We start from the raw sequence: 81,743 nt of genomic DNA, 5'->3' as shown, positions 1-81,743 counted from the left end.
CCGCGTGAAGGGGACTCCGGCGGCCTCCAGGTGCGCGGCCAGCCGCTCGACCTCGGCGGCTCCGGGCAGCGTCAGCTCCACGCCCAGCAGCCGGGCCGTCGTCTCGGGCGCGGGGCGGCCTCCCCCGCTTTGCCAGGCGTTCAGGCCGAGGTGGTGGTAGCCGCCCACCGACACGAACAGCGCTCCCGGCCAGCGGGCCACCACGTCAAAGCCCAGCACGCCCCGGGAAAAGGCCTCGGTGGCGGCGACGAATTCCTGGGAAGGCGCGCCGAGCGCATGTCGGTTGCTGATGCGGTCGTCGCCAGCCACGCCGGGGGCCTTCGCCGTTTGCGTGCAGCAGGGTCCGGTAACGCACTGGACGGCCTCCTGGAGGTTCCCGACGGCGAGCGGCTGACCCCGGCTCGCCTGGTCACGCCAATCCCGTACCAAGGCCAGCCTCGTGTCTGTCCTGGCCCTCCTCGACTGCTTGGACGCCCTTCGTCCCCTTGGCTTGCGAGCTGGGCTGGTGAGTCAGCTCCACCCGAACCGGCTGCGCTTGATGGCCCGCAGGGGCGCGCAGGGCACACCCCAGCCCCAGCAGGAATCCGAGCCGGGGTGCCGATTCGCGCCACTCCTCACTGCGAATGCTGTCGGGTTCGCGGCAGCTTCCCCACGAGATGTGCTTGCCGGTCAGAGGGGTCAAGCGCGGGTGGTGGCAAGCCGTGAACGAGCCGGATTCCGTGTTCGACCTCCTGGTCCGCTCCTGGGGGTCACTTCAGAGCTTCTCCAAGACCGTGAAGGCCGAGGAGGTTGATCTGCGAGAGGACGTCGATATGGACGATGCCAGACGGCACATTCTTTTGTTTAGTGCGGACCTCTACAACCGACGCCGACGGCACTCCAGCCTGGGGTACGGCCCACCCGCCGAGTTCGCCGCCCGCTACACTGCCGCCCAGAGGTGACCTGCCCGGCGGTCCTCCATCATGGAGTCACTCCACCGCCCCATTCAGGACATCGAGTCAGGAGCGGTATGCGTATCCGAGAACTGCCGATCATCTTCTCCGGCCCGATGGTTCAGAAGATCCTCGCGGGCGAGAAAACACAGACGCGCCGCATCATCAAGCCGCAACCCGTCCAGATCAACGATGACGTGGACGGCACGTGGCAATGGGTCAAGACGCCTCAATCCTTCGATGACCTGACGATGGCGAACCATCTCGTCGAGCACGCGCGTTTCAGGACGGGTGACATTCTGTGGGTGAAAGAGGCGTACGCGACGCACCCGAACGGCGGTTGCCTCTACAGGGCGGACCGTGGCGACCTGCCGCCTGACTGGCAGGCCGAGGGCATCCGCTGGCGTACGCCTTTGTTCATGCCTCGCCGCCTGTCCCGCCTCACGCTCCAGGTCGTGCGGGTCTCCGCGCATCAAATCCAGAGGATCACCGATCAGGACACGCACGCGGAGGGTTTCTGGAATGACGAGAACGACACGGCCCGCTCCCAGTTCGTGAAAGCGTGGTGTCGCTTGAACGGCGTGGAGGCGTGGGACGGGAATCCTTGGGTGCTCGCCATCGAGTTCAAGCGCCTCGCCATCTCATAGACCTGCGGCGAATGTGGGAGGGGAAGCTGGCCGGGTGGGGCACGCGCGACCGGAGCGGGCGCTGAAGATGAACCGCGGGCCGTTCAAGCAGCGGACCGGGGTGTCCCCCGAGATGGAAGCGGTGCTCAGCTCACCTGACCTGAACCTCTTATGCGTGCCCGCCGCGTTTCGAGCCCGCCTAGAGGCAAGCCCCCGGTAATTGGGCCGGGGGCTTGTTCATGAATGGCCAGGCGACCCGTTCCCATCTTCATCACCGCGCGCCGGGGCCTGATGTGGGCCAGCAGAACCCTGTCTTCGCACTCACCTCAGGAGGAACCATGACCACCCCCGTTCCCACCACCCCCCTTCCCTCGGGCGTGCGTGTGCCCGTGCTGGGGCAGGGCACCTGGCACATGGGGGAAGACCCCCGGCGCCGGGCGAACGAGATCGCCGCCCTGCGCGCGGGGCTCGACCTCGGGCTGACCCTCATCGACACTGCCGAGATGTACGGGAACGGCGCCGCCGAGGAACTGGTGGCCGAGGTCGTCGAGGGCCGCCGCGACGAGGTGTTTCTGGTGAGCAAGGTGCTGCCGAGCAACGCCTCGCGGCAGGGTGTCCTGCGGGCGTGCGAGCGCAGCTTGCGGCGGCTGGGCACCGACCACCTCGACCTCTACCTGCTGCACTGGCGCGGGCGGACGCCGCTGGAAGAAACGCTGGCCGCCTTCGAGGACCTCCAGCGGGCGGGCCTCATCCTTGAGTGGGGCGTGAGCAACTTCGACCCGGCCGACATGCAGGAACTCGCGGCGCTGCCCGGAGGCGAGGCCGCCGCGACGGATCAGGTGCTCTACAACCTGACCCGCCGGGGCGTGGAATATGACCTGCTGCCGTGGTGCCGGGAACGTGGCGTGCCCGTCATGGCCTACTCGCCCGTCGAGCAGGGCCGCCTGCTGGGCCACCCCGCTCTGGAAGAGATCGCCCGCGACCACGGGGCCACGCCCGCGCAGGTCGCCCTCGCGTGGGTGCTGCGGCAAGGGGGCGTCATTGCCATTCCCAAGGCGGGGACGACGGCGCATGTTCAGGACAACCGGGCCGCGCTGGACGTGCGCCTGACGGCGGACGACCTCGCCGCGCTCGACCGGGCGTTTCCGCCGCCGACGCGGGCCACGCCGCTCGAAATGCTGTGAGGCGGGCTGCACGCAGGTTCCTCCTCTTCAGGAAAACAGATCGGCTCTCTTCCCCGGACCTGGCCTCGCGGGAGCAACGGAACGAGGAACCGGCATCACGCTGTTTTCCCTCCGTGGCAAAGAAGGTTCGGCCTTCCCTCTTCGAGCGCTTCGATTTCAATGAGCCGCTCGGCGAGTTTGACGCACTTGGCGGAGTTAGGGTAGCGACACGATCCGCACAAAATCGTACGCTTGGAACCTCGCCATGCCCCTGCCTACCTGACGCCGGGGTGAAGGCGTCCTCACCACCTTTGTTCTAGCCGAGCCGTTAAGCGGGCGCGGACGCCGACCGGGCGCTCAGTTCCAGCCAGTCCAACTCCTCCTCGACGAGGTGGTAGGCGTCGTCCCCAATCTTCCCGGTGCGGCGTATCTCGGCGAGGGCACGGCGAGACGCGTCCACCACCCGTTGCCGCAGCACGTTGTCCGGCGCGTCGTGGGGGTCCCCGCCGTCCCGGACCAGGCCCAGGTCCGCCTGGTACTCCAGCCGGAGGCGCCCCGCGGCCTCGGAGTCGTCGCCCTCCAGCGCCCTCAGGGCTGCCTTCAGCGCCCCTCCCCGCGCCAGGCGGAGTTCCGTCTCCACCGTCGTGTCCTGGGGGAGACGGAGAACGGTCAGCAGCGGGCGCAGTGTCAGCCCCTGGATGACCAGCGTGCCCAGCACCACGACGAAGGCGGTGAGTTGAATGAAGTCCCGGGAGGGAAACTCATCCGGGAGGGCCAGGGCGGTCGCCAGGGTGACGATCCCGCGCATCCCCGACCAGCCGATCACCAGCCCGTTCTTCGCCCGCAGCGGGGCCGTGGAGGGCTGAGCTGGGTGAGTATCGGACGAGCGACGCCTCCCCCGCGAGAGGGCGTAGGACAACGCCCAGACCAGACGCACCAGGATCACCACAGCCAGGATCACGAGCGCGGCGACCAGGGAGCGCCGGAGTTCCGCGCCGCTCAGGGCTTCGAGGATCGGCCCCAGTTGCAGGCCGATCAAGGTGAAGGCCAGCACGTTGAGCACGAAGGTCACGGCGTCCCACACCGCGAAGCTGGGCACCCTCAGCCGTGCGGACATGCCCGACTGCCTGGCCGTCGTCAGCCCGAAGACGACCACGGTGACCACGGGAGAGAGGCCCAACCTCTCGGCGAGGAGCCACACCCCGAAGGTGAGCACGAACTGGACGATGACCGATGTGGGCGCGTCGTCAATGTGCCCGATCAGCCACGTGACTGGCCAGGTGAGCAGCCAGCCCACCGCGACGCTGCCGAACACGACCAGGGCGAAGGTCGGCAACGCGCCCACAACACTGAAGCTTCCACTGATGACGGCCCCGACCGCCAGGGTGTAGATCAGCAGGGCGGAGGCGTCGTTGAGCAGGCTCTCGCCCTCCAGAATCTTGCGCAGGCGGTAGGGCGGGTTGACTTGCCGCATCACGGCCAGCGCTGCCACGGCGTCCGGGGGTGCGAGCAGGGCCCCAAGTGCAATCGCTGCGGCCCAGGGAACGTCGGGGAAGAACAGCCGGGCGGTGAAGGCCACGGCAACGGTCGTCAGGCCAACGGCCACCACGACCAGCGATAAGACCGCCTGCCAGTTGTCCCGCAGGTCGCGCAGCGAGGTGTCGTAGGCCGCATCGAGCAGGACAGGGGCGACAAACACCGCCAGGATCAGTTCGGGCGGCAGGTCGAAGCGGGGCGCACCCGGTAGGAACGCAACGACCGCCCCCCCCACAGCGAGGAGGGTGGGATAGGGGATGTTCAGCCGCCGGGCGACGACGGACAGAATGGTCGCTCCCAGCAGGAGTCCGAGCAGGGTCTCGAAGATCAACATGCGTGCGGGTGCCTCCCTGAAAAGGGACTCTGGTGCCTGACCGGGGGAGAACATCGTACGCTGAGGACCTCACTCCAAGCCGCATCTGTGGACGGCTTCTCGTGGCCCATGAGCGAGATCAGGGTCGCTGCCGTGAGACGCCACGGCTCCAGGTCTTCGCTGAGACAGAGCGTTTCGAGGTCTTCCCATCGCCCTGTTCCTGTCCCTGAGAGAGGTGCAAGTTCACGACCAGGGACTGTCCGTTTCTGGGGCGGGCGCACGATCTCCAGATACCGTTTCAGAGCGCTCAGGTTGCGCTGAAGGCAGGCGATTCGGGCGGCGATACGGTCACGCTCCACTTCGAGGTGCCTTATCCCGGCCCACTTGCGAGATGAGGAGACGGGCAAGGCCGACTGGGAAGAAGGGGTGACCCGGCCCGCCCGCCGTCGCCCGGGAAGCCCGGAGGTCGCACGCACCAGGGTGGAGTTGGAGGACCCCTCACCCGCCCTGACGACGGGCGCGGCGCCAGAGGTCCAACCCGATCGGCAGCAGGCTCGACGCCGTGAGCAGCCCCATCACGCCGAGGGCGGGCAGGCCGCCCGCAAAGGCCGCGATGCCCAGCGCCAGCCCCGCCGCAAGGAGGTTCCAGCCCACCTGCGGGCCATCCCAGCGGCTGCCCGAGGCCAGGTAAGCCCAGTTGATGACGGCGAGCGCCGCGAAGCACAGCGCGATGGCCCCCGCCAGCAGCCAGCGCGACGGGTCGGACAGGGCCGGTTGCGCGGCCTCGCGGATGGCGTGCATGACGCCCATCGCCCCGGCCCCGATGCCCACCGTGAAGGGCAGGTGGGCGTACAGCCAGGTGTTGTAGGGCGCGGTGCGGCCCTCCCGGACGGCCTGAACCGGCGCACCGTCCGACGTCTCGAAGTACACCCACCACAGCGCGAAGGCCAGCAGCAGCGCCAGGGCCGCGATCCCCGCCGCCGGTCCCTGGGTCTGCTGGCGGAGTCCCTCCACCGCCCCCACGGTGCTCTCGCCCAGGACGATCAGCGTGAAGTTGCCGAAGCGCTCCTGGAGGTGCCCGGTGTTGGGCGGGAAGCGGCCGTTCCAGCGCGCCAGCACCAGCGGGGTGCCGACATCCACCACGAAGGCGGCGCCCCACAGCCAGAAGCGGGCCGGTGCGGGCACCAGGGCCGAGACCAGCCACAGCAGCGCCGCGAGGCCATACCCCAGCGCGAAGCGTGAGGCGGCCTCCCGCGCCTCGGGGGACGCCCGCGCCGCGTAGGCGTAACTGAGGGCCAGGACCAGCCGGAACGCCCCGTAGGCGAACGCGAACCCGGCAGCCCCCGACCCCAGGGCGTCCTGTGCCCGCAGGGCGAGCATCAGCGCCAGGCCCATCTGGACCAGCGTGATCAGGCGGTCACTCAGGTCATCGGTGCCGAAGCGGTCCACGTAGTAGACGTAGCCGACCCAGGCCCACCAGACCGGGACCGACAGGACCAGGAAGCCCAGGACGGCGCTTCCCGTGATGCCCCCTTCCAGCCGCCGCGCCACCTGATCCACCGCCACCACGAAGACGAGGTCGAAGAACAGCTCCATCCACGTCGTCTGGCGCTCCCCCTGCTCGCCGGTCCGCAGGCGCGGGGGTTCAAAGAGTGGCCGGTCGGGACGCCGCCAGGTGCCCGAGGCCGTCTCGTCCCCCAGCTCGTTGGTGCTGCCTGGAATTCTGTCCACGTCTCACCTCGGCTGGGAATGCATCAAGTTGTTTGGGCTGAAGGAATTCAAGGCCGTGCTGGTCGCCTACCGCTCAGTTCTCAGACCGCGTGCCACACCACGTCCCTTCAGACCTCGAAGCCGGGGGGCCAGGGGGCGGCGGCGCGACCCGGCGGGCGTCTGGGCGCGAGGATGACGCAACACGTTTCCGAGACGGGCGTGGGTGACCAGACCACGCTGTGCGCGCCAGACCTCCCGAAACCCTCGCCGTGATCGCTCCCGATTCCTCGTCGCCCGGTGACCCTGCTCCATCCGCCTGTTTTTCCTGGCGTCCGCGCGCACCCGAATGTGCTGGACACCTGCAAGACCGGGCACCTCCAGCTCGTCGAGCAGACGCTGGAAGAAGCGCCTCGCCGCTTCAGAACCCCAATGCTTTGGCAACACTCCGTTCAAGCGTCTCTCGCAGCTTGCTCCGACAGGACAAAACGCGGCGGGTTACCGCCTCCCTCACCGCAACAGGACGGGCTGGGCGTCGATCCTGATTCGGAAGAGGCTATAGGGCTTGCGGCGCAGGTCCTGCCCGCCGTGATAGCGCGCCTGACGGTGGAGTTGATTGGCGGTCACGTAGAGGTAGCCGTCCTTCGCCACGGACAGGGTGTCGGGCCACAGCAGGCGTGGGTCGTGAACGACGGTCTCCCACACGCCCCCTTCCTTGCGCCGCAAGATGGCGTTGTGTTCGTAGTTCCCGGAGTAGATGTATCCGTCCGCGTCGGACTCCAGCCCGTCCGAGGCCCCGCCCCGGTCCCCTTCGTCCCGGACGGCGGCGGCAACTACCTGTTCATCCAGAGAGCGGTCCGCCAGGGCATCGGTGCTCACGCTATACAGCCGCCGACTGCCGAGCGGGCAGTAGTACAGGCGTGAGCCGTCGGCCGAGATGGCGATGCCGTCCGATCCCATTCCCGCACCCTGCTTGACCTCTCCGTCCTGCTGTTCCAGAAAAGGCCGTCCCTCGACGATGGGGAGGAAATCCTTCAGGTCCTGCGCCTTGGTGGAGGGATGGTCGTGCAACTTGCGCCAGCTCTCGCCGCTGGCGAGGTCCACCACGATGAGGCCGTTGGGTCCCTGCTGCGCCGAGTCGGTGATGAAGGCCATCCCCGCCTCACCGCGCCGCAGGTCGAAGCGCACGTCGTTGAGGTACGTGGTGGGCAGGGCCACGTCCTGCGGAAAGAGAATCGTCTGGACCACCTGATCCGTCGCCAGGTCCACGCACAGGAGCTTCGGCCCCCCGTACTGCGTGGGCTGGAACAGCGGACTGCCGGTGTCGAGAATCCACAGCCGGTCCGCCGGATCGACCACCACGCTCTGCACCGACACCAGGGCGGCGGCAGGGTCATCCGGATCGGTGTCGTTCGTCGCCTGGTCCGGGTAGGCCACCGGTTGGCCGTCCCGCACCTCGGCGACCGTGAACGGCACGTCGTCGCCCCACTTGGGGAAGTTGACGAAGATGCGCCCCGTCTGGGACACCGTCACGCCCGTGAGCATCGCCCCGCCAAAGGTCGCCACCACCTCCAGCGTTCCGGCGGGTTCGTCGGCGGGCAGGTTTTGCGCCTGATCATTCATGGGGGCCTCCAGATGAGAAGACATAGGAGATCGGAGGCGGGGGCAGCAGGCTCCCTCTGCTGCCCCCGCGTTCGGCCTGAAGTTAGGCACCAGGGTGGAGGATCACCTTGGTCCAGCCGTCGTTGCGCTCGTCGAAGTTCTTGTAGGCGTCGGGCGCCTCATCCAGCGGCAGATGGTGTGAGACGATGAAGGAGGGATTGGCCCGGCCCACCGAGATCAGATCGCGCAACTGGCGGTTGTACGCCTTGACGTTGCACTGCCCGGTGCCCACATGCTGCCCCCGGAACCAGAACATCCCCCAGTCGAAGGGAATCTCGCCTTCTTTGGCGAGCTTGGTGGGGCCGCCCGGGTCCTGCGGCACGAAGACGCCCACCACGCCGATTCCCCCGGTGAACTTCACCGATTTCACCAGGTTGTTCATGGTCAATCCGGGAATCTCCTTGCCGTGATGGTCATGGCACTGGTACCCCACGCACTCGCAGCCCCGGTCCGCCCCGAGACCGTTGGTCAGTTCCAGCACCCGGTCCACCGGATTCACCTGTGAGTCGTTGATGGCGATGGCCCCGATGCTCTCGGCGAGCTGCAGCCGGTCGGCGTGGTGGTCCACCACCATCACCATGCAGGCCCCCTGAAGCATGGCGGAGTAGGCCGCCATCAGGCCCACGGGACCGGCACCGTAAATCACGATCGACTCGCCGGGGCACAGCCCCGCCAGCCGGGTCGCGTGCCAGCCGGTCGGGAAGATGTCGGCCACCATCACGTAGTCGGCCTCCTTTTCCTGGGCGTCTGGGGGGAGCAGCAGGCAGTTGTAGTCCCCGTAAGGCACCCGCAGGAGTTCGGCCTGCCCGCCCGGGTAAGGCCCCATGTCGGCAAAGCCGTAAGCCGCACCGGCCATGCCAGGGTTGGCCGTCGTGAGGCAATAGGCGCTTAGGCCCCTCTCGCAGTTCTTGCAAAAGCCGCAGCCGATGTTGAAGGGCAAGACCACCCGGTCTCCCACCTTCACGCGGTCCACCGCCTCGCCGACCTCGATCACTTCGCCGAAGTTCTCGTGGCCGAAGATACTGCCCTGCTCAAAATCGGTGCGGCCCTCGTACATGTGGAGGTCGCTGCCGCAGATGTTGGTGCTGGTAATCCTGACCAGGACGTCGGTGGGGCGCTGGAGCTGGGCATCCGGGACGTTCTTCACCGCGACATCGCGGGGACCATTGTAGACGACTGCTTTCATGGTGTTCCTCCTGCTCCAGGGGACGCATCCCTGTGGTGCCGTTGAACAGGCTGCCGACCGCTCGCTGTCCCGTCTGTTCCCCTTGGGGGCCTCCTCTCCCCGGGGAGCTTGGCCGCCATGCCCTCCCCCTTCTCGGGGTGGGGTGCCCGCCCGAGCAGTTCGGCGTTCTCCTTGATGGCCGCTGCGACCGGGAAGTCGTGAGGTCTGGGCACTGTGCTGAGAACGATCTGGGGATGGTTCAACTCGCCGTGATGGTCCTTCTGCCGAGGCCGTGTCGAGACCGGTTCATGGCCCCACTCCTCTCCCAGCCTCTTGCCGACCGTCAGGGGGTGAAGACGGCGCGTACGATGCCGTCTTCCTTCTTCTTGAACATGTCGTAGGCGCGCGGCCCGTCCTCCAGCGAGAAGTGGTGCGTGGCGAGGTAGGACGGGTCGAGTTCGCCCTTCACCGCGTGCTCCAGCAGTCTGGGCAGGTAGTGCTGGCCGTGCTGCTGGGCGGTGCGCACCGTCAGGCCCTTGTTCATGATCACCCCGATAGGGAACTTGTCCATCACGCCGTACACGCCCAGGATGGACAGCGTGCCGCCCTTGCGGACCGCCATGATCGCCTGCCGCAGCGCCTGCCCCCGGTCGGTCACGAGGCGCAGCGTCTGCAAAGTCTTGTCGTACAGGTACCCCGGCCCGGTGCCGTGCGCCTCCATCCCCACCGCGTCGATGCAGGCGTCGGGACCGCGCCCACCCGTCATCTCCTGAAGGATGGCGAGCACGTCGGGCGTTTCGGCGTAGTTGATGGTTTCCGAGCCGATATGGTCGTGCGCCATCTTCAACCGTTCGGGAAAACGGTCGATGGCGATGACCCGCTCGGCCCCGAGCAAAAAAGCACTCTGCTGGGCCATCAACCCCACGCCGCCGCAGCCCCATACCGCCACGATGTCGCCCGGCTGGATGTCACAGAAGTCGGCGCCCATGTAGCCGGTGGGAGCGGCGTCGGAGAGAAAAAGGACCTGCTCGTCGCGCAGGCCGTCGGGGACGTGGAAGCAGCCCACGTCGGCGAAGGGAACGCGCATGTACTGCGCGTGCGATCCGGCGTACCCCCCGAACGCGTGGGTGTACCCGAAACACGCGCCCGTCGGATGGCCGAGCAGGGGGGCCTGCAACTCGGCGTTGGGATTGGTGTTGTCGCACAGCGAATACAGGTCGTGCTGGCAGTACCAGCAGTCCCCGCAGGCGACGAAGGAGGGCACGACCACCCGGTCGCCCTTCTTGACGTTCTTCACCTCGGGGCCGACCTCCTCGACGACGCCCGTGAACTCGTGGCCGATCACGTCGCCGGGCAACATGCTCGGCACGTACCCGTCGATGAAGTGCAGGTCCGAACCGCAAGTGGTGGACATCGTGATTCGCAGGATCACGTCGTGCGGGTTGACGATCTCGGGATCGGGGACGGTCTGGACCCGCAGGTCGTTCACGCCTTCCCAGCAGAGTGCGCGCATAGGGGTTCTCCTTGGGTTCGCTGCGCTGAAGTGGAGGTCATCCCCGTTCCGGTTGAATCCTGTGGTTTTCAGGAGGTAGGCCCGACCAGAGGGAGCAGGAACCACATACGGTTTCTGGAAGTGGAGAAGGGGATCGGTGTTCTTCCGTGCCCTTCGGAACGGACAGAAACCGTATCAGGCGGTGCTTGCCCGGGCCGAGGGGTTACGGTCCAGGGTGGGGATCTCCCCCGTCTCGACCAGGCTCTTGAAGCGCCGCAGGGCGTCCCCCACCAGCACACTCGGCCCCAAACCGTTCAAGGCCTTGGCCGCCGCTGCGCCGAGCGCGCCGCCGGGCGGCTGGAAGTGCAGGCGCAACGTGACCTCGGTGCCGCGGTCGCCCGGCGCCGGACGAAAGCGCACCTCACCCCGGTTGGGCAGCTCGGTGCCCGGCAGCGACTGCCAGCTCACCAGTTCTCCGGGGCGGTGTTCTACGACCTGGGTGTCCCAGGAGAGGCGGCGCCCACCGGGAACGCGCACCGTCCAGTGCGCCCGGTCCTGATTCGTCTCGGTGACCTCGGCGAAGTGCTCCATGACGCGGGGCAGGTGTCCCCCCTGGCGCCAGAAACGGTACAGCTCTTCGGCGGGCTTGCCGATGGTGATGGAGCGCGCTACCTCGGCCATCTGGGCTTCCGCCCCAGCTCGACCGGACCGCATGGCCAGTTGTCGGTACAGCAGGGCGCCACCCGCGAGCGCCAGCGCCACGCCGCCGAACGAGACGCGCCGCAGGCCGAGCGTCAGCAGGACCCCGCCGAGGATCAGGGTGACCCGGCGCTGCTGCTGACTCGCCTTGCCTGGCCTCTGCGAAAGCGCCCCCTTGAACGCGTCCGCAATCCCGCCCGTGGCCGGTCCTCCCAATGGGCTTCCCGCGTCCATACCGCCTCCTCCGTAATGACTTACCCGTGCGCGTTACCAGCATCGTTGGTCTCGCACCACACCCTGGTGTCTGTGTAGCCGCTCGAAATGGTGTGGGAAGGGCACCCCCTGTTGTCGGTCATTCCTGAGCGAACCCGAGTTCTAGACTGGTGAAGGAGGAAAGGCACAGCGACACCCCGACCACCGTGAGCAACAGCGTATTGGCGCGACGTCGACCTAGGATTGACGCCCTCCCTGCGTGTAGCCATTCAGACAGTTGTGGCCAGCGTAAGAGTCCTTCTGACCTGAAATCCGACTCACCTGGGCTGATGGCCAGCTTTGGAATGGCTTAAGGCTGTCCAACCAAATTCTTAGAAGATCCTTATAATGAAGGATCACCTTTGACATTTCACTGTGCTGCACGCAAGGATGCGGTTTCAGATGACGTTCTGACGGCCGCCCGTGTAGAGCTACCGTTCTTGACAGGCCACTGGAGGGTGTGGGAGCGACCGTGTGCCCGGAGGATGTGGCTCTCGTCCCTGCTGTTCGAGCACGGGAGTGTCCTAGAGCGCGACCACTTTGAGCTGCCGCCGATGCTGGGATGCTGGCGGAGGGCGTCCTTCGTTCCTTTGCAAACCCCGCTCAGTTGTGAGAAGGAAAGCCGCTGAAGGCTTATTGTTCGTTTCCGTACCATTACTGGCGTCACCCCGCACAGGCCTCAGCCCAGAGAGGGTGCGGGGGGCAGGGAAGCGTCTACGTGGCCGCGTCCTGCCCGGTCCAGTGGCCCCGCGAGCGGCACCCGACTTGCCGGGGAGCTGCCTCCCTGCGTGGGCCACGCTCTCGGTGGCCTCGGAGGCTGGTCCCCACAGGGTGAGGGATGAGACATGAGAGCGCAACACGCCGGATGGCTCAGGTCATCGAGAACCCCAAGCGGATCCAGACAAAATCCGCCCGCGAGAGATCAGAAGCGCGAACATTCCATCATTGCCCAGGTCCATGGACGGCAGCACGGCTGGCCGAGCGGGCAGCCCGAGCAACACCACCTCACCCAGCTCGTCTGCCACCGGCTGAACCGCCGTTGCCAGGGCCGACTCCAGCAGGTAAATCTCCCCACTGAGGCCCCCGCAGGTGGGATCACTTTCCCCTTGCGGCGGTCAAGAGCTGTGCTATGGCCGCGTAGCCACGCCGCTTGGCGTGTCCCAGGGGCGTGGTCCCGTCGCGGTCGGCCAGGTTGGGATCCGCGCCCGCCGCGAGCAGCAACCGCACAATTTCGGTGTGCCGCGCCCCACCATCGCCTAGAATTACGGCCTCCAGCAGCGCGGTCCAGCCCAGGTTGTTGACGTGATCGACGTTGATCTCCGTCTTCAGGAGCTCGCGGACGTACGCGACGTGGCCCCGGTCCGCGGCCGGAATCAGGGCGGTGCCCCCGAAGCGGTTGGTGCGCGTTAGATCGGGTCCTGCCCGCAGCACCTCGCGCAGCATCGCCACGCTGCCCGTCTCGCCGGTGACCAGCAGGGCGTTGTTGCGGGCCGCGTCCTGCGGGTCCGGATCGGCCCCGGCGTCAATCAGCAGGCGGGCGACGGCCACATGGTCTCCCAGCGCCGCGGCAGTCAGGGCGGTGCGGCCGTCCGGGCGCCGGGCGTTGGCCGAGGCCCCGCGCCCCAACAGGTCGCGCACACGCCCGGCGTCGCCCTGCTCGGCGGCCTGCCACAGGGCCGCATTCCGTGTCATCTGGCTCACCTGTCCCGGAGGGGTGGCCGCCCCACCCGCGCCCGCCGCCCAGGGCAGCGCGAGGAGAGCGGCCAGCACGGCGGCTTTCACCGGCCCAGGACCGCTGTGGCCGCGTCGGTGCCGCACTTTTCGTCGATCTGGCCGCTGGGCGCACCGCCCACGCCGATGGCGCCGACCACCGCACCCTCCACCCGAATTGGGGCGCCGCCTGCCAGCACGAGGAAGCGGTCAATGCGGGCGAGTTCGGCCGAGGCAGGGTTGTTGCGGATGTTCTCCGCGATGGCCGCCGTCGTGTTGCGGGCCGAGGCGCTGGTGTACGCCTTACGGAAGCTGGCGTCCACGGTGTGCGGTCCGGCATTTTCCGCCCGCGCCACTGCAAGGGTGATCCCGGCCCGGTCCACGACCGTCGCCGTGACGTTGTAGCCCTGCGCGGCACAGTTGGTGACCGCAAGCTGGGCGATGCGCAGCGCCGCCGCGAGGCTGAGGCTGGCCTGGGGCACGGTGGCTGTCGCGGCGAGCCGGACGGGGGACGGTGCGGGCGGAGTCTGCGCGGGCGTGGTCTGGGCGAGGGTGGTGGGCAGGCTCAGGGCCAGCAGGCCGAGGAAGATTCGCTTCATGCGTCCACTGTGGCGCCCGCACCCGGTTCCGTGCCATTCGGGGGGGTGCGGTGCCGCCTCCGTAAAATTACGGACCTTCGTCCAGGCTGGCCAGGTAGACCCGCACAAGTTGCGCGAGGGAGGCCGCGCCCAGCTTCTCGAAGAGGCTCGCTCGGTGCGTCTCCACCGTGCGGACCGAGATGCCGAGCGCCCGCGCGGCCTGCTTGTTGCTCGCGCCGTCCACGATCAGGCGCAGCACCTCCCGCTCCCGCGCCGTGAGCCCCGCGACGGCCCCGCGGGCTTCCTGAGTGACCGCGAGCCGGGACCGCCGGGCCAGGTGCGTGCGAATGCCCAGCGCGACCCCTTCGAGCAGCGCGAGTTCATCGACCGGCTTGGTCAGGAACTCGGTCGCACCTCCCTTAAACGCGCGGCGGCAGACGTCGATGTCCCCGTGCCCGGTGATCACGATAACCGGCAGGTCCACGCCCTCCCGCGTAAGCTGTTCTTGCAACTGCAAGCCGCTCACCTGCGGCATCCGCACGTCGAGAATCAGGCAGCCGAGCGCCTCCCGGTCGAGCGCCGCCAGGAAGGCTCGGGCGTCCGGAAAGTCCCGAACCTTGAGTCCCACGGTGCCCAGCAGGGTCGCGAGGGCGTCGCGCACCGCGTCATCGTCATCCACCAGGAACACGGTGGGTTCGGTGGCGGGCAGAGGCTCACGCATGGGCGGCCTCGCGCCGGGCCAGCGGCAACGTCAGGGTGAACGCCGCGCCCCCGGACACGTTCTCTCCCCGCAGGTCGCCTCCCATCCCCTGCATCAGGGTGTGCGACAGCGACAGCCCGAGCCCCAGCCCGTCCCGCTTGGTGGTGGTGAAGGGGGTGAACAAACGGTCCCGCACCGTGTCCGGCAATCCCGGCCCGGTGTCCCGCACCTCCACCAGAGCGGTTTCCCCCTGGGGACGGGCGCTGAGCCGCACCTCGGCCCGCGGCGTGCCCCCTGCGGCCTCGGCCGCGTTCCGCACGAGGTTGAGCAGAACCTGCTCCAGATGCACGGGGTCCCCCTGCACGATCAGGGCCGCGGGGCTGGGGCGCACCGTGAGGACCACGCCCCGGTGCTCGGCCTCGTGCCGGGTCAGGGTCGCCACGTTCTCCAGCACCTGATTCAGGTCGACCGGGCGCGTCTGGGTGGGCGCCCGCTTCACCAGGGTCCGCAGGTGGGCGATGATGCTCGCCGCCCGCTTGGCCTGGGTGACGGTCGCCTCCACCGAGCGGCGGACCTGGGCCTCCTCCCGCTCGGGGTCGCCCAGCAGCCGCAGCGCCGCCTGACCGTGGCTCACGATGGCCGTGAGGGGCTGGTTGAGTTCGTGGGCGAGGCCCGCGCTCATCTCGCCCAGGGTGGACAGGCGGGTGACATGCGTCAGCATCTCGGCGTGCTCGCGCACCCGCCGCTCGCCCTCCTCCAGCGCGGCCTGAACCCGTGCCCGCAGCGGCCCCACGTCGCGCAGCACGAGCACCCATCCGGCTCCTTGCTCCCCCTCTCCCGGGAGGAGAGCCAGCGCCCCCTCCACCAGCCGCGCCCCTTCCCCCGTGACCAGGGTGACCCCCTGCGGCAATTCGGTGGGGACGGGCTGCCCCCAGAAGGCGTCGGGGTTGAAGGGCTGCTGATCCAGGGTGGCCCGGAAGCACACTGCCTCCCGCAGGTCACGGCCCTCGCTGAGGTGACTTCCCACCAGGGCGCGGGCGGCCGGGTTGGCGAGGCGGACCCGGTACCCGGCGTCGGTGACGATCAAGGCCTCACTGACCGCGTGAAAGGCGCCTTCGGCCCGGGCCCGCTCGGCCTCCAGGGCTTGCCTGGCCTCCCCGGCGGCCCGGCGGGCCCGCTCGCGGCCCTCGACGAGACGGACCCAGGCTCCGGCAATCCCCGCCAGCACCAGGGTGAGCAGCCCCAGGCCCGCTACCGGCAGCTCCGCCCAGCGCAATGGGTGCTCGCCCTCCAGCAGGAACGGTTGCTGGACACTGCCCAGGACCTTGCTGACCCGCAACACTGGCAGCAGGTGGTCTGCGGTGTGCACGGGGTCGCCCGCGGCCCATTCGGCGAGCCCCCGTCCGTCTCCGGGGCGGCGCAGGCGAAAGGCCGAGGTCAGGTCGCTGAAGTCCTCCTCGCGAAAGAGGCGGCGGGCATCCACCCACACCCGGACCTCTCCGCGCGAGAGGGCATACAGCGCGGGCAACGTGGGATGCCACCGCAGACCGGTTTCGTCCGGGGGCAGCGGCCTCTGCGGCAGGGCTGCCCCACTTGGGCCCAGGTCCTCACAGCGGGGGCGGCAGCGTTGCACGCCGACGATCTGCGGGTACTGCGCCCGCATGGCCGAGGCGTACTGCCCCAGGGCCTCGTCCTGCACGTCGGCGCGGGCCAGGGCCGTCAGGCTGGCAAGCACGGCTTCTTGCTGCTCGCTGCGCTGGGACAGCACCCGGTGCAGGATACGCGCCCCGGTCTCGAACCGGACCTGTGCGTCACGGGCCGACGCACTCCACCACAGCAGCCCTACCAGCAGCGTGCCCCCCATCCAGGCGAGCAGCGCGGCGCGGTACAGGGGCTTCATGGAGTCATCATGGCCGGGACGAGCGCCGGGGTGTCAAGGGTGGAGCCAGAGCATTCGTAATTCAAAGGGTCACCAGGACTGCCCGAGGGCAACAGGGCTGTGCTGCCCGGAGGGAGATACAAGCAGGCCGTGTCCTCTCGTTCCCACGAGAGCTCCGTCAGTCTTTCTACGCCAGTCTGGAGCCATGCGTCTGCTTCCCGCCGCCCTGCTGCTGGGCGCCTTGTTGCTCCAAGGCGCCCAGACCCGTGACCTGACCCCCGCCGAGCGCCAGACGGTGGCTTCCCAAGTGCCGCTCTGGTCCGCGGGTGCCGCCCTGCCCGAGCTGCCCCATGTGACCCAGGCCGAACTCGCCCCGGACGCCCCGGCAGCGCTGCTCAGGCCTGCGTGACGTCCACCCAGGTGCCCGTGGCCGACGAGCGCTCCCAGGCCTCCAAGACCGCCTGGATGCGCACGCCCACCGTGAAGTCGGCCAGGTCCCCGGGTCCCCCACGCACGCGGCTCACGAGCGCCCGGACCAGCCGTTCCCCCGCAGGCCCCCCTGGTCCCTCGATCGGCACGGCGTCCAGCGGCCCCTGACCCCACGCCGCCACGGGCGACGTCCAGTTCACCACTCCGGCCGTCCCCTCGGAGCCGTACACCGTCAGGCTCACCTGTTCAGGACGCGGCACGTTCGTCAGGCACGACACGACGACCACAGCTCCATCCGCGAGTTCCAAGGTGCCGAGCGCGGCTGTTTCACAGGCCGCCGGGTCGTCCACGGGGTACTGGGCGTGGGCCCACACCCGCGTCACCGGGCCGAGCGTGGTGAGAATGACGTGCAGCAGATGCGGTCCGACCTCACGAATCGGGCCGCCTTGGGTCCGCCCACCAATCCAGGGGTTGTGCTGCCAGCTCCGCGGCCACTGCGGAAAGACCAGCGTCAACTCCGCGCGGCGGAGGGTACCCAGGCGGCCCTCACCAATGAGACGGCGAAATGTTTCGATGCCAGAGTCGCCGTGCAAGGGCAGGTTCAACGCATGCACCACGCCAGCTACCTGTGCCGCACGCTGCATGTCCTGCGCTTCGCTCAGCGTGAGCGCCAGAGGCTTTTCGCACAGAATGTGCCGACCGGCCGAGAGAACATCCATGGCGATGGCGTGGTGGTGTTGCGGCGGCACGGCCACGTACACCAGGTCCAGGTCCGCCGCGCCGAGCATCTGGCGGTGGTCGGTCCACGCGGAGGCCCCGAGGGGGCGGGCGGTCGTGTCCGTGAGGGACGCGTCCACATCGCAGACTGCCGTGACCTGCACCTCGGGGTGAGCCGTGAAGGCCTTCAAGAGACTCTGGCCGATGGCCCCGAGGCCAATCACGCCGACCCGAAGGGGAGGGGTCAGGGAGTCTTGTTCTGAAGTCGTGGGGGTCATTTCAGCGAGTTCCTTTGCATGGGTGTCGTTCTCCGGTTTGAAGGCGAGCGGGAGCGCAGCCAGTGTGCGGCGGGTGGACACGGGGTCACAGGACACGGCGTCTCAGTGGCGCAGGAGTTGCATCTGGAGCATTCGCCCGGTGCGTTTGTAGCCGGGCAGGTCGAAGGTGAAGGGCGTGTCGTACTGCAACGTGACCTCCTGCCCGGTGCGCGCGTAACGCACCTGCTCGCCCGATGCGGAGGGCCAGCGCCCGTCGAGTTTCCACCCGGCGGCACGCAGCTGACGCTCAATGTCACGCAGCGGCCGGTCGTCGCCCACCCAGTAGCCGTGGATGGCAACTGCCGACGGCGGGCCGCCCCAGGCCCACTCCACGTGCGCCCGAACCTCCTTGCGTCCGCACGCCGGCTCCACGCCCCGGGGCACCGTGATGAGTCCGGCGAGGGCCTTCTTGCCGCTCGCCGGAGAGGAGCAGCGCGCATAGATCGGTTTGGGGCCGAGCAGCCCCTCGGTGGTGCCGACCGGGGTGCGCGGCGTGCTCTGGGCGCCCGCGAGGGGCAGGGCGGTGAGCATCAGGGCGGCGAGCAGGGAGCGGTGGGCCATGGCGCGCAGCGTATCTGAGGCCGGTGGAAGCGTGCGCGTCACTTCAGCACGGCGCCGTATCTCGCCGCCTCCGCGTGGGCCAGTTCGATTTCTTCGTGGGGCAGCACCTGGGTGGTGAAGAGGTCGAACTGTGGCTTGGACGGCGTCAGCATGCCGGTGGGTTGGCGCACGAACACGGCGCTGTCCGACTGGCCGCCGTCATCGGTGGGCTGGAAGATCGCCGAAATGTTCACCATCATGTGCAGCAGGTCGGAGACGTCCTCGGGGGTACGCGGGACGCGGTGCAGGTAGTCCGGGTCGGCCTGAGACAGGGGACTGACCCCTCTGTTCACTTCCCCCCACCGCCCGGGGTCGGGCGACCCATGACCGGTAACACATGCAGGAATGACACGCCCATGACCGTATTGCGCACTGTGTCTCAGCCTCTCCCACCCTAGAGGCCCCTTTTGCTCCCTCCGCTCTCGTCACGGCAGCTTCCCCTCTTGTGGCTCTTGTCCGTGGTTTGTGGTGTGGGTGGCCCTGATGTTCGACAGCTTCTTAGCAGTCTCCAGAGGCCGCAACAGCCTGCGGGGGCGGCGCGGGCCCAGCACGAGCGTGGGGAGGCGCATCCACTCAGCCCGAAGGTCCAGCCCGCCGCTACCCTGCCGAGTCTGATGGTCGTGGAGGCTCATGACCTGCGCAGTGCTGAGAGAAGCCGTGAGGCTGGGTCACGCGTCGGCAAGAGGGCAGAGCAGCTCATCGTACTGCCCGGCGGCGCCGCGCCGCCTTGAAGTCGGCGTCTGGGTGGGCGCTTAGATCGGGAACAGCTTGCACGCTTCCTTGCACGCTCCAGGCTAAGCCGGCACGAGGCGGCTTCTTCCGGGCGTTGGCTGGGGCACGTCAGGCGGACCACCTGGAGCACACGACGCGCGGGTCGGCACTGGGGGACGCTACGGGAAGCCTGCCCCGTACGGCGGGCCGGTACGTGCGCGGGGGCCGCACCCTGCTCACGGCCCTGCACCCGGAACCCTTGCCTTCCCGCTCGGTATGGAAGGTGCAGACACGGCAGGTGCTGCGGGCGGTGGATAGCAGCACCTGCCGTGAGATTGGGACGGCCCGCAAGTACCGTCCCTTTCGCTCTCCGCCAGGTCAAGCTCTGTTTGCGATTACTCGTGAACTTCAACGATGAAGTCGCGGATCTCATAGCTCATCAGCATCTCGTTGAAGGTCAGTTCCGGCGTACCCACGGTGCGCAGCAGCAGGCCCAGCAGACGGTGGAGAAACACATCGCGCTCGTGGATGGCGAGGAACGCGCCAGGGCAGCGGTGCGCGCCATCCCCGAAGCTCAGGGCCTGCGCCTGCACGCCGATGGGCAGAGCGCGATGTGGGCAGAGCGTGAGTGGATCGTCACCCACCACCGAGGCGTCGGCATTGGCAGTGCGGATGTCTAGAATCATGCGTGCTCCCGCCGGGATGTGGTGGGCCGCGTCCCCATGCTCGATGGTCACGTCCTCCGATGCCTTACGCCACAGGGTCGAAGCCACCGGCTCCAGCCGCAGGATCTCGTGCAGGATGCGGTGCCGTTCGGTGCGGTCGCCCGCGAGGTACTGCCCGCGCACCTCATCATTCTCCAGCAAATGCCACGCCGCCACGCCGATGAACTCGCGGGTGGTGACCATCCCGGCAGTCGCGTAGGTCAGGCACTCCACCAGAATCTCGAGGTCGTTGTAGCCCCTCCCCAACAGATGGCTGATCACATCCTCCTGGGGTTTCTTGCGCCGGGCCTGAATGGCGGGGCGAACGTCGATTCGGTAGAAGCTCGACATCTGGAGGAGACCCTTGGACTGGGTCATGGCGCTTTGCAGGCGGGCCAGTGTGCCTGCGCCCGTCTCGCTGTTGACGCCGCCGCCGGAGAGCAACTCGTCGATGCGGCGGTCCATGCCGGGCTGAAGGGAGTCCGTCAGGCCCACCACCCGCGCGGCGACCTCGACCGAGAGCTCCATGCTCAGGTCGCTGAGATCGGCCTGCCCTGCCCGCAGGAGCCGTACGATCAAGCGCTCGGTGAGGTGGTCGATAAAGGCGTGGTGTTTGTCCTGCACCGTCTTGGGCGTGAAGAAACGGGCGATGGCGGTGCGCTGCTCACGGTGCTCCTCCCCGTCCTGAAAGATCACGGCCGGGCGCAGCCGGGTGACGAGGAAATTGTCGGTGGTGGCCCCCTGCCGCACCCGCCCGCTGTCGCGCAGCACCTGTTTTACGGCGGCGTAGGAGCGCAGGTGCCACACGTCCCCCTGAAGTTCGACGCCGGGTTCGTGGTCGGAGCCGAACCCGGTCTTGCGCTCAGGCTCGTGGAAAGGACAACGGGGGGTGGATTCCGTGATCATAAAAGGCTCTCCTCAATCCAAGTAATGATTCATGATGTATCATATGAGTCATGAAGTCGCATGAGGCTACAGGGGGAGCAGGGAATGGCTGAGGCTTCCTCTGTCGCCCAGGCCGACCTGCGCGTGCGGCGCACCCGCCGCCTGCTCACCCAGGCCCTCATTGACCTGAGTGCCGAGCGGCCCCTCGAAGCCATCACCGTGCGCGACCTGACCGAACGGGCCGAAGTCGGGTACGCCACTTTCTTCCGCCACTACGCGAGCATTGAGGAACTGTTGCGCGGCGCGGTGGACGATCTGCGTGCTGAGCTGCTTGGCCTGCTGCCCCCGCTGGCCGGTGACGCCCCCGAGCAGGCGGGCGCGGTGGTGTTCCGGCACGTGCAGGCCCAGCCGGGCCTCTACCGCCTGCTGCTGGGCACCGACCGCTCGCATGGGCTGCTCGACCAGATCATCGACATCGGCGTGAGGGGCTTGCTGGACACCTTTGAAGCCCGTCCAGACGCAGGGGTACCAGTGGAGGTCGCCGCGCACCACTTCATTCGCTCGTTTCTGAACCTGATCGAATGGTGGCTGCGGCAGGACCAGCCCCACAGCCCGGAGCGGATGGGCGAGATCTACCTCGAACTGATCCTGCGCCCCACCCAGGCTGCCGCGCTGCGGCCCCGCACCTCCGCTCGAATGGCAGCACCGGTGTCGCCGCTGAGGTCGTTGGGTTGAGTCGGTCGCCGCCCCTGGAGGAAGGTCAGGGCGGCCATCCACAGCGCAGCGTGGTGAGCCAGACCCTGCCAGGAACGGCTTTCGAAGTGGTCCAGGCCGACTTCCTCCTTCAACTTGCGGTGGGTCAACCCACACCCCAGCGGCGCTTCGTGCCCTCTATCAAAGGGCTATGACAAGATTCGAAGACCCTGCTGGACACAACGCTAAGGGAAAAGAGCGGTCCTAAATTTGGCAGGATGGGCGAATGGGCCGGACAGATTTGCCGGACCAGTACCCGGTGACTCCCCGCCGAGTCTTGGCCACCAAAGGACGATCTCCCCAACGTATGGTTCCTGCACGCCGGGGATGACCTCAGCGCGCAATGTCCGTGTCCTTTCTGGAGTCAAGCACTGGGCCACTTGATCGGGTACCGTACAACATCTAGTATCTTTCCGTGCTTTCACCCTGAAAGCCTCCGCAGGAACCGAGGGAAGTCCGGTCACGCCCCCAAGCCGTGAAATGGGGGTTCAGTCCGGCACAGTCGCGCTACGGTCACAGTCCGAACGCTCGCCTCGCGGAGAACGTCTTCTCGCGTGCCCCCGCGTCAGGGGCGTCAGGCGGATCCATGCTGCAAAGTTAACCTTCAACCTCACGTGCCCTGGACGGGGTACGTCTTTTTTATTGGCATCTTTTGGCACCGGCCGCCTGCCGGTGCTGCCGTCATCCTTTGCCGCTTCCACTGGAGCCGACCTGATGACCGAATTGCCCGGCAGCCTGAATGCTGCTGCCATTCACCCGCTGTGCCCGCCCCACCTCGCCCCGAGCGAGACCCGGATCACGCACGTCGTGTTTCCAGGCACCACCAACCACCACGGCACCCTCTTTGGCGGAGAGGCACTGGCCTACATGGACAGCGCCGCCTTTATCGCGGCCACGCGGCACTGCCGCCGCAAGGTGGTGACCCGGCACCTGGGCGCGATGGAGTTCCGCCGCCCCATCCCGCAGGGCACCCTGGTTGAACTGATTGCCCGCGTCGTCGCCACCGGGCGCACGAGCATGACTGTGCGGGTGGACCTGTTGATCGAGCAGATGGACAGCCCGGCACGTGAGCTGGGCTGCACCGGCACCTTCGTTCTGGTGGCCCTGGGAGACGACGGCCAGCCCATAGGCGTGCCACCCTTGGAGGGCGCGACCGATGGCCGCTGACCACCCTTGGCCCCTGCTGCTGACCGGTGTGGCCCGTGGTCGGGGCGGCACAGCGATGATGCTCGAACTGCTGGCCGTGCTGCACGAACGGGACCTCCTGACTGAGGAGGACGTGCGGCGGGTGGTGAATGCGCTCGCCGCCGACATGCGGGCCTTCGACGCGGAACTCGGCCAGCCCGCTTCAGCGTTGCCCCCGGCACTCCTGAGGGGTTGACCCCATGCAACTGGTCTTCGACTCCCTGACCGGGAATGTGCGCCGTCTGGCCGGGCGGGTGGCCCGGCAGCTCGGCGGTCTGGAGGTGCTGGACCTTCGCCAGGGCGAGCCCAGGGGTAAGTTCCTGCTGCTGACGTACACCTTCCACCGGGGCGCGGTGCCCGACTCCACCCGCGCCTTTCTCGCCCGGCATCACCCCGACCTGCTGGGCGTGGTGGCGAGCGGCTCGTACCACTGGGGAGACCACTTCGCCCGCGCGGCGGACCTGATTGCCACGCAGTACCACGTGCCCGTCGTGGCGAAGGTGAACAAGAGCGGCACCGATGCCGACGTGACCCAGATTGCCCGGTGGGTGCTGGCCCACCAGCACGCCCCCTCCCCATTCACGCTTACGGAGAACGTATGGACCCCTGGACCGAACTGAACAACAAGGTGCTGGCTGGCACCCAGGTAGACACCCGGCACGACCTCGGCGCCTTGCAGGTCTTCTTTCAGGAGAGGGTCAACCCAAATACCGTCTTTTTCCACGACCTGAACGAGAAAATCCGCTACCTCACCGAGCAGGGCATCTGGGACGCCAGCGTCTTCGAGCGGTACACGCCGCAGGAGGTACAGGCGGTCTTTGACCGCGCCTACAGCTACAAGTTCCGCTTCCGGGCCTTCATGGGTGCCTACAAGTTCTACAGCGAGTACGCTGGCATGACCCCTGACCGCAGCCGGTGGCTGGAACGCTACGAGGACCGCATGGCTGTCACGGCGCTGGCCCGCTCGGAAACCGTCGGGGACGCCCTGGAACTCGTCCATCACCTGGTGACTCAGACCTTCACTCCAGCCACGCCGACGTTGATGAACAGCGGCAAAGCGAACACGGGCCGCCTGGTGAGCTGCTTTCTGCTTCAGGACTGCACCGACAACCTGAACTCCATCACCAAGACGCTGTCCTTTGTGGCGGAACTCAGCAAGGGGGGCGGCGGCATCGGGGTGGACCTCAGCAACCTGCGAGCCCGCGGCGAGAGCCTGCGGGGGATTCAGAACGTCACCAAGGGCGTGATGGGCGTGGCGAAGATGCTGGACCACATGCTTCGGTATGCCGATCAGGCGGGGCAGCGGCCGGGGGCCGGGGCGATCTACCTCAGCGTCATGCACGCCGACTTTCTGGACACCCTGAACGCCAAGAAGATCGCCACCGACGAGGACGCCCGGCTCAAGACCCTCTCCGTCGGAGCCACCATTCCCGACGTCTTCATGGAAAAGGTCTGCGCAGGCGAAGACATCTACCAGTTCTATCCCCACTCGCTGGCGCAGGAGACCGGACAGGACTTCACGGACATCGACTGGACGCGCGACTATCAGGCGCTCGCGGACAACCCGCGCGTCCGCAAGAAGCGTGTCTCGGCCCGGCGGGTGCTGGAGGACATCGCCCTCACCCAGGGGGAGAGCGGCTACCCCTACCTGCTGTTCGAAGGCAACGCCAACCGCGCCAACCCCATTCCGAACGTGGGCAGCATCAAGATGAGCAACCTCTGCTCGGAAATCCTCCAGCCCACCCTACCCAGCACTTTTCATGCCTACGGCCAGGAGCACAAAGACCGGATCGGCCTGGACGTGTCGTGTAACCTGGCCTCGCTGGTGATCGAGCAGGCCATGGACAGCCGTGACCTCGGGCGGGTGGTGGGCGCGGCGGTGCGGCTGCTGGACAACGTGGCCCGCTCGACCAGCGTGCATGAAGTTCCCGCTGTGAAAAAAGCCAACGACGAGATGCGCTCCATCGGCCTGGGGGCGATGGGACTGCACTCCTTCCTGGCAAAAAGCGAGATCGTGTACGGCAGCCCCGAGGCGCTGGAGTTCGTGGACGTGTTCTTTGCCGCCGCGCACTACCACGCCCGCAAAACCAGCATGGAGATTGCCCGCGACACTGGCTTCGTGTTCGAGGGATTCGGGGGCAGCCGCTACCAGAGCGGCGAGCACTTCGCGCAGTACCTGGAGCGCGATTTCCTGCCGCAAACGCCGGAGGTGACTGCACTGTTCGGGGGCCACACGTTGCCCACCCGTGAGGAGTGGCGCCAGCTCGTTCAGGACATCCGGCAGCACGGCCTCGCCCACTCCTTCGTGATGGCGGTGGCCCCCACTGGGAGCATCAGCTACGTGTCGCACGCCAGCGCCAGCCTGATGCCGATCACCGAGAAGGTCGAGACCCGCACCAGCAACAAGGCCCGCACCATCTACCCCATGCCGCACCTCAGTGAAACCACCGAGTGGTACTACGAGGAGGCCTACGACATGGATCAGCGCCGGGTGCTGGATACGGTCGCTGCCGCGCAGCGGCACGTGGATCAGGGCATCAGTTGCACCCTCTTCGTGCCGAGCACCGTCACCACCCGAACGCTGCAAAGTTACTACCTCTACGCCTATCGCCTGGGCATCAAAACCCTGTACTACACGCGTCTTCGCAAGACGGGCGTGCAGGACTGCCTGAGTTGCGTGGTCTGACCCCCCGGCGTCAACCTCCAGCCTGACCCACCCACACCTGCCCCTCCAGGAGCTTCCCATGTCCGATTCCCCGTTTTCAGCGACCAATTGGTCTGAGCCGGAAGACCACTTCTCCGCCACCTTCTACGAGAAATACACGTCTCAATTGTGGTTTCCCGACGAGATTCCCCTGACGAACGACGCGCTGGTCTGGCAGGCGCTGGGCGACGACGAGCGCTGGACCTATATCCATGCCTCGGCGGGCCTCAATGCGCTGGACACCTTGCAGGGCGAGGTGGGGATGCCCACGCTGCGCGGCCTGGCGGACGGCCACATCCGCAAGGCCACCCTGCAATTCCAGGGGATGATGGAGGACATTCACGCCCGCAGCTACAGCCTGATGAACAAGACCTTCCTGACGACCAGCCAGGAGCGCGAGGTGTTCGGGTGGGTGCGGACCCAGCCGCACCTGCAATTCAAAATAGGGTTCATCCAGGACGTGTTCGCCGATCCCGACGTGTCCCACGTGGGCCTGTGGAAGAAGCTGGTGGTGTCGTGCATGCTCGAGACGGCGCTCTTCTACAGCGGGTTTTTCTACCCCCTGTACCTCGCCGGGCAGGGCCGCATGGTGTCGACGGGTGAGATCTTCAACCTGATCATCCTGGACGAGGCGCTGCACGGGGTCTATGTGGCGCTGCTGGCTCAGGAACAGTTTGGGGCGATGAACGAGGCCGAGCAGGCTTACGCCAAAGCCTGGTACGCGGACACCCTGCACACCCTGTACCAGAACGAACTGGCGTACACGGACGTACTGTACGCCCGGCTCGACCTCACGGGCGAGGTGAGGCGCTTCATCCGCTTCAACTTCAACGTGCTCGCCGATAACCTGGGCCTGGAGCGCACCTTTCCCGACGAAGAGATTCATCCCGTGGTGCGCAACGGCATTCAGGCGCGGGGCACCACACATGACTTTTTCAGCGCCAAGGGCAGCAGCTACGCCAAGATCGGCGTGGAACCTCTAACGGATGGGGATATCGCGGAACTGTGGGGAGGCGGCTTCCCCGGTCAGTCAGCCAGTGGGCGGGTGTCGCATGACTGACCAGCCCTTCGTCCTGCTGACCCAGGACCACTGCCCCCAATGTGAGCGCCTGAAGCGGATGCTGGCTGGCCCCTTGAGGGGGCAGTTCTCCGGGCAGATCGAGATTGTGCATCGCCAGCAACACCCGGAGGAGTTTGAACACCTCACCCGGGAGCATGGCCTCCGGTCTACCCCCGCGCTGATTCACCGGCCCAGCGGTCAGGTCCTGCCCGGCCCGACGGGCCTGGGCGAGGTGCAACGCTTCCTGGGGCGCTAGGAGGCGTCATCACCTCTCGACCTTGGGACCGTGAGGGTCATCTCCTCATGCCCGGAGTGTCCGGGAGGCGCACTGTTCGCCAGGCCCGCCCTGATCCCCAGCACCAGCAGCAGTCGGCCCAGTTCCAGGCCCAGCGCTGCCCAGGGAGCAGCGGGGCGCGTCAGGAGACGCCGGACCCGCGCGGCGGCCAGCAGCACGGCGGCGAAGACCGCCAGCTTGACGAGCAGCAGCCGTCCGTACCCCGTCGCCGTCCACTGCGCCAGCGGCCCGGCGTGCTCCAGCCCCATCCACAGCCCACTCAGCGCCAGGGCGGCGACGCTGAGCAGCGCCACCGGCGTGAAGGCCCGCCCGGCGGCCGTCCAGCTCCGGGGTCGCCCCACCAGCCGCCCCACCCCGCCCACCCACAGGCCCATTCCCCCGACGTGCAGCGCGTGGGCCAGCCGCAACCCCACGCCGCCGTGCTCCGCCCCGTGCCCCTGGCCCGCGATGCCCCAGACGGTGAGTCCGGTCGCGAGTCCGGTGACGCCCAAGCGCCACCACCGGGGCCAGCCTCCTGTCTGGGCGGCCAGCCCAGCACAGTGGTAAGCGCCGCCCGCCCCACCCCGGTGTCGGTCAGGGAGGCCAGCACATCCCCGGGAGCCGTGAAACCCAGGGTCGCCAGCGTCCCCCCCACGCTCAGCCCCAGGCCCAGCAGGATCATCCGGGCGCCGACGCTCCACCACGCTCCCCAACCTCCCGGCGGGGTCACCCCGCCCAGGCGGCCCCGCAGCGCGGCCCCGCCGAAGAGGAGCGCAAGGCCCACAAAAACCAGAGAGCTGGCAACCGCTGGAATCACGGTGCCCGCCGCCCTGAGGGAAGGGCGCTGTTCACTTAGCCTCCAGCAGGTGGCACACCCTGAAGGCGCCCGATCCGGTCCTTCAGCTCGATGACGCGCTGGCCGCTGACCGGGTGCCCGTCTTCCGAGAGCAGCCTCCACGCCATTACATAGTCGCCAGGTTTGAGGCCAGGCTTGAGGGTCAGAGTGAGGCGGGCAGCCAGCGTCCGGGCGATCACCGGTGTGCTGACCAGTTCCGGCGCGGCCGCCTCGAAGTCCAGGGCCATCGCCGACATGCGGAAGGTCGCCGCCTCCGCGGGGGCGCTTCGGCGCCAAGGTCTGAGTCTTCGGGCAGTAGCCGCTCAGCTCGAGGCCCATGGCTTCAAGACTCGCCGAGGTGGACCGTGGAGTGCGGTTCAGGTCAAACGCGTGCTGGACCGATAAAAACCGGTTCAATCTGAACCGGGTGCATGATTTGACAAAGGCTGAATACCGCTCTATATTTAGGAAATCAAGGCGGCCCCTGGGTCGCCTTCTTCGTCTGAGATTCTCTGAGAAGACCGAGACGGACTGGACCTGAGCGGCCAGAAGCCCAGCACCATTTCCTGCCGGGAAAGCCCCGAGTAGAACAGGTGTTGGTCGACGCTTCTGGGCGGGCATGTCCTCAGGCCAGGACGAAGGGAGACGCCCACCTTCCATAAAACGGGCGTGCGAGCGGGCATCATGTTGGCCCCAGACGGGTTCGAGTCCCGTCACCCGCACCACACGAGGGAGAAAGCCACAGACGGCTTTCTCCCTCTTTCGTCACGTTATCCGCGACCACAGGGTCAGACAAGTGGGGGGCACCAGGTGTTCCCTTGGTAGACTGTGGCCATCCCGACCGTCTCTCTTTCTCCTCCGCTCTGACCGCCCAGCGGTGAGTCTGCGACCTTCTCCGTGGGGTAAGAACATGCTCGATGATCTGTCTCCTGCGCCTCATGCCCCATCGCCAGCATCCCAGGGCCGAGACCCTCTGCTGTTCGAGCAGGTCCCGGTCGCCTTCCTGCTGCTGGATCCGGCGGGAACCATCCGGGACGCGAACCGGCGGGCGGGGGCGGACCTGGGCTTGCCGTGCGCTCGCCTGCGGGGCCGCCCTCTGGCCGCGTTCACGCCGCCCGAACAGGCCAGCACGGTCAGGGTGCTGCTGAGGCAGGTGTTCAGCCAGGCTGGACCCGCGCGGGCCGAGTTGCCGCTCCTGCGCCCGGACGGCACGACCTTCCACGCCGGGGTCGAGGCGGAAGCGGACGGCGACGTGTGCCGCCTGGTGTTCACGGACCTCAGCGCGGCCCGGGCCGCGCACGAAGAGCTGCTGCGCGTCCAGCACACCCTGGAACGTCAGGTGGAACGGCACGCGGCGGAGGTGCAGGAGGTCACCCAGGAGCTGGAAGGCTTCGTGACCGCCGTGATGCAGGAGCTGGACGGCCCGCTGAGGCATATCCGGGCCTTTGCGAAACCGCTGCACGGCCAAGCCGAGATGACCGCCGAGGAGCGGGCCCAGGCTGCGGGCCGAGTCCTGGACGCCACTGACTGGCTGGAGATGCGCCTGCGTGCCCTGTCGCTCTTCTCCAACGCGAGTCGGCAACGGCTGAAATTCGTGGCGGTGGACCTGAACCGGGTGCTCCCGGTCGTGGTCAAGAAGTTGGCCCCGGACCTGGCCGCACGATCGGTGCAGTTGACCCACGACGTCCTGCCCATCGTGCGTGGGGATATGGGCGCACTGCAGATGGTCTTCACCCAGCTTCTGACCAATGCGCTGAAGGCGACCCGGACCCGTGACGCTGCCCGGATTCACGTGGGGATCAGGCCGTTGGAGCGTGGGGTCGCGGTCTTCGTCGAGGACAACGGAATCGGCTTCAACATGCGCTACCGGGACCGGCTCTTTACTCCCTTCGGCCGATTGCACCGGGAGGAGGACTTCGGGGGACCTGGCCTGGGACTGGCGCTGGTGCGCCGCCTCGTCTCCCGGCAGGGGGGACAGGTGTGGGCCGAGGGCCGACCCGGACAGGGCGCCACCTTCTGGCTGGCCCTGCCCCACCACGCGGAAGAGCCGTAAGCTGAGCAGGCAGTCTCAGCCTCCCCGCTCCTCCCGAAAGAGGGCTTCGAGCTCGCTGACGGCTTCGTCGCGGGGAAAGGCGAGGACGACCTTCCCTCCATTCAGGCTGGACTCCGCCCAGGCCCAGCCGCCGTGGCGGGCCAGGATGCGCCGCACCTGGATCAGCCCACTGCCGGCGAGCAGCGGGACTGACTGCTCGGTTCGCACGGACAGGTCGAACAGGGTGGCGGCCTCCTCGCCGCTCAGACCGGTGCCGTCGTCGCGAACCGTCACCCACACCTCGCCCTCGACCTCCTGGCTGCCCACGTCCACGTACCGCGCACCTCGGGTTTCACTCAGCGTGAAGGTCAGCAGCACCTCCAGGGCCTGTTTCAGCAGCGCCCGGTCCGCCCGCACGATCGGGAGCGGCTCGATCAACCACTGCACCCGGCGGCCTTGCGCCGCGCCTGCGCGGACCTCCTCAAACAGCTCGCCCAGCGGGAGCAGCCCTCGGTTCAGGTGCTGGTCTTCCAGCCGCGCGAGTTCGCGCAGATCCTCCGAAACTCCTCGCAGCCGGGCGAGCTCGTCTTCCAGGAGGGAAGGGTCATGGGGGGACAGCTCCGTGAGCAGGTCCTCCTTGCGGCCGGGGTCCAGAAACTGGCTGAGGTAGCCCACCGGGGCCTCGAGGTTGCGGGCGGTGCGGATGATCAGGGCACCCAGCTCGGCATTGAGATCGGCGAGGCGGCGGGTACGCTCCTCCACCCGCTCCTCCAGCGTGGCGTTCAGCGCCCGCACCTCCTCTTCCGCCCGTTTGCGCTCGGTGATGTCGTAGGACACGGCCAGGGCCGCGGAAATGTTCCCCGCCGCATTCCTGAGCGCGACACCCCGGGTAATGAACGTGCGGCCGTGCGCCGTGTGCTTGTAGTCGAAGCCCTCGCCCGCGAGGGCCTGACGGTACAGCGCCTCGTACTCGGCAGCGAGTTCAGGCGCCAGGGTCTGCCCGACGGTGCGGCCCACGAGGTCTTCGGGAGTCAGGCCAATGGTGGCCAAGGCTTCGCCCTGCGCCAGCACGTACCGCAGGTCGTGATCGACCACGAAGACCGCGCCGCCCGGCAGGTGCTCGATCAGCGCCCTCAGGCGACCTTCGGACTGGACCAACGCTTCCTCGGCGCGGGCGCGCTCGACGGCGGCCCAGGTTCGCTCTGCCGTCTCCTCCGCCAGCGCGATCTCCGTCGCGTTCCAGCACCGCGGTGCGTCCTGGACGAGGAACAACGCCGCCTGGAGCTTCCCGCCCTTGACCAGCGGCACGTCCACCCAGGCCGCCACCCCGTGCGCGAGGCAATAGTCCCGCTCCGCCGCGGGGATCGTGCCGTCCGCCACGTCCTCGACGACCCAGGTCCGCCCTTCGCGGAAGCGCTCGTCGGTGGAGCGGAAGTTCTCGATCGGGTAGCGCCCGACGAGGCTCGGGAGGCCCGGCGCAGCGTAGTCACGCCGGATCTCGACGTCGTCCGTCCCGGGTGGCCATTCCGCGTAGTAGGCCCGGCTGGCGCCCAATCCTTCCCCCAGCAGCCGCGTGGCGGCGCCGATGATCTCGACGGGATCCGCGAGCGGCCGCAGCACGTCGCTCAGCCTCAGCAGGAACGCCTGGCGCTCCTCCGAGGCGCGCAAGACCTCCTCGGCCCGCGCACGTTCAATGGCGGCCCAGGTACGTTCGGCCACCTCCTCCAGCAACGTCCGCTCGCCGTCGGTCCAGCCCCGCGGCGTGGCCATGGCGGCCGCGAGCGCCCAGACGACGTGGCGCGGCCCCTTTCGGATCGGCGCCACCACCAGGGCGCGCAGGTGAAGCCCGGCCAGCAGTTCCTTCTCGAGGTCCGAAAAGCGCCCATCGCCGTCCGCATCCCGAACGACCATCGGCTCAGTCGCGAGCTGCCGCATCGTTTCGGGATACTCCGACAGCCGGAAGACCCCTGACATCGGCGCAAGGTCCGGGCGACGGTGCTCCGGGCCGACCGTGGAAAAGCCCTGCTCTCCGAAGACCTCGCTGATATAGCAGCGGTCGAGGCGCAGGTGTTCGGCCACCATGCGCGTGGCAAAGGCGCCGATGGTTTCTGGATCCGTTTGCGCTCGGAGGCCATCGTTGAGCCTCAGCAGGAAGGCCTGTCGCTCCCCGCTCTCGTGAATATGAGTCTCGGCGCGGACCTTCTCCACGGCCACCCAGATCCGCTCTGCCGTCTCGCGAATCAGTTCCATCTCCAGGTCCGTCCAGGCGTGAGGATGCCTGTCGTGCACGGCCAGGATGGCGACGAGTTTGCCGCCTCGCAGTAGCGGAATGCCTGCTCCCGCCCGGATTCCATAGACGCCGTAAGCCTCGCGCTCTTCGGTCGTGGGCCGTGGGTCGGTCAGTAGGTCATCACTCCGGAACGGCCGCCCGGCCTTGAAATCCTCGGCCACGAAACGGCCGAACTGATCGATGCGGTACTTCAGGTCCAAGAGCGGGAGGCCGTCGGCGTAACCGATCCCGTCCGCGCTGTAATACTCGCCGCTGGGGTCGACTTCGTGATACTGGGCGCGGCTGACGCCAAGACGCGTGCCGAGCCTGTGCATGGCGGCGGCCTTGATGTCGTTCGGCGCCGTCAAGCGTTGCAGGATGTCGCTGAGCCCCAGCAGGAACGTCTGCCGCTCCTCCGAAGCGCGCAACGCTTCCTCCGCCTGCTTGCGCTCGGTGATGTCCGTGAAGAGCACCGCGACCCGACGGCTCCCCTCGCCACCCAGGCGAAAGATGTTCAGGTCGAAGGTCCGGCCCAGCATCAATTCGCTTTCCTCGACCCGGACCGACTCACCGGTGTCCACCGCCCGGCCGTACAGCTCGGCCCAGCGCGGGTTGGGCGTGCCCAGCAGCTCGGTGGCTGTACGCCCGACCGGGTACGGCATCCCGGTATGACGCATGAACGCGGCGTTGACCTCCAGGAACCGGAAGTCCGTCCAGCGCCCCGCCGCATCCTTCAGCACCTCGACGACCGTGTAGGCCTCGTCCATCTGCTCGAAGAGGGCGCGGTACTTCTCCTCGTTGGCCCGCAGCGTCTGCTCGGCTTGAACTGCCGCAGCCTCGGGGGGTCCTTTGCCCGTCAGGAGGTCGGTCACGGTGCGGCCGAGTTCGCCGGGTGGCACCACCCGGTCGGCTGCTTCGGCCACCACACGCGGCCGCTTGGCACGGGCCGCCTGCTCAACCAGCACCGTCCCCCCCACGCCCCGCAAGGCCCGCGCACCGGTGACGCCGTCACCCTCCAGCTCCGTCAGTATGGCGGCCAGTGTGCGGGCGCCGGAACTCACGGCCAGGGAGGCCAGCAACCGGTCCAGCGGGCGTTCCGAGGGCAGGTCGCCTTGCGGCAGCGTGACCGCGCAGCACCCCCCTGGGCGGACCTCCAGCACCGTCTGCGGCGGGGCCACGTAGACGCAGCCCGGTTGAAGCACCATGCCGTCCTTAGCCCAGAGAGTTGGATGCGGGAGGTGGCGCCCAAGCACTTCTGCCGCCGGAACCTCCCCAGTCGGGGGCGGCCCGATCAGGACTGCGGCGGGGAGGTCGGTGGACAGGTCGGCCAGCACCGCTGAGACGGCGTCCAGTCCATCGGCCGGAGGCAGGAGGACCAGCACGTCGAAGAGGGCGGCGGTGGAGCCGGGGTGGGCAGGCATAACTGGGATGCAGTGTAAAGACGCCTGGGCTGGAGACAGTGTGCGCTGGCGTTCAGGGACCTCCACGAAAATCGAGGAAGAGTCTTCAGTGCGGTGATCACCCGTGTGCGGTGCTTGGGATCATTGGGGAGGGAGGCGGACTTGAGCGGCCCAGGGTGGATCACCGGGTCAAAGGGCCTTGTGCGTGTTCTCATGCTTGAGCAAGATCAGGGCAAGCCAACTTGAACAACACTCCATGTGCTGGCCGCCCTGGGGACGCAGAATCTCAGGCGCTGGGCAAGGGAGGCGTCCACCTTGGAAAAAACGGACGTGCCAGCGGGGCAGCGGCAGGCCCCAGACTGGTTCGAGTCCAGTCCCCCGCACCCTGATCGGAGGTGGCCCTGTAGGGGCCACCTTTCTCTGCCGCGTCCCTGCTCTAAGGTGGGTTTACCGAACCATGGTTGCCGCTCCTGAGGTGATGCGATCGGCGCAGCACCCGCTTCTGCCTGAAGGTGCCCATATGACCCGTCCCGAATCTTCCCCCGAGCAGCAGATCGCCGAGTTGCAGCAGCAGGTCGAGATTCTGAAAGACAATCTCCAGGCTCAGCAGCGCACCGTAACCCTGTTCAGCGAGGCGCCAGCCCGGGCTGGACGACTGGGCGGCGCTGGCGAATACCTCAGTACCTCAGGCTGCTCCAGAGAAGGGGAATTCAAGCGTTGGGTGTACCCCAAGTGGACGTACGTCCCCTCGTCGGAGCTTTATAGGCCAGGAATCTGCTCGGGCAGTCGGCGGGGTCTCCACAGGAACATCCGCCACGCGAAGGCCAACGCCAGCACTATCACGCACGCTACGCCGGGAAGCTCCCCGGTTGCCGTTGCCCGACCCAGTGACGCCCCAGCCGACATGCAGCACAGCAGGTTCCCCAGGCCCAGCGGTCGCCCGTGAATCCCCCCGACCACGTTGCCCCGCCACCACCAGTTGATGACGCCCAGGCCGAGCAACCCGCTTGTGGCGAGCTGTGCCAGCGCCTCACCCGCCGCCGACGGCGCACCGATCCAGGCCGCCGTCACATCTGCGGCGAACAGCAGGGGCAGACCGAGCGCGAACAGCAGCGCGGCAGTTGCGGTCAAGAGCCAGCGTCCGGCAGCGTCCTGGGGCATGCGGGCACCTCAACTTGCCGTGCAAGACAAACTGGAAAGTATGCCCTACCGCGTCCACAGTGCCCTTCAGGCGGACCTGCTCACGAATCGCGCATGGCTGCGTCTGCTCGACGCGTTCACGCCCGAGGCGCGGGGCATCGCCGACGCCGCCCGCGTGCTCGGCGTGACGACCGAGTGGCTGTTCAAGCGCGTCCGGCGCCTGGAACGCGCCGGACTGCTCACCGTGCATGAGATCCGGCCCCGGACAGGCCGCGCGGTACAGCCGCACCGCGCGGCCTCTGACACCTTCTTCGTGCCGTTCTCGCTGGTACCGCCCGAGACCGTCGGTCGGCACAACCGCGCGCAGCACCTCGAGCTGTTCGGGCCGGCGATTGGGCGGGCGTTCCAGCGCGCACCGTTCGACGAGCACGGGTGGGGCTTCGTCACGGCCCGTGCGCCCAGCGACGACGTGTTCTTCCGGATCATGCGGGAGGATGGCGTGCTGTGGGTTGACCTGGGCGAGGCCGCGCCGGTCATGGTGAGCGGTTGGCACCTGCTGCATCTCTCGCCGGGGGACGCACGTGAGCTTCAGGGGGAGCTGCGTGCGCTCCATGAACGGTACGCGGGTCGCGCGGGCGAGGTGCCGTTCCTGCTGGGCATCTTCCTGGCCGACACCTCGAACGTCCCTGGGCTGGAGCACACACGCGACGACCACAGCGACGCCTGAGGGTCAGGACAAAGGCGTCAGTTGGTATACCTCCTATACCTCCGGCTGACCGTCAGAAGCCTGAAGTGCCGCTTTTCCTCACTGAGAACCTGTAGAACGGCAGGAGACAGGGCTGTACAACAGCCGACTATATGCCACCACATTGCGGCGGCGACCGACGTCCCCACCTCTTTAGGGTTCCTACACACCCTCTGAACATCTGTTTCGGACACTTGCTTCAGCGAGTGGGTCCTGCTGCCCAGCCTCAACGACCAGCTCTATGGCCTTCAAATCGCCCACTGCGCTGCCCAGAGCCCTGGCCCACCGCACGTTCAGAGAGGTGTTCCATGCATACTCAACCCAAAGTTAGGCTGTTGACTGGTCTTCTTACGGTCTCCCTGGCCGCCACGGCCCTGTACGGCCTCTCCATCGCATCTGCCGGAGGCGCCGGGGCACCGACGGCGGCCACGACACCCACCGCCGATTCCCAAAGTGTCCGGGCGGTCAATGCCGCTAACGCCTTTCTCAGCACGTTGACGTCGGCGCAACGGCAGAAGGTGCTGTTCGCGTGGACGGACGACGCGCAGCGGCAGCGCTGGAGCAACCTTCCTACCGGACTCTTTCAACGTGCCGGACTCCGCTACGGCGACCTGTCGGCGGCGCAGCGCACGGCCCTGATGACCCTCCTCGGCACTGTTCTGAGCCCAGACGGGCTCAAGATGGTGCGCGAGCAGATGGCCGCCGATGAGGTGCTCAAGACCACGGACAGCGGCGGGCCGGGGGCAGCGGGCGGTACGCCGCCCACCGGCACTCCCCCGAACGGAGGCACGCCTCCGTCTGGCGGGACTCCCCCGAGTGGCGGCCCAGGAGGGCAACTGATTTTCGGCAGCGACGAGTACTATGTGTCCTTCCTCGGCACGCCCAGCACCTCGTCCCCATGGACGCTGCAATACGGCGGGCACCACCTCGCGATCAACGCCACGGTGGTCGGGCCAAACATCACCCTCGCCCCCAGCCTCACCGGCGGGCAGCCCATCCAGGCCACTGTCAACGGCAAAACCACCACCATCGTCACGCAGGTGCCCGAGGAAGTTCAGGACGCCTCTGCACTGCTCTCCAGCCTGAATGCCGCCCAGCGGGCGCAGGCCGTGCGCGGCACAGGCCGCATCGACCTCGTCCTCGGCCCTGGGCAGGATGGCAAGACGCTTCAGCCCGAGGGGCTACCGGGCAGCGCGATGACGGCGGCGCAGAGGGCGCGGCTGCTCACCCTGATTCGCGAGCGCGTCGAGATTCTCAACCCGGACGACGCGGCGGCGAAGCTGCGCGAGATTGAGCGGAACCTGAACAGTACGTACTTCGCCTGGTTCGGTCCGACGACGAGCGAGGGCGCGGGCAACGCGTACTGGCGCGTGACCGGCCCGACCGTAACCATCGAGTTCAGCCCACAGTCGATGGGCGGGGAACTCTCGAACCACCTGCACAACATGTACCGCGAGCCCGGCAACGACTACGGCGCGGCCTGGACGAAGTGAGGCCCTGAGGTGAAGAGGGTGGCCCTCTGCGTCCTTCCGGCGCTCGTCGTCGGCTCTGCCCTGGCGCACCCGGTGGACGAGGTCGTGCAGGGCGCGTACCTCACCCTCGCGCCCGGCAAGGTCGCGCTCGAGTTGAATGTCACGCCCGGCGCGGAGGTTGCAGGCGCGGTCCTCAAGGGTCTGGACCCCAACGGGGACGGGAAGGTCACGGACGGTGAAGCGCGGAGGTATGCCAGGACGGTGCTCTCGCAGTCGACCCTCAAGGTTGATGGGAAGGGCGCTGCGTGGACGCTCGACCGGGTGCAGGTCCCACCTGTCAGGGTCCTGAGGCTCGGTGGGGGCATCCTGAAGATCTACGCGAGCGCGAAGCGGGCCGACCGCTTGGGCACCCGGACCCTCTTCTACAAGAACCGTTACCAACCCGCGCGGACGCAACGGACCGCAAACGTCTTCCTTCAACCGTCTGGCAACTGGCAGTTCCAGGTCGCCGCGCAGACCCGCACGGACGACGGCCGCGCCCTCACGGTGACGTACACGCAGCGGCGCTCATGACGCTCGCCCGGCGCCTCATCGCGGTCCCGCTGGCCCTGACCTGCTGGGCGGGTGCGCACGAGATCACCTTCAGCCGGGTGGACATCCATCTCGACTCCACGTCAACCCGGATCACGGCGACCCTCCCCGTGGCGGCGCTGCTCCACGAGCAACCGTCTCCGCTTCCGACGGGCACCTCTGAGGTGACGCTGAGCCAGAATCCCTTGCCCCAGGACATCCAGGCGCCGCTTCGGTCGCTGCTCACCGCACGGTTGCGGCTCTGGACGGATGCACAGGCGTTACCCATTGAAGTCCAGGCCGTGGAGGCCGCCGGGCAGGACGTGCGCTTCACCGCCACCGCTCCGACCGTGACCGGCCCCCTGAGGGTTGAGACGAATCTCTTCCCGGAGGACACGCTGCACAAGGCGTTCGTGAGCGTCTACCGCGACGACGCCTTGGCCGGACAGTACGCCCTCGACCGGCAGGACACGTCGTTCACCCTGGCCGGGCAGGCGCGGCCTCTCGGAGAGGTGATCCTGACGTTCTTCCGCGAGGGGGTGCGGCACATCTTCATCGGGCCGGACCACATCCTGTTCGTCCTTGCGCTGATCTTGCTGGGTGGGCGGATCGGAACGCAGGTCAAGGTCATCACGGCGTTTACGGTGGCGCACAGTGTCACGCTGGTGCTTGCGACGCTGGGGCTGATGGTGTTGCCGTCGCGCCTGGTGGAGAGCGTGATCGCATTGAGCATCGTCGTGGTCGGGCTACATGATCTGCGGCAGTTGCGGGGCGGGGCGGGTCACGGGCGCGACCCCCGCGTGCTGTTCGCGTTCGGATTTGGGCTGGTCCACGGCTTCGGGTTCGCGAGCGTGCTTTCGGAACTGGAACTGCCCCGGGAGGCGCTGGGCTGGTCGCTCGCGGCGTTCAATGTAGGCGTGGAGGTGGGGCAGGTGCTCATCGTGCTGCTCGCGGCTCCACTCCTATTGTCTCTGCGTCGCCTCGCGCCGCCGCGTGTGACGCAGGCGTTGCTGCTTATGACGGCAGGTGTGGTGGTGCTGACGGGCAGCGTGTGGTTCACGCAGCGGGCCCTTGGTCTCTAAAAGGGGTCAAGCCCACCCTGACCATGAGCCCTGCCCGCGTCAACACGGTCGTGGCCGTGCTGGGTGGGGAACAGCTCTCCGGGCTGGGCTGGCCTCTGTGGTCCTGCTGGTGCCCCTCCACAAGACGGGAGCCAGTGCCGGGGGCATCACCCTGATCCAGCACGCGTTTGACCTTGTCTTTTCAGCATCAAGGCGGCCGCTTGGCCGCCTTCTTGATTCTTCCTGCGCGGAGGAGTGGGCTCGGGAGTCGTCTGATCTGAGCTGCCCTGCTGGCCCCCAGGCCAGCGTGGCCGTATCAGCGCTGTTCTTCCTGGCTGAGCACAGGAGGTTCCAAGTCCCGCTTCACTTCGCGCGTGCTGGAGCGGAACTCACGGAGGCCCTGCCCCAGCCCTTTGCCCAGTTCCGGCAGCTTCTTGGGGCCGAAGATCAGCGCGGCGATGAGCACGACGAGAAAGATCTCCACCGGTCCAAAGGTCATGGTGTCCTCCCGTGGGGGCGCAGGGCGTCAGCGGGTGAGGCCGACGGTCAGGGCAGCGGCATACCCGGCGGACGGGCTGCCAGTGATGGCGGCCATCTGACTGCTGTGGCCATCGCTGAACACGTTGTCGCGGGCCAGCGAGATGCTGTTCAGGTTGCGCACGCTGGCCGAGTACCCGGTGGTGGCGTAGACCTCGCGGCAGGTGGCCTCGGGCAGGGCGAGCTGTGAGGTCTGGATCTTGTTGCCCGCGGTGGTCGCCGACGCCAGGGTCGGGTAGACCTCGAAGTGGATGTGCGGCCAGCGACCCATGTAGCAGCCGGGAAAGATGGTCGTGAAGGTGACCGTCCCGTCCGGACCGGCGGCCTGCACACCGCGCAAGTAGTCCTCGCCCACCGTGGCCGGGCTGTACATCGAGTAGTTGCCGTCCTGGGTGCAGTGCCACAGGTAGACCGCGTACCCGGCCAGGGGAGCACAACTCGCGTTCACATTGACCAGGCGCAGGGTGAGGGTCAGGGGAACGCCTGCCGCCACGTGGCCGGTGCCCAGACTCGTGCGCAGGTCCGGGCGGACGATGCCCGAACGGGTCAGCACATTGAGGGACTGGCCCGAGGCCGCCGAGCCGTCGGCAGGGTATGGCCCGGCCGTTTCCGAGGGAATGGCGGCCGGGCAGGTGTCCGTGCCTGCGCCTCCCCCAGTGCTGGTCCCCGTACCGGGGGTGGACCCGAGGGCGCCCGCGCCGCACCCCACCAGCACGCCGATGCCCAGCAGGCCCAGGCTCAGGACCCGGCGGCGGTCCATGACGGGACGCGCGAGCATGTTCATGTCGGCGTTCAGTCCGAGGTCGTTGAAGTCGTCGTGGTGGTCATGGTCGTCTGCGGGGTAGGGCCGGATGATGCGGGACTCGCTCATGGGGACAGCCTCCTGTAGGGTGGCTCGGCTGTGGCGCCGCGCTCTGGGAGGAACGGTAAGGCTCACCTGTGAGGAAGTTTTTTAGATCTGGCGAGCTCCCCGTGCAGGCCAGGGGCTGGCGAGGGGCAAAGCCTGGTTGGCTGCTGAAGAAGGCACCCGCGACCCCGCTCACTTGGGCACTTCCCTCGCCTTGACACGGAGAGAGCGGGCGCCGACCACCTTGACCCCGGCAGCCTCAAAGGCCGCTCGGGCTTCCCCTGCCGAGGTGTATGGTCCCATCGCCGCCACGATGACCGCCGGGATGACGCCGCCGCTGGCCCTCTTCTTCGCCACGCTCAGTCCCGGGCCACTGCTCCCCACCCTGCGGGAGGGATCGGCCCGGTACAGGCGGCCGAACACGTGGGGCTGATGCTCCGGGGCGATCCCGCGCCGATTCAGCGCTACCTGGGCAGCGTGAACCCGAAGGTCGCGCCCTGCCCCAGTTGCGCGGATGCCCAGACCCGGCCTTCATGTCGGGTGACGATGCGCCGTACGTTCGCCAGCCCTACCCCCGTGCCCTCGAACTCTTCATGTCGGTGCAGCCGCTGAAACACGCCGAACAGCCGGTCCGCGTACCGCGGGTCGAAGCCCACGCCGTTGTCCCGCACGAAGATCGCCCATTCCCCCGGACGGTCCTCTGCCCACACCTCGATCCGGGTCACCTCCCGGGTCCGGGTGTACTTCAGTGCGTTCGAAAGCAGGTTGAGCATCACCTGCCGCAGGGTGTGCGGGTCGCCCTTCACCAGCGGCAGGGGCGAGATCACCCACTCGACCTGCCGGTCGGGCACGTCCGCTTCCAGTTCCGCCCGCACCGTCCTCACGAGCTTCTCCAGGTCTACCACCCCGATTTGCAAAGGCAGCCGGGAGGTGCGCGATAGGTCCAGCATGGCGTCGATGAGGATGTTCATTCGCTCCGTCGCCTCGCCCACGATCCCCAGGTAGCGGGCCGCCTTGGCATCCAGACTGTCGCCGAGGTGCTTGCGCAGCAGGTCGGTGAAGCTCCCGATGTGCCGCACGGGGGTGCGCAGGTCGTGCGAGACGCTGTACGCGAACGCCTCAAGTTCCTCATTGGCGACTTCCAGCTTGCGGCGCTCCTCGGCCAGCCGGGCCACGCCCTGCGCCCGCTCCAGGGCGAGTCCCAGACTGCGCACGACCGTCTCCAGCACGACCTGTTCCGTCGGCGTCCAGGGACGTGGGTCGAACAGGACCGTTCCGAACACGCCCACCGGCTCGCCGTTGACCAGCACGGGGAGGGTGGCGAGCGTGCCGACGTGCTGGACCAGGCCCGGGTCGATGTCGGCGTCCTTGGCGTACTCGTCCTGATACCAGGGCTGCCGGGTCGTCCACGGCACCGTGAGGCTCGGGGTGGTGTCCAAGGGGAAGCCAGCAGCCGTGGCCACCTGCAAGCCGGGGTCAAGCACCGTCCCGGTCTGCACCTTCAGGCGCCAGCGTCCCCCTTCAGGCTCGAAGTACTGGGCGTACCCTCCGGGCAGAAGTGACCGCACGACCTCCTGCCCACGCCGGATCAGGGCCGAGGCGTCCGTCTGCATCGCCAAATCCCGAGTGAGGTCGGCAAAGCCTTCCAGCGCCCGGGTCCGGGCGGCCAGTTCCGCGTTCTGCTCGGCCAGGCGCCGGGTCTGCTCGGCGCGCTCCAGCGCAAGGGCCAGGCCCCGGCCGACGGCCCGCACCAGGCCCTGGTCGCGCCCGCTCCACTGCCGGGTGTCCTTGAGCCCGACCGACAGCACGCTCCTCACCTCACCGCCGTCCAGCAGGGGGTAGTTGGCGACCGTCCTGTACTCCCCGGTGGACTCCAGGCCCTCCCGCGCTGCGTCCCAGGCGTCGGTGAAGACCGCCTGCCGGGCCTGGAGCACGCGGGCGAACATCGGCGTCTCGTCTGGCAGGCCCGCCTGCAGGAGGGCGGCGACGTCCTCACGCACGTCCTCGCTCCACACCCGGGCCTTCCACAGCCCCCCCTCCCGCTCGTAGTACCCGACGCTGGCGTCCGCGAAGCGGGCCCGCAGGACGGCGATGGCCTGCCGCGCCAGGGCCAGCACATCCGTCTCGGTGCCGACCGCCTCGGTAAAGGCCGCGAACGCTGCCTGGGCGCGGGCGTCCTCCTCGATTTGCCGGGTGCGCTCCTCGGCGTCCTGCTGGGCCTGGGCGCGTTCCAGGGCCAGTGTGAGGCTGCGGCCCACCGACCGGAAGACGCTGCGCTCCCGCTCCGTCCAGGCCGAGGTGTGCAGCGAGCCGATGGTCAGCAGGCCGCACGGCCTGCCCTGCTGGAAGTACGGGTACAGCGCGGCGGCCGTGTACATCCCGGTGACCTCAGCCCCCTCCCGCTTCCCGTCCCACCCGTCCACGAACACCGCGTCACGCTCCAAAAAAGGCCGCGCGAAGCTGGGAAGCTCGGCGGAAAAGCCCATCCAGGCGGCCGCGACCACCTGCGGCGGGGTGTCCCCGGAGAACAACGCGCCCTTCCAGCGGCCATTCTCCAGCTCCGAGTAGCCCACGTGCACGCCGAGGAGGTCGCGCAGCACGGCCCCCGCCTCTTCCACGAGGGCGCGGGTATCCATGAGGTGGGTCGAGGCCTCAGTGAAGTGCGCGAAGGCCGCCAGAGCGGTGCGTTCCTCCTCCAGGTTGGCGGTGCGCTCCCGCACGCGCCGTTCGAGGTCGCGGTCCAAGCGGAGGCGGCCCAGGGCAAAGGCCCCCAGGGTGCTCAGGGCACGCAGGAAGCGCTGCTCCTCGGGCATGGACCCACGCGGCGCGTGGAACTCGAGGACGATGACGCCCAGGGGGGCGTCCCCGAGGACCATGGGCACCCGGAGGGTGGTCGGCGTCTCCAGGCCCGGGTAGGCCCGGGGCAGGTCGCCCCGAGACCCGGAAGACAGCGGCTCGCGCCGCCCCAGCGCGGCCACCGCGGGCGAGTTGCCGTTCAGGGCTCCGTCTTGCCGGAGGGTGTGGGCACCCCCCTCGTCCCCCCGAGTGGCCGCGAGGTGCAGGCGCTCGCCGGTCTCGTCCACCAGGAAGACCGCACCCGCGTTGGCCCCCAGGGCTTCGAGGGCGGGGGTCAGGACCTCCCGGCACACGTCCTGCGGGGTACGGGCGGCCGCCAGAGTCTCGGTGACGGTGTAGAGCCGCTCACTGAGCGTGTGCGGCGGCGTGTGGAGCGTCTCAGGGGGGCTGGACACCCGGTCAGGATACCCAAGCCAAACGGGGCAGGACGTTCAAGGGGACCGGAGGGTCCGTCCTCCTCCCGAAACGAGGGGGCGTGATGGCCGGAGCGGCGGCCTTCGCCTGCATCGACGGCCGAGCCCCGCTTCAGCGCGGGCGCGGCGCGGGGGGCCCCGGAAAGGCCGCCGCGTACCGTTCCAGCCCCCGCCGCACCGACGCCTCGGCCTCCTGCCGCCCGCCGATGTGGGCCACCCGCACGTCCCGCTGGAGCTGGTCCTGATACACCTCGAAAAACCACTTGAAACGCTCCTGGTCGTGCCCCGGCAGGTCCCCGAAGGTGTGGAAGGCCTCGCAGGACGGGTCGTCCACATGCACGCAGATCAGCTTGTCGTCGATCTGCCCCCGGTCTTCGAGCTTGACCACCCCAATGGGCCGCGCCCGCAGCACCGCGAGCGGCACGACCGGGTTCTGCATGACCACCAGCGCGTCCAGCGGGTCGCCGTCCTCGTCCAGCGTGCGCGGCACGAAGCCGTAATGCGCCGGATAGGGCACGGGCGGCGTCAGGATGCGGTTGACCGCCAGCACGCCATATTCGCGGTCGAGTTCGTACTTGGTGGTGTCCCCGCGCGGAACCTCGACCACCACGCGCAGCAGGGCGGGCGGGTTCTCTCCGGGGGGCAGGTCGTGCCAGGGGTGCATGGGTGGAAGGATAGCGGTCAGCTTCCAGCCGCCGGCTTCCAGCTTGGCCGGAGCGAAGGCCTCTGCTTCTACTGGCCGCTGGCCGCTGGAAGCTGGCGGCCCCTACCCTCCCAGGTAGCTCGCCCCCAATGTCTCGTCGCGGGCCAGTTCGTGCGCGGGGCCGCTCAGCCGCACCTGCCCGGTTTCCAGCACGTACCCCTCGTCGCTGATGGCGAGGGAAGCGCGGGCATTCTGCTCCACCAACAGCACGGTCACGCCCTCGTCGCGCAACCCCTGCACGATGCGGAGGATGTCGCGCACGATCAGCGGCGCGAGGCCGAGGCTGGGTTCGTCCAGCAGCAGCAACCGGGGCCGCGCCATCAGTGCCCGGCCGATCGCCAGCATCTGCTGCTCACCGCCCGAGAGGGTGCCCGCGAGCTGGCGGCGGCGCTCCGCGAGGCGCGGAAAGCGGGCATACACGCCGTCCAAGTCGCCCCGCCACCCGCCCCGCCGCCGGGTATAGGCCCCAAGTTGCAGGTTGTCGGCCACCGTCATGGACGCGAAGAGGTCCCGGCGCTCGGGCACCAGCGTGATGCCCCGCGCCACCCGTGCCTCCAGTGGCACCCCGCGCAGGGATTCGCCCGCGTACAGCACCTCGCCCGCCGAGGGCGTCAGCACCCCCATCACCGAGTTCATCAGCGTGGTCTTCCCTGCCCCGTTCGCCCCGATCACGCTCACGATGTGCCCGGCGGGAACCTCGACACTCACGCCGCCCAGGGCCTCCACCCGGCCATAGCGGGTGTGCAGGCCGCGCACTTCCAGCAGCGGTGTTCCAGAGGGCCGGGCCGTCACGCGACCTCCTCCCCACTCACGTCCACACCCAGGTACGCCTCGCGCACGGCCGGGTGGGCGCGGATCTCGGCGGGCGTGCCTTCGGCCAGCTTCTCCCCGTAGTTCATGACCACCAGCCGGTCCACCAGCCCCATCACGAGGTCCATGTCGTGCTCGACGAGCAGCACCGTCACCCCCTCGGCCCGCAGCCGCCGCAGCAGGTCGGCCAGGTCCATCTTCTCGCCGTAGCGCAGCCCGGCGGCGGGTTCGTCCAGCAGCAGCAGCGTAGGGTCGGCCACCAGCGCCCGCGCGACCTCCAGGACCCGCTGCTGCCCCAGCGCGAGGTTCCCGGCGGGGGTGTGCGCCAGTTCGCCCAGTCCCACCCGCTCCAGTTGCCGCAGCGCCTCGTGTTGCAGGGCCGCTTCCTCCCCCCGCTCCAGGTGCAGCAGGCTCGCCAGCATCCCCGCCCGGCCCCGCGCGTAGCCGCCCATCATCGCGTTTTGAAGCAGGGACAGCTCGGGCAGGAGATGCACGTGCTGGAAGGTGCGAGCCAGTCCCAGCCGGTGAATCTGCCCTGCGCTCAGCCGGGTGATGTCGCGGCCCATGAATGAAACCCGCCCCGACGTGGCCGGATTCACCCCGGTCACGAGGTTGAACATGGTGCTCTTGCCCGCGCCGTTCGGCCCGATCAGGCCCAGGATTTCCCCTGCCCGCAGCTCGAAGGACACGTCGTTCACCGCCCGCAGGCCGCCGAACTGCTTGACCGCGTGCTCGACCGACAAGAGCGGCGTGCCTGGCGCGGGCTTCTCGCGGGCGGGGAGGCGGCCCCGTTCGGGGAGCAGGCGCACCGGGGCTTGCGGCAGCACCCGTTCCAGCAGCGGCCACAACCCCCGCCGCGCGAATTGCAGGGTCAGGATGACCAGCACGCCGAACACGATCACCTCGAAGTTGCCCTGCGCCCCGATCAGGCCCGGCAGCGCGTCCCGCAGCCACTCGCGCAGCCCGGTGATCAGCCCCGACCCCAGCAGCGCTCCCCACACGTAGCCGGAGCCGCCCACGACCGCCATGAACAGGTACTCGATTCCCGCCTGAAGGCTGAAGGGCGTGGGGTTCACGAAGCGCTGGCTGTGGGCGTAGAGCCACCCCGCCAGTCCCGCCATGAGTGCCGCGAGCACGAACACCTGTACCCGCAGCCGGAAAGCATTCACGCCGAAGGCTTCGGCCACCAGCGGCCCGCTCCGCAGCGCCCGCATCGCCCGCCCGGTGCGGCTGGAGAGCAGGAACTGGGCGCCCAGCCCGGTCAACCCCAGGGCGAGCAGGGCAAGATACGCGAAGGTGCGCGGTGAGGTGAGGTCCAGGCCGAAAAAGGACAGCGCCGGGATGTTCGTCAGCCCGGTAAAGCCCCCCAGCGCGGGCGTGTTGCCGAAGACGTAATACAGGCTCATGCCCCAGGCGATGGTCGCCAGCGGGAGGTAATGCCCCTGCATCCGCAGCGTGAGCAGCCCCAGCAGCCACGCGATCAAACCTGTGACCACCAGCCCCGCAGGAAGCGCCAGCCACGGACTCCACCCCGCCTGGGTCGTCAGGATCGCCGTCGTGTACGCCCCCGCCCCCATAAAGGCCGCCTGCCCGAAGGAGGTCAGCCCCACGATGCCCGTGAGCAGCACCAGTCCCACGGCCACGGTCGCAAAAATCAGGATGTTGACGAGCAGCGTGACCTGAAAGAGCGGGAGAATCAGCGGCAGCACGAGCGCCAGGGCCACCGCGACCACCGACAGGACGAACCGCGCGTTCATTCCTCATCCTCCGGGATGTGGCGGGTGGTCAGACTGCGCCACAGCAGCACGGGCAGGATCAGCGTGAACACGATGACCTCCTTCCAGGCCGAGAGGCTGAAGGACGCGAAGCTCTCGATCAGGCCGACGAGCAGCGCCCCCGCCGCCGCGAGCGGGTAACTGACCAGGCCGCCGATAATCGCCCCGATAAATCCCTTGAGGCCGATCAGGAAGCCCGAGTCGTAGTTCATCGCCACGCTGGGGCCGATCATCATGCCGCCGACCGCCCCGATCAGCGCCGCCAGCGTGAAGGTCAGCGCCCCCGCCGACGCCGGACTGATCCCCACCAGCCGCGCCCCCAGGCGGTTGACGGCGGTGGCCCGCAGCGCCTTGCCCGCCATCGTGCGCTCGAAGAAGAAGAACAGCCCCAGCATCAGCCCCGCCGAGAGCAGAATCACCAGCAGGCTCTGGTTGCTCAGGGTGACCTGCCCCAGCGTGAGGTTGCCCCCCGCGAAGGGCGGCGTGCGCGACCCCTCCGGCCCGAAGAAGACCAGGGCCAGCCCCGTCAGCGCGAGGTGCAGCGCCACCGACGCGATCAGCAGGACGAGGACGGTCGCGTCCCGCAGCGGCTGGTACACCGTGCGGTAGAGCAGCGGGCCGAGCGGGGCGACCAGCGCCAGCGTCAGCAGCGCCTGTGCCCACAGCGGCCAGCCCAGCGGCGCGGCCCACGCGGTCAGCGCCCACACCGCCGCCCCCACCCCGGCAGCCCCGGCGAGCGTGAGCAGCCCCCGGCCCGCCTGCCCACGCCGCGCCTGCGAGACGGCTTCCATCACCGCCGCGAGGGCGAGCAGCCCCAGCAGCAGCCAGAGGGTGCCCGGCACGCGCCCCAGTTGCAGCGAGGCCAGCGTCAGCGTGCCGAACACCACGAACTCGCCCTGCGGAATGAACACCACCCGCGTCACGGCGAACACCAGCACCAGCGCGAGCGCGAGCAGCGCGTAGACGGCCCCGTTGGTCAGCCCGTCGGCAGCCAGGATGGGAAAGATGGCGGGGTCAAAGATGTCCATAGCACGGCTCCATGCGGCACTCCTGCGGAAGGAAAGGGAAGCTTGGGAGGGAACCTTCAGGCGTCCTTCAGATTGTGGAGGCCTTCACGATAGAGGCTGACGCACCCCCCAGCAACCGACCGGCTGGACAGTATCGATGTGATATCATCCTGATACGCACCGATCCTTCCCCGGTGCCTGGAGGTTGCCATGAGTGAACTGGAAAGAGCCCCGGCCACCGTCGGTCCCGCTGGGGGCGTCTCCCCTATCCCCGGCGTGGCGAGCGCCGAGCGCCCCGCCTTCGGGCTGCCGGGGATTCCCGCCGTGCTGCTGTGGTTGATTTTCGCGGGCCTCGCCGCATGGCTGGGACTCGGTCTGGCCCTGGTCGTCCCGGCCGTCGTGCTGGGCGTGCTGCTGCTGATCGCGCTGGGGGGCTTTTTCATCGTGCAGCCCAACCAGGCCAGCGTGATCACCCTCTTCGGGCGGTACGTGGGCACCGAGCGGCGCAACGGCTTTTACTGGACCAACCCGCTGACGGTGCGCCGGAATGTCTCGCTGCGGATTCGCAACTTCAACTCCGAGCGGCTCAAGGTCAACGACCAGGCCGGGAATCCCATCGAGATCGCTGCCGTGATCGTATGGCGGGTGGTGGATACCGCCCGCGCGGTCTTCGACGTGGAGGACTATTCCGAGTTCGTCGCCATCCAGTCCGAAACCGCCCTGCGCCACCTCGCCGCCGGGTACCCCTACGACGACTACGACGGCCGCACCCTCTCGCTGCGCGGCAACCCGGATGAGGTGTCCGAGGCGCTGGGCCGCGAACTCGACACCCGGCTGCGGCACGCGGGGGTGGAGGTCCTCGAGGCGCGGCTCTCGCACCTCGCCTACTCGCCCGAGATCGCGGGCGCGATGCTCCAGCGCCAGCAGGCCAGCGCGATCATCGCGGCGCGGCAGCAGATCGTGCAGGGCGCGGTCGGCATGGTCGAGATGGCCCTGCGCGAGTTGTCCGAACAGGAGATCGTCCACCTCGACGAGGAGCGCAAGGCGCAGATGGTCAGCAACCTGCTCGTCGTGCTGACCAGCGAGCGCGGCACCCAGCCTGTCGTCAACGCGGGCAGCCTGTACTAACGGGGGCCGCCGCATGCCCGCCCGCCCGAAGAAGAATTTCCCGCTGCGCATCAGCCCCGACCTCTACGCCGCCTTAGAGCGCTGGGCCGCCGACGACCTGCGCTCGGTCAACGCCCAGATCGAGTTCCTGCTGACCCAGAGCGTGCGTCAGGCCGGACGCCTCAAGCCGCCCCCGGAGGTCGAAGACGCCCCGGCCTCCACCAACGATTGACCCCCACCGCCGCCCGCTTGCCCAGGGGCGGCGGTGCCGTGCGGCTGGCCTGGCGACCCGGCCCCCCATCTCCCCCGCCCCGATGCGGCATACTGCCGGGGTTTGTCTGTGCCGTCGGCTTCCCTGGCAGAACAGACCCTTTTCGCAGGCAGACCTCCCATGGGCGCGGAGAGCCAGCCCCCTCCTCCCTGAGAGGACGGGCTGAAGCGTTCCCCTCTACCTCCCCGGCGCCCCTCTCCAGCGCCGCGCCGCGCCCCCAGCCTCTGCGCTGGTCCGGCGTGTTCTGCCAGGCAGGATTTCTCATGACCTTATCCAAGACCCAGACTCGCCCCGCCCCCACCGTCCCGACCGACTGGCCCAAGTGGCTGGGCGACCGCACCCCCACGCCCGTGCAGGCCGGGGCGATTCCCGTGCTGCTCGCGGGCCGCGACGTGATCACGACCGCCCGCACCGGCAGCGGCAAGACGCTCGCCTTCCTGATTCCCGCCGCCGCCCGCGGCATCGGCATGAAGCCCACGCGCGGCATGCGCCCGGAAGTCCTCGTCGTGACGCCCACCCGCGAACTCGCGGTGCAGATTCGTGATGTGGCCCGCGAACTCGGCATGCCTGCCGGACGCATCACCGGGGGTATCACGCCCTCGCAAACCCGCACCGAGGCGAGCGGCAAGGGCGTGATCGCCGGCACGCCGGGCCGCCTCAAGGACCTGATCACGCGCGGCGAACTCTCGCTCGCCGGGCTGCGCTACGTGGTACTCGACGAGGCCGACGAGCTGCTCTCGCTGGGCTTCCTCAAGGACGTGGGCGACATCCTGCGCTCGGCGCAGAAGGCAGCAGGGCAGGACCTCCAGATCGCGATGGCCTCCGCGACCTTTCCCGCCGCCATCCGCGAGGTCGCCGAGCGCTTCATGCACTCGCCCGAGCGCATCGACATCGCCCCCGCCCGCGCCGCCGAGGCCCCGCAGACCGGGGACGTGTTGGGCGGGGCGACCGGGGCCACCCACCTCCTGCTGCACACCACCCGCGAGGACGTGCTGCGGGTCGCCGCCGACCACGCGCGGGAAGCGTTGCGGGCGCCCGGCGGCTGCGTGGTGATCTTCAGCCGGACCAAGGCCCTCGTCAAACGGCGGGCCGAGCGGCTGAATGAGCTGCTCCCCGGCGAGACGGTCACGGCCCTTCAGGGCAACATGGACCAGAAGAAGCGCGAGCGCACGATGGACCTGCTGCGCTCGGGCGAGTCGCGGGTGCTCGTCGCCACCGACATCGCCGGGCGCGGCATCGACCTGCCGGAGGTGCGCCTCGTCATTCACATGGACGTGGCCTCCACCTCCGAGGACCATGTCCACCGCTCGGGCCGCACCGCCCGCGCCGGGCGCCCCGGCGTGAACCTCGTCCTGCTGATTCCCGAGCAGCGCGAGCTGTGGCGCAATGTGCGCCGGGGGCTGCCCGCCGCCCTCCAGCCGCCGCTGACCCCGGAAGAGGGCCAGATCGACCGCTCGATTCAGGAAAAGCAGGGCCAGGGCAGCGGCAACGGCGTGCGCGGAGGCGGCCAGGGACGCGGGCAGGGCCAGCCCCGGCCTCCGCGTGAGGCCTCGGGGACGCACGCCCACAGCCGCCCCGAGCAGGGCCAGAAGCGGGCGGCCAAGCCGCACCCGCATGGTGCCCAGCGGCTCGACTCGGGCACCGGGGCCGGGCGGGTCGGGCCGCAAAAGGCGCGTCGGCGGGGTCGGTAACCCTGGAGAACAGTCAGGGGGGGTCATCGGGGGGGGCAGCAGCGTATCTGCTGGCCCCCCCTTCCCTTTGCGGGTGGGAGCGCGGTCTGCAGAACTCCGTCGTGGCCGCCTCCTCTTCCTTGATTTCTATGGTTTCTCTTTGGTAACCGCACGCTTTATTCTTTGTTCCGATCTCAGTTAATCACACAATTGAATGCTTGATGTGAAAGGTTTCTGTCATTTCCTCGCCGGTAAAAGAAAGGCGCTTTCTTGGAAACGTTCATTCCTGCGGCGAGACGCGGGAGCTGGGCGCTGCGCCGTTCGGGAAGCAGAAAGGCAGGTATGCTCAGCCCAGTTGAGTCCATCTTTGGTCTTCTGTTGGACCGTTCGGCGGAAAAGGCCCCGTTTGCCGGGCGAGACCTTCCCCAGATCCTGGGAGAGTGGGCCGTTCACGGGAGCAGTGTGCTGGTGCGCGTCGCGCCCTCGCCACGTGCCGGGGCCGGGGGCTGGATTCTGGTGGAGTCCGGTCACCCGACCTATGCCCGGACGCGCCAGCACTCCGCTGCCGCCGAGGCCCTGTCCTTCCTCTATGCCCAGGCGCCCGGCGGGTGGTGTCAGGCGGCCTTCCTGGGACCCGAGGAGGAACTGCTGGCCCACGCCGTCAGCCACGGAACGACCGTGGCCTTTCGCCAGCCGGTGACCCCGCAGGACCGCGACCTGCTGCCCCTCCTGGACGGACGCAACTACGCGGGCGTGCTGCTGGTCGAGCGGGCCTTTGACCTGCGCGTCTGGAGCGACCGGGCGCGGGGCTGGCAGGGCTCGCCGGCCTGGCCCGCCGAGCCGGGCGGCTACCACAAGTCGCTGTTTCGCTGGGCGGCGGCGGACGAGCCCCGCGGCCTTCAGGTCTTTCTCGACCGCGAGCGCCGCAGCACGTCCTCGCTGTGGGCCGCACTGGAGCGCGAACTGCACACCGAACTCGACGACCGTGCTCCCCGGCTGCTGGCCTGGCTGCGGCGTGAGCACGGCCGGGACGATGTCTCGACCCTGCTGCACCACCTGATGCCGCATCTGGAGCGGGTCACGGGCGCGGACGCCGCCCACCGCTTTCGCCAACGCTTTCTGCGCGAATGGCTGGAGGAACCATGACACTTCCCACCCTGACCAGCGAACAGTTTCTCCTCATTCAGCAGGTGCTCAACCTCTCGGTCGCCACGATGGGCGGCGCGGCCCTGCTCTTCGTGCTGCTGCGCGAGCAGGTCGGCCGCCCCTACCGCGCGGCCCTGATCGTGATGGCCGTCGCCGTGGGCATGGCCTGCTACCACTACACCCAGATTCTGGGGTCCTGGACGGCCGCCTACGTCCCCGCAGGTGGCGGCTACCGCCCCACCGGCCTCCCCTTTCAGGACGCTTCCCGCTACGCCGACTGGCTGGGCACCGTGCCCCTCATTCTCAGCGCCCTGCTGCTGGTGCTGGATATCGGGCGCCAGAAGACCACCCGGCTGATGGTGCGGCTGGGCGGTGCCGCCGCCCTGATGATCGCCCTGGGCTATCCCGGCGAGATCCAACATGAGAATCTGCTCGCGCGGGCGCTGTGGGGCCTGGCGGGCACCGTGCCGTTTCTCTATATCCTCTCGGTGCTGTGGGGCGAACTCGCTGGAGCGGTGCGCCACGACACGCCGGGAGTCCGGCAGCGCTTCGCCCGGCTGCGCTGGCTGCTGCTGGCGTCGTGGAGCCTGCACCCCCTGGTCTATGCTTTTCCCCTCCTCGGCCTGACCGGCGCTTCCGCCCTGATCGCGGGCCAGGTGGGGCACTCGGTGGCGGACCTGACCGCCAAGGTCTTCTACGGCCTCCTGATCTACGGCATTGCCCGGGAAAAGACGCTGGACGCCGGGGTGGGCAGCCCGCTCCCCCAGGAAGGCCGCGCCGCCCCGTCCGTGCTGGGAAGCGACTGAGCCGATCTGACCTTCCCGCCCACGTCTGGAGAGCCTCGCGGGGCTCTCCTTTCGTCTGCTCGTCACATGACGAGCAACTTGGAGAAGCCGTCCAAGAGGTCCACCGGGGGGCAAAAAAGTCCCTCTCCGCCGAGAGGGATTCGCACAGCAAGCGCGGGAGAGGTCTGGCCTGGGGCGAAGAGCGTGTCAAGCCTGCCGCTCCTCCGGCGGAGGGGCGGCAGGCTTGGTCAGCGCGGGGCGAAGGGCCGCCAGCCGATCCCAGAGGGGCCGGGTGCCCAGCAGGGCGGTCAGCTCCTCCCCGCTGAGCCCTTCCAGAAAAGGGGTCAAGGCCGTGGCCCACGCCCCGTCGATCTCGGCGCGGGTGGCGACGGCGGTGGGGCTGGGGTAGAGGCGTGTGCAGCGGCGGTCGTGCTCGTCAGGCCGCCGCACGATCAGGTCGCGGGCACTCAGGCTGCGCAGGGTCACGCTGACATTGCTGTGCTGCAGTCCCAGGTCACGGGCGATCTCCGAGACGCTGGACCCCGGGTGCCGGTGCAGCCAGCGCAGCACCTCGACCTCCGAGAGCGGCAGGGTGACGGCGCTTGTGGCATGGTCCGCGAGCCGCCGCAGCGCCCAGTACAGGTCCTGAATCGTCTCGGTCAGCAGCCGGTCGGCCGCAGCAGGCGGGGTGCTGCCGGGGACGGCGGTCCTGCGCCGGGGGGGCGGGTCCGGAGTCATTCGAGGAAGCCGTGGAGCTTGCGGGTGCGGCCTTCCTGATACTTGAGCTTGCGCAGGGCCTTGTTCTCGATCTGCCGAACGCGCTCGCGGGTCACGTGCAGGACCTGCCCGACCTCTTCCAGCGTGTGCTGACGGCCGTCGGCGAGGCCGTGGCGCAGCCGGATCACCCGCGCCTCGCGCTCGTCCAGCGCTCCCAGCGCCTGGTCGAGGGCGTCACTCAGCAGCCTCTGGTTGGCGTTCTCGGCGGGCGAGGCAAAGTGGTCGTCCGCGATGAAGTCCCCCACGGAGCTGTCGCCTTCCTCGCCCACGGGGGCCTCGAGCGAGATGGGGTCGCGGCGCAACTTCTGCACCTCGTCGACCTTCTGGGTGCTCCAGCCCGCGCCCATCGCCTCGGCGAGTTCCTCGTCCAGCGGCTCGCGCGACAGCTCCATCTCCAGGCGGCGGCTGGTCCAGGTGAGCTTATTGATGGTCTCGACCATATGCACCGGGACGCGGATGGTCCGGGCCTGGTCCGCGAGGGCGCGGGTGACCGCCTGACGAATCCACCACGTCGCGTAGGTCGAGAACTTGAATCCCCGGCGGTACTCGAACTTCTCCACCGCCCGCACCAGCCCGAGGTTGCCCTCCTGAATCAGGTCCAGCAGCCCCACCCCGCGCCCGGTGTACTTCTTGGCGATGGACACGACCAGCCGGAGGTTGGCCTCGGTCAGCGCCTGCTTGGCCGCCGCCCCGTCCTCGGCCTGCCGCGTGAGGCGGCGGCGCTGGCGGTCGTCGAGGTCGCCGCCATCCTCGGCCGCCAGGCGCCGCCGGGCTTCCTCGCCCTCCTCGTACCGCCGGGCGAGGTCGAGTTCCTCGGCGTAGCTCAGCAGCGGCACCTGCCCGATCTCGTTCAGGTACTGCCGCAACGAGTCCCCCTGGACAGCCGCAGCGGCCGCTTCCTCGTCCAGCGGAAAGTCGTCCTCGTCTCCCCGTGCCTGCGTGTCCGCCGCGTCTTCCTCGGTCTCGTCGTCAAAGTCTTTCTCAGCGGGGTCCAGCTCTCCGGGCTCCATCAAGAAGTCAAGGTCGCCGGTTTCCTCGGCCGTGTCGGTGGGGATTGGGAGAGCGGTGTCCACCTGCTCCTCGGCTTCGGCGACAGAAGCCCGGCGGCGCTGGGCGGCACGGGCGCGGGGTGAGGTGGGGGTCAAGGGGGATGAGGTCGTCATGGGGGCTCCCTGGGTGATCCAAGCGGCTCGGATCGTGAGTGGGGGTGGGCGAGGGCAGGGGAGGGCGTTCCACCCTGGGGCGGTGTCAGCGGAGAGGCAACAGGTGCGGGCGCCGCACACTCAGCGCGGCATGGCCACTTGAGGACGCCCCGTGCCCATCAACCTGGGGAAAACTTGGAGGGGCGAGACTTAGGCGCCCGTCAGGGCACCCGCCAGCAATATATATAATATCATACATATCCGGCACGCGGTAGAGATGCTCGCTCGGTCGCGCTCAGGTTAGACACGGCTCGCAAACGGCCATCGGTGGTTCGTCGCCGATGGCCGCTGTGCTCCCTGGGTGGAGCCCCTGGATTGAGGTTGGTTCGCTGCTCGTCACGTGACGAGCAGGCTGGGTCAACTGCGAAAACGCCCCAACAACTCCGTGCTGGTGCGGGTCAACAGCAATACGTCCACGCCGATTGCCACGAAGCTGTAGCCCCAGTTCAGATACCGCCGCGCCGCTTCCTCGTCGGTGGCGAGGATACCCGCCGCCTTGCCTGCTGCGCGGCTACGGGTTGCGGCATCCTGAATCGCCGCCTGCACGGCCGGGTGCGCCGGGTTCCCCAGGTGTCCCATGCTGGCGGCCAGATCGGCGGGACCCACGAAGACGCCGTCCACACCCTCCAGCGCCGCGATGGCGTCCAGTTCTATCAGCGCCGCCGCCGACTCCACCTGCACGATCAGGCAGACGCCCTCGTTCGCGTGCTGCAAGTAGGTGGCATCCCTTGAAAATCCGCTTGCCCGCACCAGCGCACTCGCCACGCCCCGGGTGCCCTGCGGCGGGTACCGAGTCGCCGCGACCAACTCGCGGGCCTGCGCCGCCGACTCCACCATCGGAATGAGCAGGTTGCGGGCGCCGATATCGAGCACCTGCTTGATCTGCACCGGGTCGCCCACCGGCAGGCGGACCACCGGGGCCGAGGGGTAGGGGGCCAGCGCCTGAAGCTGCGCGAGAATGCTCCGCAGGTCGTTGGGCGCGTGTTCTCCGTCCACGACCAGCCAGTCGAAGCCTGCCCCGGCGCAGACCTCGGCGCTGTAGCTGTCGGCGAGGGCCAGCCACAGGCCATAGAGCGGCTGGCCGGAGGTCAGCGCCTGTTTAAAGGCGTTGGGAGCCGTCACGCCGTCCGCTCCCGGTGCGGCCCACGCAGACCCAGCAGATTGCCCCAGGGGTCGCGCACCTGCGCCATCCGCCGCCCGTCTTCGATATCCATCGGTCCACGGTACAACTCGGCTCCCCGGGCCTGCCATTGGGCGAGCCGCGTCCCGAAGTCGGGTACGGACCAGTACACCACACTGCCCGCCGCCCCCGACGCGACCTTGGCATCGGCAGGCACGAGTTCCAGCGTCACCCCGCCGAGGTCCAGCAACGTGAAGCCGTCAACCTGACGCCGCACGGCTTCGGGAAAAGCCCGCGCGTACCACTCCAGCGCGGCGGGCACGTCCGGCACGTGGACCATCACGGCGGCAATCGGCCCCTCAGCGGCCACGCGCTGCTCCCGCAAAGCGGCACGAAAAAGTCCCCAGTGTCCCGTAGTCGAAGGTGAACACGTCCCCGGGAGCGATGTCCACCGGACGGGTAAACGACCCGGCCAGCACGAGTTCCCCAGCCTTCAGCCCCTCCCCGTGGGGCGCGAGGCGGTTGGCCAGCCACGCGATCCCCGCCGCCGGATGTCCCAGCACGCCCGCCGCCACCCCGGTTTCCTCCACCACGCCGTTGCGGAGGCACAGCGCCGCCGCCCAGCGCAGGTCGAGGTCATCCGGCCGAACCGCTCGCCCGCCCACGATCACCCCGGCGTTGGCCGCGTTGTCACTGATGGTGTCGGTGACCCGGCGGGGCTTCCCCGTCTCCCGGCTGACCCGCTGAATCCGCGCGTCGATGATCTCGGCGGCCGGGGTCACGTACTCGGTCGCCCGCAGCACGTCGAAGATCGTCACGCCGGGGCCGTGAAGGTCCGCCCCCAGCAGGAAGGCCAGCTCGACCTCCACCTTGGGGGCCACGAAGCGCGACAGGGGAATGTCCCCGTTCGGCTCGAAGAACATGTCGTCCAGCAGCGCCCCGTAATCCGGTTCGGTGATCTGCGAGGCCATCTGCATCGCCCGCGAGGTCAGCCCGATCTTGTGTCCCAGGATGCGCCGCCCCCCCGCGACCTTCTGCGCGACCCAGGCCCGCTGCACTGCGTAGGCGTCGGCAATCGTCATGCCGGGGAAGCGTTCGGAGAACGGGGGGAGCTGCACGCCGGTGGCCTCCGCCCCCTCCAGCTCGTCAGCCAGGTCGGGCAGGAGGTCATCCCGAATGACCCGCTCAGATGACATTGATGGGCATCCCCTTCAGCTCGCTCTCGGTCAGGGCCGCCCAACCGCCCCCAAACGCCTCCATGCGCGAGCCCTCCTCGAACCAGCTTCGCGGGGTCTTGGCGCCCCACAGCGTCTGGCGGCGGGGATCGTCGCGCTGCCAGCGGATCGTCTCGAAGTCGGGGTCCACCGTGATGTAGTCGGAGGTATACAGCTCGATGCGGTGTCCGTCGGGGTCGCGCACGTACAGAAAAAAGGCGTTGGAGATGCCGTGCCGCCCCGGCCCGCGCTCGATGCGCTCGGGCTGCCGCGCCCCGGCCAGGATGTCGCACGCCCGGATGATGCTCATGGCGTCGGGCATCCAGTAGGCCCAGTGGTGCAGCCTCGGCCCAGCGCCGTTCGTCATGGCGAGGTCGTGGACACCGCCCCGGCGCTGAATCCAGGCAGCCCAGATGCGCCCCTCCTCGTCTTCTGTGAGTTCGGAGGCGCGGAAGCCCAGTCGCTCGCCGTACCAGGCCATCATGCTGCCCACGTCAGGGGTCATCACGTTGACGTGGTCCACCCGTTGCAGGCCCGGCCCCCGGTGCAGGTGGTAGTCCTGAAGCAGCCAGCGGTGCGTGTGGCTCTCGCGGTAGAAGGCGATCGGCACGCCGAAGGGGTCCTGCATCCGCAGCAGTCGGGGGCGGTCGAGTTCCTCCTCCCAGCGGTACGGGAGGCCCTCGCGCTCGGCCAGGGCGACCAGCCCGTCGAGGCAGGCGTCCGTCCGCACCCGGTAGGCGAGGTGACGCACGCCTGCTTCCGGCGCCTGCTCCAGCTTCAACGTCCACTCGCGGTCCTCTACCCCGCGCAGATAGAGCGCCCCCGGCTCCTCGTGCAGCACATTCAGGCCGAGCAGGTTCACGTAGAAATCACGCGAAGCTTCGAGGTCGGTGACGGTAAAGACCGTGTGCGCGATGCGAATCACGTCTGGGCGGGGGTCAGTCATCGGCAGCCACCCCCTCCGCCTTCTCGCTGCGGTTCAGGAACGCCCCGATGCGCTCCACGTAGGGCTGCTTGTTGTAGACCTCGTACAGCGCCGAGTGCATCCGCACCGGGTCCCCGAAGAAGAACTTCTCGTAGAGGCTCTGGCGCCCGCCGAAACTGCTCATGGACATGTCCCAGGCGAGGCGGAACAGCTTGAGGCGGTCTTCGGCGCTCGCGTTCCCGGCTTGCAGATACTTGCTGATCTGCGGCCCCAGCGGTCCCTCGCGGTCGGCCTTGCTCGGCATCATGATGATGCCGGACGCGCCGAGGAGCTGCAGCAGTTCGGGCAGGCGGGCATACACCGCCGGGTAGTAGTTGCGGGCGGCGTCCAGCGGCCCCCGCGCGGGGGTCATCACCCCATACTTGTTGACGGTGGCCCCCGCGACGGCGGCGACCTCCAGTGCCTTCATGATCTCCAGCATGACAATGATCTCCGCGACCTTGCTTTGGACGTGCTGGAACTGCCCCGAGCCGATGGCGTTCACGATGCTCTGCGCGGTGCCCAGGAAGGCTTCCGTCTTGGCGACTTTGAGGTTCACGACCTGATAGGCCATGTGCAGCACGGCGTCGGTGGCGGCGTAGGCCTTGTTCGCCAGTTCCACGTCGTACAGCAGGAACACGCGCTCCCAGGGGACGAGCACGTCGTCAAAGATCACGAAGGCGTCCTGCTCGTCGAAGCGGCTGCCCAGCGGGTGGTCCTCCGGGTCGCGGCCCACGTCGAAAGGCTCGCGGCACTGGAAGCTCAGGCCGGGCGCATTCGTCGGGACGGCAAAGCCCATCGCGTAGCGGCTCTTGTCGGCGTTCTCTTTGAGCACGGTGGACGGAAACACCAGAATCTCGTCCGCGATGGGCAGGGTCGCCATCATGCGGGCGCCGCGCATGACCACGCCGTCCTCGCGCTCCTCCACAATCCCCAGCGCGATGTAGGGGTCGGGCATCTCGGAGGCCATCTTGGCGCGGTTGACCTGCGGGTTGGTCAGCGCGTGGGTCAGGCACAGGTCGTGGTCGCGCACGTACTCGTAGTAGCGGCGCATGTTGCCCGCGAAGTCGGGCTGGTGGTCGCCCTCCACCTCGCAACTGGCGAAGTAGCCCGCGCCCATGCCCGCCGCCATCACGTTGGCGTTCATGTAGTCCGGCGCCCGGCCCAGGAAGCCCAGCGAGTAGTTCGCGCGGAGGCGGTGCGCCTCCCCGATGCGGGCGAGGTCTTCTTTGGTGCGCGGCACCATCAGGCTCATGGGGTGGCGCTCGCCGTTCTCCTCGTAGGTCAGCCGCTCGCGCAGCTCCGGCTGGTGTTGGAGGTCGTACAGCCCGGCGAGCGAGTGCACCATGTTGCGGGTCGCCGGGTGGGTGGTGGGGTCCTCGACCCGCTGCCCGTCGATGTAGAGGGTGGGCGGATTCTTCCGCAGGCGGTCGAGGAATTGCTGTCCGGTGATGGCTGCCATAGCGGGTGCCTCCTTACGCCTCTTCGGCGCCGTGGTACTTGAAGACTTTGAGGACGTAGCCGTCGGGATCGGTCACGAAAAAGCCGTAGGGGCCGGTGGTGTGCCGGTAGTGCTCGCGCATGTCGTGCTGGATGCTGGTCTGTTCGGAGATGCGGGCAAGCAATCGGTCCACCTCGTCGAACGAGTCCAGTTCAAGGCCCAGATACGTCACGGCAGCCACGTCGGGTGCCGTCTCGCTGCGGTCGAAGATCAGTCGCGTCCCACCGCGAAAAGTGGCGAGCAGCCTCTCTCCGCGCAGGGACGTTTCCGCGCCAAGCAACTCGTAAAAAACCTGGGTGCGGCCGAGATCTCTGGCCCTGAAGGCGACGTGTTCCAGCACGGCCACGTTAGCCCTCCTTCCCCGCCAGTCCCCGGTACTCCGGGTCCACGAAAATGCCGCCCTGCCGCTGCTCGGTGATGTCTCGCGGGTCACCGTGGATGTGCTCCACCTCGGCGGCATAGGCTTCGGCATCGTCCTGGGGGACATAGCCCAGCACGTCCCAGCCTTCGGGGGTCATCCAGCGGCGGGTGTTGCCGCTGATGCCCGCGACGATCAGGAAGCCCACGTCGGGAACAGTGACCGCCTTTTCAAAAAGCTGTACCGCGTCACGGGGGCTGAGCCAGGTCGAGAGGTGCCGGGCATCCTTCGGCTTGGGTTGGAAGGAGCAGATGCGGACGCCGACAAACTCGATGTCGTACCGCTCCCAGTACATGCGGCCCAGTGCCTCACCGAAGACCTTGCTGACGCCGTAGTAGGTGTCGGGGCGCACCGGCACGTCCGGCCCGATCTTCTCGGAGCGGGGATAGAAGCCGACCGCGTGGATGGAGGATGCGAAGGCCACCCGCCGCACGCCCGCCTGCCGCGCCGCTTCGAGGACGTGATAGGTCCCGTCGAAGTTCACGTCGCGGATGCGCTCGTAGGTATGCTCGTCCGCGATCCCGCCGAGGTGGATCACGGCGTCTACACCTTCCATCGCGGCGCGGATCTCGTCAAAGTTGGTGAGGTCGGCGGGGACGATCTCCTCGCCCTGCTGAGCTTCCCCCAGGTCGCGGTTGTCGGTCAGGCGCAGGACGGGGAAGCGCCCGCGCAGGCCCTCGCGCAGGGCCGAACCGACCTGTCCGGCGGCTCCGGTGAGGAGGACGGTGTGGGGCGTCATCCCTCCGCCACCTCCTTCTGCACCTTCGGCGGGGCGCCCACCCCCAGCCGTGCCGTCTTGTGCGTCCCCAGCGAGATGGCGATGTTCTTCGTCTCCATGTAGAACTCGAAGGAATAGTCGCCGCCGTCGCGCCCGATGCCGCTGTTTTTCACGCCACCGAAGGGCGTGGGCAGGTGCCGCACGTTCTCGGAGTTCACCCAGATCATGCCCGCCTCCAGCCCGTGCGCGAAGCGGTGGGCACGGGTCAGGTCGTTCGTCCACAGGTACCCGGCGAGGCCGTAGTTCACGTCGTTGGCGAGGGCCAGGGCGTCCGCCTCGTCGGTGAAGGGGATGGCTGTCAGGACCGGGCCGAAGATCTCCTCCTGGCTGATCCGCATGTCATTCCGCGCCCCGGTGAAGAGGGTGGGGGAGACGTAATTGCCCTCGCCCCCCACGCGCTCGCCGCCCGCCGCGATGGTGGCCCCTTCCTCGCGGGCCTTGTCGAAGTAGGACAGGACCTTCTCGAAATGGCGCGGGTGAACCAGCGGCCCGACCTCGGTGTCGGGGTCGAGGGGGTCACCCACCCGGATGTTCCGCGCCCGTTCGGCGATGCGGGCGGTGAACTCGTCGTAGATGCCCTCCTGGATGAGCACCCGGCTGGAGCTGGTGCAGCGTTCCCCGTTCAGGCTGTAGATCATGAAGACCACGGCGTCGAGGGCCTTTTCCAGATCGGCGTCGTCGAACACCACGACCGGATTCTTGCCGCCCAGTTCGAAATGCACGCGCTTCAGGGTGTCCGCCCCCTGCCGCATGATGTGGCTGCCCGTCACCGTCTCGCCGACAAAGGCGACTGCCTTGATGAGCGGGTGTTCGGTCAACGCCTTGCCCGCGCTCTCCCCGAAGCCGTGCACGAGGTTGTGGACGCCCTGAGGCAGCCCCGCCTCGTCCATGATCTCGGCGAGCAGGGTCGCCGTGACCGGACTCCACTCGGCGGGCTTGTGGACGACCGTGCAGCCGGCGGCGAGCGCCGGGGCGATCTTCCAGGTGCTCAGCATGAAGGGCGTGTTCCAGGGCGTGATGACCCCGACCGGGCCGATGGGCTGCCGGATGGAGTAGTTCAGGAAGCCGGGGGCGGGGAGGCTCTCGCCATCCTGGGCACCCGGAGCGCGGTCGGCGTAGAAGCGGAAGTTCTCCGCCCCACGGGCCGCCGCCGACTTCATGAACCGGATGGCCTGTCCGGTATCCACGCTCTCCAGCACGGCGATCTCCTGCGACCGCTTCTCGATCAGGTCGGCGATTCGGTGCAGGATTTTCCGGCGCTCGGCCCCGCTCACCTCGCGCCACGTCTGGAAGGCGTCGTGGGCGGCGCGGGCAGCGCGGTCAATGTCGGCCGCGTCGCCGCTCGCCACGGTCGCCAGCGCGGAATTGTCGGTGGGCGTGTGGGTCTGGAAAGTCTCGCCGCTTCTGGAGTCCACCCACTCGCCGCCAATGAAGTGGCGCAGGCCGCCGCTGAGCTTGCTTTCACGCAGTTCACGGGCGAGATCGTGGTTGGGGTGCTGTGCCGCTGGGGGAGGGGTCTGGGTCATGGTTGCTCCTGAACGGGTTGGCTGTAGGAGTAGGCGAGGAAGGTCTCGGTCCGCAGGGTGCGTCCGCCCCGCTGCACCCGCACGAAGGCGGCGTAGGGATGGAACTTCACGAGGTAGGTGTGGCTCCCACTTTGGAAGGTGTACTCCGGCCCAAGGTCGTCCTGCGCGACCTTCCCGCCCGTCACGTACACCCCCGGCGTCCCGTCGAAGTTCCGGGTGGCGTAGGTGGCCGCCCTGCCGTTGTCCCAGACAATCACCGTGCGCTTGGCCGTCGCACCCATGAACACGGCTTGCGGCTGATAGCGGCAGCGGAAGGAGCCTTCCGGCGTACGGAACTCGTTCACGCGGGTCATCTTGTAGGCGGGGTCGAAGATGTTCTCGACGTTGCTGGTGCGGATGTAGAAGTTTGAGTTCGCCCCCGACCCATCCGGGAAGGAGAGGCGGGTGTAGACACTCCCGGCCGCTCCCTCACTCGGCCCCAGCAGATAGGGAGCCGTCAGCTTCCCCGTGTCCGACTCCGGTTGCGGGCGCTTGAGCCAGCGGTGCAGCGTGACGGGTTGGGCGGTGGTCCGGGGATCGTTGGCGGGCTGGGTGACGGCCAGCACCCGGTCCGGCGCGTCACACCACGCGAAGGCGGGGCGCACGCCTCCGACCTCCCCGCTGGCATTGACAAAGGCACGCACCTCATACCGCTGCGGCGCGGCCAGGGCGAGGGCCGAGAGCGCGAGGCCCAGGGTCAGGAAACGCTGGCGTTTCATGCCCGCAGCTTCCGCCCGCCGCATGAGGGTCGTCCCCGGCTGGTTCACCGCCCGTCCCACTCGCCTTCCTTCGCTTCCTTGCCCTTGATGGGCTCGGCCTGGTCATCCTCCTCCTGAATGCCGTTTTCCAGCACGCCCAGCCCCTCGACCTCCAGCCGCATCACGTCGCCGGGGTGGACGTGGCTGATGCCCTTCGGGGTGCCCGTCAGGATCACGTCGTCCTTTTGGAGGGTCATGAAGCGCGAGATGTGCTCGATCAGCTCGGGAATCGAGAAGATCATGTCGCGGGTGCTGCCCTGCTGCCGCAGCTCGCCGTTCACATGCGCGGTGAGGGCGAGGTCGTGCGGGTCCGCGATCTCGTCGGCGGTGACGTAGTACGGTCCCAGCGGCCCGAAGGTGTCCCAGCCCTTGCCGCGCAGGGGCGGCCGGAAGGTGTTCGTCACGTAGTCGCGCACCACCAGGTCGTTGCCGATGGTGTAGCCGCCGACGTAATCCATCGCATTCCCCGCCTTCACCCGGCGGGCGTCCCGGCCGATGATCACGCCCAGTTCGACCTCGTAGTGCATGAACTCGGCGCCGCGCGGGTAGATCACGGTGCCCCGGTGCGGCAGCAGGGTGGTGTTCGGCTTCCAGAACAGGGCGGGTTCGCTGGGTTGCGTGAGGCCCAGTTCGCCCGCGTGGTCGTTGTAGTTCAGCGCCAGGGCGATCACCTTGGGCGGGTCGACGGGCAGGCGGAACTGCACGGTGTTCGGATCGTGGGCAACTCCGGCGGCGTCAATGAGCTGGCCGTCGTGCAGGTGACCGTTCAGGGCGCGGCCCCCGGCGATAAAGCGGGCGTATTTCAAGGTTGGACTCCGTTCGTGGGCAAGAAAACGTGGTGGTGTGGCTCCCAGCATACGGCCCGCCCTCCGGTGCGCCCGTTTGTGCGGCGCGTGAATCTCTCCCCGTTCCGTTGTAGGTTGGGACAAATGCGGGACACCTCGCCCGACCTGCTCGCGCTGCCTGATCTGGCGGCCCTGCTCGGCTCCTTGCGGGAGGCCGTCACCGGGCCTCAACCCGAGCGCGAACTCGTGGCGCGGCTGGCCCGGCTGACGGGCGGGCGGGCCGAGATTCGCGCGAGCTGGGGCGACGTGGTGGCGGTGGCCGGAGAACCCGCCGGGCCGGAGGTGACCCGCCGCCTGAGCTACGGCGACGCGAGCGGCGAGCGGCATGTGGGCAGCCTCAGTCTGGCGGCGGCGCCGGAGTGGGCGCCCCTGGTTCCCGTGGCGGTGGAATATGCGCTGCTGGCGCGGCTCCAGGCGGCGGCAGCGGGCGCGGCGCGGCGACGGGTGGGGGAGAGGACGCTGGACGCCCTGCTCTCAGGCACGGTGCCCCAGGCCCGCCTGCCCGACTCCGAACCCGTCGCCGTGGCGGTGGCGGCCTTCGCCCGGCCCCCCGCGCCCGGCTCGGCCGCCCGGACGGCCCATGCCCACGCCCTCGACGTGCTCGCGGCGGTGGGGGAGGGGTACTTTCTGGAGCGCGGCCTGACCGCCCACTCCACCGTGCGGGGGGACCGGGCGGTGTGGCTGTGGCCGACCCTCGACCTGGCGCGGGAGGCGCGGGACCTGCACGCCGCGCTGCTCGCCAGCACCGCGCAGGATGTGCGGCTCGGCGTCAGTGCCCCGCACCCCGGTCCCCGGCACGCCCGCACCGCCGAGGGAGAGGCGCGGCACGCCCTCGCCGCCACGCGGCAGGCGCGGGGGTCCACGACCTATCACGCGATGGACCCGCTCTATGCCCTGCTCGCGGACGGTTCTTTCGCGCCGCTGCGGGGGCAGGTGCGGTCGCGGCTCGCCGCGCTGGAAGACGGGGGCCGCACCGAGGCCACCCTGCGGGCGTACCTCGCCCACTCGGGGCCGCTGCCCGAGCTGGCCGCGCGGCTGCACGTGCACGTCAACACCCTGCGCTACCGCCTGCGCCGCGCCGAGGAGGTGCTGGGAGGCTCCCTGCGTGACCCCTCGGTGCTGGCCCGGCTGTACCTCGCCTTTGGGGCCGAGGGGGAGGAAGGGACGCCCTAACCTGCACGGTCAGTCGGTGGCGAGCCCCTGCGCGAGCAGCGCCCCAAATGCCTCGGCACTCAGGGGCCGCCCGGTGAGGTAGCCCTGTACCCGATCACAGCCCCGCCCTCGCAGGAAGTCGAGCTGTCCGGGGCGCTCGACCCCCTCGGCGGTGACCTCCAGCTCCAGGGCGTGGGCGAGGTCCATCACGGCCTTGACGAGGGCCTCGTCGCGTCCGGCGGGGACCGGGCTGGCCCCCACCCCGGCCGTAAAGGAGCGGTCGATCTTCAGGCCGTCGATAGGGTACTGCTTGAGATAGGCGAGGTTGGAGTATCCGGTGCCGAAGTCGTCCACGACGACCCGCACGCCCAGGGCCTTGAGGCGCTGCAAGGTCTCGTGCGCCTCCAGCGCGTGCATCAGCATGCTCTCGGTGAGTTCCAGTTCCAGCCGTCCGGGTTCCAGCCCCGACTCGCGCAGCGCCCGCGTCACCGTCTCGGCGAGTTCGGGCTGCTGGAACTGCCGCGCCGAGAGGTTGACCGCCACGCGCAACTCCGGTGCCAGGGCCGCCCACGCGACCGCCTGGGCGCAGGCCTGGCGCAGCACCCACGCCCCGATGGGCACGATCAGGCCCGTCACTTCCGCGAGCGGGATGAACTCGGCGGGGGACACCAGCCCCAGCTCGGGGTGCTCCCAGCGCACCAACGCCTCCACCCCGGTCAGGCGTCCGGTGTGCGGCTCCAGTTGCGGCTGGTAGTGCAGGACGAATTCCCCGCGCTCCAGGGCACGGTTCAGGGCCGTCTCCAGCGTCATCGCGGCGAGGCGTTCCTCGCCCTCCGGGGTGTACAGGGCGTAGCCGCCGCCCCGGCGCTTGGCCTGATACATGGCGGTGTCAGCCTGCTGAAGAAGCTGTTCGACCACCGTTCCCGCCTGCGGAAAGATGCTGAAGCCGATGCTGGGCCGCACGAACACCTCCCGCTCGGCGAGGAGGAAGGGCTGGCGAAAGGTCTGGATCAGGCGCTCGGCGGCCCGCCCCACGTCGGCGGGGGTGGCCGCCGCGCCCAGCACCAGCAGGAACTCGTCGCCGCCCATGCGGGCCAGGGTGTCGCGCGGCCCCAGCGCCGCCCGCAGCCGCGCCGCGACCTGTTGCAGCAGGGCGTCCCCGACGCTGTGGCCCAGGGTGTCGTTGATCAGCTTGAAGCGGTCAAGGTCCATCAGGCCGACCGCCACGGGTTGCCCGTCTGCCCGCGCCTGGGCCAGGGTGCGCTGGAGTTCGCGCTCGAACAGCACCCGGTTGGGCAGGCTGGTCAGGGCGTCGTACAGGGCGTGGCGTTCCAGCGCCCGGTGGGCCTCGTAGCGCTCGATCACCAGCGCGGCGAGCTGCGCTCCTGCGCCAAGCTGCGCCCGCTCGTCCGCGTTGGGCTCTCCCGGACGGCGCCCCCGCAGCAGCAGGGTGCCCAGCCGCCGCCCCTCGGCGCCGGTCACGGGGTGCTGCCAGACGGAGGGGGCACCGCCTTCCTCGCCCTCCGGCGCGGCCAGAAGCTGTGCCCAGCCGTCGCGGTCCTGGTCGGCATCCCCCCGCGCGGTGTAGACCTCGGGCGGCTCGCCGGGCAGCACCAGGGCGGCGCGGCGGCCCGCGAACTGCCGCTCCAGGGTGCCCGAGAGCCGGGCGAGCACCTGCGAGAGGGGCGCGTTGCGGGCGGCGAGTTCCAGCACCTGTGCCCGCTCGCGGTCGAGGTGTTCGGCAAACTGCTTGCGCTCGGTGATGTCGCGCTGAATCGAAATCCAGTGGGTGTACCATCCGGTCTCGTCGGCGACGGGCGCGATGGACAGCTCCACCCAGAACTCCGAGCCGTCCTTGCGGTAGTTCACCACCTCGACGACCACGCTCTCCCAGCGCTTCAGGGCACGCCGGATCTTGTCGAGCGCCCGGCGGTCGGTGCGCGGCCCCTGGAGAAGACGCGGGGTCCCGCCCAGCACTTCCTCGGCCGCGTAGCCGGTCGTGCGGGTAAAGGCGGCGTTCGCATACACGATGCGCGGGCCGGGCAGATCGACGGGTTCGGCCTCGGTGATCAGCACGGCGTCGTTGGCGTGCGCGAGCACCGATTCGAGCAGGGCGAGCTGCCGCCGGGTGTGGTGCCGCCCGCTCTCCTCCGGGGTGGTGCGCTGCGCGGTCCCCACCAATCCCCCCGGCACGGGCGAGGCCGTCAGGGTCACCTCGACCGGCTCGCCGTCAGGCTGCGGCAGGTGCAGAAGCTGCGGCGCGATGCTGCCCTGCCCCCGCGACGCCGAGCGCCGCAGGGCCGCAAAGGCCTGGCCCAGCGCCGTGTCCTCCACCCCCCGGCCCAGCACCTCGCTGCCGCTGACCCCCAGGGTCTGCTCGGCCGCCGCGTTCCAGTGCTTGACCAGCCCCTCCAGCGTCAGCGCGTACACCGCCAGCGGCGCTTCCTGCACGACGGCCCGGAGCTGCTCGTGGGCCGAACGCAACTCGGCCTGCTCGGCGTGCAGCGCGAGTTCCTCCAGCAAGCAGGCCACGAAGGGGTGAGGCCCGTCCTCCCCCGCCCCGGCGGGCGGCCGCGCCGCCGACCAGAAGGCCAGGGTGCCCCGCAGGTCCTCTCGCCGGAAGGTCAGCGTGCCCGTCGGCGCGTCGTCCGCTTCCCCGGACAGTGGCGCGGGCCAGCCCCCCTGCCAGACCGGCGCCCCGCCCTCCCCGGACAGGGTGAGCGTGACCGCCCGCGCCTCGGTGAGCCGGGCGTACAGGTACAGCAGCGGCCTGAACGCGCCCTCGGGCAGCGCGGCGGGCAGGGAAGGAGCAGGAGCGGGGGGCAGGGGAGAGGACAAGACGGACCTCGGGGCCGGGCGGGGACAGTGGGGAGGTAGACGGGCGGCCACGGGGCCGGGTGAACCGGATTAGGACATGGACAGGCTTGCAGAAGCCTTACTCGTCTGGGGGAACTGGGGGGGAGGCCCGGGCGTGGAGGGGTCCCCGTCGTATGGTTCGGGCGCAGTTCGGGCCGCTCTTTCCATCCTCAGGCGGCGGACCCCTGGCCCGGCCGCGCCCCACCTCCCAGATTCAGAGGGGTAGCCCTGCCGCGGAGGGCTCGGCCCCGGCCACCTTCTGCTAAGCTTCATGAAACCAACCCCAAATGAAGTTTCCGCCCGGTCTTGCCGGGGTGTCCCCCCGCTGTGGAGGTTTCCTATGAAGCGACCCGCCCGCCTGCTCGTGACCGCTGCCCTGCTGGCCTCCTCGTCCCTCGCCGCCGCCGAGATCCGGGTGGGCGTGATCGTGTCCTCGACTGGCCCGGCCGCCAGCCTGGGGATTCCCGAGAAGAACACGGTCGCCCTGCTGCCCCAGACCATCGGCGGGCAGAAGGTGACCTACACGGTTCTCGACGACGCCTCCGACACCACCGCCGCTGTCACCGCCACCCGCAAGCTGATTCAGGACAACAAGGTGGACGTGATTATCGGCACGACGACCACGCCCGCCAGCCTCGCCATGATCGACGTGGTGGCCGAGGCGCGGGTGCCCATGATCAGCCTCGCCGCGTCCGAGGCGATCATCAAGCCGGTGGACGCGCGGCGGCGCTGGGTGTTCAAGACCCCGCAGACCGACGCGATCATGGCCAACGCCATCGTGGCGCACATGGCGCAAAACCGCATCAAGACGGTCGGGTACATCGGCTTCAACGACGCCTACGGCGAGGGCTGGCTGTCTGAGCTTCAGCGGGCGGCAGCGGCCCGGAACATCCGGGTGGTCGCGGTCGAGAAGTACAACCGCGCCGACACCAGCGTCACCGGCCAGATTCTCAAGATCGTGGCCGCGCGGCCCGACGCCGTGCTTGTCGGGGCCTCCGGCGTGCCCGCCGTGCTGCCGCAAAAGACCCTGAACGACCGGGGCTACGCGGGCAAGATCTACCAGACCCACGGGGTCGCCAACGCCGACTTCCTGCGGGTGGGCGGCAAGGACGTGGAGGGCGCGATCCTGCCCGCCGGACCCGTGCTGGTGGCCGATCAGCTCCCGAGCACCAATCCCACCCAGCGCGTGGGCCTCGCCTACACCCAGGCTTACGAGCGGCGCTTCGGCCAAAACTCGGTGAGCACCTTCGGGGCGCACATGTGGGACGCGGGCCTGATCCTGCAAAAGGCGATTCCGGCCGCCCTGAAAAAGGCCAAGCCCGGCACCCCGCAGTTCCGCTCGGCGCTGCGTGACGCCCTCGAGGGCACCCGCAACGTGATCGGGGCGCACGGCATCTTCAACATGAGTGCGACCGACCACCTCGGCCTCGACGCCCGCAGCCGGGTGATGGTGCAGGTCGTGAACGGCACGTGGAAGATGATCAAGTAATACAGATTCGGGTTGAACAGTTTTTGTCACTGTTCAACCCGAGCGAAGCGAGAAGGAACGGAACGGTTGCCGGGAAAGGAGTTCTTCCCTCGGCGCTCTCCTGAGGGGAGAACGGATTGGACGGAAACCGTAGAACAGGCTGGGGAGAGGCGCTGAGGTCACGGCTAGGCGGGCGCGTCAGCCTCGCCCCCGGTGACCGCAGCGCTCACGCCCGTGACGAGGGCACGCCGCTGACCTGTGTGCCCGGCGCGGTGGTGGGCGCCCGCTCGGAAGGGGACGTGCTGGAAACGCTGGCGGTCGCCCGCGAGTGGCGCGTGCCCGTCACCCCCTGGGGCGCGGGCACCAGCCTGGAGGGGGCGGTGCTGCCGGTGCCGGGGGCGATCTCGCTGGACCTGGGCGGCCTGGACGCGGTGGGCGAGCCGGACCCCGTGGGCTTCACCGTCACCGTGGGGCCGGGGGTGCGGCGCCTGAGCTTGAACCGCCGCCTGCGTCCGCACGGCCTCTTCTTTCCGGTGGACCCCGGCGCGGACGCCTCGCTGGGCGGGATGGCGGCCACCAACGCGAGCGGCACGACCACCGTGCGCTACGGCGGAATGCGCGAGAACGTCGCGGCCCTGCGGGTGGCGCTGGCGGATGGCCGGGTGCTGACGCTGGGCAACGCGGCCCGCAAGAGCAGCAGCGGTTACGCGCTCAAACAACTGTTTATCGGCTCGGAGGGGACGCTGGGGGTCATCACCGCCCTCACCTTGCGGCTGCACCCCCTGCCGCCCATGACCGCCAGCGTGCAACTTGCCTTCGGGGACGTGGAGGGGGCCGTCGCCGCCAGCGTGACCGTGCGCGGCCTGGGCCTGAGCCCCGAGCGGCTGGAATTCGTGGACGCCGCGACGGTGGCCGCCGTGAACCGCCACCGCGCCCGCCACGACCCGGAGGCCCCGACCCTCTGGGTGGAGGTGGCGGGCCGGGACCACGCCGATCTGGACGCGGGGCTCGCCCTGCTGCGCGAGGCCGCCTCCCTGCACGGCGGCACCCTGGTCGGCGAGGCCCGCACCCCGGAAGCGCAGACCGAGCTGTGGGCGGCCCGCCACGGCGTGTATGACGCGCTGCGGGCGGCCTGGCCCGGTCACGCGACCCGCATCGGGGACGTGTGCGTGCCCCTCTCGGCCCTGGCGAGAACGGTGGCGCTGGCTGGGCAGGTGCTGGACGAGCAGGGCCTGACCGCGCCCCTCGTGGGCCATATCGGGGACGGCAACCTGCACCTCCTGATGCACGCCCCTCCCGACGACGCGGACGCCTGGACCCGGATTGACCACGTCCTGCATGCCCTCGCCGCGCACGCCGTCGCGGTGGGGGGCACCTGCACGGGCGAGCATGGGGTGGGGCTGCGCAAGCGGGCGTATCTGCGTTCGGAACACGGGGACGCGCTGGACGTGATGCGGGAGGTGAAGGCTATGCTGGACCCGCTGAACCTGCTGAATCCCGGCAAGGTGGTGGGCGACCCGGCCCTCCTCCCCGCCTCTCCCGTTTCCGATCACGGCGCGGCCGACGGCACCGCTGCCGACTGGAGGCCCGATGTTCCAGCCCGACCGTGAGGGCATGCCCCTCCCCGACCTCCGCGCCCTGCAACTCGCCCGCCTTCAGGCCACCGCCGCCCGCATGGACGAGCGGGTGCCCGCCCACCGCGCCCGCTTCGGGGCGGCGGGGGTCACCCCGAACGACCTGCGGACCCTGGAAGACCTCGCCCGTTTTCCGCTGACCCGCAAGAGCGACCTGCGCGACCACTACCCCCTGGGCCTGAGCGCCGTGCCCCGCCACGAATTGCGCCGCCTGCACGCCAGCAGCGGCACGACGGGCAAGCCCACCGTGGTCGCCTACGACGAGAACGACCTCGCGGTGTTCGCGGAGGTCGTGGCCCGCTCGCTCTACGCGGCGGGGGCGCGGCCGGGCATGACCTTCCACAACGCCTACGGCTACGGCCTGTTTACCGGGGGCCTGGGGCTGCACGGCGGCGCCGAGCGCCTGGGCCTCTGTACCGTCCCCGTCTCCGGCGGCGGCACCGAGCGGCAGGTCAACCTGATCCTCGACCTGGGGCCCGAGGTGATCGCCTGCACGCCGAGCTACGCCCTGGTCCTCGCGGACGAGTTCACCCGCCGGGGGGTACGGCCGGAGGACACCTCGCTGCGTTACGCGGTCCTGGGCGCCGAGCCCTGGACGGAAAAGACCCGCCGTGAGGTCGAGGCCCGGCTGGGCGTCACGGCGACCAACATCTACGGTCTTTCTGAGATCATCGGCCCCGGCGTCTCCAACGAGGACGCGGCCGAGCAGCGCGGCAGCTACCTCTGGGAAGACCACTTCTACCCCGAGATCGTCGACCCCGAGACGGGCGGAGTGCTGCCCGACGGTGAGTGGGGCGTGCTGGTGCTGTCTTCCATCAGCCGCACCGCCCTGCCCATGCTGCGCTACTGGACGGGCGACATCACCCGCCTGCTGCCGGAGGCCACCGAACCCAACGCCACCGGGCGCACGGTGCGCCGCATGGACTCCATCCGGGGCCGCGCGGACGACCTGATCATCCTGCGGGGGGTCAACGTGTACCCCACCCAACTGGAAGCCGTGCTGGTCGGGATGGGTCAGGTCAGTCCCCACTACCACGTGGTCCTGACCCGCACCGGCACCCGCGACGACCTGTTGCTGCGGGTGGAGGCGGGCGAGGAAACCGCTGGCCTGCGGAGCGAGATCGAGCGGCTGGTCAAGGTGCAGGTCGGCGTGACCGTGCGCTGCGAGCTGTGCGTGCCCGGCTCTCTGCCCCGCAGCGAGGGCGGCAAGCTGCGCCGGGTGACGGACCTGCGCGGGGAAGGGTAGGCCGGAAGCATAGACGAGGCCCCCTCCCGGATGTGGAGGGGGCCTTCGCCGTGCCGCGCAGGGTCAGTTCACCTCGTACCACTGGGCGGTCAGGGGCGTCAGGCTGCCGCTGACGGCTCCGGCCTTGAGGGTCAGGCTCTTGGCCCGGCCCGCGAAGAGGGGGGTCAGGGTGCTGGCCCCGCCGGGCACGGTGATCTTGACGGTCTGGGTGCGGGTCTCGTTGAGGCTCAGGACCTGGAGGTAACGGCGGCCCCCGTGGCTCCACAGGGTCGCGCGGGCCTCGTTCAGGTTGCCGGTCAGCGCGAGCGTCTGCCGCTGGCCGTTGAGCAGCACGGGGGCGAGCAGCTTGACCTCGGCGGCGAGCTTTTTCAGCTCGGTGCGCAGGCCCGTGTAGGTCGCCAGATCGTTGGCGTTGTCGAGGTAGGTGTAGTACAGGATGCCCTTGACGCCCGCGCCGAGCGCCTGGTTGGTCATCGAGTTCAGCTCGGTGGCGGTGGGGTAGCGCCCGCCCGGCCAGCGGAAGCTCTGGAGGTTGGCGATGGGCAGGGTGCCCGTGCGGCTCGCCTCGGCCACCAGCCGCTGCATGACCGGGTACACCACCGCGAGCGAGTCGCCGTAGCCTGCAGGCCCCACCGGGTAGGACTGGTTGCCCACCGCGTCGGCCCGCCCGAAGAACTCGGGGTGGCTGTTGGAGTACGAGATCGCCATGCTGGTGTACGTGAGGTGGTGGGGGTCGAGCGCCTTGGTCTTCAGGTGCCGCCGCTCCAGCTCCTCGGGGGTGATGCGGGCGTTGCAGTCGTCGGCGATCATCCAGCCCAGGGTGGCGGGGTGCGTCTTGAAGGTGTTGATCGAAATGTCCCCGAAGTCCTCCACAAGGAGCTTCATGCCGCGCCCCTGCGCCGCGTCGAGCAGTTGCCCGAACTGCGGGATGTCCCCCTCGGGGTCGAACATCGTCACGTTCATGGTGTTGAAGCCCAGGTCGGCCACGGCGTGCATGTCGCGCAGCCGCTTTTGCACCTGCACGCTCTTTTCGGCGGCCCACGACACGTGGTAAAAGCCCATCGGGAACATGGGCTGCTCGCCCACGAGCAGCGTGCCGTCGGGACGCACGCTCGCCGCGCCGACGGGCGCCGGATTCAGGCTGAGCGCTTCGAGCGCGGCCGTCGCGGCGGCGGCCTCCTGCTCGGTGGCGACGCCCTCGGCCACGGGGCCAGTCTGGGGAGCGGCGGTGTCCTGGGGAGCCTGCGGGGCCGGGAGGACTGGGGCGGTCGGCTTGGGCGCCGAGCAGGCCGCGAGAAACAGGGTCAGGGCGCAGGCCAGGGGAACAAATTTCTGCATGATTCTTCCTTCGGTGACCCGGCTGACTTCGGCAGGGAAGTCCCGTGGTTTTGCGTCCCCCCCTCGCGAGGGGTTTGCCTTTGTCGAGAAGACGTAGGGGTGATGTGCCTGACGCCGAGGGCCGACCACTCCGGGTCCGGGCGCCTTCAGCTCAAGAACAGGTTAAGACCTGCCTCTGACAAAATCGGCACAGTTGGCCGTCCGCGCTGCGGAGAAGTTCACACCGCCCCCGGGCCGCGGTCCGGTCCCTCGCGCGCTTGCCCGGTTTCGACGCCTCCGTTGGCCTGTGGGGCGTGCTCCTCCCCCATCCCCCAGACGGCCCGCCGCGCTGGACCGAACGCGGCGGGCCGTCTGGGGGATGGGGGAGGCTCTGGCCTGTCTGGGGCGTTCCCAGGCGGCGTAGCCACGCCGCCAAGCGCTGGCTCAGCGGGCGCCGAAGCCGGTCAGGACCGTCAGGATGGTTTTCCAGACGATCAGCAGGTCGAGTTGCGGCGAGAGGTGCTTGACGTAGTAGAAGTCGTATTGCAATTTCTCGTGAAGTTGGTCCACGCTGTCGGTGTAGCCCTGGGTGACCTGTGCCCAGCCGGTGATGCCGGGACGGACCCAGTGCCGGGTGGCGTACAGCGGAATGCTTTCCTCGAGGTCGGCGGCGAAGGCGAACTGCTCGGGCCGGGGGCCGATAATGCTCATCTCGCCGCGCAGCACGTTGTAAAACTGCGGCAACTCGTCGAGCCGGAACTTGCGCAGGAAGGCCCCGCCCGGAATGATGCGGGCGTCGCCCTGCCGGGCGAAGGCCGCGCCGCCGCGCTCGGAGTCGCGGGTCATCGTGCGGAACTTGACCAGCCGGAAGGGTCTACCCCCCAGCCCGATCCGCTCCTGCCAGAACAGCACCGGTCGCCCGCCGCTCGCCAGCACGACGAGGGCCACCGCGCCCATCAGCGGCAGCAGCACGGGCAGCAGCAGGGTCACGGCCACGTCCAGCGCCCGCTTGACCGGCATGTAGCCCGACTGGAAGCGTTCGGCGTCCAGCCAGTCGCGCTCCACGAGGTCGAGCGACACCCGCCCGGTCAGCACCTCCGCGAGCAGCTCGCGCGAGTACAGCGGCACCCCGGTCACGCGGGCATGCTCCAGCAGCCGGGCATGCTCGGCCGGGACAGGCTGACGGTGCCCCACGACCAGACCGCCCAGGCCGCGCAGCACGTCGGGTTCGTGCGGGGCGACGGGCTGGTAGGTCAGGCGGGGATGCGGCGGGGGAGGCGGGGCCTCCGGGGTGCTGAGCAGCCCCAGCCGCAGCGGGGGCAGGCGGTCACGCCAGACCAGTTCCAGCACGGCCAGCGCGAGCCACAAGGCCGCGGCGGGCAGCAGCGTTCCCAGCAGGTCGGTCCAGCCCAGGGCCAGCGCGAGGGCGGCCACGATGCCCGCGCCCCACAGCGGCGGGGCCACCACGGGCCAGCGCGGCGGCAGGGGCGAGCGCCGCCCTCCTCCTCCCCGTCCCAGGCGCAGCGCGAGCACGGCGGCGATCACCCACAGCCACAGGGCGCTGCGCCCCAGTTCGGGCGGGGTGCCCCGCGTGTCCAGCCCGTACCACAGCAGCAGCCCCGCCGCTACGGGCGCGGCGTAGCGCAGCAGCCGCAGCCGCCGCCGAATCGGCGGATCGGCAGGCAGGTGGGCAGGCCGGGCACGGACCTCTTGCATAGCCGCCACGCCAAGCTATCCGAGGTCCGCCCGGACAGCCGGGCCACGGCCCAGCCCCAGGCGCTCTGGCCGCACGGCTTCCCAGGCGAGGGCCGAGGCCAACGCCTCGGCGGTCGTGTGCCGGGGCGCCCAGCCCAACAGCTCGCGGGCGCGGGTGATGTCGGCGTAGGCCCCGGCGCTGTCGCCCGCGCGGCGCGGTCCCTCCCGCACGGTGAGGGGGGTGGGGGAGACCTCCTGAAAGGCGGTCACCAGTTCCCGCACGGTCACGCCCTGCCCGGTCCCCACGTTGATTGTCAGGAAGCCGCGCGGGTCCAGCCCGTCCCCGGCCGCCCGCCCGAAGGCGGCGTCGAAACGCTCCAGCGCCGCCACATGCGCCAGCGCGAGGTCCCAGACATGCACGTAGTCCCGCAGGCCGGTGCCGTCGCGGGTGGCGTAGTCGGTTCCGGTGATCTCGAAGGCCGCCTGCCGCCCCTGCGACGCCGCCACCAGCCGCCCCAGGATATGCGACGGCTCGGCGAGGTACGGCCCGGTGCGCAACAGGGGGTCGGCCCCCAGCGGATTGAAGTACCGCAGCGCGACGGCGCGCAGGCCACTGCCGGGGGCCGCGCAGAGGTCTTCCAGCATCTCCTCGGTCATGCGCTTGGAGCGGGCGTAAGGGCTCAGGGGCCGCAGCGGGCTGGCTTCCGTCACCCGGAAGTCGGGCGGCGAGGCATAGATGCTGGCACTGGAGCTGAACACCACCCGCGTCTGTCCCAGAGATTGCAGCGTCTCAAACAGGCTCAGGCTGGCGACCACGTTCTCGCGGTAGTAGCGGGCCGGATTCGCCACCGACTCGGGCACCACGATCAGCGCCGCGAAATGCAGCGTGGCGGCGATCTCGGGATGCTCCCGGAAGATGCGGCGCACGAGGTCCGCGTCGGCCACGTCTCCCCGGTAGAAAGCCCGCCCCCGCGTGAAGGCCTCCGGTCCCGTCACCAGCGAGTCCAGCACGATGGGAGTGTGCCCCGCGTCCTCCAGGGCCGAACAGACCGTGCTGCCGATATATCCGGCGCCGCCGGTCACCAGAACTTTCATGAGGAGCATGATACGCGCGCAAACCTGACGGAGTTCTTGACGCCGGGCCGTCCATACACCCCGCCGTCTTCACACTTGCCGCGCCACCGACCCACTCCGCCACAGGAAGCGCTGCAGCAGCGCCGCCGCCGCCGTGCTCAGCCCCGCCGTCAGCCCGAACCACAGTCCCCGCGGCCCCAGCCCCAGGCCAAAGGCGAGCAGCGACCCGACCCCCAGCCCCACCCCCCAGTAGGAGGCGAGCGAGATCAGCAGCGGCACGCGGGTGTCCTGCAGGCCGCGCAGCGCCGCGTTCGCGGTGACCTGCACCCCGTCCACCGTCTGAAAGAGCGCGGCGATGGCCAGGAGGCTCGCGCCGGTCGCCAGCAGGGCCGCGTTCGCCGGATCGCCCGCGTTCACGAACACCCCCAGCACCAGCCGGGGGGCCAGCAGCTCCAGCGCGGCGAAGCCCAGCATCACGCCCGCGGCCAGCCCGATGCCCGTCAGCCCGGCGCGGCGCACCCGGTCCGCCTCGCCGCCGCCCGCCGCCTGCGCCACCCGGATGCCCGTGGCGGTGGACAGCCCCAGCGGCACCATGAAGACCGCCGTGATGACCTGGAGGGCCACGTTGTGCGCCGCGAGCGCCTCGGCCCCGAAGCGGGCCATCAGGAGCGAAGTCACGCTGAACATGCCCCCCTCGGCCCCCAGGGTCAGGCCGATGGGCCAGCCCAGGCGCAGCAGCGCCCCCACCTCCGGCCCCACCCGGCCTCCCGGCACGGCGGGAAAGCGGCGCAGCGCCACCGGCAACAGCGTCAGCGCCATCGCCCAAGCGGTCACGGCACTCGCGGCGGCGGCTCCCGGCAGCCCCAGCGCGGGCAGCGGCCCCCACCCGAAGGCGAGCGCGGGACTCAGGAAGGCGACCACCACCACCCCGCCCAGCGCCGTCACCGTGACCAGACGGGGCTGCCCGGTCCCCTCCAGCGCCCCCCGCAGGGCCACGAAGGCGAGCACCGGGAGCATTCCCAACGCATACAGCCGCAGGTAACTCGCCGCGAGGTCGCCGCGCACACCCTCCGGCGCGAGGCCGGGCAGAAGCGCCGCAATGCCCCACATCAGCGGCAAGGCCACTGCCGTCAGGCCCAGGGCCAGCCGTAGTCCCCCGCGCAGGGCGAGTGCCACCCCGGCCGGGTCGCCCCGGCCATGCGCCTGCGCCGCCCGTGGCCCCACCGCCAGCATGATGCCGCTCAGGATCAGAAACAGCAGGTAATAGGTCGCGTTCGCGTAGGCCGCCGCCGCGAGTTCCGGGGTACCCAGCCGCCCGATCACCGCCGTGGAAATCAGCGTGAGGGCATTGGCCGCGAACTGCGACACGATGACCGGCCCCGCCAGCCGCACCAGGGGGCCGAGTTCGCTTGTGCGGGGGGACGGGGGAGAGGCCGGGCCGGAAGTCACCGGGAGAGTGTAGGCCCTCCCGGTGCCGAGGCCTCCCCGTCTAAGCCACTCGGCTGAGCCTAGTCCTCCCCGTCCAGTGCCTCCGGGTCCAGCGGCTCCACCTCGCCCCCGGTGAAGCGCTTGGTCAGCCAGCGGTCGAAGCGGGCCAGGCCCTCGGCCTGCCGGGCATAGGCCTCCTGCAAGAGGCGCAACCGGGCGTGAATGACCCGCAACTGCTCGTCCGAGAGGGGAATGTCGGCGCGGGTCCAGTCGCGGCGGTAGGTGCCGTCCAGGGTGTGGGTGGCGCGGCGCAGGGTCACCATGTCGCGGGCCTCGTCGAGCGGCACCCCCAGCGCCCGCAGGTCCAGCACGTCACGCAAGAGCCGCAGCGCGTAGGGGCCATAGAGCGCCCGCCCAGAGGCTGTGACCTGATCGGGCGTCAGCAGCCCGAGGTCGGCATAGTGCATGACCGTGCGCCGGGTCACGCCCGCCTCCCGCGCGAGTTCGGCGGTCGTGTAGAAGGTCAACGGGGTCAAGGGGTGACGACCACCTTCCCGGTCACCCGCCGCTCCAGCAGCGCCCGCAGCGCCTCCGGGGTGCGCTCCAGCGGGTAGCGTCCACTCACCAGGGGCCGCACCGTCCCGTCCGCCACCCACCCCAGCAGCCGGGCGAGGTTGCGGGCGTTGGCGCGGGGGTCACGCCGGGCGAATTCGCCCCAGAACACGCCCACCAGCGACGCGCCCTTGAGCAGCGGCAGATTCAGTGGCAGTTTTGGAATCCCGCCCCCCGCGAACCCCACCACGAGGTAGCGGCCGCCCCAGCCGATGGACCGGAAGGCCGTCTCCGCGAAGTCGCCGCCCACCGGGTCGAAAATCACGTCCGGTCCCTGACCATCCGTCAGTGCCTTGACCCGCTCGCGCAGATCCTCCGAGGTGTAGTTCAGCGTCTCGTCGGCTCCGTGCTCGCGGCAAAGGGCCAGCTTTTCCTCGCTGCTCGCCGCCGCGATGACCCGAGCGCCGAGCGCCTTGCCGATCATGACGGCGGCCAGCCCCACGCCCCCCGCTGCCCCCAGCACCAGCAGCGTCTCACCCGGCTGGAGGTTCGCCCGGTCCACCAGCGCGTGCATGGTGGTCCCGAAGGCGAGCGGCAACCCGGCAGCGACCTCGGTGCCCACCCCATCGGGGAGCGGCATCACGGCATTCGCTGGAGCGAGCAACCTCTCCGCAAAAGCTCCGGTCCCGGTGAACGCAGCGACCCGCTGCCCTACCCGCAGGTGCGTTACGCCCTCGCCCACCGCCGCGACCGTCCCAGCGGCTTCCGCCCCCGGCGTGAAGGGCAGGGGAGGCTTGACCTGGTACTGCCCCATCACCATCAGGGCGTCGGGGTAGTTCACGCCCGCCGCCTCCACCCGCAGCACCACCTCGCCGGGGCCGGGCGTGGGGTCGGGGACGGTCTGGACGCTGAGGGCTTCGGGTTCGGCAAAGGCGGTGCAGGTCACGGCACGCATGGAAAACCTCCGGTGGGACGGGGAAGAAGGGGTCTGAACGTGCCCTATAGTAAACGCCAGCGTTCACAGTTGACGTTCACGGACATTCCGCCTTGAAAGGAGCACCCCCGATGGCCCCCTTCCTGTCCCGCCGCGACCTCCAATTTCAGCTTTACGAGGTGCTCGACACCGCCGCGCTGCCCCAGCGCCCCCGCTTTGCCGAACACTCGCGCGAGGTCTACGACGACGTGCTGAACCTCGCCTACAGCGTGGCCGAGCGCTACTTCGCCAACCACCTGCGCGAGGCGGATACCCACGAGCCGCACGTGGTGGACGGCAAGGTGAAGCTGCCCCCGCAGATGGCCGACGCGATGCGGGCCTTCCGGGACGCGGGCTTTTTCAGCGCCCACCACGACGAGGAGCTGGGCGGGTTGCAACTGCCCTGGGTGGTCATGCAGGCGGTGCAGGCGCACTTTCAGGCGGCGAACATCTCCACGAGCGGGTATCCCTTCCTGACCATCGGGAACGCCAACCTGCTGCGCGAGTTCTCGTCCGAGGAACAGCAGGCGAAGTACCTCACCCCCCTGCTGGAAGGCCGCTGGTTCGGCACGATGGCCCTCTCCGAGCCGCATGCCGGGTCCGGGCTGGCCGATATCACGACGACCGCCACCCCGAAGGAAGACGGCACCTACACCCTCACCGGGACCAAGATGTGGATTTCGGGCGGCGAGCACGAACTCTCGGAGAACATCGTCCACCTCGTCCTGGCGCGCATCAAGGGCGCTCCGGCGGGGGTGAAGGGCATCTCGCTCTTTATCGTGCCGCGCTACCGGGTGGGGGCGGATGGGCAGCCCGGCGAGTCCAACCACGTTGTCCTGGCGGGCCTGAACCACAAGATGGGCTACCGGGGCACCACGAACACGCTGCTCAACTTCGGGGAGGGTGGCGAGACGGTGGGCGAACTCGTGGGCGAGCCGGGGCAGGGGCTGGCGCAGATGTTCCACATGATGAACGAGGCCCGCATCGGCGTCGGCATGGGCGCGGTGATGCTGGGGTACGCGGGGTACCTCGCCAGCCTGGAATACGCCCGCGAGCGGCGGCAGGGGCGCCCGCCCGGCAACAAGGACCCCCACGCCGAGCCGGTGCCCATCATCGCGCACCCCGACGTGCGCCGGATGCTGCTGCGGCAGAAGAGTTTCGTGGAGGGCGGCCTCGCGCTGGGCCTCTACGCCTCCTCGCTGGTGGACGACCTGCATACCGGGCCGGAAGAAGGGCGGAAGGACACCGGGCTGCTCCTCGACCTGCTGACGCCGATCGTCAAATCCTGGCCCAGCAAATACAGCCAGGAAGCGCTGGGCGACGCGATTCAGGTGATGGGTGGGGCGGGGTACACCCGCGACTCTCCGGTCGAGCTGTACTACCGCGACAACCGCCTCAACCCCATCCACGAGGGGACGGAGGGGATTCAGGCCCTCGACCTGCTGGGCCGCAAGGTGACCCAATCTGGTGGGCGCGGCCTGACCGTGCTGCTGGAGCGGATGTCGGCGGACCTGACAGCCTCCGAGGAGCTGGAGGGGGTGGCCGAGATTCGCACGGCGCTCGCCACTGCCGTCGCCCAGAGCACGGCGGCCCTGCGCGGGCTGCTGGCCCAGGCCCCGACCCTCGGCCCAGACCGCTTTCTCGCCAATGCCCACAGCGCCCTGGAGATGCTGGGACACACGGTCGTGGGCTGGATGTGGCTGCGGCAGGCGGCGGTGGCGGCCCGCAAGTTGCCGCAGGCGCGGGGCGAGGGCGCCGACTTCTACCAGGGCAAACTCCACGCCGCCCGCTTCTTCGCCGTGTATGAACTGCCCAAGGTCAAGGCCCACGCCGACCTGCTGGCGAGCGCGGACCCCACGACGCTGGAGATGCAGGAGGCGTGGTTCTAAAGAGAGGGCTTACCCCGCCCGTTCCAGTTGCCGCCGGTGGTGGCCGACGTGGTAGGCCGCCATCCGCAGCCAGTCCAGCGCGGTCAGGTCACCCATGAAAGGGTGGAAAAAGGTGCGGTCCGGGTCGTCCCCAGCCTGACCCGCCAGCGTCAGCAACTGTCCCCGCACCGCCGCGTGCCGCCCCGCCAGGGCCGCCCAGGGCTGATCGGGTCCGGGGCGGGTGCCCTCCGGGGCCTGACGCTTGCCCGCGACCTCCTCGCCGGGAACGCGCGGCGTGGGCCGCAGCGGGCGGTCAGAGGCCAGCAGCGCCGCAATTCGGGCGCTGCTCTCGTTGACGAGGAGGACGTGCTCGGCCTCCTGCGCGGCGGTCCACTCGCGGCCGGAAAGCGGCTGATGCCAGCGGTCCTGTGAGCGGGCCACAACCGCCTCGAAGGCGTCCAGCTCGCGGGTGAGCCGGGCGGCGACCTCATCCCCGTTCGTGCCCAGGCGGCGCAGCATGGCGGCGGCCTGGGCCCAGTTTTCCTGTTGCTGTTGGGTCATGCCGCAGTGTAGGACGCCTACATACCAGGGAGAGGGGGCAGGAGAACCCGGCGTGGGTTCCACTCCCCCTCCCGTGACGGCTTGGGCTTTAGCGGCGCACCAGCTTGTCCACTTCGGCGGTCCCGGTGTAGCTCGTGGAGCCGTTCAGGAAGCCCTTGAGGACGACCTTCCAGTTTCCAGCCACCGGGCTGGGGATGCTGACGGCCTCGCCCGTGCTGGTGCCCTGGGCGCTGGAGCCAACCAGGCGCCCGGCGGGGTCGTAGACCTCCAGGTCGAGGTCGTAGCCGGGGTTCCCCCACTCGGTCGCCACCCGCAGCGCCGAGGCGCCGCTGGGCACACTGATCGTCTGGGTGTGCTGGGCGGTCGTCACGCAGTTCAGGAGGGGAGCGCAAATGCTGGGCGCCACCGTGCCGGTCCAGCCGGGAAGGGCGGTGGTCTGGAGGGTGTAGCGGCTGGTGTTCAGGCGCACCGCCTCGCGGACGGCGGCGTTCGCGTCCACGTAGCCGTAGCCCACTTCCCACTCCTCACGCTGCTTGGTCACGACCTGGTTGGGGTCGAGGCCGTTCGTGCTGG

At 69.2% G+C, this 81,743-nt stretch carries 75 protein-coding genes and 1 riboswitch (1 of these 76 running past the window's edge); of the genes, 27 read left to right on the top strand and 48 right to left on the bottom strand.

All coding sequences use genetic code 11. The annotated features are described in order from the left end of the window. A partial coding sequence (locus L1280_RS09285) for a VOC family protein (protein WP_371922901.1) occupies window positions 1–309 on the bottom strand: 309 nt, incomplete at its 3' end. A 392-nt stretch (window positions 310–701) separates the two neighbouring features. Between L1280_RS09285 and L1280_RS09280 the strand changes: the two genes are divergently transcribed. The 3 genes from L1280_RS09280 (at window position 702) to L1280_RS09270 (ending at window position 2,742) form a co-directional block, all read left to right on the top strand. Beyond that, window positions 702–941, top strand: a complete 240-nt coding sequence (locus tag L1280_RS09280; protein ID WP_253581840.1) for an integrase core domain-containing protein — start codon at window positions 702–704, stop codon at window positions 939–941. Between the two features lie 68 nt (window positions 942–1,009). Further along, complete coding sequence (locus L1280_RS09275; RefSeq protein ID WP_253581839.1) at window positions 1,010–1,579, top strand: hypothetical protein; 570 nt, start codon at window positions 1,010–1,012, stop codon at window positions 1,577–1,579. Between the two features lie 317 nt (window positions 1,580–1,896). After that, on the top strand, window positions 1,897–2,742 hold the full coding sequence (locus L1280_RS09270; RefSeq protein ID WP_253581838.1) for an aldo/keto reductase: 846 nt from the start codon (window positions 1,897–1,899) through the stop codon (window positions 2,740–2,742). 307 nt (window positions 2,743–3,049) lie between these two features. On the opposite strand, the gene L1280_RS09265 is transcribed toward L1280_RS09270, so the two are convergent. The 10 genes from L1280_RS09265 to L1280_RS09220 all read right to left on the bottom strand — a co-directional run bounded on the left by L1280_RS09265 (window position 3,050) and on the right by L1280_RS09220 (window position 16,435). Beyond that, window positions 3,050–4,591 (bottom strand): sodium:proton antiporter, encoded by a 1,542-nt coding sequence (locus L1280_RS09265; RefSeq protein ID WP_253581837.1) that lies wholly within the window; start codon window positions 4,589–4,591, stop codon window positions 3,050–3,052. Window positions 4,592–5,068: 477 nt separating this feature from the next. Further along, the gene (locus L1280_RS09260; protein WP_253581836.1) at window positions 5,069–6,301 is read right to left on the bottom strand and encodes a low temperature requirement protein A; all 1,233 of its coding nucleotides are present in this window, start codon (window positions 6,299–6,301) and stop codon (window positions 5,069–5,071) included. 486 nt (window positions 6,302–6,787) lie between these two features. After that, a complete protein-coding gene (locus L1280_RS09255; RefSeq protein ID WP_253581835.1) occupies window positions 6,788–7,900 on the bottom strand; it encodes a major royal jelly family protein in 1,113 nt (370 codons plus the stop codon). Window positions 7,901–7,982: 82 nt separating this feature from the next. Continuing rightward, entirely contained in the window at window positions 7,983–9,125 is a 1,143-nt protein-coding gene (locus L1280_RS09250; RefSeq protein ID WP_253581834.1) for a glutathione-independent formaldehyde dehydrogenase, read from the bottom strand. Window positions 9,126–9,447: 322 nt separating this feature from the next. Beyond that, window positions 9,448–10,617: a zinc-dependent alcohol dehydrogenase gene (locus L1280_RS09245; RefSeq protein ID WP_253581833.1), complete on the bottom strand. Its 1,170-nt coding sequence runs from the start codon at window positions 10,615–10,617 to the stop codon at window positions 9,448–9,450. A gap of 174 nt (window positions 10,618–10,791) precedes the next feature. Then, on the bottom strand, window positions 10,792–11,529 hold the full coding sequence (locus L1280_RS09240) for an SRPBCC family protein (protein WP_253581832.1): 738 nt from the start codon (window positions 11,527–11,529) through the stop codon (window positions 10,792–10,794). 1,113 nt (window positions 11,530–12,642) lie between these two features. Beyond that, a complete protein-coding gene (locus tag L1280_RS09235) occupies window positions 12,643–13,317 on the bottom strand; it encodes an ankyrin repeat domain-containing protein (protein WP_253581831.1) in 675 nt (224 codons plus the stop codon). A gap of 8 nt (window positions 13,318–13,325) precedes the next feature. Further along, complete coding sequence (locus tag L1280_RS09230) at window positions 13,326–13,856, bottom strand: heme-binding protein (RefSeq protein WP_253581830.1); 531 nt, start codon at window positions 13,854–13,856, stop codon at window positions 13,326–13,328. A 67-nt stretch (window positions 13,857–13,923) separates the two neighbouring features. Then, on the bottom strand, window positions 13,924–14,556 hold the full coding sequence (locus L1280_RS09225; RefSeq protein WP_253581829.1) for a response regulator transcription factor: 633 nt from the start codon (window positions 14,554–14,556) through the stop codon (window positions 13,924–13,926). Beyond that, on the bottom strand, window positions 14,549–16,435 hold the full coding sequence (locus L1280_RS09220; RefSeq protein WP_253581828.1) for a sensor histidine kinase: 1,887 nt from the start codon (window positions 16,433–16,435) through the stop codon (window positions 14,549–14,551). The genes L1280_RS09225 and L1280_RS09220 overlap by 8 nt, the downstream gene beginning before the upstream one ends. Before the next feature lie 184 nt (window positions 16,436–16,619). Between L1280_RS09220 and L1280_RS09215 the strand changes: the two genes are divergently transcribed. Further along, window positions 16,620–16,823, top strand: coding sequence for a hypothetical protein (locus tag L1280_RS09215; protein ID WP_253581827.1), 204 nt, complete (start codon window positions 16,620–16,622; stop codon window positions 16,821–16,823). On the opposite strand, the gene L1280_RS09210 is transcribed toward L1280_RS09215, so the two are convergent. The 4 genes from L1280_RS09210 to L1280_RS09195 form a co-directional block, all read right to left on the bottom strand. Continuing rightward, the gene (locus L1280_RS09210) at window positions 16,810–17,919 is read right to left on the bottom strand and encodes a Gfo/Idh/MocA family oxidoreductase (protein WP_253581826.1); all 1,110 of its coding nucleotides are present in this window, start codon (window positions 17,917–17,919) and stop codon (window positions 16,810–16,812) included. The two genes, L1280_RS09215 and L1280_RS09210, sit on opposite strands and share 14 nt — an antisense overlap. A 21-nt stretch (window positions 17,920–17,940) precedes the next feature. After that, window positions 17,941–18,438 carry a hypothetical protein gene (locus L1280_RS09205; RefSeq protein ID WP_253581825.1) on the bottom strand — a complete coding sequence of 166 codons (498 nt, stop codon included), beginning with the start codon at window positions 18,436–18,438 and terminating at the stop codon, window positions 17,941–17,943. Window positions 18,439–18,476: 38 nt separating this feature from the next. Beyond that, the gene (locus L1280_RS09200; protein WP_253581824.1) at window positions 18,477–18,770 is read right to left on the bottom strand and encodes a hypothetical protein; all 294 of its coding nucleotides are present in this window, start codon (window positions 18,768–18,770) and stop codon (window positions 18,477–18,479) included. A gap of 813 nt (window positions 18,771–19,583) precedes the next feature. Next, entirely contained in the window at window positions 19,584–20,798 is a 1,215-nt protein-coding gene (locus L1280_RS09195; RefSeq protein WP_253581823.1) for a cytochrome P450, read from the bottom strand. Between the two features lie 84 nt (window positions 20,799–20,882). On the opposite strand from L1280_RS09195, the gene L1280_RS09190 reads away from it, so the two are divergent. From L1280_RS09190 to L1280_RS09160, 7 genes are all read left to right on the top strand, one after another. Beyond that, on the top strand, window positions 20,883–21,512 hold the full coding sequence (locus L1280_RS09190; RefSeq protein WP_253581822.1) for a TetR/AcrR family transcriptional regulator: 630 nt from the start codon (window positions 20,883–20,885) through the stop codon (window positions 21,510–21,512). A gap of 732 nt (window positions 21,513–22,244) precedes the next feature. Then, window positions 22,245–22,697, top strand: coding sequence for an acyl-CoA thioesterase (locus L1280_RS09185; protein ID WP_253581821.1), 453 nt, complete (start codon window positions 22,245–22,247; stop codon window positions 22,695–22,697). Next, on the top strand, window positions 22,687–22,911 hold the full coding sequence (locus L1280_RS09180; protein ID WP_104992319.1) for a hypothetical protein: 225 nt from the start codon (window positions 22,687–22,689) through the stop codon (window positions 22,909–22,911). The genes L1280_RS09185 and L1280_RS09180 overlap by 11 nt, the downstream gene beginning before the upstream one ends. Window positions 22,912–22,915: 4 nt before the next feature. After that, window positions 22,916–23,335, top strand: a complete 420-nt coding sequence (locus tag L1280_RS09175; RefSeq protein ID WP_253581820.1) for a class Ib ribonucleoside-diphosphate reductase assembly flavoprotein NrdI — start codon at window positions 22,916–22,918, stop codon at window positions 23,333–23,335. Next, window positions 23,314–25,401: a class 1b ribonucleoside-diphosphate reductase subunit alpha gene (nrdE, locus tag L1280_RS09170; RefSeq protein WP_253581819.1), complete on the top strand. Its 2,088-nt coding sequence runs from the start codon at window positions 23,314–23,316 to the stop codon at window positions 25,399–25,401. Before L1280_RS09175 ends, nrdE begins: the two co-directional genes overlap by 22 nt. Before the next feature lie 58 nt (window positions 25,402–25,459). Continuing rightward, complete coding sequence (locus tag L1280_RS09165; RefSeq protein ID WP_253581818.1) at window positions 25,460–26,479, top strand: ribonucleotide-diphosphate reductase subunit beta; 1,020 nt, start codon at window positions 25,460–25,462, stop codon at window positions 26,477–26,479. Beyond that, window positions 26,472–26,735: a thioredoxin gene (locus L1280_RS09160; RefSeq protein WP_253581817.1), complete on the top strand. Its 264-nt coding sequence runs from the start codon at window positions 26,472–26,474 to the stop codon at window positions 26,733–26,735. The genes L1280_RS09165 and L1280_RS09160 overlap by 8 nt, the downstream gene beginning before the upstream one ends. On the opposite strand, the gene L1280_RS09155 is transcribed toward L1280_RS09160, so the two are convergent. Together L1280_RS09155 and L1280_RS09150 are read right to left on the bottom strand one after the other, a co-directional pair. After that, window positions 26,732–27,265 carry a CopD family protein gene (locus L1280_RS09155; RefSeq protein ID WP_253581816.1) on the bottom strand — a complete coding sequence of 178 codons (534 nt, stop codon included), beginning with the start codon at window positions 27,263–27,265 and terminating at the stop codon, window positions 26,732–26,734. The two genes, L1280_RS09160 and L1280_RS09155, sit on opposite strands and share 4 nt — an antisense overlap. A gap of 340 nt (window positions 27,266–27,605) precedes the next feature. Continuing rightward, a complete protein-coding gene (locus tag L1280_RS09150) occupies window positions 27,606–27,845 on the bottom strand; it encodes a copper resistance protein CopC (protein WP_253581815.1) in 240 nt (79 codons plus the stop codon). On the opposite strand from L1280_RS09150, the gene L1280_RS15700 reads away from it, so the two are divergent. Both L1280_RS15700 and L1280_RS09145 read left to right on the top strand, forming a co-directional pair. Continuing rightward, a complete protein-coding gene (locus L1280_RS15700) occupies window positions 27,844–27,993 on the top strand; it encodes a recombinase family protein (RefSeq protein ID WP_256488135.1) in 150 nt (49 codons plus the stop codon). The two genes, L1280_RS09150 and L1280_RS15700, sit on opposite strands and share 2 nt — an antisense overlap. A gap of 505 nt (window positions 27,994–28,498) precedes the next feature. Then, a complete protein-coding gene (locus L1280_RS09145) occupies window positions 28,499–29,641 on the top strand; it encodes an ATP-binding protein (RefSeq protein ID WP_253581814.1) in 1,143 nt (380 codons plus the stop codon). 15 nt (window positions 29,642–29,656) lie between these two features. Here the strand turns inward: L1280_RS09145 and L1280_RS09140 are convergent, their stop codons facing one another. Both L1280_RS09140 and L1280_RS09135 read right to left on the bottom strand, forming a co-directional pair. Continuing rightward, window positions 29,657–33,310: a GAF domain-containing protein gene (locus L1280_RS09140; protein WP_253581813.1), complete on the bottom strand. Its 3,654-nt coding sequence runs from the start codon at window positions 33,308–33,310 to the stop codon at window positions 29,657–29,659. 738 nt (window positions 33,311–34,048) lie between these two features. After that, window positions 34,049–34,450, bottom strand: a complete 402-nt coding sequence (locus L1280_RS09135; protein WP_253581812.1) for a hypothetical protein — start codon at window positions 34,448–34,450, stop codon at window positions 34,049–34,051. A gap of 40 nt (window positions 34,451–34,490) precedes the next feature. On the opposite strand from L1280_RS09135, the gene L1280_RS09130 reads away from it, so the two are divergent. The 4 genes from L1280_RS09130 to L1280_RS09115 all read left to right on the top strand — a co-directional run bounded on the left by L1280_RS09130 (window position 34,491) and on the right by L1280_RS09115 (window position 38,298). After that, window positions 34,491–35,156 (top strand): hypothetical protein, encoded by a 666-nt coding sequence (locus L1280_RS09130; RefSeq protein WP_253581811.1) that lies wholly within the window; start codon window positions 34,491–34,493, stop codon window positions 35,154–35,156. A 353-nt stretch (window positions 35,157–35,509) separates the two neighbouring features. Next, complete coding sequence (locus L1280_RS09125) at window positions 35,510–36,667, top strand: DUF3500 domain-containing protein (RefSeq protein WP_253581810.1); 1,158 nt, start codon at window positions 35,510–35,512, stop codon at window positions 36,665–36,667. Between the two features lie 9 nt (window positions 36,668–36,676). Beyond that, window positions 36,677–37,219 carry a hypothetical protein gene (locus L1280_RS09120; protein ID WP_253581809.1) on the top strand — a complete coding sequence of 181 codons (543 nt, stop codon included), beginning with the start codon at window positions 36,677–36,679 and terminating at the stop codon, window positions 37,217–37,219. Continuing rightward, window positions 37,216–38,298 carry a HupE/UreJ family protein gene (locus tag L1280_RS09115; RefSeq protein WP_253581808.1) on the top strand — a complete coding sequence of 361 codons (1,083 nt, stop codon included), beginning with the start codon at window positions 37,216–37,218 and terminating at the stop codon, window positions 38,296–38,298. Before L1280_RS09120 ends, L1280_RS09115 begins: the two co-directional genes overlap by 4 nt. A 295-nt stretch (window positions 38,299–38,593) precedes the next feature. Here L1280_RS09115 and tatA read toward each other — a convergent pair whose 3' ends face one another. The 8 genes from tatA to L1280_RS09075 all read right to left on the bottom strand — a co-directional run bounded on the left by tatA (window position 38,594) and on the right by L1280_RS09075 (window position 47,246). Continuing rightward, window positions 38,594–38,776, bottom strand: coding sequence for a twin-arginine translocase TatA/TatE family subunit (gene tatA, locus L1280_RS09110; protein WP_253581807.1), 183 nt, complete (start codon window positions 38,774–38,776; stop codon window positions 38,594–38,596). Between the two features lie 27 nt (window positions 38,777–38,803). Continuing rightward, the gene (locus L1280_RS09105; RefSeq protein ID WP_253581806.1) at window positions 38,804–39,685 is read right to left on the bottom strand and encodes an intradiol ring-cleavage dioxygenase; all 882 of its coding nucleotides are present in this window, start codon (window positions 39,683–39,685) and stop codon (window positions 38,804–38,806) included. Window positions 39,686–39,853: 168 nt separating this feature from the next. Beyond that, window positions 39,854–40,018, bottom strand: a complete 165-nt coding sequence (locus L1280_RS09100) for a hypothetical protein (protein ID WP_253581805.1) — start codon at window positions 40,016–40,018, stop codon at window positions 39,854–39,856. Window positions 40,019–40,125: 107 nt separating this feature from the next. Beyond that, entirely contained in the window at window positions 40,126–42,912 is a 2,787-nt protein-coding gene (locus L1280_RS09095) for a GAF domain-containing protein (protein ID WP_253581804.1), read from the bottom strand. A gap of 130 nt (window positions 42,913–43,042) precedes the next feature. Continuing rightward, window positions 43,043–43,594, bottom strand: coding sequence for an inorganic diphosphatase (locus L1280_RS09090; protein WP_253581803.1), 552 nt, complete (start codon window positions 43,592–43,594; stop codon window positions 43,043–43,045). A gap of 102 nt (window positions 43,595–43,696) precedes the next feature. Next, the gene (locus L1280_RS09085; RefSeq protein ID WP_253581802.1) at window positions 43,697–44,425 is read right to left on the bottom strand and encodes an ATP-binding cassette domain-containing protein; all 729 of its coding nucleotides are present in this window, start codon (window positions 44,423–44,425) and stop codon (window positions 43,697–43,699) included. Continuing rightward, window positions 44,422–46,200, bottom strand: a complete 1,779-nt coding sequence (locus L1280_RS09080) for an ATP-binding cassette domain-containing protein (RefSeq protein WP_253581801.1) — start codon at window positions 46,198–46,200, stop codon at window positions 44,422–44,424. The genes L1280_RS09085 and L1280_RS09080 overlap by 4 nt, the downstream gene beginning before the upstream one ends. Further along, on the bottom strand, window positions 46,197–47,246 hold the full coding sequence (locus L1280_RS09075) for a branched-chain amino acid ABC transporter permease (RefSeq protein ID WP_253581800.1): 1,050 nt from the start codon (window positions 47,244–47,246) through the stop codon (window positions 46,197–46,199). Before L1280_RS09075 ends, L1280_RS09080 begins: the two co-directional genes overlap by 4 nt. Window positions 47,247–47,435: 189 nt before the next feature. Here L1280_RS09075 and L1280_RS09070 point away from each other — a divergent pair, with 189 nt between their 5' ends. The 5 genes from L1280_RS09070 to L1280_RS09050 all read left to right on the top strand — a co-directional run bounded on the left by L1280_RS09070 (window position 47,436) and on the right by L1280_RS09050 (window position 52,225). Further along, window positions 47,436–48,353 (top strand): SPFH domain-containing protein, encoded by a 918-nt coding sequence (locus L1280_RS09070; RefSeq protein ID WP_253581799.1) that lies wholly within the window; start codon window positions 47,436–47,438, stop codon window positions 48,351–48,353. Between the two features lie 13 nt (window positions 48,354–48,366). Further along, window positions 48,367–48,564 carry a hypothetical protein gene (locus tag L1280_RS09065; RefSeq protein WP_253581798.1) on the top strand — a complete coding sequence of 66 codons (198 nt, stop codon included), beginning with the start codon at window positions 48,367–48,369 and terminating at the stop codon, window positions 48,562–48,564. A 302-nt stretch (window positions 48,565–48,866) separates the two neighbouring features. Continuing rightward, complete coding sequence (locus L1280_RS09060) at window positions 48,867–50,294, top strand: DEAD/DEAH box helicase (protein ID WP_253581797.1); 1,428 nt, start codon at window positions 48,867–48,869, stop codon at window positions 50,292–50,294. Between the two features lie 357 nt (window positions 50,295–50,651). Next, entirely contained in the window at window positions 50,652–51,419 is a 768-nt protein-coding gene (locus tag L1280_RS09055) for a hypothetical protein (RefSeq protein ID WP_253581796.1), read from the top strand. Beyond that, window positions 51,416–52,225, top strand: coding sequence for a bacteriorhodopsin (locus tag L1280_RS09050; RefSeq protein WP_253581795.1), 810 nt, complete (start codon window positions 51,416–51,418; stop codon window positions 52,223–52,225). Before L1280_RS09055 ends, L1280_RS09050 begins: the two co-directional genes overlap by 4 nt. A gap of 186 nt (window positions 52,226–52,411) precedes the next feature. Here the strand turns inward: L1280_RS09050 and L1280_RS09045 are convergent, their stop codons facing one another. The 12 genes from L1280_RS09045 to L1280_RS08990 all read right to left on the bottom strand — a co-directional run bounded on the left by L1280_RS09045 (window position 52,412) and on the right by L1280_RS08990 (window position 63,307). After that, a complete protein-coding gene (locus tag L1280_RS09045; protein WP_253581794.1) occupies window positions 52,412–52,942 on the bottom strand; it encodes a MarR family winged helix-turn-helix transcriptional regulator in 531 nt (176 codons plus the stop codon). After that, complete coding sequence (gene rpoD, locus L1280_RS09040; protein WP_253581793.1) at window positions 52,939–54,144, bottom strand: RNA polymerase sigma factor RpoD; 1,206 nt, start codon at window positions 54,142–54,144, stop codon at window positions 52,939–52,941. Before rpoD ends, L1280_RS09045 begins: the two co-directional genes overlap by 4 nt. Window positions 54,145–54,540: 396 nt before the next feature. Beyond that, window positions 54,541–55,305, bottom strand: coding sequence for a 4-hydroxy-2-oxoheptanedioate aldolase (hpaI, locus tag L1280_RS09035; protein WP_253581792.1), 765 nt, complete (start codon window positions 55,303–55,305; stop codon window positions 54,541–54,543). Beyond that, window positions 55,302–55,673 carry a VOC family protein gene (locus L1280_RS09030; RefSeq protein WP_253581791.1) on the bottom strand — a complete coding sequence of 124 codons (372 nt, stop codon included), beginning with the start codon at window positions 55,671–55,673 and terminating at the stop codon, window positions 55,302–55,304. The genes hpaI and L1280_RS09030 overlap by 4 nt, the downstream gene beginning before the upstream one ends. Further along, a complete protein-coding gene (gene hpaH / locus L1280_RS09025; protein ID WP_253581790.1) occupies window positions 55,663–56,499 on the bottom strand; it encodes a 2-oxo-hept-4-ene-1,7-dioate hydratase in 837 nt (278 codons plus the stop codon). The genes L1280_RS09030 and hpaH overlap by 11 nt, the downstream gene beginning before the upstream one ends. Next, window positions 56,489–57,463, bottom strand: a complete 975-nt coding sequence (gene hpaD / locus L1280_RS09020) for a 3,4-dihydroxyphenylacetate 2,3-dioxygenase (protein ID WP_253581789.1) — start codon at window positions 57,461–57,463, stop codon at window positions 56,489–56,491. Before hpaD ends, hpaH begins: the two co-directional genes overlap by 11 nt. Continuing rightward, window positions 57,456–58,943, bottom strand: a complete 1,488-nt coding sequence (gene hpaB, locus L1280_RS09015; RefSeq protein WP_253581788.1) for a 4-hydroxyphenylacetate 3-monooxygenase, oxygenase component — start codon at window positions 58,941–58,943, stop codon at window positions 57,456–57,458. The genes hpaD and hpaB overlap by 8 nt, the downstream gene beginning before the upstream one ends. A 13-nt stretch (window positions 58,944–58,956) precedes the next feature. Beyond that, window positions 58,957–59,328, bottom strand: coding sequence for a VOC family protein (locus L1280_RS09010; protein WP_253581787.1), 372 nt, complete (start codon window positions 59,326–59,328; stop codon window positions 58,957–58,959). Window position 59,329: 1 nt separating this feature from the next. Next, window positions 59,330–60,139 carry an NAD(P)-dependent oxidoreductase gene (locus L1280_RS09005; RefSeq protein ID WP_253581786.1) on the bottom strand — a complete coding sequence of 270 codons (810 nt, stop codon included), beginning with the start codon at window positions 60,137–60,139 and terminating at the stop codon, window positions 59,330–59,332. After that, window positions 60,136–61,704 carry a 5-carboxymethyl-2-hydroxymuconate semialdehyde dehydrogenase gene (gene hpaE / locus L1280_RS09000; RefSeq protein WP_253581785.1) on the bottom strand — a complete coding sequence of 523 codons (1,569 nt, stop codon included), beginning with the start codon at window positions 61,702–61,704 and terminating at the stop codon, window positions 60,136–60,138. The genes L1280_RS09005 and hpaE overlap by 4 nt, the downstream gene beginning before the upstream one ends. Then, window positions 61,701–62,462 carry a hypothetical protein gene (locus L1280_RS08995; protein WP_253581784.1) on the bottom strand — a complete coding sequence of 254 codons (762 nt, stop codon included), beginning with the start codon at window positions 62,460–62,462 and terminating at the stop codon, window positions 61,701–61,703. The genes hpaE and L1280_RS08995 overlap by 4 nt, the downstream gene beginning before the upstream one ends. 44 nt (window positions 62,463–62,506) lie before the next feature. Next, window positions 62,507–63,307 (bottom strand): fumarylacetoacetate hydrolase family protein, encoded by an 801-nt coding sequence (locus L1280_RS08990; RefSeq protein WP_253581783.1) that lies wholly within the window; start codon window positions 63,305–63,307, stop codon window positions 62,507–62,509. A 123-nt stretch (window positions 63,308–63,430) separates the two neighbouring features. Here L1280_RS08990 and L1280_RS08985 point away from each other — a divergent pair, with 123 nt between their 5' ends. Continuing rightward, entirely contained in the window at window positions 63,431–64,519 is a 1,089-nt protein-coding gene (locus L1280_RS08985) for a CdaR family transcriptional regulator (RefSeq protein ID WP_253581782.1), read from the top strand. Window positions 64,520–64,528: 9 nt separating this feature from the next. Here the strand turns inward: L1280_RS08985 and L1280_RS08980 are convergent, their stop codons facing one another. Then, window positions 64,529–67,336 (bottom strand): EAL domain-containing protein, encoded by a 2,808-nt coding sequence (locus tag L1280_RS08980; protein ID WP_253581781.1) that lies wholly within the window; start codon window positions 67,334–67,336, stop codon window positions 64,529–64,531. A gap of 358 nt (window positions 67,337–67,694) precedes the next feature. Here L1280_RS08980 and L1280_RS08975 point away from each other — a divergent pair, with 358 nt between their 5' ends. The 3 genes from L1280_RS08975 (at window position 67,695) to L1280_RS08965 (ending at window position 71,702) form a co-directional block, all read left to right on the top strand. Further along, complete coding sequence (locus tag L1280_RS08975; protein WP_253581780.1) at window positions 67,695–68,843, top strand: ABC transporter substrate-binding protein; 1,149 nt, start codon at window positions 67,695–67,697, stop codon at window positions 68,841–68,843. Window positions 68,844–68,959: 116 nt separating this feature from the next. Then, a complete protein-coding gene (locus L1280_RS08970) occupies window positions 68,960–70,432 on the top strand; it encodes an FAD-binding oxidoreductase (protein ID WP_253581779.1) in 1,473 nt (490 codons plus the stop codon). Continuing rightward, complete coding sequence (locus L1280_RS08965; protein ID WP_253581778.1) at window positions 70,413–71,702, top strand: AMP-binding protein; 1,290 nt, start codon at window positions 70,413–70,415, stop codon at window positions 71,700–71,702. The genes L1280_RS08970 and L1280_RS08965 overlap by 20 nt, the downstream gene beginning before the upstream one ends. 63 nt (window positions 71,703–71,765) lie before the next feature. On the opposite strand, the gene L1280_RS08960 is transcribed toward L1280_RS08965, so the two are convergent. The 6 genes from L1280_RS08960 to L1280_RS08935 form a co-directional block, all read right to left on the bottom strand. Next, the gene (locus tag L1280_RS08960) at window positions 71,766–73,040 is read right to left on the bottom strand and encodes a hypothetical protein (RefSeq protein WP_253581777.1); all 1,275 of its coding nucleotides are present in this window, start codon (window positions 73,038–73,040) and stop codon (window positions 71,766–71,768) included. Between the two features lie 9 nt (window positions 73,041–73,049). Then, window positions 73,050–73,129, bottom strand: a riboswitch (cyclic di-GMP riboswitch). Between the two features lie 334 nt (window positions 73,130–73,463). After that, window positions 73,464–74,735: a sugar transferase gene (locus tag L1280_RS08955; RefSeq protein WP_253581851.1), complete on the bottom strand. Its 1,272-nt coding sequence runs from the start codon at window positions 74,733–74,735 to the stop codon at window positions 73,464–73,466. Between the two features lie 15 nt (window positions 74,736–74,750). Next, window positions 74,751–75,809 carry a UDP-glucose 4-epimerase GalE gene (galE, locus tag L1280_RS08950; protein WP_253581775.1) on the bottom strand — a complete coding sequence of 353 codons (1,059 nt, stop codon included), beginning with the start codon at window positions 75,807–75,809 and terminating at the stop codon, window positions 74,751–74,753. A gap of 69 nt (window positions 75,810–75,878) precedes the next feature. Continuing rightward, window positions 75,879–77,237, bottom strand: coding sequence for an MATE family efflux transporter (locus tag L1280_RS08945; RefSeq protein WP_253581773.1), 1,359 nt, complete (start codon window positions 77,235–77,237; stop codon window positions 75,879–75,881). A gap of 59 nt (window positions 77,238–77,296) precedes the next feature. Next, window positions 77,297–77,743: a MerR family transcriptional regulator gene (locus L1280_RS08940; RefSeq protein WP_371922903.1), complete on the bottom strand. Its 447-nt coding sequence runs from the start codon at window positions 77,741–77,743 to the stop codon at window positions 77,297–77,299. Between the two features lie 5 nt (window positions 77,744–77,748). Then, window positions 77,749–78,723, bottom strand: coding sequence for an NADPH:quinone oxidoreductase family protein (locus tag L1280_RS08935; RefSeq protein ID WP_253581770.1), 975 nt, complete (start codon window positions 78,721–78,723; stop codon window positions 77,749–77,751). A 110-nt stretch (window positions 78,724–78,833) separates the two neighbouring features. On the opposite strand from L1280_RS08935, the gene L1280_RS08930 reads away from it, so the two are divergent. Next, the gene (locus L1280_RS08930; protein WP_253581768.1) at window positions 78,834–80,630 is read left to right on the top strand and encodes an acyl-CoA dehydrogenase; all 1,797 of its coding nucleotides are present in this window, start codon (window positions 78,834–78,836) and stop codon (window positions 80,628–80,630) included. 9 nt (window positions 80,631–80,639) lie between these two features. On the opposite strand, the gene L1280_RS08925 is transcribed toward L1280_RS08930, so the two are convergent. Continuing rightward, window positions 80,640–81,170, bottom strand: coding sequence for a DinB family protein (locus L1280_RS08925; protein WP_253581766.1), 531 nt, complete (start codon window positions 81,168–81,170; stop codon window positions 80,640–80,642). An 88-nt stretch (window positions 81,171–81,258) separates the two neighbouring features. Further along, on the bottom strand, window positions 81,259–81,743 hold the end of the coding sequence (locus L1280_RS08920) for a S8 family serine peptidase (RefSeq protein WP_253581765.1). It continues 1,351 nt past the right edge of the window; only the last 485 of its 1,836 coding nucleotides appear in the window; the start codon falls outside the window, past its right edge; it ends in the stop codon at window positions 81,259–81,261.

Source organism: Deinococcus sp. HSC-46F16, assembly GCF_024171495.1.
Classification (GTDB): domain Bacteria; phylum Deinococcota; class Deinococci; order Deinococcales; family Deinococcaceae; genus Deinococcus.
This window is presented reverse-complemented; position numbering and strand designations above follow the sequence as displayed.

Bases quoted from the DNA above. Each gene is read 5' to 3' on its own strand.
- L1280_RS09275 (WP_253581839.1), top strand. From the start codon at position 1,010: ATGCGTATCCGAGAACTGCCGATCATCTTCTCCGGCCCGATGGTTCAG.
- L1280_RS09270 (WP_253581838.1), top strand. From the start codon at position 1,897: ATGACCACCCCCGTTCCCACCACCCCCCTTCCCTCGGGCGTGCGTGTG.
- L1280_RS09265 (WP_253581837.1), bottom strand. From the start codon at position 4,591: ATGTTGATCTTCGAGACCCTGCTCGGACTCCTGCTGGGAGCGACCATT.
- L1280_RS09255 (WP_253581835.1), bottom strand. From the start codon at position 7,900: ATGAATGATCAGGCGCAAAACCTGCCCGCCGACGAACCCGCCGGAACG.
- L1280_RS09250 (WP_253581834.1), bottom strand. From the start codon at position 9,125: ATGAAAGCAGTCGTCTACAATGGTCCCCGCGATGTCGCGGTGAAGAAC.
- L1280_RS09245 (WP_253581833.1), bottom strand. From the start codon at position 10,617: ATGCGCGCACTCTGCTGGGAAGGCGTGAACGACCTGCGGGTCCAGACC.
- L1280_RS09240 (WP_253581832.1), bottom strand. From the start codon at position 11,529: ATGGACGCGGGAAGCCCATTGGGAGGACCGGCCACGGGCGGGATTGCG.
- L1280_RS09230 (WP_253581830.1), bottom strand. From the start codon at position 13,856: ATGAAGCGAATCTTCCTCGGCCTGCTGGCCCTGAGCCTGCCCACCACC.
- L1280_RS09225 (WP_253581829.1), bottom strand. From the start codon at position 14,556: ATGCGTGAGCCTCTGCCCGCCACCGAACCCACCGTGTTCCTGGTGGAT.
- L1280_RS09220 (WP_253581828.1), bottom strand. From the start codon at position 16,435: ATGAAGCCCCTGTACCGCGCCGCGCTGCTCGCCTGGATGGGGGGCACG.
- L1280_RS09215 (WP_253581827.1), top strand. From the start codon at position 16,620: ATGCGTCTGCTTCCCGCCGCCCTGCTGCTGGGCGCCTTGTTGCTCCAA.
- L1280_RS09205 (WP_253581825.1), bottom strand. From the start codon at position 18,438: ATGGCCCACCGCTCCCTGCTCGCCGCCCTGATGCTCACCGCCCTGCCC.
- L1280_RS09195 (WP_253581823.1), bottom strand. From the start codon at position 20,798: ATGATCACGGAATCCACCCCCCGTTGTCCTTTCCACGAGCCTGAGCGC.
- L1280_RS09190 (WP_253581822.1), top strand. From the start codon at position 20,883: ATGGCTGAGGCTTCCTCTGTCGCCCAGGCCGACCTGCGCGTGCGGCGC.
- L1280_RS09185 (WP_253581821.1), top strand. From the start codon at position 22,245: ATGACCGAATTGCCCGGCAGCCTGAATGCTGCTGCCATTCACCCGCTG.
- L1280_RS09180 (WP_104992319.1), top strand. From the start codon at position 22,687: ATGGCCGCTGACCACCCTTGGCCCCTGCTGCTGACCGGTGTGGCCCGT.
- L1280_RS09175 (WP_253581820.1), top strand. From the start codon at position 22,916: ATGCAACTGGTCTTCGACTCCCTGACCGGGAATGTGCGCCGTCTGGCC.
- nrdE (WP_253581819.1), top strand. From the start codon at position 23,314: ATGGACCCCTGGACCGAACTGAACAACAAGGTGCTGGCTGGCACCCAG.
- L1280_RS09165 (WP_253581818.1), top strand. From the start codon at position 25,460: ATGTCCGATTCCCCGTTTTCAGCGACCAATTGGTCTGAGCCGGAAGAC.
- L1280_RS09160 (WP_253581817.1), top strand. From the start codon at position 26,472: ATGACTGACCAGCCCTTCGTCCTGCTGACCCAGGACCACTGCCCCCAA.
- L1280_RS15700 (WP_256488135.1), top strand. From the start codon at position 27,844: ATGCGGAAGGTCGCCGCCTCCGCGGGGGCGCTTCGGCGCCAAGGTCTG.
- L1280_RS09150 (WP_253581815.1), bottom strand. From the start codon at position 27,845: ATGTCGGCGATGGCCCTGGACTTCGAGGCGGCCGCGCCGGAACTGGTC.
- L1280_RS09145 (WP_253581814.1), top strand. From the start codon at position 28,499: ATGCTCGATGATCTGTCTCCTGCGCCTCATGCCCCATCGCCAGCATCC.
- L1280_RS09140 (WP_253581813.1), bottom strand. From the start codon at position 33,310: ATGCCTGCCCACCCCGGCTCCACCGCCGCCCTCTTCGACGTGCTGGTC.
- L1280_RS09135 (WP_253581812.1), bottom strand. From the start codon at position 34,450: ATGCCCCAGGACGCTGCCGGACGCTGGCTCTTGACCGCAACTGCCGCG.
- L1280_RS09130 (WP_253581811.1), top strand. From the start codon at position 34,491: ATGCCCTACCGCGTCCACAGTGCCCTTCAGGCGGACCTGCTCACGAAT.
- L1280_RS09115 (WP_253581808.1), top strand. From the start codon at position 37,216: ATGACGCTCGCCCGGCGCCTCATCGCGGTCCCGCTGGCCCTGACCTGC.
- tatA (WP_253581807.1), bottom strand. From the start codon at position 38,776: ATGACCTTTGGACCGGTGGAGATCTTTCTCGTCGTGCTCATCGCCGCG.
- L1280_RS09105 (WP_253581806.1), bottom strand. From the start codon at position 39,685: ATGAGCGAGTCCCGCATCATCCGGCCCTACCCCGCAGACGACCATGAC.
- L1280_RS09090 (WP_253581803.1), bottom strand. From the start codon at position 43,594: ATGCACCCCTGGCACGACCTGCCCCCCGGAGAGAACCCGCCCGCCCTG.
- L1280_RS09080 (WP_253581801.1), bottom strand. From the start codon at position 46,200: ATGAACGCGCGGTTCGTCCTGTCGGTGGTCGCGGTGGCCCTGGCGCTC.
- L1280_RS09075 (WP_253581800.1), bottom strand. From the start codon at position 47,246: ATGGACATCTTTGACCCCGCCATCTTTCCCATCCTGGCTGCCGACGGG.
- L1280_RS09070 (WP_253581799.1), top strand. From the start codon at position 47,436: ATGAGTGAACTGGAAAGAGCCCCGGCCACCGTCGGTCCCGCTGGGGGC.
- L1280_RS09065 (WP_253581798.1), top strand. From the start codon at position 48,367: ATGCCCGCCCGCCCGAAGAAGAATTTCCCGCTGCGCATCAGCCCCGAC.
- L1280_RS09060 (WP_253581797.1), top strand. From the start codon at position 48,867: ATGACCTTATCCAAGACCCAGACTCGCCCCGCCCCCACCGTCCCGACC.
- L1280_RS09050 (WP_253581795.1), top strand. From the start codon at position 51,416: ATGACACTTCCCACCCTGACCAGCGAACAGTTTCTCCTCATTCAGCAG.
- L1280_RS09045 (WP_253581794.1), bottom strand. From the start codon at position 52,942: ATGACTCCGGACCCGCCCCCCCGGCGCAGGACCGCCGTCCCCGGCAGC.
- rpoD (WP_253581793.1), bottom strand. From the start codon at position 54,144: ATGACGACCTCATCCCCCTTGACCCCCACCTCACCCCGCGCCCGTGCC.
- hpaH (WP_253581790.1), bottom strand. From the start codon at position 56,499: ATGTCATCTGAGCGGGTCATTCGGGATGACCTCCTGCCCGACCTGGCT.
- hpaD (WP_253581789.1), bottom strand. From the start codon at position 57,463: ATGACTGACCCCCGCCCAGACGTGATTCGCATCGCGCACACGGTCTTT.
- hpaB (WP_253581788.1), bottom strand. From the start codon at position 58,943: ATGGCAGCCATCACCGGACAGCAATTCCTCGACCGCCTGCGGAAGAAT.
- L1280_RS09005 (WP_253581786.1), bottom strand. From the start codon at position 60,139: ATGACGCCCCACACCGTCCTCCTCACCGGAGCCGCCGGACAGGTCGGT.
- hpaE (WP_253581785.1), bottom strand. From the start codon at position 61,704: ATGACCCAGACCCCTCCCCCAGCGGCACAGCACCCCAACCACGATCTC.
- L1280_RS08995 (WP_253581784.1), bottom strand. From the start codon at position 62,462: ATGAAACGCCAGCGTTTCCTGACCCTGGGCCTCGCGCTCTCGGCCCTC.
- L1280_RS08985 (WP_253581782.1), top strand. From the start codon at position 63,431: ATGCGGGACACCTCGCCCGACCTGCTCGCGCTGCCTGATCTGGCGGCC.
- L1280_RS08975 (WP_253581780.1), top strand. From the start codon at position 67,695: ATGAAGCGACCCGCCCGCCTGCTCGTGACCGCTGCCCTGCTGGCCTCC.
- L1280_RS08965 (WP_253581778.1), top strand. From the start codon at position 70,413: ATGTTCCAGCCCGACCGTGAGGGCATGCCCCTCCCCGACCTCCGCGCC.
- L1280_RS08960 (WP_253581777.1), bottom strand. From the start codon at position 73,040: ATGCAGAAATTTGTTCCCCTGGCCTGCGCCCTGACCCTGTTTCTCGCG.
- L1280_RS08955 (WP_253581851.1), bottom strand. From the start codon at position 74,735: ATGCAAGAGGTCCGTGCCCGGCCTGCCCACCTGCCTGCCGATCCGCCG.
- galE (WP_253581775.1), bottom strand. From the start codon at position 75,809: ATGAAAGTTCTGGTGACCGGCGGCGCCGGATATATCGGCAGCACGGTC.
- L1280_RS08935 (WP_253581770.1), bottom strand. From the start codon at position 78,723: ATGCGTGCCGTGACCTGCACCGCCTTTGCCGAACCCGAAGCCCTCAGC.
- L1280_RS08930 (WP_253581768.1), top strand. From the start codon at position 78,834: ATGGCCCCCTTCCTGTCCCGCCGCGACCTCCAATTTCAGCTTTACGAG.
- L1280_RS08925 (WP_253581766.1), bottom strand. From the start codon at position 81,170: ATGACCCAACAGCAACAGGAAAACTGGGCCCAGGCCGCCGCCATGCTG.